General features: G+C 70.3%; 107 protein-coding genes and 1 riboswitch (2 of these 108 only partly in view). Of the genes, 26 read left to right on the top strand and 81 right to left on the bottom strand.

The window, feature by feature from the left end; translation table 11 throughout:
• Positions 1-642, bottom strand: the start of a protein-coding gene (locus tag OG496_RS13470) for an amidohydrolase (RefSeq protein WP_405971031.1). It extends 960 nt beyond the left edge of the window; the window shows 642 of its 1,602 coding nt (coding positions 1-642); it begins with the start codon at positions 640-642; its stop codon lies off the left edge, out of view.
• Between the two features lie 47 nt (positions 643-689).
• Entirely contained in the window at positions 690-1,130 is a 441-nt protein-coding gene (locus OG496_RS13475) for an Lrp/AsnC family transcriptional regulator (protein WP_026150833.1), read from the bottom strand.
• A 268-nt stretch (positions 1,131-1,398) separates the two neighbouring features.
• Between OG496_RS13475 and OG496_RS13480 the strand changes: the two genes are divergently transcribed.
• Positions 1,399-1,833 (top strand): hypothetical protein, encoded by a 435-nt coding sequence (locus OG496_RS13480; protein ID WP_327405497.1) that lies wholly within the window; start codon positions 1,399-1,401, stop codon positions 1,831-1,833.
• Positions 1,834-1,843: 10 nt separating this feature from the next.
• Here the strand turns inward: OG496_RS13480 and OG496_RS13485 are convergent, their stop codons facing one another.
• Positions 1,844-2,938: a phosphotransferase family protein gene (locus tag OG496_RS13485; protein ID WP_405971032.1), complete on the bottom strand. Its 1,095-nt coding sequence runs from the start codon at positions 2,936-2,938 to the stop codon at positions 1,844-1,846.
• 162 nt (positions 2,939-3,100) lie between these two features.
• Positions 3,101-4,201: a hypothetical protein gene (locus tag OG496_RS13490; RefSeq protein ID WP_405971033.1), complete on the bottom strand. Its 1,101-nt coding sequence runs from the start codon at positions 4,199-4,201 to the stop codon at positions 3,101-3,103.
• Positions 4,202-4,342: 141 nt separating this feature from the next.
• On the opposite strand from OG496_RS13490, the gene OG496_RS13495 reads away from it, so the two are divergent.
• Positions 4,343-4,585 carry a hypothetical protein gene (locus OG496_RS13495; protein ID WP_405971034.1) on the top strand — a complete coding sequence of 81 codons (243 nt, stop codon included), beginning with the start codon at positions 4,343-4,345 and terminating at the stop codon, positions 4,583-4,585.
• Positions 4,586-4,691: 106 nt separating this feature from the next.
• On the opposite strand, the gene OG496_RS13500 is transcribed toward OG496_RS13495, so the two are convergent.
• From OG496_RS13500 to OG496_RS13515, 4 genes are all read right to left on the bottom strand, one after another.
• Complete coding sequence (locus OG496_RS13500; RefSeq protein ID WP_405971035.1) at positions 4,692-5,873, bottom strand: acyl-CoA dehydrogenase family protein; 1,182 nt, start codon at positions 5,871-5,873, stop codon at positions 4,692-4,694.
• 230 nt (positions 5,874-6,103) lie between these two features.
• Positions 6,104-6,763, bottom strand: a complete 660-nt coding sequence (locus tag OG496_RS13505) for a TetR/AcrR family transcriptional regulator (RefSeq protein WP_366495434.1) — start codon at positions 6,761-6,763, stop codon at positions 6,104-6,106.
• A 65-nt stretch (positions 6,764-6,828) separates the two neighbouring features.
• Positions 6,829-6,975: an SCO1431 family membrane protein gene (locus OG496_RS13510; RefSeq protein WP_328684588.1), complete on the bottom strand. Its 147-nt coding sequence runs from the start codon at positions 6,973-6,975 to the stop codon at positions 6,829-6,831.
• A gap of 116 nt (positions 6,976-7,091) precedes the next feature.
• On the bottom strand, positions 7,092-8,489 hold the full coding sequence (locus OG496_RS13515) for a peptidase C39 family protein (RefSeq protein WP_405971036.1): 1,398 nt from the start codon (positions 8,487-8,489) through the stop codon (positions 7,092-7,094).
• A 236-nt stretch (positions 8,490-8,725) separates the two neighbouring features.
• Between OG496_RS13515 and OG496_RS13520 the strand changes: the two genes are divergently transcribed.
• Positions 8,726-9,346, top strand: a complete 621-nt coding sequence (locus tag OG496_RS13520; protein ID WP_405971037.1) for a uridine kinase — start codon at positions 8,726-8,728, stop codon at positions 9,344-9,346.
• Between the two features lie 434 nt (positions 9,347-9,780).
• Positions 9,781-11,646, top strand: a complete 1,866-nt coding sequence (locus OG496_RS13525; RefSeq protein ID WP_366495437.1) for an AAA family ATPase — start codon at positions 9,781-9,783, stop codon at positions 11,644-11,646.
• Between the two features lie 406 nt (positions 11,647-12,052).
• Here the strand turns inward: OG496_RS13525 and OG496_RS13530 are convergent, their stop codons facing one another.
• From OG496_RS13530 to OG496_RS13575, 10 genes are all read right to left on the bottom strand, one after another.
• Positions 12,053-13,129, bottom strand: a complete 1,077-nt coding sequence (locus tag OG496_RS13530) for a hemolysin family protein (RefSeq protein ID WP_399396194.1) — start codon at positions 13,127-13,129, stop codon at positions 12,053-12,055.
• Positions 13,126-14,460 carry a hemolysin family protein gene (locus OG496_RS13535; protein ID WP_405971038.1) on the bottom strand — a complete coding sequence of 445 codons (1,335 nt, stop codon included), beginning with the start codon at positions 14,458-14,460 and terminating at the stop codon, positions 13,126-13,128. The genes OG496_RS13530 and OG496_RS13535 overlap by 4 nt, the downstream gene beginning before the upstream one ends.
• Positions 14,461-14,636: 176 nt before the next feature.
• A complete protein-coding gene (locus OG496_RS13540) occupies positions 14,637-15,080 on the bottom strand; it encodes a PH domain-containing protein (RefSeq protein ID WP_366495440.1) in 444 nt (147 codons plus the stop codon).
• A gap of 26 nt (positions 15,081-15,106) precedes the next feature.
• Entirely contained in the window at positions 15,107-15,964 is an 858-nt protein-coding gene (gene hisG, locus OG496_RS13545) for an ATP phosphoribosyltransferase (RefSeq protein WP_327405484.1), read from the bottom strand.
• A 58-nt stretch (positions 15,965-16,022) separates the two neighbouring features.
• Complete coding sequence (locus OG496_RS13550; RefSeq protein ID WP_018534786.1) at positions 16,023-16,295, bottom strand: phosphoribosyl-ATP diphosphatase; 273 nt, start codon at positions 16,293-16,295, stop codon at positions 16,023-16,025.
• Between the two features lie 34 nt (positions 16,296-16,329).
• Entirely contained in the window at positions 16,330-16,815 is a 486-nt protein-coding gene (gene ribH / locus OG496_RS13555) for a 6,7-dimethyl-8-ribityllumazine synthase (RefSeq protein ID WP_019059681.1), read from the bottom strand.
• Between the two features lie 33 nt (positions 16,816-16,848).
• The gene (locus tag OG496_RS13560; protein WP_366495442.1) at positions 16,849-18,138 is read right to left on the bottom strand and encodes a bifunctional 3,4-dihydroxy-2-butanone-4-phosphate synthase/GTP cyclohydrolase II; all 1,290 of its coding nucleotides are present in this window, start codon (positions 18,136-18,138) and stop codon (positions 16,849-16,851) included.
• On the bottom strand, positions 18,135-18,779 hold the full coding sequence (locus OG496_RS13565) for a nicotinamide mononucleotide transporter family protein (protein WP_366495443.1): 645 nt from the start codon (positions 18,777-18,779) through the stop codon (positions 18,135-18,137). Before OG496_RS13565 ends, OG496_RS13560 begins: the two co-directional genes overlap by 4 nt.
• Positions 18,776-19,378 (bottom strand): riboflavin synthase, encoded by a 603-nt coding sequence (locus OG496_RS13570; protein WP_405971039.1) that lies wholly within the window; start codon positions 19,376-19,378, stop codon positions 18,776-18,778. The genes OG496_RS13565 and OG496_RS13570 overlap by 4 nt, the downstream gene beginning before the upstream one ends.
• A 149-nt stretch (positions 19,379-19,527) precedes the next feature.
• A riboswitch (FMN riboswitch) is annotated at positions 19,528-19,661 on the bottom strand.
• 237 nt (positions 19,662-19,898) lie between these two features.
• Positions 19,899-21,140: an ROK family transcriptional regulator gene (locus tag OG496_RS13575; RefSeq protein ID WP_405971040.1), complete on the bottom strand. Its 1,242-nt coding sequence runs from the start codon at positions 21,138-21,140 to the stop codon at positions 19,899-19,901.
• 159 nt (positions 21,141-21,299) lie between these two features.
• Here OG496_RS13575 and OG496_RS13580 point away from each other — a divergent pair, with 159 nt between their 5' ends.
• Positions 21,300-22,511 carry an MFS transporter gene (locus tag OG496_RS13580; RefSeq protein ID WP_405971041.1) on the top strand — a complete coding sequence of 404 codons (1,212 nt, stop codon included), beginning with the start codon at positions 21,300-21,302 and terminating at the stop codon, positions 22,509-22,511.
• On the opposite strand, the gene OG496_RS13585 is transcribed toward OG496_RS13580, so the two are convergent.
• The gene (locus tag OG496_RS13585; protein ID WP_405971042.1) at positions 22,471-22,929 is read right to left on the bottom strand and encodes an acyl-CoA thioesterase; all 459 of its coding nucleotides are present in this window, start codon (positions 22,927-22,929) and stop codon (positions 22,471-22,473) included. The two genes, OG496_RS13580 and OG496_RS13585, sit on opposite strands and share 41 nt — an antisense overlap.
• A 141-nt stretch (positions 22,930-23,070) precedes the next feature.
• On the bottom strand, positions 23,071-24,348 hold the full coding sequence (locus tag OG496_RS13590) for an alginate lyase family protein (protein ID WP_405971043.1): 1,278 nt from the start codon (positions 24,346-24,348) through the stop codon (positions 23,071-23,073).
• 122 nt (positions 24,349-24,470) lie between these two features.
• On the opposite strand from OG496_RS13590, the gene OG496_RS13595 reads away from it, so the two are divergent.
• Positions 24,471-25,886: a uracil-xanthine permease family protein gene (locus OG496_RS13595; protein WP_405971044.1), complete on the top strand. Its 1,416-nt coding sequence runs from the start codon at positions 24,471-24,473 to the stop codon at positions 25,884-25,886.
• On the opposite strand, the gene OG496_RS13600 is transcribed toward OG496_RS13595, so the two are convergent.
• On the bottom strand, positions 25,868-26,986 hold the full coding sequence (locus OG496_RS13600) for a glycoside hydrolase family 6 protein (protein WP_405976622.1): 1,119 nt from the start codon (positions 26,984-26,986) through the stop codon (positions 25,868-25,870). The two genes, OG496_RS13595 and OG496_RS13600, sit on opposite strands and share 19 nt — an antisense overlap.
• 146 nt (positions 26,987-27,132) lie before the next feature.
• Between OG496_RS13600 and OG496_RS13605 the strand changes: the two genes are divergently transcribed.
• Both OG496_RS13605 and OG496_RS13610 read left to right on the top strand, forming a co-directional pair.
• Complete coding sequence (locus OG496_RS13605) at positions 27,133-27,819, top strand: DUF5995 family protein (protein WP_405971045.1); 687 nt, start codon at positions 27,133-27,135, stop codon at positions 27,817-27,819.
• A 93-nt stretch (positions 27,820-27,912) separates the two neighbouring features.
• The gene (locus tag OG496_RS13610; RefSeq protein WP_405971046.1) at positions 27,913-28,842 is read left to right on the top strand and encodes an LLM class F420-dependent oxidoreductase; all 930 of its coding nucleotides are present in this window, start codon (positions 27,913-27,915) and stop codon (positions 28,840-28,842) included.
• A 7-nt stretch (positions 28,843-28,849) separates the two neighbouring features.
• Here OG496_RS13610 and OG496_RS13615 read toward each other — a convergent pair whose 3' ends face one another.
• Both OG496_RS13615 and OG496_RS13620 read right to left on the bottom strand, forming a co-directional pair.
• On the bottom strand, positions 28,850-30,562 hold the full coding sequence (locus OG496_RS13615; protein WP_405971047.1) for a flavin monoamine oxidase family protein: 1,713 nt from the start codon (positions 30,560-30,562) through the stop codon (positions 28,850-28,852).
• 59 nt (positions 30,563-30,621) lie between these two features.
• Positions 30,622-31,410, bottom strand: coding sequence for a carbon-nitrogen hydrolase family protein (locus OG496_RS13620; protein ID WP_405971048.1), 789 nt, complete (start codon positions 31,408-31,410; stop codon positions 30,622-30,624).
• A gap of 223 nt (positions 31,411-31,633) precedes the next feature.
• Here OG496_RS13620 and OG496_RS13625 point away from each other — a divergent pair, with 223 nt between their 5' ends.
• Positions 31,634-32,530 (top strand): DUF1963 domain-containing protein, encoded by an 897-nt coding sequence (locus OG496_RS13625; RefSeq protein ID WP_405971049.1) that lies wholly within the window; start codon positions 31,634-31,636, stop codon positions 32,528-32,530.
• Positions 32,531-32,545: 15 nt separating this feature from the next.
• Here OG496_RS13625 and OG496_RS13630 read toward each other — a convergent pair whose 3' ends face one another.
• The 5 genes from OG496_RS13630 to OG496_RS13650 are packed head-to-tail and all read right to left on the bottom strand — an operon-like array spanning position 32,546 to position 37,998.
• Positions 32,546-34,018, bottom strand: coding sequence for an HAD-IA family hydrolase (locus OG496_RS13630; protein ID WP_405971050.1), 1,473 nt, complete (start codon positions 34,016-34,018; stop codon positions 32,546-32,548).
• A gap of 40 nt (positions 34,019-34,058) precedes the next feature.
• The gene (locus OG496_RS13635; RefSeq protein WP_405971051.1) at positions 34,059-35,138 is read right to left on the bottom strand and encodes an ABC transporter ATP-binding protein; all 1,080 of its coding nucleotides are present in this window, start codon (positions 35,136-35,138) and stop codon (positions 34,059-34,061) included.
• 3 nt (positions 35,139-35,141) lie between these two features.
• Complete coding sequence (locus tag OG496_RS13640) at positions 35,142-35,960, bottom strand: ABC transporter permease (protein WP_405971052.1); 819 nt, start codon at positions 35,958-35,960, stop codon at positions 35,142-35,144.
• A complete protein-coding gene (locus OG496_RS13645) occupies positions 35,945-36,844 on the bottom strand; it encodes an ABC transporter permease (RefSeq protein ID WP_405971053.1) in 900 nt (299 codons plus the stop codon). The genes OG496_RS13640 and OG496_RS13645 overlap by 16 nt, the downstream gene beginning before the upstream one ends.
• Positions 36,841-37,998 carry an extracellular solute-binding protein gene (locus OG496_RS13650; RefSeq protein ID WP_366495459.1) on the bottom strand — a complete coding sequence of 386 codons (1,158 nt, stop codon included), beginning with the start codon at positions 37,996-37,998 and terminating at the stop codon, positions 36,841-36,843. The genes OG496_RS13645 and OG496_RS13650 overlap by 4 nt, the downstream gene beginning before the upstream one ends.
• 212 nt (positions 37,999-38,210) lie before the next feature.
• Between OG496_RS13650 and OG496_RS13655 the strand changes: the two genes are divergently transcribed.
• Positions 38,211-38,951, top strand: a complete 741-nt coding sequence (locus OG496_RS13655) for a GntR family transcriptional regulator (RefSeq protein ID WP_366495460.1) — start codon at positions 38,211-38,213, stop codon at positions 38,949-38,951.
• A 66-nt stretch (positions 38,952-39,017) separates the two neighbouring features.
• Positions 39,018-39,461 carry a hypothetical protein gene (locus OG496_RS13660; RefSeq protein WP_405971054.1) on the top strand — a complete coding sequence of 148 codons (444 nt, stop codon included), beginning with the start codon at positions 39,018-39,020 and terminating at the stop codon, positions 39,459-39,461.
• A 10-nt stretch (positions 39,462-39,471) separates the two neighbouring features.
• Here the strand turns inward: OG496_RS13660 and OG496_RS13665 are convergent, their stop codons facing one another.
• From OG496_RS13665 to OG496_RS13685, 5 genes are all read right to left on the bottom strand, one after another.
• A complete protein-coding gene (locus tag OG496_RS13665; protein WP_019059706.1) occupies positions 39,472-39,924 on the bottom strand; it encodes an Lrp/AsnC family transcriptional regulator in 453 nt (150 codons plus the stop codon).
• A gap of 10 nt (positions 39,925-39,934) precedes the next feature.
• Complete coding sequence (locus tag OG496_RS13670) at positions 39,935-41,410, bottom strand: amino acid permease (RefSeq protein ID WP_405971055.1); 1,476 nt, start codon at positions 41,408-41,410, stop codon at positions 39,935-39,937.
• Positions 41,411-41,827: 417 nt separating this feature from the next.
• Positions 41,828-42,223, bottom strand: coding sequence for a hypothetical protein (locus OG496_RS13675; RefSeq protein ID WP_405971056.1), 396 nt, complete (start codon positions 42,221-42,223; stop codon positions 41,828-41,830).
• Between the two features lie 15 nt (positions 42,224-42,238).
• Positions 42,239-42,763, bottom strand: coding sequence for a GNAT family N-acetyltransferase (locus tag OG496_RS13680; protein WP_405971057.1), 525 nt, complete (start codon positions 42,761-42,763; stop codon positions 42,239-42,241).
• Between the two features lie 550 nt (positions 42,764-43,313).
• Positions 43,314-44,756, bottom strand: a complete 1,443-nt coding sequence (locus OG496_RS13685) for a GuaB1 family IMP dehydrogenase-related protein (RefSeq protein ID WP_405976623.1) — start codon at positions 44,754-44,756, stop codon at positions 43,314-43,316.
• A gap of 205 nt (positions 44,757-44,961) precedes the next feature.
• On the opposite strand from OG496_RS13685, the gene OG496_RS13690 reads away from it, so the two are divergent.
• Positions 44,962-46,590, top strand: a complete 1,629-nt coding sequence (locus OG496_RS13690) for an LPXTG cell wall anchor domain-containing protein (protein ID WP_405971058.1) — start codon at positions 44,962-44,964, stop codon at positions 46,588-46,590.
• A gap of 37 nt (positions 46,591-46,627) precedes the next feature.
• Here OG496_RS13690 and OG496_RS13695 read toward each other — a convergent pair whose 3' ends face one another.
• From OG496_RS13695 to rpe, 5 genes are all read right to left on the bottom strand, one after another.
• The gene (locus tag OG496_RS13695; RefSeq protein ID WP_405971059.1) at positions 46,628-47,239 is read right to left on the bottom strand and encodes a hypothetical protein; all 612 of its coding nucleotides are present in this window, start codon (positions 47,237-47,239) and stop codon (positions 46,628-46,630) included.
• A gap of 35 nt (positions 47,240-47,274) precedes the next feature.
• Complete coding sequence (locus OG496_RS13700; RefSeq protein WP_405971060.1) at positions 47,275-47,592, bottom strand: barstar family protein; 318 nt, start codon at positions 47,590-47,592, stop codon at positions 47,275-47,277.
• The gene (locus OG496_RS13705; RefSeq protein ID WP_405971061.1) at positions 47,589-47,957 is read right to left on the bottom strand and encodes a ribonuclease domain-containing protein; all 369 of its coding nucleotides are present in this window, start codon (positions 47,955-47,957) and stop codon (positions 47,589-47,591) included. The genes OG496_RS13700 and OG496_RS13705 overlap by 4 nt, the downstream gene beginning before the upstream one ends.
• Before the next feature lie 71 nt (positions 47,958-48,028).
• Entirely contained in the window at positions 48,029-49,075 is a 1,047-nt protein-coding gene (locus OG496_RS13710; RefSeq protein WP_366495468.1) for a sugar-binding domain-containing protein, read from the bottom strand.
• A 78-nt stretch (positions 49,076-49,153) separates the two neighbouring features.
• On the bottom strand, positions 49,154-49,840 hold the full coding sequence (gene rpe / locus OG496_RS13715; protein ID WP_366495469.1) for a ribulose-phosphate 3-epimerase: 687 nt from the start codon (positions 49,838-49,840) through the stop codon (positions 49,154-49,156).
• 127 nt (positions 49,841-49,967) lie between these two features.
• Here rpe and OG496_RS13720 point away from each other — a divergent pair, with 127 nt between their 5' ends.
• From OG496_RS13720 to OG496_RS13730, 3 genes are all read left to right on the top strand, one after another.
• Positions 49,968-51,320, top strand: a complete 1,353-nt coding sequence (locus OG496_RS13720; RefSeq protein WP_405971062.1) for an aminotransferase class III-fold pyridoxal phosphate-dependent enzyme — start codon at positions 49,968-49,970, stop codon at positions 51,318-51,320.
• 74 nt (positions 51,321-51,394) lie between these two features.
• The gene (locus OG496_RS13725) at positions 51,395-52,567 is read left to right on the top strand and encodes an alpha-hydroxy-acid oxidizing protein (protein WP_405971063.1); all 1,173 of its coding nucleotides are present in this window, start codon (positions 51,395-51,397) and stop codon (positions 52,565-52,567) included.
• A gap of 143 nt (positions 52,568-52,710) precedes the next feature.
• Entirely contained in the window at positions 52,711-53,277 is a 567-nt protein-coding gene (locus tag OG496_RS13730) for a dihydrofolate reductase family protein (RefSeq protein WP_405971064.1), read from the top strand.
• A gap of 56 nt (positions 53,278-53,333) precedes the next feature.
• On the opposite strand, the gene OG496_RS13735 is transcribed toward OG496_RS13730, so the two are convergent.
• Together OG496_RS13735 and fmt are read right to left on the bottom strand one after the other, a co-directional pair.
• Positions 53,334-54,752 carry an RsmB/NOP family class I SAM-dependent RNA methyltransferase gene (locus tag OG496_RS13735; RefSeq protein ID WP_405971065.1) on the bottom strand — a complete coding sequence of 473 codons (1,419 nt, stop codon included), beginning with the start codon at positions 54,750-54,752 and terminating at the stop codon, positions 53,334-53,336.
• Positions 54,753-55,056: 304 nt separating this feature from the next.
• Positions 55,057-56,001, bottom strand: coding sequence for a methionyl-tRNA formyltransferase (fmt, locus tag OG496_RS13740; protein WP_405971066.1), 945 nt, complete (start codon positions 55,999-56,001; stop codon positions 55,057-55,059).
• A gap of 276 nt (positions 56,002-56,277) precedes the next feature.
• Here fmt and OG496_RS13745 point away from each other — a divergent pair, with 276 nt between their 5' ends.
• Positions 56,278-56,838 carry a hypothetical protein gene (locus OG496_RS13745; RefSeq protein WP_366495475.1) on the top strand — a complete coding sequence of 187 codons (561 nt, stop codon included), beginning with the start codon at positions 56,278-56,280 and terminating at the stop codon, positions 56,836-56,838.
• Between the two features lie 316 nt (positions 56,839-57,154).
• Here the strand turns inward: OG496_RS13745 and OG496_RS13750 are convergent, their stop codons facing one another.
• Together OG496_RS13750 and OG496_RS13755 are read right to left on the bottom strand one after the other, a co-directional pair.
• Positions 57,155-59,308 carry a primosomal protein N' gene (locus OG496_RS13750; RefSeq protein ID WP_405971067.1) on the bottom strand — a complete coding sequence of 718 codons (2,154 nt, stop codon included), beginning with the start codon at positions 59,306-59,308 and terminating at the stop codon, positions 57,155-57,157.
• A 61-nt stretch (positions 59,309-59,369) separates the two neighbouring features.
• Positions 59,370-59,900, bottom strand: coding sequence for a TetR/AcrR family transcriptional regulator (locus tag OG496_RS13755; protein ID WP_405971068.1), 531 nt, complete (start codon positions 59,898-59,900; stop codon positions 59,370-59,372).
• Between the two features lie 68 nt (positions 59,901-59,968).
• Between OG496_RS13755 and OG496_RS13760 the strand changes: the two genes are divergently transcribed.
• Both OG496_RS13760 and OG496_RS13765 read left to right on the top strand, forming a co-directional pair.
• Complete coding sequence (locus OG496_RS13760) at positions 59,969-60,883, top strand: ABC transporter ATP-binding protein (protein ID WP_405971069.1); 915 nt, start codon at positions 59,969-59,971, stop codon at positions 60,881-60,883.
• The gene (locus tag OG496_RS13765; RefSeq protein ID WP_405971070.1) at positions 60,873-61,628 is read left to right on the top strand and encodes an ABC transporter permease; all 756 of its coding nucleotides are present in this window, start codon (positions 60,873-60,875) and stop codon (positions 61,626-61,628) included. Before OG496_RS13760 ends, OG496_RS13765 begins: the two co-directional genes overlap by 11 nt.
• Positions 61,629-61,705: 77 nt before the next feature.
• On the opposite strand, the gene metK is transcribed toward OG496_RS13765, so the two are convergent.
• The 13 genes from metK to pyrR form a co-directional block, all read right to left on the bottom strand.
• Positions 61,706-62,914, bottom strand: coding sequence for a methionine adenosyltransferase (gene metK / locus OG496_RS13770; protein ID WP_405971071.1), 1,209 nt, complete (start codon positions 62,912-62,914; stop codon positions 61,706-61,708).
• Positions 62,915-63,163: 249 nt separating this feature from the next.
• A complete protein-coding gene (gene coaBC / locus OG496_RS13775) occupies positions 63,164-64,366 on the bottom strand; it encodes a bifunctional phosphopantothenoylcysteine decarboxylase/phosphopantothenate--cysteine ligase CoaBC (protein WP_405971072.1) in 1,203 nt (400 codons plus the stop codon).
• Between the two features lie 121 nt (positions 64,367-64,487).
• Positions 64,488-64,760, bottom strand: coding sequence for a DNA-directed RNA polymerase subunit omega (gene rpoZ / locus OG496_RS13780; protein ID WP_019059732.1), 273 nt, complete (start codon positions 64,758-64,760; stop codon positions 64,488-64,490).
• 40 nt (positions 64,761-64,800) lie between these two features.
• Positions 64,801-65,394 (bottom strand): guanylate kinase, encoded by a 594-nt coding sequence (gene gmk, locus OG496_RS13785; RefSeq protein ID WP_405971073.1) that lies wholly within the window; start codon positions 65,392-65,394, stop codon positions 64,801-64,803.
• Positions 65,395-65,453: 59 nt separating this feature from the next.
• The gene (locus tag OG496_RS13790) at positions 65,454-65,777 is read right to left on the bottom strand and encodes an integration host factor (protein WP_019059734.1); all 324 of its coding nucleotides are present in this window, start codon (positions 65,775-65,777) and stop codon (positions 65,454-65,456) included.
• A 289-nt stretch (positions 65,778-66,066) separates the two neighbouring features.
• Entirely contained in the window at positions 66,067-66,912 is an 846-nt protein-coding gene (gene pyrF, locus OG496_RS13795) for an orotidine-5'-phosphate decarboxylase (protein WP_399396240.1), read from the bottom strand.
• Positions 66,909-68,015 (bottom strand): quinone-dependent dihydroorotate dehydrogenase, encoded by a 1,107-nt coding sequence (locus OG496_RS13800; protein WP_405971074.1) that lies wholly within the window; start codon positions 68,013-68,015, stop codon positions 66,909-66,911. The genes pyrF and OG496_RS13800 overlap by 4 nt, the downstream gene beginning before the upstream one ends.
• 54 nt (positions 68,016-68,069) lie before the next feature.
• A complete protein-coding gene (carB, locus tag OG496_RS13805) occupies positions 68,070-71,378 on the bottom strand; it encodes a carbamoyl-phosphate synthase large subunit (protein ID WP_405971075.1) in 3,309 nt (1,102 codons plus the stop codon).
• Entirely contained in the window at positions 71,371-72,513 is a 1,143-nt protein-coding gene (gene carA, locus OG496_RS13810) for a glutamine-hydrolyzing carbamoyl-phosphate synthase small subunit (RefSeq protein WP_405971076.1), read from the bottom strand. The genes carB and carA overlap by 8 nt, the downstream gene beginning before the upstream one ends.
• Positions 72,510-73,094 carry a hypothetical protein gene (locus OG496_RS13815; RefSeq protein ID WP_366495486.1) on the bottom strand — a complete coding sequence of 195 codons (585 nt, stop codon included), beginning with the start codon at positions 73,092-73,094 and terminating at the stop codon, positions 72,510-72,512. Before OG496_RS13815 ends, carA begins: the two co-directional genes overlap by 4 nt.
• Entirely contained in the window at positions 73,091-74,377 is a 1,287-nt protein-coding gene (locus OG496_RS13820) for a dihydroorotase (protein ID WP_405971077.1), read from the bottom strand. Before OG496_RS13820 ends, OG496_RS13815 begins: the two co-directional genes overlap by 4 nt.
• Before the next feature lie 5 nt (positions 74,378-74,382).
• Entirely contained in the window at positions 74,383-75,360 is a 978-nt protein-coding gene (locus OG496_RS13825; protein WP_366495488.1) for an aspartate carbamoyltransferase catalytic subunit, read from the bottom strand.
• 87 nt (positions 75,361-75,447) lie between these two features.
• On the bottom strand, positions 75,448-76,011 hold the full coding sequence (pyrR, locus tag OG496_RS13830) for a bifunctional pyr operon transcriptional regulator/uracil phosphoribosyltransferase PyrR (RefSeq protein ID WP_019059742.1): 564 nt from the start codon (positions 76,009-76,011) through the stop codon (positions 75,448-75,450).
• Positions 76,012-76,263: 252 nt separating this feature from the next.
• Here pyrR and bldD point away from each other — a divergent pair, with 252 nt between their 5' ends.
• A complete protein-coding gene (gene bldD, locus OG496_RS13835) occupies positions 76,264-76,764 on the top strand; it encodes a transcriptional regulator BldD (RefSeq protein ID WP_019059743.1) in 501 nt (166 codons plus the stop codon).
• 214 nt (positions 76,765-76,978) lie between these two features.
• On the opposite strand, the gene nusB is transcribed toward bldD, so the two are convergent.
• From nusB to OG496_RS13900, 13 genes are all read right to left on the bottom strand, one after another.
• Positions 76,979-77,413: a transcription antitermination factor NusB gene (gene nusB, locus OG496_RS13840; protein WP_043683949.1), complete on the bottom strand. Its 435-nt coding sequence runs from the start codon at positions 77,411-77,413 to the stop codon at positions 76,979-76,981.
• 2 nt (positions 77,414-77,415) lie between these two features.
• Entirely contained in the window at positions 77,416-77,982 is a 567-nt protein-coding gene (gene efp, locus OG496_RS13845) for an elongation factor P (RefSeq protein WP_019059745.1), read from the bottom strand.
• 61 nt (positions 77,983-78,043) lie between these two features.
• Entirely contained in the window at positions 78,044-79,150 is a 1,107-nt protein-coding gene (locus OG496_RS13850) for an aminopeptidase P family protein (protein WP_405971078.1), read from the bottom strand.
• Between the two features lie 165 nt (positions 79,151-79,315).
• Positions 79,316-80,152, bottom strand: a complete 837-nt coding sequence (locus OG496_RS13855; RefSeq protein WP_366495490.1) for a Pro-rich N-terminal domain-containing protein — start codon at positions 80,150-80,152, stop codon at positions 79,316-79,318.
• A 164-nt stretch (positions 80,153-80,316) separates the two neighbouring features.
• Positions 80,317-81,408: a 3-dehydroquinate synthase gene (gene aroB / locus OG496_RS13860; RefSeq protein ID WP_366495491.1), complete on the bottom strand. Its 1,092-nt coding sequence runs from the start codon at positions 81,406-81,408 to the stop codon at positions 80,317-80,319.
• Complete coding sequence (locus OG496_RS13865; protein ID WP_405971079.1) at positions 81,405-81,923, bottom strand: shikimate kinase; 519 nt, start codon at positions 81,921-81,923, stop codon at positions 81,405-81,407. The genes aroB and OG496_RS13865 overlap by 4 nt, the downstream gene beginning before the upstream one ends.
• Complete coding sequence (aroC, locus tag OG496_RS13870) at positions 81,920-83,104, bottom strand: chorismate synthase (RefSeq protein WP_366495493.1); 1,185 nt, start codon at positions 83,102-83,104, stop codon at positions 81,920-81,922. The genes OG496_RS13865 and aroC overlap by 4 nt, the downstream gene beginning before the upstream one ends.
• Positions 83,105-83,984: 880 nt before the next feature.
• Entirely contained in the window at positions 83,985-84,824 is an 840-nt protein-coding gene (locus tag OG496_RS13875; RefSeq protein ID WP_405971080.1) for a shikimate dehydrogenase, read from the bottom strand.
• Complete coding sequence (gene mltG / locus OG496_RS13880) at positions 84,805-86,562, bottom strand: endolytic transglycosylase MltG (protein ID WP_405971081.1); 1,758 nt, start codon at positions 86,560-86,562, stop codon at positions 84,805-84,807. The genes OG496_RS13875 and mltG overlap by 20 nt, the downstream gene beginning before the upstream one ends.
• Before the next feature lie 122 nt (positions 86,563-86,684).
• Positions 86,685-87,149 (bottom strand): Holliday junction resolvase RuvX, encoded by a 465-nt coding sequence (gene ruvX / locus OG496_RS13885; protein ID WP_366495495.1) that lies wholly within the window; start codon positions 87,147-87,149, stop codon positions 86,685-86,687.
• Between the two features lie 15 nt (positions 87,150-87,164).
• Positions 87,165-89,837 (bottom strand): alanine--tRNA ligase, encoded by a 2,673-nt coding sequence (gene alaS, locus OG496_RS13890; RefSeq protein WP_405971082.1) that lies wholly within the window; start codon positions 89,835-89,837, stop codon positions 87,165-87,167.
• Positions 89,837-90,196 (bottom strand): hypothetical protein, encoded by a 360-nt coding sequence (locus tag OG496_RS13895; protein ID WP_317773006.1) that lies wholly within the window; start codon positions 90,194-90,196, stop codon positions 89,837-89,839. The genes alaS and OG496_RS13895 overlap by 1 nt, the downstream gene beginning before the upstream one ends.
• Positions 90,197-90,203: 7 nt before the next feature.
• Positions 90,204-90,650 carry a DUF948 domain-containing protein gene (locus tag OG496_RS13900; RefSeq protein WP_063739143.1) on the bottom strand — a complete coding sequence of 149 codons (447 nt, stop codon included), beginning with the start codon at positions 90,648-90,650 and terminating at the stop codon, positions 90,204-90,206.
• A gap of 161 nt (positions 90,651-90,811) precedes the next feature.
• Here OG496_RS13900 and OG496_RS13905 point away from each other — a divergent pair, with 161 nt between their 5' ends.
• The gene (locus OG496_RS13905; RefSeq protein WP_405971083.1) at positions 90,812-92,983 is read left to right on the top strand and encodes an ATP-binding protein; all 2,172 of its coding nucleotides are present in this window, start codon (positions 90,812-90,814) and stop codon (positions 92,981-92,983) included.
• Positions 92,984-93,012: 29 nt separating this feature from the next.
• Here the strand turns inward: OG496_RS13905 and rpsD are convergent, their stop codons facing one another.
• From rpsD to OG496_RS13920, 3 genes are all read right to left on the bottom strand, one after another.
• The gene (gene rpsD, locus OG496_RS13910; protein WP_043683972.1) at positions 93,013-93,627 is read right to left on the bottom strand and encodes a 30S ribosomal protein S4; all 615 of its coding nucleotides are present in this window, start codon (positions 93,625-93,627) and stop codon (positions 93,013-93,015) included.
• Positions 93,628-93,927: 300 nt separating this feature from the next.
• Positions 93,928-95,283, bottom strand: coding sequence for a replication-associated recombination protein A (locus OG496_RS13915; protein ID WP_327405422.1), 1,356 nt, complete (start codon positions 95,281-95,283; stop codon positions 93,928-93,930).
• Between the two features lie 47 nt (positions 95,284-95,330).
• Entirely contained in the window at positions 95,331-95,987 is a 657-nt protein-coding gene (locus tag OG496_RS13920; RefSeq protein WP_366495498.1) for a vitamin K epoxide reductase family protein, read from the bottom strand.
• Positions 95,988-96,129: 142 nt separating this feature from the next.
• On the opposite strand from OG496_RS13920, the gene OG496_RS13925 reads away from it, so the two are divergent.
• The 4 genes from OG496_RS13925 to OG496_RS13940 are packed head-to-tail and all read left to right on the top strand — an operon-like array spanning position 96,130 to position 99,702.
• Positions 96,130-96,996: an ABC transporter ATP-binding protein gene (locus OG496_RS13925; RefSeq protein ID WP_405971084.1), complete on the top strand. Its 867-nt coding sequence runs from the start codon at positions 96,130-96,132 to the stop codon at positions 96,994-96,996.
• Complete coding sequence (locus OG496_RS13930; protein WP_405971085.1) at positions 96,993-97,850, top strand: ABC transporter permease; 858 nt, start codon at positions 96,993-96,995, stop codon at positions 97,848-97,850. The genes OG496_RS13925 and OG496_RS13930 overlap by 4 nt, the downstream gene beginning before the upstream one ends.
• Positions 97,847-99,082, top strand: coding sequence for a sensor histidine kinase (locus tag OG496_RS13935; protein ID WP_405971086.1), 1,236 nt, complete (start codon positions 97,847-97,849; stop codon positions 99,080-99,082). The genes OG496_RS13930 and OG496_RS13935 overlap by 4 nt, the downstream gene beginning before the upstream one ends.
• Complete coding sequence (locus OG496_RS13940) at positions 99,079-99,702, top strand: response regulator transcription factor (protein ID WP_366495501.1); 624 nt, start codon at positions 99,079-99,081, stop codon at positions 99,700-99,702. The genes OG496_RS13935 and OG496_RS13940 overlap by 4 nt, the downstream gene beginning before the upstream one ends.
• 253 nt (positions 99,703-99,955) lie before the next feature.
• Here the strand turns inward: OG496_RS13940 and hisS are convergent, their stop codons facing one another.
• Together hisS and OG496_RS13950 are read right to left on the bottom strand one after the other, a co-directional pair.
• Positions 99,956-101,218, bottom strand: a complete 1,263-nt coding sequence (gene hisS / locus OG496_RS13945; RefSeq protein WP_366495502.1) for a histidine--tRNA ligase — start codon at positions 101,216-101,218, stop codon at positions 99,956-99,958.
• A gap of 10 nt (positions 101,219-101,228) precedes the next feature.
• On the bottom strand, positions 101,229-101,939 hold the full coding sequence (locus tag OG496_RS13950; protein ID WP_405971087.1) for an MBL fold metallo-hydrolase: 711 nt from the start codon (positions 101,937-101,939) through the stop codon (positions 101,229-101,231).
• Positions 101,940-102,118: 179 nt separating this feature from the next.
• On the opposite strand from OG496_RS13950, the gene OG496_RS13955 reads away from it, so the two are divergent.
• Together OG496_RS13955 and OG496_RS13960 are read left to right on the top strand one after the other, a co-directional pair.
• On the top strand, positions 102,119-102,943 hold the full coding sequence (locus tag OG496_RS13955; RefSeq protein WP_405971088.1) for a peptidylprolyl isomerase: 825 nt from the start codon (positions 102,119-102,121) through the stop codon (positions 102,941-102,943).
• Positions 102,944-103,078: 135 nt separating this feature from the next.
• Entirely contained in the window at positions 103,079-104,308 is a 1,230-nt protein-coding gene (locus OG496_RS13960; RefSeq protein WP_366495505.1) for a DUF349 domain-containing protein, read from the top strand.
• 64 nt (positions 104,309-104,372) lie between these two features.
• Here OG496_RS13960 and OG496_RS13965 read toward each other — a convergent pair whose 3' ends face one another.
• The 8 genes from OG496_RS13965 to ruvC form a co-directional block, all read right to left on the bottom strand.
• Positions 104,373-106,931: a RelA/SpoT family protein gene (locus tag OG496_RS13965; RefSeq protein ID WP_405971089.1), complete on the bottom strand. Its 2,559-nt coding sequence runs from the start codon at positions 106,929-106,931 to the stop codon at positions 104,373-104,375.
• Positions 106,932-107,507: 576 nt separating this feature from the next.
• Positions 107,508-108,047 (bottom strand): adenine phosphoribosyltransferase, encoded by a 540-nt coding sequence (locus OG496_RS13970; protein ID WP_405971090.1) that lies wholly within the window; start codon positions 108,045-108,047, stop codon positions 107,508-107,510.
• Complete coding sequence (secF, locus tag OG496_RS13975; RefSeq protein ID WP_405971091.1) at positions 108,044-109,162, bottom strand: protein translocase subunit SecF; 1,119 nt, start codon at positions 109,160-109,162, stop codon at positions 108,044-108,046. The genes OG496_RS13970 and secF overlap by 4 nt, the downstream gene beginning before the upstream one ends.
• Before the next feature lies 1 nt (position 109,163).
• Positions 109,164-110,930, bottom strand: coding sequence for a protein translocase subunit SecD (gene secD, locus OG496_RS13980; protein WP_405971092.1), 1,767 nt, complete (start codon positions 110,928-110,930; stop codon positions 109,164-109,166).
• Between the two features lie 141 nt (positions 110,931-111,071).
• On the bottom strand, positions 111,072-111,578 hold the full coding sequence (gene yajC, locus OG496_RS13985) for a preprotein translocase subunit YajC (RefSeq protein ID WP_365308093.1): 507 nt from the start codon (positions 111,576-111,578) through the stop codon (positions 111,072-111,074).
• 165 nt (positions 111,579-111,743) lie between these two features.
• On the bottom strand, positions 111,744-112,814 hold the full coding sequence (gene ruvB, locus OG496_RS13990) for a Holliday junction branch migration DNA helicase RuvB (RefSeq protein WP_019059776.1): 1,071 nt from the start codon (positions 112,812-112,814) through the stop codon (positions 111,744-111,746).
• Positions 112,815-112,825: 11 nt separating this feature from the next.
• On the bottom strand, positions 112,826-113,434 hold the full coding sequence (gene ruvA / locus OG496_RS13995) for a Holliday junction branch migration protein RuvA (protein ID WP_366495511.1): 609 nt from the start codon (positions 113,432-113,434) through the stop codon (positions 112,826-112,828).
• Positions 113,431-113,608, bottom strand: partial view of a crossover junction endodeoxyribonuclease RuvC gene (gene ruvC, locus OG496_RS14000; RefSeq protein ID WP_405971093.1) — the 3' portion only. 434 nt of this gene lie beyond the right edge of the window; 178 of the gene's 612 nt are visible here — the last part of the coding sequence; the start codon falls outside the window, past its right edge; the stop codon is at positions 113,431-113,433. The genes ruvA and ruvC overlap by 4 nt, the downstream gene beginning before the upstream one ends.

Genomic DNA, 113,608 nt, shown 5'->3' on the forward strand with positions numbered 1-113,608 from the left:
CTCGTGGACCGAACCGACGCCCAGGGAGGCGGCGTGGGCCAGGGCGGTGCGCTGGGCCTCGACGCGCTGCTCCGGCGTGATGGCGGCGAGCGCGGTGGCGCGTACGGCGTGGTGGGCGTCGGCGGTGAGAGGGCCGTCCGGCGCGTCGAAGCCGGGGACGAGGTCGAGCAGGGCCGTGGTGACGACCGCCGAGTGGACGTCGATGCGGGAGAGGTAGAGCGGGCGTCCGCCGGTCGCCGTGTCGAGTTCGGCGCGGGTCGGCGGGCGGCCCCCGGGCCAGCGGGCGGCGTCCCAGCCGTGACCGAGCAGGACGCGGTCGGCCGGGCGGGCGGCGGCGAAGTCCCGGAGGAGGGACAGGGCCGTCTCCAGGGAAGGCGCGTCGGACAGGTCGAGGCCGGTGAGCGCGAGGCCGGTGGCCGTGGTGTGGACGTGTGCGTCGGTGAACGCCGGGGTGACCAGCGCGCCGTCCAGGTCGACGACCTCGTCGACACTGTCCGCGAACGCGTCGGCGGCGCCCTCGGAGCCGACCCAGGCGACCTGGCCGCGCTCCACGACCATCGCGGTCGCGAACGGGTCGGCGGGACTGTGGACTTCGCCGCGGCGGAGCAGGACGGTCGACGGTTCGGGGGTGCGCTCACTCATGGGGAACAGTCTCGCGCCTCACCGGCGACGCCCCGCACGCAGGTCCGTCAGATGCGGGGCGGGCGGGCCTCGTACGGCGTCGAGAGCACCACCGTGGTCCGGGTCGAGACACCCGCCAGGCCGCGCAGCCGGGCCAGCAGCTCCTCCAGCTCGTGCGGGGTGGAGACCCGCACCTTGAGGATGTAGTTCTCGTCGCCCGCGACGCTGTGGCAGGCCTCGATCTCGGGGACGTCGGAGAGCCGGTCCGCGATGTCGTCGGGGGCGCTGGGGTCGAACGGTTTCACCGAGATGAAGGCGGTCATGGGCAGGCCCACCGCCTCCGGGTCGACGACCGCGGCGTACCCGCGGATGACGCCCCGCTGCTCCAGCCGGCGCACCCGTTGGTGCACGGCCGACGTGGACAGGCCCGTGGCCTTGCCCAGGTCTGTGTAGCTCATCCGCCCGTCCTTGACGAGCAGCTGCACGATTTGTCGGTCCAGCTCCTCCATGACGCAAGAACCTACAGTGCCGCTGATCTCCTCCGATACCTCAGCGGCGCAGGTCATACCCGGTTCGTGATGTGGCGGAGAGCGACCCGTGTGGCGGCCGGGGACAAAACCGCCGCCTCGGGCATCTGCGGGCGGCATGTGACGAACGCCACAGGCCCGGGACGGTCTCCGTGATGGTCTCGTGATTACCGCGGAGACGGGACGGGAAGTGCTTGCTGTGGTCGAGGCCGCAGCGCCTTCACGGCCCAGCCCAGTAGGGGGAGAACCCATGCAGAGTCTTAAGCGCCCTGGACGCACCGCGCCCAAGCGGCCGCAGCTCGTCGTCGACTCCGAGCCGGAGGGCGTCGAATCCGACGATTTCGACGCCGAAGAGCTCGACGCGTACGACACCTTCGAGATGTACCGGGTGATCTGCCCGGACTGCGTGCAGCCCATCGCGCTCCTCGCGGACGAGGAGGTCCTGCCGGAGCACGCGCTGTGCGCCTCGCCGTGGAACCCGTTCGGGCTGACGGTCTGCGCCGGTACGGGCCGTGAGGCGTCCGACGCCCGGTCCGCCGACGAGACGGCGGAGCCCCAGGAGCAGGACACCGCGCTGCTGTTGACGCTCCCTCAGGGCCTCGATTGGCGGACGCAGCCCTTCTCACACGTCGGCGGTCCGAGCTCGCGCCCGATGCGGGTGCCCGTCATGCGCCCCGCCGCCTGAGCGCTCCCGCTCAACCCCAGTAGCTGCCCTGCACCATGGCCCGCAGGCTGTCGTGGTGCAGGATCAGTGTGTCCGGGTCCGCCGGGACGGTCACCTCGCCGAAGTGCGCCTGCCGGTAGGCGATACGGAGCATCACGATCGCGTGTCGCAGGGCCGCGTACAGGGTGTAGAAGTCCATGTCGCGCGGGGTGTGCCCGGTGAGTTCGGCGTACCGCGCCTCCACCCGGTCCCGGCGGAAGAACTCCGGCAGTCCCGGCTGGCCGAAGGCGACCGTCAGGTCCTGGAAGAAGCGGTGCAGATAGACGGTCCAGCCGAGGTCCACCTCGCGCGGGGCCGGGGCCGCCATCTCCCAGTCGAGGACGGCGACGGGGTCGAAACCGTCGTAGACGACGTTCCCGATGCGCGCGTCGCCCCAGTTGAGGACCGGTTCGCCGGGGTCGGCCGGCCAGAGTTCCGTGAGCCGGTCGAAGGCGCTCTCGATGAGCGGTGAGCGGGCCAGCCCGTCAACCACCCATTCGTAGTAAGCGCGTTGGGATGCGACGTGGCGGTGGAGGGCGTCGCCGTCGCCCGGAAGCGTGAGGAACTCGGCCTCGGACAACGGGACTTGGTCATGCAGACGGGCGATGAGTGCGACGGAGGCGATCTCCAGGTGTTCTCGCTCCATGTCGGTCGCCGCGTGCAGCCAATTGCCCTTGTACGTATAGGGCATGACGTCCGGCGGTACGCGTCCCTCGGCGCGCTCCATGACGAAGAACGGCGCGCCGAGCGGGCCCGGGTCCTCCTCCAGCCAACGCACTTCAGGTACCGGCAGATCGGTCCGGTCGGCGACCAGGCGCATCGTGCGGAACTGGCGCGGCAGGTCGTAGACCGGGAAGACGGTGTACGCCGCCGGGTCGGCCGCGAGCCTCAACGCGCAGGCCCGGAACGGTGGTTCGGGGTGGTCGATGTCGAAGAGCAGGGTCTCGCTGGACATGCCGTTCGACGCGGGGACCCGGATGTCGACGGCCTTGGCGCCGGGCAGCCGGGTGTCGAGCCAGGCGGTGAGGCGGTGGGCGAGTTCCTCGGGGTCGCGGGTGGTGGTGCGGGGACGGGGTGCTGTCGCCATGTCTCAACTCCCTTGCGGTGCTACCAAGTCGAAGCCGGTAAGACCGACGGGCACGGCGCCGGAAGAGCCGGAATCGCACCACACCGTCCGACGACAGGCGAGTTCCTCCGGAGCACGGATGGTCGTGCGCGGGCGGGGTGCCGTGGCCATGTCTCAACTTCCCTACGGTGCTGCCGAGTCGAAGCCGGTGAAGCCGCTCGGGTCGTGGCGGCCGAAGGAGCCGTGCTCGAAGATGCCGTGGCCTACCTGGCCGTCGAGGCGGAAGCGGGCCGCGTGGTCGGTGACGCCGTAGGCGGCGAGCGGGGTGGGCCGGGTGAGGTCGTAGGTACGGCTGTCGGTCCAGGCTCGGCCGCGCCACGTGCCGTGTTGCCAGTCGTCGGCGGGTGGGTAGCCGGCGCCGATCGCCAGGGGCGAGGAGGTCAGGATCTCCACGTCGAGTTCCTGCGGTTTGCGTGCGTCGCCCAGGTGGATGAGGGCGCGCTCGGGGTGGCGGGTGCCGGAGCGGTAGGTGATCTCGGCCCGGGGCCAGCCGAGTTGGCGGTCGCGGTGGCCGGGGCGGACGACGGTCGCCTCGTTCAGGGTGCGGTAGCCGTCGGCGTCCTCCTGGACGATGACCATGAGGAAGCGGTCCTCGAAGCGGACCGGGCACCAGATCCAGTGGAAACCCTCGGTGGGGTGGTCCTCGGCCAGGCGTCCGCCCTCCTCGCCGGGGATCGGCCGCACGCCCCAACTCCGGTCACGGGTACCGGTCCAGCCGCCTGCGGAGACCCGGAACTCCTCGTCGCCGGCGCGGATCACGCCCTCCACGCCGCCCGCCTGGACGAAGCGGCGCCCTTCGAGGGTGAGCCGGTCGCCTCGGTACTGGACGTGATGGGGTTCCCAGAGGGCGGGGAACTCGGCTGTCCAAGTGAGGTCGCAGGAGAGGGAGTTGTCCTCGCAGCGGAGGCGGAGCCTGTGCAGTGGTTCCTCGACCTCTATCCGCAGCGGGCCTACGGCCAGGTGCATGCGGTCGTCGCCGAGGGCGTCCGAGGCGCGGACCGCGTGGAGTTGGTCTCCGGTGCGGAGGGTCGCGTAGGCGTCGATCACCCCGACGTTGGGGTAGACGCCGAGGCCGAGGATGAGCAGGGCGCGGCCCTCGTGGTCGAACACGTGGAAGATGCAGCGGTCGTAGGCGTTCCGGTCGCCGGTCGCTACGTGCTTCATCGACAGGGGGACCTGGTGCACGGGGTACTCGTCGAGGGGCACGGGACGGTCGTCTGCCACGGCTAACCTCCCCTGGGGACAGTGGAGGTGACGGTACGTCAGGTCGTGTGCGGTCGCCATAGCCGTGACCTGTACGCCGGTGAACTCACGCTCGATTACCAGAGCCGGTGACTTGTCGACATGCCCTTCCGTTGCCTCGGTATGACCCCCACATATGCGCCGACCGGGCGTCAGCGCCGGATCTTCGTCCCCGTACCCGCAGAATCGGTTCCCCCGGCGCCGCCGCAGCCTCAGGACCCGCCCATCTACCTTGATCTGATGCGGAGTTGGGCCGACCGGGGCCGCACCCTGCCGGGGCGGCACGACCCGGAGTGGGCGCGGCTGGCGGCGCCGCCGGTGCGGTCTGCCCGGTGGATCAGGTCGGAGGGGATCGACGGCGCCTGATCGGCGATGGGATCCTCCCGCACAAGGTTGTCCGGGCGGCTCGGGCCGTAGACGCGGGAGCTGGGTGCCGCGCCTGCGGCCCGAGGCTCCGGACAGACCTCCCGCGTCAGCCGGTTCGGTGGGCTTCTGGACCCGCCAAGTGGCGGGCGATGACCATTCGTTGGATCTGGTTCGTGCCCTCGACGATCTGCAGGACCTTGGCCTCGCGCATGAAGCGCTCGACCGGGAAGTCCGCGGTGTAGCCGTAGCCGCCGAGGACCTGGACGGCGTCGATGGTGGCCTTCATCGCGGTGTCGGTGCAGTGGAGTTTGGCCATGGCGGCCTGTTTGGCGAACGGGCGGCCCGTGTCGCGCAGCCGGGCCGCCGCGAGGTAGAGGGCGCGGCCCGCCTCGATCTGGGTGGCCATGTCGGCGAGCATGAAGCGCAGGCCCTGGAAGTCGGAGATCGGGCGCCCGAACTGCTGCCGGCCGCTCGTGTAGGCCACCGCTTCGTCAAGTGCCGCCTGGGCCAGGCCGATTGCGCAGGCCGCGATGCCGAGGCGGCCGGAGTCGAGTGCGGACAGGGCGATCGCGAAGCCCTGGCCCTCCTCTCCGAGGCGGCGCTCGTCGGGGACGCGGACGCCGTCGAAGTGGACCTGGGCGGTGGGCGAGCCCTTCATGCCCATCTTCTTCTCCGGGACCGCGCCGCTCAGGCCGACCGCGTCGCCGGGCACCAGGAAGGCACTGATTCCGCGCGGGCCGTCCTCGCCGGTCCGGGCCATGACCGTGTAGAAGTCGGCGATGCCGCCGTGCGTGATCCAGGCCTTGGTGCCGTCGATCACCCAGTCGTCGCCGTCCCTGACCGCTTTTGTGCGCAGGGAGGCCGCGTCGGAGCCGGAGGAGGGTTCGGAGAGGCAGTAGGCGCCCAGCAGGCCGCCGCCGAGCATCGCGGGCAGGTGCTCGACCTGCTGCTGCTTGGTGCCGTAGTTGGCCAGCGCATGGCAGGAGAGGGAGTGGACGCTGACGCCGAGGCCGACCGTGAGGCGGGCCGCCGCGAGTTCTTCGAGGACCTGGAGGTAGACCTCGTACGGCTGGTCGCCGCCGCCGTACTCCGCGTCGTACGGGAGGCCGAGCAGTCCCGAGCGGGAGAGCAGGGTGAAGATCTCGCGCGGGAAGTGTCCGGCGTCCTCTTCCTCGGCCGCTCTCGGGGCGATCTCTCGCTGCGCGATGTCGCGGGCCAGCGAGATCAGATCCCGGGCCTCGTCCGTGGGCAGTTGCCGGTCCACCGGCTGCGGGGCGCGGTCGGGCATGGCGACGCTCTCCTCCCTGTCGGGCACATCGGCGGGCGTACGCCTGGGGTCGAGGCGACGTGGCCGGGTACCGCACGGATGCGGCCGCTGCTCCTACTCCCGGGTCTCGGAAGCGGCTGACCAGCGGCTCTGCGCTGTGAGTATGCCCGATCGCAGGTCTCGCGTCACCAGTTAACGACCGCTTACTTCAAGAATAGCCCGGTCGTCCGGAACTGGCCGGAACCGCTGATTCAGCCGTCCCGACGGGCGGGCGACGGCGCCGGATGGGCGGGGTCCAGTTCCTCGATGGCGCGCAGGGTGCCGCCGAGGGTCTTCACGAGGATTTCGCGCATCGTCTCGCGGGAGAGGTCGGAGGTGCTGATCCACTCAAGGGTCGCGCCCTCGACGCTGCACACCCAGCCGAACAGGCCCATGCGCGCGATCCGGGAGATGTCCGTGCGGCCGTACGCCCCGTCGGCGATGGTCGCGACGATCGCCGCGCGCACCCCGTCGCGGATGGCGTGCACCTCGGTGTCGAAGCCGACGCCGCCGCTCACGATCGTGCGGTACGCGGCCTGGTTGTGCTCGGCCCAGCGCAGATAGCTGTCCATCGTCCGCTGTACGCGGTCGAGTTGGGGCAGTTCGAGACCGCTCGCCGCGAAGGTCACCAGGTCGGCGACCGAGTCGTTGATGATCGCCAGGTAGTAGCCGCGCTTGGACTGGAAGTAGTAGTAGATCAGCCCCTTGGCGACATGGGCCTGCCGCGCGATGTCGTCCATGGACAGCGCGTCGTAGGACGTGTCGGCGAACAACTTCCGGCCGATGGTGATGAGTTCGGCGCGGCGCGCCAAGGAACGCTCGGTACCGCGCGCCCTGGGACGTGGGACGTCACGCTGCTGACTGATTTCCAATTTCGACTCTGGCTCTCCAACTGGGCTGGGTCAACCGCAGTATGGCAGGTCGCGTATCCACCAGGTCACAGCAAGCCGATTTGGGTCACAAGCATCGCGATCACCACGACAAGGGTCCAGCCCACGATGTGCTCGACGATCTTCGGACCGTCGCCCTTGGGGCCGCCGGTGCGGGTACGGGTGCGGGCGGCGCTGGCTGAGTGTGCGGTCATGGTGGCTCGCAGAGGTCGGATGTGCGGTGGACTCCCCCGTTCTGTCCACCTTGCCATCCCTGTCGGGTTTTGCGCCGGAGACCTTGGTCACAGGGACCTTGGTCTCCGGCACGGGGTCAGCGCACGCCCACCGCCGCGAGGGCCTTGCGCTGGCGGGCGGTCGGGTGCGCGGGGAAGTAGAGGTAACAGACGCCGCCCGTACCGGAGGAGAGCTTTCCGGAAGCGTTGTACCGCTTGGTGCGCAGCCAGATGTTTTCCCATTCGCGCCTGTTGTAGACGCGGCGGACGGCCGGGTCGCTGGACGAGTTGGGGTCGTTGGCGATCACGTCGCCGTCGGCGGTGAAGCCGATCACGGTCATCAGATGGCCGGAGGTGCCGTAGCCCGCGCCGGTCAGTTCGCTGCTGAGGAAGGACTGGGACGTTATGGCCGGGATGCCCGCCGCGATCAGCGTCTCCAGGTCGCCGAGCGAACCGAGCCGGGTGACCACGCCCTGGAGGTCCTTGTACGTGGCCGCGTAGGCGGCGTTGAACGGCCAGTTGCCGCAGCCCTGGTACTGGTAGTCGTAGGTGAAGCGGGCCGCGTTGTCGACCTGCGGGTCCGCGTAGGTCGGGTCGACCCAGGCGAGCTGCTCCGGGGTGAGCCGGCCGCCCCAGTACTCGATGATCATCTGCGAGGAGGTGGGGCTGCACCAGGCCTCGCCGCCGTTGTCGTACTCCGGGTACTGGCCGACGTGGATCTCCTGCGAGTACCGCGGGACGATCAACTCCTGAGCCAGTCCCGGAGTTGAGGCCGGGACCGTGAAGCGGTCCGGGACGTCGGAGCCCATCGCGCCGAGCCGCCACACGGTGGGGGTGAGCTTGGTGCCGGGCTTGCGGTAGAGGGTCAGGCGGAGTTGGTACGACGCGAGGCGCAGCCCTGTCGTGGCGTCGCCGATCGCGAAGGTGTCCGTCCAGATGGTGGACTTGCCGTCCGTCTGGTCGTCGACGGAGGTCCGCTTGATGTCCTGGTCGCCGGCCGCCCAGCGGCCCATCACGTACCAGGGGGTGTCCGTGCCGTCGGAGTACGTGCCGTGCAGCTCGATCTGGATCCAGGTGCCGGCCGGGGTGTCCGCGTTCCAGGAGGCGATGGTCTCCGTCGCGGGGACGGAGAGCCTGTGGACGGGGGACGTCCAGGTCGCGTACTCCCAGGCCGCCGTCTTCTGGGTGTGCGGGTCCGTGTAGTCGACGCGGCCGAGGGCGGCACCGATCACGAGGCCCGGGCGGGGGCCCGCGACGGCGCGGGTGCCCTGGGCGGCGCCGCGGCGCCAGTCGGCATAGGTGGTCCAGGCGTGGTTGTCGACCGTCGGGGTTCCCTCGCGGGGCCGCGCGTCGAGGAGGGTCGGCGCCCGGTCGGCGTCGGCTGTGTCGGCGGCGGCCGCGGTGTCGGCGGCCGCGGGGCCCGTGCCGGCGACCACCGCGGCGGCGACCGCGGCGGCCAGGACGGTTCTGCGGGACGGCTGTTCGGCTCTGCTCATGGGCGGAAGACCCCCGGGTTTTCCGAGTCGGGACAGATCCAGTCGGGACAGATCCAATGGACGACTGTGCGCCCACTATGAACACACAGGGCACTCCGCTGCCAGCACTTCGAACCTCGCCACACCCACCAATATTGGTATCGACCAGTGGTATGAGCTGGGGCGGGAGCCACCGCTCCCTACACTGTCCCGGTGACCTGCGGCATCACCCGCCCCACGACCTCCCGGGACCAGCCATGCGCGACCTCGCCCGCCGTCTGAGCCGGCTGCCCCCGTCCTGCGGCCCGGTCCGGCTCGTCGGCGTCGACGGGCACGCGGGGTCCGGGAAGTCCACGTTCGCCGGGCAGTTGGCCGAGGCCCTGGGCGGCGCCCCCGTCCTGCACCTGGACGACCTCGCCACCCACGACGAACTGTTCGGCTGGACCGGCCGGCTGCTGAGCCAGGTGATCACCCCGCTCGGCCGCGGCGAGACCGCCCGCTACGCCCCCTACGACTGGCACGCCCGCCGCTTCGCCGCGCCCCGCGCGCTGGTGCCCGCGCCCGTGGTCCTCGTCGAGGGTGTCGGCGCCGGACGCCGGGCGGTGCGCCCGTTCCTCGCGGGGCTGCTGTGGATGGAACTGCCCCGCGAGGAGTCCTGGGCGCGGGGCCGGCTGCGGGACGGAACGGAGCAGCGGGGCTTCTGGGACGGATGGGTCGAGGCGGAACACGAACACTTCGCCAAAGACCCTTCGCGCCCCCACGCGGACTTCCTGGTACGGCAGTTGGGAAAGGGGTACGAGGTGCTCGCGGGGCCCTCAGGGACGGTTGGACCGGACCATGAGGTCACCCACGGTGACGGACCGCCCGCAGTGTGCTGAACTTGTGAAGACCCTTCCGCCCGAACTTGCTTGAGTGCCTCAACTCGGCTTGACCCAGGGGCCGTACAGGTCTTACGTTCTGAATGTGCGGCCGGTTCGAAGCCGCCCAGAGTCGCGAAGCCCCCGGTTGTTCCCCCGTGATCGGGGGCTTCGTTCTGCTCCCAGCACGTTTTCCGGCCGCTACGAGCCGTGATTTGCTCACCCTGGGTCACCGTCCTGAGTGCGCCCCATCTGCTCCCACCTCGTCAAACGGCCTGTGCGGCACCCTTCGATGGGCGACTGCCCCGCAGGTACGATGCCCAGGGTGCGACCGACGGACGGCTGCTTCGCGCACCACGGCAACTCCCGTCCACGGCACAGCGGTTCGACCCAGACTGCCGACGGGCGCCGGCCCGGCGGTGAATCAACGGGGGCACGGTTTGTGGGGGGACGTGATGGACTTCGGCACGCAGGGCCCCGAGGCCCCGGCCGACCTCGCGTGGCTGCGAGGCGTGGACGCCTACACGATGGGCGCTTATCCGCAGGCGGAGGAGGAGTTCCGCACCGCGGTACGGATGGATCCCGGGATGGCCGACGGCTGGCTCGGACTGCACGCGCTGCGCGTCGACACCACGACCGCGCTGCTGCGGATGTACCGGCACCGGGAACGCTTCGGGGAACAGCGCACCAGGCACCGCCGTACGCTCAACTCCTGGTACTGGCTGGGCTGGTGGGTGCAGCCCGTGCTGGAGAGTCCGCGTGATCTGCTGCTCGCGCACGCCTCGCACTGGCTGGACGGCCGTCATGTGCCGGAGCTGGACCGGGCATTGGCGGGACTGCCGCCCGTGGACACCGACCACCAGGTCCGCTTCCTGCACGCGTGCCGGGCCTATCTGGTCAAGGACTGGGAGCAGCTGGTCCGGCACACGGATCCGCTGATCAATGATCAACTCCTGGGCATCGAGGCCGGGTTGTTCGGCGGGATGGCCCGGGTGCGCCTTGAGATGTACGGCCAGGCCGAGCCGCTGCTGTCCTCGGCGCTGATGCGCTGCCGCAGCGAACAGCCGCAGCGCAAGGAGTTGCGGTACTGGCTGGCGCGGGCCCACGAGGGCACCGGGCGCAGCGCCGCCGCGCTCCCCCTGTACCGGGCGGTGCACCGCGTCGACCCCGCGTTCATGGACACCTCGGCGCGGCTCGCCGCGATCACCGACTCCGACGGGTACGACGGCTCCGAGGACGTGACCGACCTCGCGGCGATCACGCTCTCCGGCGGGCAGGACGCGCTGGAGGGGCCGGACGGGCTCGATCCGCTGTTCGGCGCGGAGGGGCGGGATCTGAAGCTGTCGGAGCCCGGTCTTCCGCCGACCGGGCCGTTGGCCGCCGCGGGCGACTCGGTGCGGGAGAAGACCTCGAATCCGGTGCTGCCGCTGCCGACGGGGCCCACCGATCCCGTCTTACTGGAGGAGGCGCTCAACGAGCTGGAGCGCATGGTGGGGCTGGAGCCGGTCAAGCGCCAAGTCAAGGCGCTGTCCGCCCAGTTGAACATGGCGCGGCTGCGGGCCGGGCAGGGGCTGCCGGTCCAGCCGCCGAAACGGCACTTCGTCTTCTCCGGGCCCTCGGGTACGGGCAAGACCACCGTGGCGCGCATCCTCGGGCGGGTCTTCTACGCCCTCGGGCTGCTCGGCGGGGACCATCTCGTCGAGGCTCAGCGGGCGGACCTGGTGGGTGAGTACCTGGGTCAAACGGCCGTGAAGGCCAACGAGTTGATCGACTCGGCGATCGGTGGCGTCCTCTTCGTCGATGAGGCGTACTCGCTCTCCAACTCCGGTTACGGCAAGGGCGATGCGTACGGCGACGAGGCCTTGCAGGTGCTGTTGAAGCGGGCCGAGGACAATCGCGACCACCTCGTGGTGATCCTGGCGGGCTATCCGGAGGGCATGGACCGGCTGCTCGCCGCGAACCCCGGGTTGTCGTCCCGCTTCACGACTCGCGTCGACTTCCCTTCGTACCGTCCGCTCGAACTCACCTCCATCGGTGAGGTGTTGGCGGCGGAGAACGGTGACGTGTGGGACGAGGAGGCGTTGGACGAGCTGCGGTCCATCGCCGGGCATGTCGTCGACCAGGGGTGGATCGACGAGCTCGGGAACGGGCGGTTCCTGCGGACCCTGTACGAGAAGAGCTGCGCGTATCGGGATCTGCGGCTGTCTGTGTATCCCGGGATGTTGTCGCGGGATGACCTGTCGACCTTGCGGTTGCCGGATCTGATGCAGGCATACGGAGAGGTGCTGTCCGGGCGGGGGCCGGGGCCTGCCGGGATGTGAGCGGGGCGCGAGGACGCGGTTGGATCCGTCTCTTCGCGGCTGCGGGCTCGTCGTGGCTTGTCGCGCCCACGCGGCGGAGCCGCAAATCGACACAGCCCCGCGCCCCTTGAGTGGGCACGGGGAACCGGCGTCGGTCGGGCGCCGCCGGCTCCAGACCTCAGCCAAGCGACGACGGCCTCGGGCCCCGGCTGATCGACGCCCGCTCCAGTCCTCGCTTCAGCCAAGCGACGACGGCCTCAGGCTCAGCCACTCACCACCGGCTTCAAGCCATGAGCCACTCACCGCTGGCTCCAGGCCCCATCCAGGCGCCGCCCACTTCAGGCCCCAGGCCAGACACCGCCAGCCTCAGGCCTCAGCCGAGCGGTGCCCGCTCCAGGCCCCAGCCGGACACCGCCCGCTTCGAGCCTCAGCCAGGTACCGCCTGTTTGAGTTCCGTCGGGCGTGGTTGTGCTGGTGCCGGGACCTCTCGGTGGGCCGGGTCCGTCACCTCGCCGACCAGTAGCTCCAGGACGTCCTCCAGGGCGACCAGGCCGAGTACCTTGCCGGAGGCGTCCGCCACCTGGGCCAGGTGGGTGGCCGCTCGGCGCATGACCGTCAGGGCGTCGTCCAGGGGGAGTTCGGCCCGGAGTGTCGTCATGGGGCGCCAGATCTGTTGGGGGACCGCTCGTTCGGATTCCTCCAGGTCCAGGACGTCCTTGACGTGGAGGTAGCCCATGAAGGCGCCGGTCTCCGCGGCGATCGGGAAGCGGGAGTAGCCGGTGCGGGCGGTCAACGCGACGATCTCGCCCGGGGTGACCGAGGGGCTGACCGTCACCAGGTTCTCGCGGCGCAGGAGGACGTCCGTGACCGGGCGGGAGCCCAACTCCAGGGCGTCTTCCAGGCGTTCCTGTTCTTCGGGGTCGAGGAGGCCGGCTTGCCCTGAGTCCTCCACCAGGCGGTTGAGCTGTTCGCTGGTGAAGACGGCCTCGACCTCGTCCTTGGGTTCGACGTGGAAGAGGCGCAGGATGCCCTGGGCGACGGCGCCGAGGGCGATGGTGATCGGCTTGCAGATCCGGGCGAAGGCGACCAGGCCTGGGCTGAGCCACATCGCGGCCTTCTCCGGCGCGGCCATCGCGAGGTTCTTCGGGACCATCTCGCCGATGACGAGGTGGAAGAAGACGACCGCGGCGAGCGCGAGGATGTAGCCGAGGGGGTGGATCATGCCCTCGGGCAGGTGCATCCACTCGAAGACCGGTTCCAGAACGTGTGCGACCGTCGGCTCGGCGACCGCGCCCAGCGTCAACGAGCAGACGGTGATGCCGAATTGGGCCGCCGCCATCATCTGCGGCAGCCGCTCAAGGCCGTAGAGGACCTGTCGGGCTCGGGCGGTGTTGAGGGGTTCGATCTGGCTGCGGCGGACGGAGACGAGGGCGAACTCGGCGCCGACGAAGAAGCCGTTGGCGAGCACCAGCAGGACGGCGAAGAGGAGTTGGAGGACGGTCATCGGGCCGCCTCCACGACGTTCACCGCGGGAGTCGTGCGGACCAGGCGGACGCGTTCGGCGCGGTAGTGGCCCACCTGGCGGACTGAGAGCCGCCAGCCTGGGAGTTCGGCCTTGTCGCCGGGGGCCGGGATGCGGCCGAGGAGGTCGGCGACCAGGCCGGCCACCGTCTCGTACGGGCCCTCGGGGACGTCCAGACCTATGCGTTGGAGGATGTCGACTCGGCAGCTGCCGTCCGCGTCCCAGGCCGGTTTGCCGTCCTCCGGTGGTGCCGCGGCGAGTTCGGGGACGTCCTGGCCGTCGTGCTCGTCGCGGACCTCGCCGACGAGTTCCTCGACGATGTCCTCCAGGGTGACCACCCCGGCCGTACCGCCGTATTCGTCGACGACGACGGCGATCGGCTGTTCGCTGCGCAGCCGGGCGAGGAGGGGCTGGACGGGCAGGGTCTCGGGGACCAGTACCGGGGACTTGGCGATGCTGGTGACGGACGTGCGGAGTCGAGCGTGCGAGGGTACGGCCAGCGCGTCCTTGAGGTGGACCATGCCGACGATCTCGTCGATCTTCTCGCGGTAGACGGGGAAGCGGGACAGACCGGTGGCGCGGGTCAGGTTGACCACGTCCTCGGCGGTCGCCGACGACTGCAGCGCGCTGACCTTCACGCGCGGGGTCATCACGTGCTGCGCGGTCAACTCGCCCAGCGACAGCGTCCGTACGAAGAGATCGGCGGTGTCCTGCTCCAGCGTGCCGGCCTGCGCCGAGTGCCGGGCCAGGGAAACGAGTTCGCCGGGGGTGCGGGCGGAGGCCAGCTCCGCGGTGGGCTCGACGCCCAGCGCACGGACGAGCTTGTTGGCGACCGTGTTCAGCGCGGCGATCACCGGGCGGAACAGCTTCGCGAAAGCGTGCTGTGGTGCGGCGACGAAGCGTGCGACCTGGAGCGGTCGCGACACCGCCCAGTTCTTGGGCACCAGCTCACCGATCACCATCTGCACAGCGGAGGCCAGCAGCATGCCGACGACCACGGCGACGCCGGAGACGGCGCCCTCGGGGATGCCGATCGCGCTGAACGGGCCGTGCAGCAGCTCCGCGAGGGCCGGTTCGGCGAGCATGCCGACGACCAGCGAGGTGATGGTGATGCCGAGCTGGGTGCCGGAGAGCTGGAAGGACAGCTCCTTGAGCGACTCGACGACCGTGGCGGCCCGTCGGTCGCCCTCGGCGGCGGCCTTCTCGGCCTCGGGACGCTCCACGGTGACGAGTCCGAACTCGGCCGCGACGAAGAATCCGTTGGCCAGAATCAGCAGCATCGCCGCTCCGAGGAGCAACAAGGGGATGGTCATGCCGCCGCCTCGATATGTCGGGAGGGGGCGGCGCAGGTACTACAGGACGATCCGTCCATCGCTGGAGGGAGTCACTCCTCGGGTCGCAGGGTGCCTCTGAAGACAGGGGGGAACATCGGTGGCGGAGGCGGGAACGAAAAACGCCACCGACAACAGATTAATCAAGACATGGCCCTCTACGGCAGATCCCTCAGCGACCGGTCCTCGGCGAGCGCCCTCAGAGCGCGCGCGTCGGCGATGGCCCGCTGCTTGGCGATACCGGGCTGGATGCCGAGCACGGGCAGGCTGGTGCCGTCGCTGAGGTTCAGGAACACCCAGGGATCACCGGGGCGCAGATTCACCTGGAGGATCTCGGCCCACGCCAGCCGGCGCCTGCTGACGATGTTCACGACGGTGACACCGGACTCGTCGGCGACGACCTTCACCCGGGCGAGCATGGCCAGCACGGCGAAGAGGAGGGCACCGGTGAGGACGAAGCTGAGCTTCTCCCCCGGGGTGAGCTGCTCCAGGAGCAGAGCGACGGTCGTGATGACGACGAAGATCGCGATGCCTGCGGTGAGCAGCACGGCACGGGTGCGGCCCGGCCGGAACGTGACCGGCAGGGCGGGGAGTTCGGACATGATCGGCGTGGTCCTCGGCGTGTTCCTCAGAGACGGCAGGCGTGGATGGCCGTCGTCAGGATGGCCCGGGCCCCGATGTCGTACAGGTCGTCCATGATCCGCTGCGCCTCCTTGGCGGGGACCATCGCGCGGACGGCGACCCAGCCCTCGTTGTGCAGCGGGGAGACGGTCGGGGACTCCAGGCCGGGGGTGAGCGCGACGGCCTTCTCCAGCTGCTCGACCCGGCAGTCGTAGTCCATCATCACGTACGTCCGGGCGACGAGGACGCCCTGGAGGCGGCGCAGGAACTGCTGGACCTTGGGCTCGGCGGTGTCGTCGGTCTCGGCGCCGGTGCGGCGGATGACGACGGCCTCGGACTTCATGATCGGGTCGCCGAAGACCTCAAGTCCCGCGTTGCGCAAGGACGTTCCGGTCTCGACGACGTCCGCGATGACCTCGGCGACGCCGAGTTCGATGGCGGTCTCGACGGCGCCGTCGAGGTGGACGACGGAGGCGTCGACGCCGTTGTCCGCGAGGTACTTGGCGACGATGCCCTCGTACGAGGTGGCGACCGTCTTGCCCTTGAGGTCCGCGAGGGTGTTCGCGGCGCCCGGCTTGGAGGCGAAGCGGAACGTGGAGCGGGCGAAGCCGAGCGGGAGGATCGGCTCGGCGCTCGCGCCGGAGTCGATCAGCAGGTCGCGGCCGGTGATGCCGATGTCGAGGCGGCCGGAGGAGACGTAGATCGCGATGTCGCGGGGGCGGAGGTAGAAGAACTCGACCTCGTTGACCGGGTCGACGATCCGCAGTTCCTTGGACTCCCGGCGCTGCTGGTAGCCGGCCTCATGCAGCATGTCCGCCGCAGGTCCTGACAGGGAACCCTTGTTGGGGACGGCGATGCGCAGCATGAGGTCGGCTTCCTTCGCGAGAAAAGGGGTGAACTGTCTCTAATGTTCTTCAGAGGTTCTACAGGTGGGCGTAGACGTCGTCCAGCGAGATTCCGCGGGCGACCATCATCACCTGGACGTGGTAGAGCAGCTGCGAGATCTCCTCGGCGGCCGCCTCCTTGCCCTCGTACTCTGCGGCCATCCACACTTCGGCGGCCTCTTCCACGACCTTCTTGCCGATGGCATGGACGCCCTTGCCGACCAGCTCTGCGGTGCGGGAAGTGGCGGGGTCGCCGGTGGCGGCCTTCTGCTGGAGCTCGGTGAACAGCTCCTCGAACGTCTTATTGGACATGATGCCGCCCACCCTATTGCAAACAATCGTGGGCTTAACGCCACGGTTCAGATACTGAGCGGAGCGTGGCCGCCGTCGCGACGGCCGCGGTCACCGCCTCGTGCCCCTTGTCCTCGTTCGAGCCCTCCAGGCCGGCCCGGTCCAGGGCCTGCTCCTCGGTGTCGCAGGTCAGGACGCCCATGCCGACGGGGACGCCGGTCTCGACCGAGACCTGGGTGAGGCCCTGGACCACGCCCTGGCACACGTACTCGAAGTGCGGGGTGCCACCCCGGATGACGACGCCGAGGGCGACGATCGCGTCGTAGCCCCGGCCCGCCAACACCTTTGCCACGACCGGGAGTTCCCAGCTGCCGGGGACCCTCAGGAGGGTCGGCTCGTCGATCCCCAGGTCGTGCAGGGCGCGCAGGGCGCCGTCCACCAGACCGTCCATCACCTTTTCGTGCCACTGCGCCGCGATGACGGCGACCCGCAGGTCTCCGACGTTGCGTACGGACAGTTCGGGTGCGCCCTTGCCGCTCACGTTCTCTTGTCTCCTAGCAGTGCGATGACGTGGTTACTGGTTGCCGCAGGTGGACACGGGGGCCGTGTCCAGCCAGGGCAGGTCGTGCCCCATCCGGTCCCGCTTGGTGCGCAGGTAGCGGAGGTTGTGCTCGCCCGCCTGTACGGGCATCGGCTCCCGGCCGGTGACCTTGAGGCCGTGCCGGACGAGCGCGTCGGTCTTGTCGGGGTTGTTGGTCATCAGGCGCAGGCTGTGGACGCCGAGGTCCTCCAGGATCTGCGCGCCGGCGCCGTAGTCCCGGGCGTCGGCGGGCAGGCCGAGCTCCAGGTTGGCGTCGAGGGTGTCCCGGCCCCGCTCCTGGAGTTCGTACGCCCGGAGCTTGGAGAGCAGGCCGATGCCGCGTCCCTCGTGGCCGCGCAGGTAGACGACCACTCCCCTGCCCTCCTCCTGGATGCGCTCCAGGGATGCCTCCAGCTGGGGGCCGCAGTCGCAGCGCAGGGAGTGGAAGACGTCACCGGTGAGGCACTCGGAGTGGACGCGGACGAGGACGTCCTCGCCGTCGCCGATCTCGCCGTGGACGAGGGCGACGTGCTCGACGCCGTCCACAGTGGAGCGGTAGCCGTAGGCCGTGAACTGGCCGTGGCGGGTGGGCAGTTGGACCTCGGCCTCGCGGCGGACGGTGGGTTCGGCAGCCTGGCGGTAGGTGATCAGGTCCTCGATGGAGATGATCGTCAGGCCGTGCTTGCGGGCGAAGGGGATCAGTTCGGGGAGGCGGAGCATACGGCCGTCCTCGCCCGCGATCTCGACGATCGCGCCGGCCGGGCGCAGGCCCGCGAGGCGGGCGAGGTCTACGGCGGCCTCGGTGTGGCCGTTGCGGACCAGCACGCCGCCGGAGCGGGCGCGCAGCGGGAAGATGTGGCCGGGGCGGACGAGGTCGTCGGCCTGGGCGTTGCCGCTCGCGAGGACCTGAAGCGTGGTCGCGCGGTCGGAGGCCGAGATACCGGTGGTCACACCGTGAACAGGCGAGGCGTCCACGGAGACTGTGAACGCGGTTTTCATGGACTCGGTGTTGTCCTCGACCATCTGCGGGAGCCGGAGCCGGTCCAGCTCGTCGCCCTCCATGGGGGCGCAGATCAGGCCGCGGCACTCGCTCATCATGAACGCGATGATCTCGGGGGTGGCCTTCTCGGCGGCGATGACGAGGTCGCCCTCGTTCTCGCGGTCCTCGTCGTCGACGACCACGACCGGGCGGCCGGCCGCGATGTCGGCGATGGCCTGCTCGACCGGGTCGAGGGAGAAGTCCTCGAAACCGTCTGTGCTGTACAGGATCGGTGCCGCTGTCATGCCGGCGCTCCTTCCAGGACGGGCTGCGGGGTCTTGCGGGAGCGCAGCCACCAGTCGCGCATGCCCCACAGGACGAGTGCGCCGTAGATGACGTAGACGAAGCCGGAGAACGCGAAGCCGTTGGCGAAGTTGAGGGGGACGCCGACGAGGTCGACGAGGAGCCAGGCGAACCAGAACTCGACCATGCCGCGGGCCTGGGCGTACATCGCGACGACGGTGCCGACGAAGATGTAGGCGTCGGGCCACGGGTCCCAGGAGAGCGAGGGGTACGCCTTGAAGAGGGCCGCCACCGCCACGGTCCCTACGGCGGCGGAGCCGGCCAGGATCGCGCGCTCGCGCCAGGTGGCGAAGCGGGGGGTGATGTGGCCGTCGGCGGAGCCGCCGCCGCCGCGGTTCCACTGCCACCAGCCGTAGACCGCGACGACCATGACGACGACCTGCTTGCCGGCGCTGCCGGAGAGGTGGGCGGTGGCGAACGCGGCGAAGAGGATCACGCCGGAGACGAACTGGGTGGGCCAGCTCCAGATGGACCGCCGCCAGCCGAAGGCGAGGCCGATCAGTCCGATGACGTTGCCGATCATGTCCGACCACTTGATGTGCTGGCCGAACAGGACGAAGGCCTCGGAGTTGAGCCAGTTCACGGGGTCACCCCGCGCGGGCCCATCAGCCGCTCCACGTACTTGGCGATGACGTCGACTTCGAGATTGACCGGGTCGCCGGGCTGCTTGAGGCCGAGCGTGGTCAGACCGAGGGTGGTGGGGATGAGGCTGACGGTGAAGTAGTCGGGGCCCGCGTCGACGACGGTGAGGCTGATGCCGTCGACGGTGATGGAGCCCTTCTCGACGACGTAGCGCGTGAGGTCGGCCGGGAGGGAGATCTTGACGAGCTCCCAGTTCTCGGACGGCTTGCGCTCCAACACCGCGCCGGTGCCGTCGACATGACCCTGCACGATGTGGCCGCCGAGGCGGGCGCCGAGGGCCATGGGGCGTTCGAGGTTGACGCGGGAGCCGACGGCGAGGGCGCCGAGGCTGGAGCGGTTCAGGGTCTCGGCCATGACGTCGGCGGTGAACTCGTCACCCTCGTGCTCGACGACGGTGAGACAGACGCCGTTCACGGCGATGGAGTCGCCGTGCTTCGCGCCCTCGGTGACGATGGGGCCGCGCAGACGAAAGCGGGACGCGTCGTCGAGACTCTCGACGGCGGTGACCTCACCCAGCTCTTCGACGATTCCGGTGAACACTTCCCGGGTCCTCCTGCCTCATAGGGCACGGACTCCGGGGCCTGTCGAAGACGACAGAATGAAACGGACGAGAACACCGGGAACGACGCCGGACAGAACCCGTCCACACAGGACGAGCCGATACGGCGGCGCGCACGAATGCCCGCCCGCCGCGCACTGCCTCCCATCCGGACTTTAACCGTCGGTCCAGGAATTCCACCTGGTCAACCGGCCGCTGAACAACACGGACGGGTCGCGGACTGTAACCGCCGGTTCGGACTTTCACCGACCCCGGAGTGCGCTGCTTCTGGTACACGGCCAGTGTGCCACGCCCGGCAAGGGTCCATCCAGGTGAAGGGTGTGGGCTGGCTCACAGACAGTGCCGCCGCCCTTCTCAAGGGGCCCCTACCTGCTGGATCATCTGGTCTAGTCCTTTTCGGATCTCCGGAGGGGACACCCCTGGACCGGTCCGGCGGTGGTGACGACGGCCCTTGCCCACCGCCGGGCCACTCAGGCCAGGTGCGACCACGCGCCCGGCCGGCTATCCGAACAACTCGCCCTGCGCGCCGTCCTGAGCCGTCAGCAGCGCGCCGCGCAGCACGGCCGCGCCGCCGAGGACGCTCGGCCGCACCTCTGCGGGCAACGGGGACATACGGACGATCCGCTCGGCGACCCGTACGGCGAGTTCGTCGCCGCCGGCCTGTCCGACCTCGCCGCCGAGAACCACGCACCCGGGGTCCAGCAGCGCGACGACTGAAGCGACCCCGAGGGCGAGGCGGTCGGCGAGGGCGTCCAGGAAGCGGGCGGCGGAAGGGTGGTCGGGGGCGGAGGCACTGTCGGGAGCGTCATCCGCGCCTCCCCCGGCACCCGGCTCGCCCCCGCCCACCCCCGCGACCGCCCGCCGCACGACCTCCGCCGCACCGCCCCCCTCGGCGCCTTCAGCCCCCAACACCCCACACTCCCGGGCCAGTTCAAGTACCGCCCCCGCGCCCGCCAGCGAGTGGAAACCCCCTTCGCAGTCCGTCGACGAAGGGAGCCCCCGCGTCCCCGGCACGGGAAGAAAACCGATCTCGCCCGCACCCCCCGACGCACCCCTGCGCAACATCCCGTCCAACACCACCGCCGCACCGATCCCCATGCCCAGCCAGAGCAGTACGAACGTGTCCCGGTCGTGGGCCGCGCCGTCGCGTTGTTCCGCCAGCGCCGCGAGGTTGGTCTCGTTCTCGGCGACGATGCGGGTGCCGGGGAGGCGTTCGTGGAGGGCGGCGACCAGGCGGCGGTGCCAGGCAGGGAGGCCGGTGGTGTCGCGGAGTTCGCCGGTGGCCGGGTCGATGAGGCCGGGGGCGCCGACGCACACCGTGTGAAGGTGTTCCGCGCCCGCCTCCTTCGCCGCGCGTTCCACCAGCGCCACGGCCTGTTCGACCGCCGGGCCCGTGCCCGAGTCGCCGTCGATCGGAACCGACGCCTCCGCGAGTACCCGGCCGACCAGGTCGGAGACGAGCACGGAGACGCCCTCCATGCGGACGTCCAGCGCCGCCAGGTACGCACGGTTGCCGACGATGCCGTACAACCGGGCGTTGGGACCGCGCCGTTGCTCCCCGGATTCGCCGACCATCTCGATCAGTCCGGAGGCCGTGAGGCGTTCGACGAGGTCGGCGACGGTCGGCCGGGAGAGTCCGGTGAGCTGCTTCAACTGCCCTGCCGTCAGCGGGCCTTCTTGCTGCAGGAGGCGCAGGGCGAGCCGGTCGTTGATGGCCCGGGCGGTGCTCGGGGATGCGGGCATGCCGGGAATCCTCCCAGATCGAGGGGGTGCGGCGGGCGGCCGGTAATTCTCTTTCTATCAGGCAGGGTTCCTGATAGTTTACCCGGCGCGAGCGGGACGAGAACACGCGAGCAGGGACTTTGACGGCGGCGGGGACGCGCACAGCAGGAGGGGCCGACAATGAGCGAAGTGGTCTACGACCGACACGAGGTGAAGCGTGCCCGGTACGCCGTGGCGGCCGTCTTCGCCGTGCACGGCGCGGTCACCGGCTCGTTCGCGACCCGGGTGCCGTGGATCCAGGAGCACGCGCACGTCGCCGCCGGCTGGCTCGGGTTCGCCCTCGCCTTCGGGGCGTTCGGCGCCTCCTGCTCGATGCCGCTGGCCGGCTGGATCACCCACCGCTTCGGCAGCCGTACGGCACTGCGCGGGCTGATCGCCATGTGGACGATGTCCCTGATCCTGCCGTCCCTCGCGCCCAACCTGGTCACCCTGTGCCTGGCGATGTTCACGTACGGCGCGAGCGCGGGCATGGCCGACGTCGCGATGAACGCGCTCGGTGTCGAGATCGAGCGCCTCCTCGACAAGTCGATCATGTCGAGCCTGCACGGCATGTGGAGCGCGGGCGCCCTGATCGGTTCGGCGGGCGGCACCCTCGCCGCGCACCTCGGCTCGGACGCGCGCGTGCACCACCTGATCGCCGCCGTGATCCTCACCGTGCTCGGTGTGACCGCCTGCCACTGGGTGCTGGACATCCCCCCGGGCGTCGAGGAGGAGGCACCGCCCCGGTTCACGCTGCCACCGAAGTCCGCGCTGCTCATCGGCGCGGTGGGCTTCTGCGCGGTGTTCGCGGAGGGGGCGAGCCTGGACTGGTCGGCGGTGTTCCTGAAGGACCAGTTGGGTACGTCGGCCGGGCTCGCGGCGGCCTCGACGACCGGCTTCATGCTGACGATGGCGGTGGCCCGGCTGGTCGGCGACGGGGTCGTCAACCGCTTCGGCTCTGTACGCACGGTCCGCGCGGGCGGGGTGCTGTCCGTGTTCGGCGGGCTGCTGATCGTCCTCGCGGAGAACCCGGCGCTGACAATGATCGGCTTCGCGCTGCTCGGTCTCGGCATCGCCGTGGTCGTCCCGCTCTGCTTCGCGGCGGCGGGCCGCAGCGGCCCCAACCCGAGCCAGGCCATCGCGGGCGTCGCGACGATCACCTACACCTCGGGTCTTGTCGCGCCGAGCCTGATCGGCGGGGTGGCGCAGGCGACGAGCCTGGTCGTGTCGTTCTGCCTGGTCACGGTGTTGGCGGGCGGGCTCGTGGTCTTCGCGGGCGTGCTCCGCGCCGGGGACCGCGACCGCCCGAAGGTCAGCCCGCCGAGCGCAGCAGTGTCCGGCCCACGGCCCTGAACCCCTCGCTCCAGGGCGCGGGGCGCAACGTCCCCGCGTCCAGCCGGACGAGGACCCGGGTACCGGTCGCGTACGTCGTCGCTCCGTCCGCCGAGCAGAACCGGAAGCCGTACGTCAGTCCCGTGGTCCCCAGCCGGTCCAGCCACAGATGTACGGCGTACGCCCCCGGCCTGGTGACCGGCGCTTCGTAGCTGATCAGCAGTTCCTTCACCACGTTGCAGGCGTCACCCGCGCTCGCCCAGTCACCGTCGAAGCGGACCCCGTGCCCCTGCCACAGCTCGGTCCACGCCCGCTCGACGAGGAGCGGATAGCGGGCGTTGTGCAGCATGCCGAGCGCGTCGAGGTCGTCGAAGTGCACGGTGACGGCGACGAGTTGGCCGTAGGACAGGGCGGTGGCGGGCGGGCTTTCGACGGTCACGGCGGGACTCCCGAGCGGCGCTGGTGGGGCGGTGGAGACTGTGGGGACGCCCCATTCTAAGCGACCGCTCAGGAGCCCCTGTCGGGAAGGCCCTGGTCAGACGGGCCCAAGGGTGGCTACGGGAGGCCTACGGAGGGCCGGTCAACCGGCGATCGAGTCCAGCTGCTCGGCCGCCGGACGCAGCGCCCACAGGTCACCGCCGGGCGGCGCCTCCAGCTTCGGCAGGGCGGCCTTCGCCTTCGCGTCCCCCGCGTCGGCCGCCGCGTGGACGACGTCGCTCGCCGCGTACCGGTAGAACTCCAGCTCCGGATGCGACCACGCGGCGGCCCCGGTCGCGGCGGGCAGCAGATAGTCCACCGCCTTCAACAGGCCCTGTCCGTCCGGCCCTTGATAGGTCCACAGGTTCACACCCACGTGCCGGCCGATGGCCGCGAGCCGGGTGTACGCGACCAGGTCGAAGGTCGAGTAGTGCCAACTCCGCGTCCGCGCAAGCTCCTGCGGCTGGCTGCCGTCGCCCGCGATCTGCGGGTCGATGCGTTTGGCACGCGCGTCCAGCACGGTTCGCCTGGCCAGCGCCTTGTCCCCGGTCGCGTAGGCGAGGGCGGCCAACTCCATGTCGTAGAAGGTGCCGTGGTTGTTGGCGGCGGCGCCCTCCTCCTTGCCGAAGGCGCTGTTCTTCAGCCAGCCGAGGAAGTCGGAGTTCCAACCGGCCATCGCCGTACGGTCGTTCCTCGTCCAGCCGGGGGCGCCGGTGCCGAGGATCGCGATGGCGTCGACGACGCTGGTGTACGACTGGGAGAAGTCGATGATGCCGATGGCGCGGCCGTCGTACTTGCAGGGGATGAACTGGGCGTGGTCCAGGTTGGGGTTCATCTTCGTGGCCGGGTCGAGGAACCAGGTGCGCAGGACCTGGTCGGCCTTGTGCGCGTAGCGCTTGTCGCCGGTGTAGTACCAGGCGAGCGCGAGGTCGTAGGTCGAGTCGAAGACCTTCTCCACGTCCTGGCGGTCGGTTCCCGTGTCGACCTCGGGGTTGCGCTGGCCGTCGCGCTGGACGTACGGGCAGCCCCACGGGTTGTCGGCGGTCGGGGTGGTCGTGGGCCACCAGTAGGGCGCCTGGCTCAGGTAGTCGTGAACATCCCCGCCGGGGGCGGGCTTCGGCTTGTCCACGACCGTCCAGGGGCCCTGGTGCAGCCAGTTGTCGGCTCGGGTCGTCAACTGCTTGAGTGCCCGCCGGAGTTGGGGATCGCCGCGGTCCAGGCGGAGCTTGGTCTGCTGGAGGCGGGTGCCGTCGAGGACGGCGGTCCTGGGGACGGCCGGCGCCGCGTGTGCGGCGGCCGAGGGGACGACGACAGCCGTGAGTGTGGCCACGGCGGCGAGAAGGACGCCCAGCCGGGATCTGGCACTCGACTTTGCACTCACCGATCAACTCCGATCAGATACGTGAACGCAGTTCATGAGTGGAACCGTGCGAGCGTAGAACCACCAGGTAGCCGTGACAATGGTCCGGACCGATTTCACGTACAGAGAAAGCGAACCCCACCATGGACCTCGGCGTGCGCTGGAAGCTGCACGGTGACGGGCGGACGCCCGCGCCCGGAGCGGTCGTCCGCCCCGACGAACGGCTCTCCTGGCCGCGCACGATCGGCCTCGGCGCCCAGCACGTGGTGGCGATGTTCGGGGCGTCCTTCGTGGCCCCGGTCCTCATGGGCCTGGACCCCAACCTCGCGATCATGATGTCCGGCGTCGCGACCGTGATCTTCCTGCTCGCGACCAGGGGCCGGGTGCCCAGCTACCTCGGCTGCTCGCTGTCGTTCGTGGGCGTGGCCGCGGTGATCCGCGCGCAGGGCGGGACGAGCGCGACGGTGACCGGCGCGGTGTTCGTCGTCGGGGTCGTGCTGTTCCTGGTCGGTGTCGCGGTGCAGCGGTTCGGGGCGCGGATCATCCACGCGGCGATGCCGCCGATCGTGACCGGCGCGGTGGTCATGCTGATCGGCTTCAACCTCGCCCCGGTGACCGCCGCCACGTACTGGCCGCAGGACCAGTGGACGGCCCTGCTGGTCATGGCGTTCACCGGTCTGGCCGTCGTCTGTCTGCGTGGTTTCTTCTCACGCGTCGCGATCTTCCTGGGCCTGGTCTTCGGCTACGGCATCTCCTGGGCGTTCGACCGGATCTTCGGCCGCATCCACTCGATGAGCGCGAGCGGTGAGGTCACCGACCACTGGCGCCTGAACCTCTCCGGCGTCGGCAGGGCCGACTGGGTCGGGCTGCCGTCCTTCCACGGACCGACCTTCCAGTGGTCGGCGATCCTGGTCGCACTGCCCGTGGTGATCGCGCTGGTCGCCGAGAACGCCGGGCACGTCAAGGCAGTTGGGGAGATGACCGGCGACTCGCTGGACGACAAGCTCGGCACGGCGATCTCGGCGGACGGCGTCGCGTCGATGCTGTCGACCGCCGTCGGCGGCCCGCCCAACACCACCTACTCCGAGAACATCGGCGTGATGGCCGCGACCCGCGTCTACTCCACCGCCGCCTACTGGGCCGCCGCCGGCTTCGCTCTCCTCTTCGGCCTCTGCCCCAAGTTCGGCGCGATCGTGGCCGCGATCCCGGGCGGGGTGCTCGGCGGGATCACCGTCATCCTCTACGGCATGATCGGCCTGCTCGGCGCGCAGATCTGGCTCAACTCCGGTGTGGACCTGCGCAATCCGCTGAATCTGGTACCGGCCGCGGCGGGCATCATCATCGGCGTCGGCGGTGTCACCCTCAAGTTCACCGACAACTTCACCCTCAGCGGTATCGCCCTGGGCACCCTCGTCGTCATCACCGGCTACCACGCCCTGCGCTTCCTCGCGCCCGCCCACCTCAAGGCGGACCAACCGCTGCTGGACGAGGGGACGTCGTCGTACGACTCACCGGGCGAGGCCGACACTGGTCAGCCGGGTCAGCGCGCCAAGTCGTAGGCATACGACGCCGTGAACGTACCGGCCGCGCCCCGGCAACCGTCCGACTCCCCCGGCAACTTGACCCACAAGTAGCCGTCGATCCGCGCCTCCCCGGTGTTGAGAGTCGGCGCCCGGCCGATCTTCCGGCCCGACGGGTCGCACCACTGGCCGTCGGCCGGGGCGCCGTTGCCGTTGCGGCTGGTGTCGATGACCGCGCCGAGACCCGCGGGACCGCCGAGGGCGTCCAGGACCTGACGGTCGTAGGCGATCTCGGCCGAAGTGGCGTGGAAGTTCGAGACGTTGCTGAAGATCCCGTCGGAGGAGGCGGCGGAGGCCGCGCCCGCCTGCTTCAGCAGGGCCGCCTGCTGTGCGGCCGGGTTCCAGTCGGAGTGGCCCGCGTCGTAGTACACCCGGGCCTTCGGGTCGGCGGCCTTCAGGACGCGGCCCGCGCGGGCCAACGCCTCGAAGCGGTCCGCGCGTTGGGCGTCGGAGAGGCAGTCGGCCTGGGCTATCGAGTCGGGTTCGAGGATGACTACGACCTCCCTGGAACCCAGCCCCGCCGCGAAGTCGTCGATCCACCCGTCGTACGCGCCGAAGTCCGACGCCCCGCCCTCGGAGGCCCCACCGCAGTCGCGGTCCGGGATCGCGTACGGCACGACGACCGGCACCCGGCCCTGCGCGGCGGCGCCCGAAGTGACCGCGCGGACCCGGGAGGTGATCGTCGACGGCGTGAAGTCCGCGAACCACACCGCAGCCGGCTGATCGGCGATCCGTGACTCTATGACCTCGGTACGGGGGTCGTCGGGGTGATCGTGGACCCAGTCGAGGACCTGGGACTCGGGGTGGCGGTAGAGGCTCGGGGAGACGACCGCCGACTGCTTCGTGCCGGTCCTCGCAGGAGACGGCGAGGCGGTCTTCTTCGGCTTGACGGAAGCGGTGGCCGAGGAACTGGCCTTTGTGGACACGGGTGTTGACGGCACGTCAGGCAGCGGCACCAGCAGTGTCACCCCGGTCCCATCGGGCCTCGCCTCGTTCGAACCGCGCTCGTCGTCCAGCGCGTTGATCATCCCGGTCACGGTGCCGACCGCGACCACGACCGACGCGGCCACGACCAGCACGCTCCGCCGGGCGACCCGCCCGCGCCGCCGGCCCCGTGAACCTGACACGCTGCCGCCCCTCCCGCGCACCGAACCCGTTCCCCCGTTCTGGGGAAGTGTCGGGCCCGGCGGCACCTCGGCCAGCCTAGGGCTGGGACGCTGCCCCCATGGGGCAATTGGCACACTTCACCACACCCGTGGACAAGGTCGTCTCCCGGCTGCGCGCGCTCGACGAGGAACTGCCCGCGCGGGACGGGATCGCGGTGTTCAACCGCGTCTACCTCGCCGTCACGGAGGCGGTCGACCGGCGTATCGACGCCGGGCGGTTCGCCGACGCGCGGGCCGCGATCACGCTGGACATACGGTTCGCGGAGCGGTACCTGGCGGCCGTGGACGCGGCGGCCGACGGGCGCCGGCCGCCCGCCTGCTGGCGCCCGCTGTTCCAGCTCCGCCGCCATCCCGGCGTACGACCGCTGCAGTTCGCCCTGTCCGGCATCAACGCGCACATCGGCCACGATCTCGCGCTCGCCGTCGTGGACGCCTGTCGTACGCTCGACTGCGAACCGGCCGAGCTGGAGGACGAGTTCGACCGCGTGGGCGATCTCCTCGTGTCGCTGGAGGAGCGCGTCCGCGAGGAGCTGATGCCGGGGCCCGACCTGTTCCAGATCGCCGATCCGCTCACCCATCTGCTCGGCTCATGGAGTCTGGAGCGCGCCCGGGAGGCCACCTGGACGGCGGCGCGGGCCCTGTGGGCGCTGCGCGGACTGCCCGATGTCGCCGAGGAGTTCACCGAACGGCTGGACGCGGCGGTGGGGCTGGCGGGCCGCATGATGCTCACGCCGCTGCCCGACTGAGGTGGCCTGATCCGGCCGCCGTGCGGGCCGCCTCGGAACCCCCCGGTGATCGCCCCGCGTTGACGGCACACCCGAATGCGAAGGAGCACCGGTATGACGACTCGGCTGGGCCTCAGTCTCCCCCAGATGCGGCAGTACTCCATCGGCACGGACGTTCCCGACGTGGCACGCACCGCCGAGGAGATCGGCTACGAAAGCCTGTGGGTCTTCGAGCGGGCCCTCTTCCCGGAGCCCGCCACCCAGGGCCTGTACAACATCGAGGGTCTCGCCTGGCCGGACGTGTACCGGGACGTGGCCGAGCCCCTGGTCACGCTCACCCTGGCCGCCGCCGCCACCGAGCGGGCACGGCTGGGCACGAGTGTGTTGGTGGCGCCGCTGCGTATCCCCTTCCAACTGGCCAAGTCCCTGGCCTCGTTGGACGCGGCGAGCGGCGGCCGGGTGATCGCGGGCCTGGGCACCGGCTGGTCGCTCGACGAGTACGCGGCGGCAGGAATCCGGCCATTCGAGGAGCGCGGCAGGGTGCTCGACGAACTGATCGAGGTGTGCCGGGCGGTGTGGGGCCCGGACCCGGTGAAGTACGACGGCCGACTGACGAAGATCGCCTCCGCGGTGGTCGGTCCCAAGCCCGCCCGGCCGATACCGATCCTGCTGGCCGCGAGCAGCAAGAAGGCCCGGCAGCGGCTGGTGGACCACGCCGACGGCTGGATTCCGGTGGGCATGGGCGCCGAGCAACTGGCCGCCGAGTGGCGGGAGTTGCAGGACCTGGCGGCCGAACGGGGCCGCACGGAACCGATCCAGAAGGTCGTGCGGGTCAACTGCGTGCACACGGCCAAGTCCTACGACGGACCCGACCGCCAGCCTTTCCAGGGCAGCGCCGACCAGATCGTCGAGGACCTGGTGGCCCACGCGGCGGTCGGCCTGGAGGAGATCCTGGTCGACCTCCAGACCACTCCGCGGGACGCCCAGGAGCTCAAGGACGTCGCCGCTGAGGTGTACGAGAAGGCACGCGCGGCCGGGGTCTGAACTCCCCTCAGTCCTCCGGCAGTTCGACCGGCGCGATGTCGTCGTAGACGTCCCCCGGCCCGGGGTTCGTCGGGTCGGTCGTGCCGCCCAGTTGGTGCATGACGCCCCAGACCGCGTTCAGCGCGGTCTGGACGGCGCCCTCGGCCCAGCCGGCCGTCCAGGAGATGTCGTCGCCGGCGAGGAAGACGCCCCGCTTGTCCGCGGGCAGCCGGTCCTGCATGAAGTGGGTGAACAGGCGCCGCTGGTAGCGGTAGTGGCCGGGCAGATTGGCCTTGAACGCGCCCATGAAATAGGGCTCGTTCTCCCAGGAGACGGTCACCGGGCTGCCGATGACGTGCTTCCTGATGTCGACCTTCGGGTAGATCTCGCCGAGCGACTTCAGCATGACCTCCATCCGCTCGTTCGCGGACAGCGGCAGCCACTTGAGGCTGTCGTCGCACCAGGTGTACGAGAGGCAGATGACGGCCGGCTTGTCCGGGCCGTCGTCGAGGAGGTAAGTCCCGCGCGTCATACGGTCGGTGAGCGTCATCGACATGACGTCCCGGCCCGTCGGATTTCCCCTGTCGTCGACGGCCTTGTCCAGCCAGAAGGGCCGGTCGACCGGGACGAACAGCTTCGAGCTCTCCATGTAGTGGGTGCGCTCCATCGCGGTCCAGTGGTCGATCGGGAAGAGCGAGTCGTCGCAGGCGATCTTCGAGAGCAGCATCCAGGACTGGGCGGTGAAGATCGCCGCCTGGTAGGTGCGGATGTCGCCGTTCGCGTCCGTCACCGTGATGCCGTTGCCGGCCGTGCGATGCAGCCGGGTCACGGCGGGGCGGGGTTCGCCGCCCACGTGCAGGGATGCCAGCGAGGTGCCGTAGGGCCAGTGGACGATCTTCTGCGGTTCGCGGTCCCAGAGGCGGAGCGGGAGTTGTTGGGAGCCGCCGACGATGCCGCGGTGGTGGTCGTCGGCCTCGGTGTAGACGACCCGCAGGATTTCGAGGATCGAGTTGGGGAAGTCGGTGTCCCAGCCGCCCGTGCCGAAGCCGACCTGGCCGAAGATCTCGCGGTGCCGGAAGGACTTGAAGGACTCGGAGTCGCAGAGGAAGCCGTAGAAGGTCTGGTTGTCGAGTTTCTCGACGAGCTTCGACCAGATCTCGCGGATGCGCGGGACGTCGCGTTCGCGCATGGCGCGGTTCATGTCGGAGAAGTCGGCGCCCTCTTCGAGGCAGGCGTTCCAGGCGTGCATCACGTCGCGGTAGACCTGCGGGAGGTCGTCGACGGTGGTCGCGTAGTGCGACTCGCCCTTGAGGTCGACGACGGTCGAAGGGGTCGCCTCCGCAAGGGGGTTGGGGAAGGGCCGGGTCTCAAGTCCGACCAGGTCGATGTAGTGCTGGAGGGCGGTCGAGGAGGGCGGGAAGCGCATCGCGCCCATCTCGGCGGTGAGGGACGGGTCGCACCCGTCGAAGCCAACGGTCCGCAACCGGCCCCCGATCTGGTCCGCCTCGTAGACGACGGGCTTGAGGCCCATCTTCATCAGCTCGTAGGCGGCCACGATGCCGGACAACCCGCCGCCGATGACGGCGACCTCGGTGCCGTGCCCGGTCGCGGGTATCTGGCCGAGGCCCGCCGGGTGGGCGAGGAAGTCGTCGTACGCGTACGGGAAGTCCGGCCCGAACATGGTGATCGGCGGCTGCCGCTCGTCGGCGTGCTGGACGGCGTTGGGCACCGTGGACGTCATGGGGTACGGACTCCTAGCGGAACAAGAACAAGTACAAGTGCGGGAACAGCAGGGGGGATTCAGGCGAGGGACCCGTAGAGGCCGGGGCGCCGGTCCGTCAGATACGGGTTCGCCGCACGGGAGTCGGCCAGGAACTCGGGGTCCAGGTCCGTGAGGAGGAGTTCCTCGCCGCGGCCCGCACGGGTGCGGGCGACTCCGTCGGGGCCTGCGAGGGTGGAGAGGCCGAAGAAGTCGAACTCCCCTTCCTGGCCGATGCGGTTGATGTACGCCACGTACATCTGGTTCTCCCAGGCGCGCACCGGGACCAGGGACTCGGCGACGAACTGGAACGGGTGCATGTTCGCCGTCGGGACGAGGAGCAGGTCGGTGCCGGCGAGGGCGTGGGCGCGGACGGGCTCCGGGAACTCGACGTCGTAGCAGATCATCAGGCCGACGGTAAGGCCGGCCAACTCGGCCTGGACGACCGGCTGTTCGCCCGGTGTGAAGTGGGCGGGCTCGAAGTCGCCGAAGAGGTGGGTCTTGCGGTAGTTGGCGAGGCGGGTGCCGTCGGCGGAGATCAGCTGGGCCGAGTTGTACACGGCGTCGCCGTCGCGCTCGGGGTAGCCGTAGGCGATGGCGAGTCCGTGCCGGGTGGCGATCTCGGCGACGGCGTCGGCGGAATCGCCGTCGGCGGGCTCGGCGAGGCGGCCGATGTCGTCGCCGATCGCGTATCCGGTGAGGAACATCTCCGGCGCGGCGAGCAGCCCGGCACCGCCGGCCGCGGCCCGGCCCGCGGCCTCGTCGAGGACCTTGAGGTTCTCGACGACGGAGCCGGGGCGGCCGGAGCTCTGGAGGAGGGCGGTGCGCATGTGTGTTCCTCACCGGTACGAAAAGGTTGAAGAGCCACCTATCGGGGCCCACCTAGACGGTACGGCTGAGGGGCCGGGCCGGACAAGAAGGAGCCGTTGCGCGCCGGTGAGCGGTTTGTTGCGTGCGGGTGGGGCGGGGCGGCGATTCGTTGCGTGCCTGGTGGGAGCCTGCCGTTCCGGTGCTGCGGGCAGGCTGTCAGACCCCGGGCGTAGGTTTCCGCCCATGAATCCTGACCTGATCAGCCGGCTCGCGCCGTTCCGGGCGGAAGCACTGGGGCGCGGGATACCGCCCGAGGACGTCGAGCGGTGGATCGGCGCCGCGCGTCCGTCCGCGACCCTCGTCACTCGCGGGGACGGGCCGGTCGCCGGCAGGTTCGGCGGACCGCTGCTGCTGCCCGCCGACGCCCCCGACCTCTGGTTCCCGTTACTCGCCACCCTCGACTGCGCGGCTCTCCCCGAGGAGACGACGGGCCTTCAACTGCCGCCCGACGGCCGCCTGTTGCTCTTCGGCTTCCCCGAGATGACGTACTACGGCGGTACGGCCGGAGAGGTCGTGTACATCCCCGAGGGGACACCCGTCGAGGAGCGGAACACGAAGTACCCCTGCGTCTACGGCGAGGAGGGCGACGCGTTCGACGACACCGACACGCTCGCGATCTACGAGCAGTTCCCGCAGGAGGAGCTGCGGCCGGCGCCCGATGTCTCCCTGCCGCACCACTTCCTTGCCCCTTCCCCGGGCCCCGGCGAGGAGATCGTCACGCTCCCCGGCCATCCCCGCGCCTGGGACCTGGCCGAGGTGTGGGAGGAGACGTACGGCGACATCGTCGTCGACGGACCGCTGCACATCGGCGGGTACGCCTCCCACGAGTGCACCGAGACGGACCCCGTCACGGACGCCGCGTCGGACGCGGAAGAGGCGCGCCGGCACCGGGCCGAGGCGGCGCCCGGGTCCGCCGACGCCACGGAACTGCCCGCCCCCGAGGAGTGGACCCTGCTCGCCCAGTGGGACATCGGTCTCACCGGGCGGGAGGGCTCGACCCTGCACTGGGTGATCCCGCGCCGGGACCTGGCCGAGCGTCGCTTCGACCGGGCGCACGTGTCGTTCTTCTGGAATCCCTGACGCGACTGTCGCCTGTCAGCTGGGCACCGCGAACACCGTGAGGACGGCCGCGTGGTCCGACGGCCAGCAGTTGCTGGACACGTCCGGCCAGGGGCTCGGCGTGCCGACCACGAACGTCCGGGAGTCGAGCACGGTCAGGCCCCGGTGCAGGACGTAGTCGATGCGGTCCTGCGGTTCGGGGCGCCCGCTGCCGTCCTCGTTGACGGGGTGGATCGGCGACCAGGTGTGGCCGGGGTCCGTGGCCGGGTCCGGGTGGGCCTCCCGGTAGGAGTCGCGCAGGCCCGCGTCCGCCGCCGCCTTCGTCACCGGCCATTCCACGTCCGGCCAGTCCAGGTGCGAGGGGCTGTTGAAGTCACCGACCAGGACGACGGGGACGGCGTCCTCGGCCGCCTCCGCGATCCGGCTCAGGGTGTCCCGCATCTGGGCGAGCCGTACGTCCTCGTGGGCGATGAGGTCGGCGGCCGGGAACCCGTCGTAGGCGGATTCGTAGGGGCCGTAGGGCGTGTAGTCGAGGTGGCAGGTCCACAGGTCGACCTCGCGGCCCTCCGCTACGGCGATCCGGACCCCGGCGGCGCCGTAGAAGCCGACGTCCGGGTCGCCGAAGCGGGCCGAGATCGGGTGGCGGCTGATCACGCCGAGGTTCTCGCCGGCCCGGTGGTGGTGCCAGCCGAGCGCCTCGGCGAGTTCCTCGGCAGCCGTACCACCCGTCTCCTGAAGGCCGACCACGTCCGCGCCGGTCTCCGCGATGGCCTTCAACTGCTTGGTCCGGTGGTCGTCGACCTTGCTGCCGCCGAGCCAGAGATTCCAGGTCAACACGCGTAGCTCGTACGGCGATTGGGGCGTCACCATCGCGCGCAGGGCCGCCGGGGTGACCCCGACGAGACTGTCCCGTACGGTCCGGCCGGGGGCCGCGTCGATCGGCGCCAGCGACGGCACCGCGAGGACCGCGCAGCCGGCCGCCTCGGCGGAGCTGACGCCGGTCTGGGTGTCCTCGACGGCCACGCAGGCCGCCGGGTCGACGCCGAGGGCGCGGCAGGCGGCGAGGTAGGGGTCGGGGGCGGGCTTGGTGCGCCCGGTGTCGTCGGCGGTGACGGAGACGGCGAAGCGGCTCGCGCCGAGGGCGTCGAGGACGGTGTCGGCGACCGCGCGGGGGGACGCGGTGACGAGCGCCGTGGGGACGCCGTCGCGGGCGAGGGCGTCGAGCAGGTCGAGCGCGCCGGGGCGGGGCACGATGCCGGTGCGGACGCGGGCGGCGAACTCCCGGTGCAGCGCGTCCGCGAGGTCCGCCGCCGACCCGCCCGTGGCCAGGGCGAGCCAGTCGGCGGTGTGCTCGACCGGGCGGCCGAGCACCTCCGGCTGGTCCGCGTCCGTCAGGGTCCTGCCCGCGACCTGCTCCACCGCCTCCCACCACAGCCGCTCGGTGTCGACGAGCGTGCCGTCCATGTCGAACAGGACGGCCTGGAGCGGGAGTTGGGTGTGGGGGGTCACGTTTCTCTCTTTCACTACGGACACTGCGGGCACTATGGCCCTACGGGTTGATGCGTTCTGCCACGAGAACCGGCCGTTCCGGCAGCGACACCTTCACGGCGACTCCGGCGCCCAGCGTGGTGGCCTCGTGCGTGGGCAGGTCGGCCTTGACCTCGGTGCCGTCGCCGAGCAGAACACTGACGCGGACGACCGCGCCGAGGAAGGCGGTGCCTACGACGCGCGCGTCACCGGTCTCGTCGGCGTGCACGTCGATCGCCTCGGGGCGTACGAGCACGTCGACTTCGGGTCCGGCCGGCGCCTCGCCGTCGACCGGCAGCCGCTGGCCGAGCACGTCGACGACCCCGTCGGTGAGGTGCCCCGGGAGCCGGCTCATCGTGCCGACGAACTCGGCGACGAACGCGGTCGTGGGCCTGCCGTACAACTCGGCCGGGGCGGCGCACTGTTCGAGCTTTCCGGCACGCATCACGGCGACCCGGTCGGCAATGGACAGCGCCTCTTCCTGATCGTGCGTCACGAAGAGGGTGGTGATGCCGAGTTCCTGCTGGAGGCGGCGGATCTCCTCGCGCAGGGACAGCCGTACCTTGGCGTCGAGCGCCGAGAGCGGTTCGTCCAGGAGCAGGACGCGCGGCTGGAGGGCGAGCGCGCGGGCCAGGGCGATGCGCTGCTGCTGGCCGCCGGAGAGCTGGTGCGGGAAGCTCTCGCCCTTGTCGCCGAGCCCGACAAGGTGGAGCAACTCGTTGGCACGGAACCGCCGTTCGGTCTTGTTCACCTTGCGCATGCGCAGGCCGAAGGCGACGTTGTCGAGCGCGTTGAGATGCGGGAAGAGGCTGTACGACTGGAAGACCATTCCGGCGTCGCGGCGGTGCGCGGGCACGTCGGTGACGTCCTGGCCGTCGACCAACACCTCGCCGGAGGTGGGGTGTTCGAATCCGGCGAGCATGCGCAGGGCGGTGGTCTTGCCGCAGCCGGAGGGGCCGAGCAGGGCCAGGAACTCGCCCGGCTGGACGGTCAGGTCGAGTCCGTCGAGGGCGACCGTGGGGCCGAACTCCCGGCGCAGGCCCCGGAATTCAACCGTGGCCGCATTGTCCGTGGCGGTCTTCTCAAGCGTGGTGGCGGTCATGGTTCATCCCCGGGACGAAGCGGTTTTGTCACGTCCGCCGACACCGGCGAGCGTGAGGAGGAGTGCCCAGGTGACGACCAGGCTGAGCACGGAGACGGCGACGGAGAGCTGGGCGTTGGACCCGCCGACGCTGTAGATCCACACGGCGAAGGGCTGGAAGCCGAGCAGCTGGGCCACGGTGAACTCGCCGAGCACCAGCGCCAGCGTGAGGAAGGACGCGTTGAGCAACGCCCCGCGCAGATTGGGCAGTACGGCCCGCACGAGCGCCTGCGGCCAGTTCGCGCCGCAGCTGCGGGCTGCCTCGACGAGGGTCTTCACGTCGATGGCGCGGAGCCCGGAGTCCAGCGCCCGGTACACGAACGGCAGCGCCATCACGACGTACGCGAGGACGAGGATGAACGGGAAGCTCGGGTTCTGGATGGCGACGAAGGTCTCGAACAGCGGGGTGCGCGAGAGGTAGTCGGGGCCCCACTTGAGGACGGTGGCGATACCGGCGACGAACGCGATCGGCGGCACCACCAGCGGCAGCGAGCAGATCACCTCGACGACCGGGCGCAGCCGGGGCGCGCCGAGTCGTAGCGCGACCATGGCCGGGACCATCAGGAGCAGGACGACGGCGATGGTGGCGGCGGCGAGTTCCAGCGAGAGCACGAGGCTGGAGGTGAAGCCGTCGGTGGAGACGATCTGGGTGTAGGCGTCGAAGGTGACGCCCTCGCCGGGCACGTCGACCGTGAAGACCATGGACGCGGCGAGCGGGACCAGGAAGTACAGGGCGGCCAGGCCGAGGACGACCCACCGCCAGAGGTTCAGGCGTCCAGCCATCGCGCGCTCCGTCGTTGCAGGGGCAGGTACACGGCCATGACCAGGCCCGCGACCAGGACCATGTCGAGGCTGAGGGCGAGGGCCACGTTCTCCTGGCCGACCAGCACGTTGCCGGAGATGGCGTCGGCGATCTGCAGGGTGACCAGCGGGATCGAACTGCCCACCATGGCCGCGGCGGTGGCGTACGCGGCGAACGCGCTGCCGAAGAGGAGGACGAATCCGCCGAGGAGCGAGGGCAGCAGCACGGGCAGGGCGACGTGCCGCCAGTACTGCACGCCGGTGGCGCCGTTGTTCTGCGCGGCCTCGCGCCACTGGGTGCGCAGGCCCTCCAGGGCCGGGGTGATGGTGAGGACCATCAGCGGGATGAGGAAGTACAGGTAGACGAGGACCAGGCCCGAGAAGCTGTAGAGGTCCCAGCCCTTGTCCTTGAGGCCCAAGTGGGTCGTCAGCACACCGGCGTTGCCGAGGGTGGCGACGAACGCGAAGGCCAGCGGGACGCCGCCGAAGTTCGCGAGGACGCCGGACGCGGTGAGGACGGCCTCGCGCAGCGCGCGGAAGCGGGAGGTGACGACGACCTGCGCGAGCGGCAGCCCGAGCAGGGTGCCGAGGGCGGCCGAGAGGGCGGACAGCTTGACGCTGCCGATCAGCGCGGTGAGGTAGGCGCCCTTGAGTGACTCGGTCAGGTTGACGGTGCTGTACGAAGTGGCGCCCGTCGTCTGGTTCTTGACGGTGAAGGCGCCGTTCAGCATCGCGATGGCGGGCACCCCGAAGGCGACCGCGACGAACACGAGCAGCGGGACCACGGCGATCCAGCCGGGGACGCGGCGCCGCCGCTTCGAGGAAGCGGCGGCAACCACGTCGGCCCGCGTGAGCGTGGTCGTCATCCGGAGACGGCCTTCGCCCAGCCGGACGCGATGACGGTCTTGGCCTTGCTCTGCTGGGCCTCGGTCGGGAAGGCCGGCGTGCCGGAGACCTGCGGGAGCTTGGCGGCGGCGGTCTTGTCGAGCGTGCCGGCAGACTCCATCGAGGTCATCAGCGCCGGGCGCGCGTAGCCCTTGAGCCACAGGTTCTGGCCCTCGGCGCTGTACAGGTACTCCTGCCACAGGCGGGCGGCCGCCGGGTGCGGGGCGTCCTTGTTGATGGCCTGCGAGTAGTACTGCGCGTACTGGCCGTCGCTCGGGATGGAGACCTTCCAGTCGACGCCCTTGGACTTGAACTCGTCGGCGTAACCGGCGTTCAGGTAGTCCCAGTCGATGGAGATGGGCGTCTCGCCCTTCTCGACGGTGGCCGGGGTCGACTCGACGGGGGTGTAATTGCCGTTCTTCTTCAGCTTGTTGAAGAAGTCGAGACCCGGCTGGATGTCGTCGAAGGAGCCCTTGTTGGCGAGCGCCGCCGCGTACACGCCACCGAAGGCCGAACCCGACTTGGTGGGGTTGCCGTTGAGGGCGACCTGGCCCTTGTACTGCGGCTTCAGCAGGTCCGCGAAGGTGGTCGGACAGGTCTTCACGCGCTTGGCGTCGCAGCCGATGGAGATGTAGCCGCCGTAGTCGTTGAACCACTGCCCCTTCGGGTCCTTCTGGCCCGCGGGGATCTGGTCGAAGGAGGCGACCTTGTACGGCGCGAGCAGGCCCTGCTGGGCGGCGCTCAGCGCGAAGGAGCTGCCGAGGTCGAGGACGTCGGGCGCACGGTCCTGGCCCTTGCGGGAGGTCACGGCGTTGATCTCGTCCTGGCTTGAGCCGTCCGGGTTCTCGTCCGTGATCTTGATGCCGTACTTCTTGGTGAAGCCGTCGATGAGGGCGCCGTAGTTGGCCCAGTCGCGGGGCAGCGCGATGGCGTGCAGCGTGCCCTCCTTCTTGGCCGCCTTCACCAGGGCGGCCATGCCGCCGAAGTCGGCGACGGAGGTGGCGGTGGCGGCGTTCTTGCCGTCGGCGGTGGTCGACGAGTTGGTGGGAGCGGCGCCGCAGGCGCTGAGGGCGAGCGCGGCGACGACGGCGAGGGATCCACCCAGGACGGCGTTTCTCGGCGGGGACACGGTCACGGTCTCTCCAGGGGTGCGCACGAGGGTTAGAGCAGAGCGGAGAACTTGTCTGAACAAGTTGGCCTCAGTACGCCCGGTGATGGTGTCTTGTTCGTAAACATTGGCGAAACCGTGACCCCTTCTTCTCTGCACACTCCTGACTGACACGGATCACCAAGGGAACTCGACTACGCTGCTCACGCTGTGCACAGTGGTCAATTCGGAGGGGAAGCATGACGGCGCGACACGAGGAGATCGCCGACGAGCTGCGCAGGGCCATCGACCGCGACGAGTACACAGTCGGCAGCCTGTTGCCCTCGGAGACGGACCTCGCGGCGCAGTACGGCGTCTCGCGCGGCACGGTCCGCCAGGCCGTCGCGGCCCTCACCGCCGAGGGGCTGATCGGCTCCCGCCAGGGCGCCCGCCGGGTGGTGCTGGCCAGCCGCCGCAGCCAGAGCTTCGCGGAACTCCGCAGCTTCGCCGAGTGGGCCCGCGCGATGGAACGCGAGGCGACCGGGCACGTGGTCACGCAGGAGTACCGCCCGGCCACGGCCGAGGACGCCGTACGCCTCCAACTCGCCGCGGGGACCCCCGTGTTGCACGTCCTGCGAGTGCGCGGCCTGGACGGCGAGCCGGTCCTCCTGGAGCGGACGGTGTACGCGGACTGGATCTCCCCGGCCGTCGAGGCGATCGAGCCGGAGTGCCCGTCGGTGACCCAACGCCTGTACGACGACACGGGGTTGGTCTTCGCCTACGGCGAGCACGTCATCGACGCTGTGGCGGCGGGCGCGCAGGACGCGGAGCTGCTGGGCATCCGCCGCACCAGCCCCCTGCTGCGGGTCCGCCGGGTCACAACGACCCGCGAGGGACGCCCAGTTGAGTGGTCGGACGACCGCTACCGCTCGGACGCGGTGAGCTTCAGCGTGCACAACTCGATAGGGAACAACGCGCTGGCGCGGAAGACGGCGGAGTGAGAGCCTCCGGCCGCGCTGTGGGACAGTCGTAGCGAGGGGGACGGGTCCTACGTCATGGAGGTCCTGATGGAGATTGCCGTGTTGCCCCGTGTCGGCGAACAGACCACGGTCGTCGCGGCGGAGCCCGACGCCGTGTGGCGCGGCCTGAGCCAGGTGATGGGCCACTCCTCCGCGCGGGCGACCCTGTACGCACACCTGGTCCGCGCCGCCGACCGCGAGACCTCCGGGCCCCGGCCCCTCGCCGAGGGTTCGACGTTCGCCGGTTTCCACGTGACCTCGGCGGTCCCGGGGCGCGAGCTGGTCGTCGAAGGCAGCCACCGCTTCTCGTCGTACGCCCTGATCTTCCACGTCGAGCGGACCGGCCCGGGGCGCTCGCTGCTGCGGGCCGAGACCCGGGCCGCCTTCCCCGGCCTGACCGGGGGCCTCTACCGGCGGCTCGTCATCTCCAGCGGCGGGCACGTGATCGCCGTACGCCGGCTGCTGTCGGCGGTCCGCCGCCGGTCCGAGTAGCCCTCGCGGCTCAGGTCGGCGAGCCCGACGAGAAACGCCGGAGCAGCGGCGACAGCACCAGCACGGACTTGGTGCGCTCCACGAACGGCTCCCCCGCGATGCGCTCCAGGACCCGCTCGAAGTGGCGCATGTCGGCGGCGAAGACCTGGACGACCGCGTCCGCGTCACCCGTGACCGTGGACGCGGCCACGACCTCCTGGTAGCGCTCCAGGCCGCGTCGGATGGTGTCCGGGGAGGTGTTGTGCCGGCAGTAGATCTCGACGAACCCCTCGGTCTCCCAGCCGAGCGCCGACGGGTCCACCCGTACGGTGAAGCCGGTGATGGCGCCGGTGGCCCGCAGCCGGTCCACGCGCCGTTTCACGGCGGGCGCGGACAGGCCGACGAGCTGCCCGATGTCCGCGAAGGAGCGGCGGGCGTCCTCGGCGAGGGCGTGCACGATGCGTTCGTCGAGTTCGTTCAGCACGGTGGATCGATCACTTCTCGGGTGGTGCGGTGGGAGCCAGGCGGGAGCGGCGGTGGCCGTATACGAAGTAGAACACGAGCCCGACGGCCATCCAGATTCCGAAGACCACCCAGGTGACGGCCGAGAGGCTGCCCATCATCCACACGCACAGCCCGAAGCCCACGGCGGGCAGCACGGGCGACAGCGGTACGCGGAAGGTGCGGGACATGTCCGGGCGGGTCCTGCGCAGCACCACGACGGCGATGTTGACCAGCGCGAAGGCGAACAGCGTGCCGATGCTGGTCGCGTCCGCGAGCTGGCCCAGCGGGATGGCGGCCGCGAGGACCCCGCAGAACAGCGACACGATGACCGTGTTGGCGCGGGGCGCCCCGGTCTTCGGGTGGACCTTGCCGAACACCTTGGGGACCAGCCCGTCCCGGGACATCGCGAAGAGGATGCGGGTCTGGCCGTAGAGGACGGTCAGGACGACGCTCGCGATGGCGATGACCGCGCAACCCGCGAGGAGGGTGCCCCAGAAGGACTGGCCGGTGACGTCGCGCATGATCTGGGCGAGGGCGGCCTCGGAGTCGTTGAAGCGCCGCCAGGGCTTCGCGCCGACGGCGACGGCCGCGACGAGGACGTACAGCGCGGTCACGATGACGAGGGAGAGCATGATCGCGCGGGGCAGGTCGCGCTGGGCGTTCTTCGCCTCCTCGCCGGCCGTGGAGGCGGCGTCGAAGCCGATGTACGAGAAGAAGAGCGTCGCTCCGGCCGCGCTGACGCCGGCCATGCCCAGCGGCATGAAGTGGTCGTAGTTGCCGGACCTGAAGCCCTGGATGCCGATCGCGCAGAACAGCACCAGCGCGGCGATCTTCACGCACACCATGACCGTGTTGGCGCGCGCGGACTCCTTGGCGCCGCCGAGCAGGAACGCCATCGCGAGGAGTACGACGATCAGCGCCGGGAGGTTGAAGATCCCGCCGTCGCCGGGCGGGGCGGACAGGGCGTCCGGGATGGTGACGCCGATGGTTCCGTCGAGCAGTTCGTTGAGGTACTCGCCCCAGCCGACGGCGACGGCGGCGACCGAGACGCCGTACTCCAGGACCAGGCACCAGCCGCAGATCCAGGCGATCAGCTCGCCCATGGTGGCGTAGGCGTACGAGTACGAGGAGCCGGCGACCGGGATGGTGCCCGCGAGTTCGGCATAGGAGAGGGCCGAGAAGAGGGCGGTGAGTCCGGCGATCACGAAGGCGAGGGTGACGGCGGGACCGGCCTTGGGGACGGCTTCGCCGAGGACGACGAAGATGCCGGTGCCGAGGGTGGCGCCGATGCTGATCATCGTCAGCTGCCAGAGCCCGAGCGAGCGCCGGAGCGACCCTCCCTCACCCTGACCGCCCTCGGCGACCAGCAGTTCCACGGGCTTGCGCCGCATCAGACGCGCACCGAGCCCCGGGGACGGCTCGGCGGTCTGACTGCGGTGGTGCGGGGGTGCGCCTTGGTCGAGCACGCGGGGGCTCCTTGTCGCTGCCGGGCATGGCGGCAGGGACCGGCGGCACGGGGATCCGCCGAGCGGGGGTCCTGCCGCGCTGGGTACAGCGCTTGACCCTACGAGGCCGGGCGTCGTGGTCGTAATGCGGCAACCTTGCGCGTGTTCGCAAGATCGTTGCGTTCGTGGGACGCGGGTGTTGATTCGTTGCGCGGGGGGTGCGGGGTGGGTTGCTGAACGGTGGCCTGGTGCATTGCTGAGCGGTGGCGGGGTGCATTGCTGAGCGGTGCGGGGGTGCGTTGCTGGGCGGTGCGGGTATGGGTTGCTGAGCAGTGCGGGGTGACTGTCGGCCGTTTCGCGAGGCCTGTCGCGGAGCCCCGTTGCGACGCTCTGGGCAGCCCTCGCCCATGCCTGGTTCGGCTCTCGGCGATGCCCTGTTCAGCTCTCGTCCGGCTCCCCCGCGAGGGCCCGCGCCGCGGCCAGGTCCTCCTCGTCGAACCCGATCCGCCCAGGTTGTCCGAACACCTCCGCCTGCGCGTCGATCCAGCGCGTGTGCGCCTCCCACGCGGCCTGCTTGCTCATGCCGAGCGCGGCGCCGATCTGCGTCCAGGAGGCGCCGGCCTCGCGGGCCGCGCGGACGGTGAGCTGACGGCCGTAGGCGGCCTTGCGGGCGACGACCTCGCTCAGGGCGAGCAGTTCCAGCGTCTCGGTCCGGTCGAGGGCTTCCGCGTCGCTGCCGAAACCGGCCAGGGACTCGCGGGTACGGAGGTTGTCGAGGCGGGCGACGGCGGTGAGGAGGGTGTGCTCGGGTTCGATGCTCTGGGGTGTGGTCATGGGTGCAGCGTTGCGTCAGGGCTGCTTGACGTCAAGGGGGCCTGACGACAGTTCCTTGGTGAGGAAGGTGCAGGGGTCGGCGCACTCGCGGATGCCCCCGTCGCCGTCCTCGTACGACCAGCGGTCCACGTAGTCCGTCAGGGGCCGGTAGCCTAGCCGCGCGTAGAGGTCGGCGGCCCTCGGGTTGTCGGCCGCGACACCCAGGCCGAGGACCGTACGGCCGTGCTCCCGGGCCAGTTCCTCGGCACGCCGGATCAGCGCGCCGCCGATGCCGCGCGAACGCAGCTCCGGGGGCCACACGGCGAGACCGTTGAGCTCCGGGCAGCCGGGCAGCGCGGCCCGCACCTCGGGCGCCGCGCAGCCGTCCCAGATGACCTCCCCGTGCCCGACGGGCCGGCCGTCCAGCCAGGCGACGAGATAGGTGCCCCCGCCCGTTCCCTGCCGCGCGAACCGCCGGGCATGGGTCGAGTCGGACCCCGGCGAGCCGATGTACTGGTCGAGCAGCGCCACGTCGGCGGCCCGGCACACGGCGATCTCCATGTGTCCGACGGTAGCTTCCGAGGCACGCCGACGGCCTCCGAATATCCCGGGGGCCTGGACAACAGGGGCCGTAGAGACGGGAGTTGGTCGCTCCAGCCCACGCGCAGCGACTCGCCCAGGACAGTAACCGCCGCAGCACGCCGACAGCCCCCGAAACACCCCGGCGCCCGGAACAACAGGAGCCGCACGAAAAGAAGTTGGTCAACTCCAGCCCACGCGCGAGGACTTGCCCCAGGTCGGCAACCGCCGCGGCACGCCATCGGCCCCCGAAGCACCCGGGACGCCGGGACGCCGGGACAGCAGAGGCCGCACGGAGGGGAATTGGCCATCCCCAGCCCGTGCGCAACAGCTCGCCCCAGGACGGCAACGGCCGCCCTAAGCCCATGCCCCGAACATCCCAGCGCCGGAACAACAGAGGCCACACAAAAGGAAGTTGGCCACCTCCCGCCCACGCGCAACGCCTCACCCCAGGACGACAACCACCGCCCTACGCCCACGCTCCGAAACATCCCGACGCCGGAACAACAAGGGCCGCAGAGCAGGGAGTTGGTCAGCTCCAGCTCGCGTGCAGGGGCTTGCCCTCCGCGTAGCCCGCCGCGCTCTGGATGCCGACGATCGCGCGCTCGGCGAACTCCTCCAGGGAGGCGGCACCGGCGTAGGTGCAGGAGGAGCGGACGCCCGCGATGATCGAGTCGATCAGGTCCTCGACGCCCGGGCGGGCCGGGTCGAGGAACATGCGGGAGGTGGAGATGCCCTCCTCGAACAGCGCCTTGCGGGCACGGTCGTAGGACGACTCGTCCGACGTGCGGTTGCGGACCGCGCGGGCGGACGCCATGCCGAACGACTCCTTGTAGAGGCGGCCGTTGGCGTCCTGCTGGAGGTCGCCCGGGGACTCGTACGTGCCCGCGAACCACGAACCGATCATCACGTTCGACGCACCGGCCGCGAGCGCCATGGCGACATCGCGCGGGTGGCGGACCCCGCCGTCGGCCCACACGTGCTTGCCGTACTTCTTCGCCTCGGCCGCGCACTCCATGACGGCCGAGAACTGCGGCCGGCCGACGCCGGTCATCATGCGGGTGGTGCACATCGCACCGGGCCCGACGCCGACCTTGATGATGTCGGCGCCCGCGTCGATGAGGTCCTTGACGCCCTCGGCGGCGACGATGTTGCCGGCCACGATGGGGACGTGCGGATCGAGGGCGCGGACCTGCTTGATCGCGCTGATCATCGACTCCTGGTGGCCGTGCGCCGTGTCGATGACGAGCGTGTCGACACCCGCGTCCAGCAGCTGCTTGGCCTTCTGCACGAAGTCGCCGTTGATGCCGACGGCGGCCGCGATGCGCAGCTTGCCGTCCGCGTCGACGGCCGGCGAGTACAGCGTGGCGCGCAGCGCGCCCTTGCGGGTGAGGATGCCGGCGAGCTTGCCGTCCTGGTCGACGGCGGGCGCGTAGCGGCGGTTGGCGGCGTCCAGCTTGTTGAACGCCTCGCGCGGGTCGATGTCCGCGTCGAGCAGCAGCAGGTCCCGGGACATGACCTCGGCGAGCTGCGTGAAGCGGTCCACACCGGTGAGGTCGGCGTCGGTGACGACACCGACCGGGCGCTGGGCCTCGTCCACGACGACACCGGCGTTGTGCGCGCGCTTGGGCAGCAGGGCCAGCGCGTCGGCCACGGTCTGGTGCGGGGCCAGCCGGATCGGGGTGTCCAGCACGAGGTGGCGGCTCTTCACCCAGGACACGACCTCGGTGACGACCTCGATCGGGATGTCCTGCGGGATGACGACGAGGCCACCGCGCCGGGCCAGCGTCTCGGCCATCCGGCGCCCGGCGATGGCGGTCATGTTGGCGACGACCAGCGGGATGGTGGTGCCCGTGCCGTCCGGGGAGCTGAGGTCCACACCCTGACGCGATCCGACCGCGCTGCGGCGCGGCACCATGAAGACGTCGTCGTACGTCAGGTCGTACGGGGGCTGGATGTCGTTGAGGAAACGCACGTGCTGCACATCCCAGTCGATCAGAGGTGGTCCCCGGACAGGTCAGCCAGGGGGAAGAGCACGTACTTCATTGTCCCATGTCGGGCGCGATGCCATGCCTCGGATCATCGTCCAGGCAGGCCGACGGCGCCCCTGGAGGAACACCCAAACGAACCTGTGATTCAGATGTGGGCAACCTTCGGGACACCTCGCGTATCGAACGGGCATGACTTTCCACCGCACGGTGCTCGGGGCGGCGCTCGCCGCCGTGGTGCTGGCCCTCGCACCAGGATCCGCGGCGCTGGCCGCCAGTCCTTCCCCCTTGCCGACGCAGGCCTACGCCGTGATCGACGCGGACAAGCAGCTCAACGTGGGGGCGGCGGCGCAGTCGGTCCACGTGGGCTGGACGTTCTACGACGGCGGGGCGAACGTTCCCCTGCAGACGAACGAGACGCTCGTCATCGATGCCCGGGACCTGGCCGGCATCGCGAGCGTCGCGGTCGACGACCCGAGGTGCACGACCGCCGGGCAGGTCCTCACCTGCGTCAACAAGGACGCCGCCCAGCAGCCGTACGTCGACTTCACCGTGCGGGCGGACGCGGGCGCCGCCGTCGGCGCCACCGGCACGCTCAAGTACACCGTCAGCGCGGACCACGGCACCGGCGCGACCGCGCAGGCGAAGGTGGTCGTCGGCGTCCCGGATCTGGTCGTCGGCAAGGTCCCGGACGTGACGCACGCCAAGCTCGGCTCCCGGATCGAGCTTCCGCTCCGGCTCCGCAACACCGGCGACCTGGCCACCGACCGGCGCATCGTGCTGCGCTGGGAGTCGACGGGCGGGCTGGTCTTCGACCGGAAGTTCTCCAACTGCGCCTACGGCGACGGCGACGACCCCGTCGAGCCCGGCAGCCAGGCGTCCGTCACCTGTGTCTTCACCGCCCCCGTGGCCGCGGGCGCCACCGTCGAGCTGAGCAGCCCGCTGACCGCGACGGTCGGCGAGCACGTCCTGACCGCCGTGACCGACTACTCGGCCGAGCTCCTGAAGCCCGGCGTGGACCCGGGTGGCGGCAGTTACCCGGGCACCGGGCCCGCGCTCACCCTGGTGCCCGCCTCCGGTGCGGGAGACGGTTTCGAGAGCGGTGCCACCGGCCGGGTCGACGTGTCGACCGACAGCTCCGTGGATCTCGCGGCCACCGCCGCGGTGACACCCCACGGCACGGCCGGCGAGTGGACCCTGACCCTCGACGCCGTGAACCACGGCCCGGCCTCCGCGTACGGTGTCGGCGACAAGGCCGTCGCCCTGGTCGACGTGGTCCTGCCCAAGGGCACGGTCGCGACCGGCAACGCCTTCGAGGAGGGCGAGGACGGCCCCTACGGCGAGTGCTTCCTCTGGGTCGGCGACACCAAGACGGCACCCTTCGCGGCGGGCCATCGGCACTACGTCTGCCCCGTGCCGCGAGGTGTCGCCGCCGGGAAGAGCCAGCTGTTCGTGCTGTGGGTGAAGCCGGCCAAGGACTACACCGGCGCCAAGGGCACGGCGACCGTACGTCCCGGCCCGGCGGGCATCCCGCTCCACGACCCGAACGCGGCCAACGACAGCGCCACGTTCGCCTTCACCACGTCAGCCGCGTCACCGACGTCGAGCGCGTCCGCGTCCTCGCCGACGTCCGGCACGTCCCCCACGCCGGGAGCGTCAGGCGGTGCGTCGGCGACACCGACCACGACGGCCACGCCCGGCGGCACGCTGCCCCACACCGGGACGGGCCCCATGGCCCTCATCGCCACCGCGGCGGGCGGGGCCGTGGTGCTGGGCGTGGCCGCGCTCCTCGTCGTCCGCCGCAGGCGCAACTCCCGCTGACGCGGGCCAAGTTCGGTACGGGAAACGCGAACCCGGATCAGTACAGGAAGCGATGCAGCGGAGCCGACTCGGTCAGCAGCATCGTGAGCCGATGGGCGAGGCGCTGCCACGCCTCGTCCTGCCCGTAGCTGAGCCTCACGTCCTCGCCGCCGCCCGCCTCGATCGCGGCGAAGAGGGCGGCCGTATCGGCGTCGGACGTGAGGTCCACCAGGGAAAGCACCCGCGCCAGCGCGCCGACCAGGCCGACGCCGGTCTTCTCGGGCGTCAGGACGGTGCCCCGGACGGCGGCCACGACGCCCGAGGGGTCGGGCAGGTCCGGCGGGGCCACGAGGAGTCCGGACAGCTCGCGCAGCAGCGCGTACAGCAAGTCCGTGTCCTCGGTGGGCAGTTCGACGATGCGCAGACCCTCGTGTTCCCAACGGCCGTTCGGCGACCACACCTTGGGTCCCCGCGCGACTGCCTCGGCGAGGGTCTCCCGCACCCGCCGGAAGGCGGCCAGCCCGTCCTCGAACAACGGGTGCCCGCTCGCCCCGCCCACGGACTCGGCCAGGGGCGTCAGCAAGTGCTCTTCCACCCGGTCGCACTGCGCTTCGAGGTCCGGGTCCACGACCACCAGCCGGACCGACGTGCGCTGCTCCTGTTGCTCCATACCGAACACTCTGCCAGCCGCCTCGGACAATCGGGCTAGGGCTTGGTTCCGCCCAGCGCGAGCACGACCGAAAGCTCCGGTGTGCGGTCGACCGCGTCGCCGAAGACGTCGACGGCGGTCTCCCACTCGCCGGGCCGCGCCTTGGCGTACGACTGCCAGTTCCGTACGACGACCAGCAGCCCCTGCTCCACCGCGCCCTCGGGCCACACGGTGTGGTCGCCGAGGCTGTCGGCGAGGGCGTCCCAGTTCCGGCCGAACCAGTCGGGCAGGGACAGCGCACGGGCACAGCGGTCCATCAGGCCGGCCTTGTCCGTGACCCCGTCGAGGTCCAGCGTGACCGCGAGCTGTGTCATCTCAGTACCGTCCTGAACGACTTGTAGTGATCATCGGTGTAGTAGATCTCGCCGTCCTGCCCGGTGACAATGCGCCGGGCCCCGCGATCGCGCGAGCCCGGCGTCCTGACGGTGTACTCGTGGTAGTAACCACGCTTTTGCTGGGGCAGCAGCTTCTCGTAGTTCCCGAAGACGACCCCGTCCTTGGTGTACGGGAAGGGGCCGCCCTTGTCGATGAGAGCGACGGTCTGCCGTGCCTCGGCGGGGAGTTGGGAGAGCTTGACCGTCGCAGTGCCGGTACCGCTGGTGGCCGTAGCAGAACAGCCGACCGGCAGCAGTACGGCCAGACAGACGAGAAGCACCCGGGAGACGAACCGCAGCAGCATGCGCCCGATGCTGCCACGGCCGTCCCCGTACGACCTGTTGTCAGGACCCGTTGGGGTCCGTCGGTGTCGGTTCAGATCCCGTCGGGGTCCGTCCGGCTGAGCGCCGACTTCGGCGACGAGCCGGCCGTCATCAGATAGTCCGCCGCGGCCGTGTCCGTCACCAGGCTGGTGACCAGACCGGACCGCAGCACCGCGTCGATCGCCGCCGCCTTCCGCTGCCCGCCCGCGATCGCGACAACCTCGGGGATACGGCGCAACTGGTCCGCCTTGACGGTGATGCACCGCTCGCCCAGGTCCCGGCCGACCCGGCGGCCCTCGGCGTCGAAGAGGTGCGCGGACGTCTCGGCGGCGACACCGAGGGACGAGTAGTGCGCCCGCTCCTCGTCGCTGAGCATGTCGTAGACCGTCGAGATGCCCGGCTCCCAGGAGCCGATGGAGACGCAGGCGACCGTAACCTTGTCGAAGTACTCGAAGGCCCGGGCGATGCCCGTCTGGTGGCGCAGCGCCTCCGCGGTGGCCGCGTCCGGCAGCAGCATCGGCGCGTAGATGGGGTGGGCGTCGCCGCCCGACACCTGCGCCGCCCGCCGTACGGCCTCGACCGAGCCGCGCTCGGCGGTCCCGGCGTCGTACACGCCTGTCAGCTGGACCACCGTGCAGGGCGGCAGCCGGTCGAGGGCGGCCGCCATGTGGATGGTGGACCGGCCCCAGGCCAGGCCGAGCACATCGCCCTCGTTGACCAGCTCGCCGAGCAGGTCGGCCGCGACCTCCCCGAGGTTCTCGGGATCGGGCGACTCCTCGCTGACCTCGGCCGGGGACTCGACCACGACGGCGTGCCTCAGGCCGTACCGGGCACGCAGCGCGTCCGAGCGCTCCGCGTCCAGTTCGGCCGGTACTCGGATCTCGATCCGTACGAGATCCCGTTCGAGAGCGGTCTCCAGGACCCGGGCCACCTTGAAGCGGCTGACGCCGAACTCCTCCGCGATCTGGATCTTGGACTTGCCCTCAAGGTAGAAGCGGCGGGCCATGGCCGCCGCCTGCACCAGCTCAGCGGGTCCCATCCGCATGGCTGACCGGCCCGCCGACATACCCGACACGGCGTTCTCCTCACTGCTGTTCACACTCTGGGTTCGCCGTTCATCCTCGCAGATCCGGCGTACTTGATCAGCCTTGATGGCCGCCGTTCACATACCTGCCGCTCAGTGGTCGCACGCCCAGGATGCCTTGCTTACGGCCCCTTCGGCCTGCGTGCGCAATGCACGTACCGCCGCGGCCGGGTCGGATGCCCCGTAGACCGCCGAACCGGCGACGAACACGTCCGCGCCCGCGTCCGCGCAGCGCTCGATCGTCGAGGCCGAAACTCCTCCGTCGACCTGCAGCCACAGCTCCAGTCCGTGCTTCTTGATCAGCTCCCGGGTGCGGCGGATCTTCGGCAGCATGATGTCGAGGAACGACTGGCCGCCGAAGCCCGGCTCCACGGTCATGATCAGCAGCATGTCGAGCTCGGGGAGCAGATCCTCGTACGGCTCGATGGGCGTCGCGGGCTTCAGCGCCATCGACGCGCGCGCTCCCTTGGCCCGAATCTCACGGGCGAGCCGCACCGGCGCACCGGCCGCCTCGACGTGGAAGGTGACGGAGGAGGCACCCGCCTCGACGTACTGCGGCGCCCAGCGATCGGCGTCCTCGATCATCAGGTGGCAGTCCAGCGGGGTGTCCGTCGCCCGGGCCAGCGACTCTACGACCGGCACGCCGAGCGTGAGGTTCGGGACGAAGTGGTTGTCCATGACGTCCACGTGGAGCCAGTCGGCTCCCTCTACCGCCTTCGCCTCTTCGGCCAGGCGGGCGAAGTCGGCGGACAGGATGCTGGGGTTGATCTGCACGGCCATGCCCCAAGCCTGCCATGCCCTCCGGGGGTTAGCCGCATCGGTCCGTTGTGGATGCGGTCCATTTCGGGTGCCGGTTGCGTGTGGCTGGGCGGGACGGCATCTCAGCAGCGGTCGTGGGCGGCTGACGTTGTCCAGCCGGCTGCTCCTGGACCCTGTCTCCAGGCTCGCCGCCGAGGCCCTCACCGGGGTCGCGCCGGCCGGTCTCGACCGGGTGCACTTCGCCGGCCCGGGGACGGAGTCCGTCGAGGCCGCCGTGAAGCTCGCCCGCGCGCACAGCAGACCGCGGCTGATCTCGATGCGGGACGGCTGGCACGGCAAGACCCTCGGCACGCTGTCCCTGACCGCAAAGGCGCTGTACCAGGACCCGTTCCGGCCCCTGCTGCCGGACGTCCAGCACGTGCCGTTCGGCGACACCGACGCGCTGGCTGCGGTGCTGGGCGACGGCGGCGCGGACGCCTGTGTGGTGGTGGAGCCTGTACGGAGCGAGGCCGGGGTCGTCGTGCCGCGGCCCGGTTATCCGGCGGGGGCGGCTCAGTTCCTGGTGGGGCTACGCCGCCGAGGGCGTACGGCCGGACGTGCTCGTGACGGGCAAGGCGCTGTCCAGCGATGTAATGCCGGTCTACTCGACGCGATGGAGGAGATCCCGGCAGGCCAAGTGGTCGATCTGCGGGCGGAGTTCGCGCATCCACTGCCCATGCGGATGATCTACGACCTGTTCGGCGTGCCGGCGCGGATGCGGGCCGCGGTCGCGCGTCTCATCGAGGGAATCATGGACACGACCGGCACCCCAAAACACGCCGCAGATGCACTCGAACAGATCGTGACGGTGCTGCCGGCGCTGATAGCGGAGAAGAGCGAGAACCTCGGCGACGACCTGACGACCGAGCTGATCACGGTCCGGGACCGGGGCGACCGGCTCTCCGAGGAGGAGCTGATCCACACCCTTCTCCTCGTCATCGGCGCCGGTTTCGAGACGACCGTCAACCTGATCGGCAACGCCGTTCACGCCCTGCTCCGCCACCCCGACCAGCTGAAGCAGGTGCTGGCCGGGCAGTCGACCTGGGACGAGGTGATCCAGGAGACGCTGCGCCGGGCCCCGTCGATCGCCAACGTGCCGTTGCGTTACGCGGTTTCCGACATCACGACGGCCGACGGTACGACGATCCGCGCCGGGGAGGCCATCCTGACGACCATCGCGGCGTCGGGCCACGACCCGGTGCGCTTCGGCCCCGACGCCCACCTCTTCGACGTGGCCAGGAACGCCGACGGTCATCTCGCCCTGGGCATCGGCGTGCACCGCTGCGTCGGCGCCCCGCCGGCCCGCATGGAGGCGCTCGCCGTGCTGCCCGCGCTCTTCGCGCGCTTCCCGGGCATCTCCCTGGCGGTGGCGGAGGACGAGTGGGAACAGGTCCCGTCGTTCATCGCCCAGGGCCGGCGGGAACTGCCGGTCCGGCTGGCCCCCGCCACTCCCTCCGCCTGACCCGGGGTGCGAGAATCCTGCACTTCACCGGCCTTCAGCAGCGGGCAGGGCACCTCAGCGCAGAGGGAGATGGCATGGGCACGGGACAGCCGTTCGGCTCCTACCAGAACGAGATCTACCTGAACGGGCTCGGCGGCATCGTGCCGTCCTACCCCATGGCCTTCGCGGAGCTGGAGGACCGGGCGAGCTCCGCGCTGCCGCCCTCCGTGTGGTCGTACGTCGCGGGCGGCGCCGGCGACGAACGCACCCAGCGCGCCAACGTCACCGCCTTCGACCGCTGGGGCCTGGTCCCCCGTATGTTCGTCGGCGCGGCCGAACGCGACCTGTCCGTCGACCTGTTCGGGATGCGACTGCCCTCCCCCGTCTTCATGGCACCGGTCGGCGTCATCGGCCTGTGCGCCCAGGACGGCCACGGCGACCTGGCGACCGCGAGGGCCGCCGCACGCACCGGAGTTCCGATGGTCGCCTCCACGCTGACGGTCGACCCGCTGGAGGAGGTGGCCGGCGAGTTCGGAGAAACTCCGGGCCTCTTCCAGCTCTACACCCCCACCGACAAGGACCTCGCCGCGAGCCTCGTCCACCGCGCGGAACAGGCCGGTTACAAGGGCATCGTCGTCACCCTGGACACCTGGGTCACCGGCTGGCGCCCCCGCGACCTGTCCACCGCCAACTTCCCCCAGCTGCGCGGCCATTGCCTCGCCAACTACACGAGCGACCCGGTCTTCCGCGCCCGCCTCGCCCGCACCCCGGAGGAGGACCCCCAGTCCGCGGTCCTCCTCTGGACCCAGCTCTTCGGCAACCCCCTCACCTGGGACGACCTCCCCTGGCTACGGTCCCTCACCGACCTCCCCCTGATCGTGAAGGGCATCTGCCACCCCGAGGACGTACGCCGCGCGAAGGACGGCGGCGTGGACGGCGTCTACTGCTCCAACCACGGCGGCCGCCAGGCCAACGGCGGCCTCCCCGCCCTGGACGCGCTGCCCGCCGTGGTCGAGGCGGCGGACGGCCTCCCGGTCCTGTTCGACTCCGGCATCCGCAGCGGCGCCGACATCGTCAAGGCCATCGCCCTGGGCGCCACCGCCGTGGGCATCGGCCGCCCGTACGCCTACGGCCTCGCCCTCGGCGGCACGGACGGCATCGTCCACGTCCTCCGCTCACTCCTCGCGGAGGCCGACCTGATCATGGCCGTAGACGGCTATCCGACACTCGCGGACCTCACGCGGGAGGCGCTTCAGCGCGTGGCGTGACAGCCCGCGCCCGAGGGGCCGGAAAGCACTGCCCCGGCCGAAGCCCGTCCGCGGGCTACCGGCGAGCCCGGATCGCGCACCGATGAGTTTCCCGCACCGCGCCGGTCTATACGCCGGAGTCCGACTCGCGGAAGGCTGGCGCCATGCGGAAACTGATCTACGGCATGAACCTGACCCTGGACGGCTACATCGCCGCGGCCGGCGACGACATCGGCTGGGGCGGACCGCCGGGCGAAGAGCTGTTCCAGTGGTGGCTCGACCACGAGCAGGCGAGTGGCCTGTCGCTGTACGGGCGCAAGCTGTGGAAGACGATGAGCTCCTACTGGCCGACCGGCGACGAGCAGCCGGGCGCCACCCCGGCGGAGATCGAGTTCGCGCGGAACTGGCGGGACACGCCGAAGGTGGTGTTCTCCTCGACGATCGACAAGGTCGACTGGAACACCCGCCTGTTCACCGGCGACGCGATCGCCGAGATCACCCGCCTCAAGGCCGAGGACGGCGGCCCGATGAACATCGGCGGCGCGACGCTCGCCGGGGCGGCCATGAGCGCCGGGCTGATCGACGAGTACGCGATCGCCACCCATCCGGTCCTGGTGGGCGGCGGCACGCCGTTCTTCACCGCGCTGGACAGCTGGGTGAACCTGAACCTGGTGGAGACACGGACGCTTCCTGGCGGCGTGATCCTGACCAGGTACGAGACGAGGCGCTGAGCGGCAGCACGTGAGACTTCGACATCAGCCGCGAGACCCCGCACGCGGCCGGCAGGTCACCCGGTCCGGCGGATCAGCGCCAGGTACATCGCGTCGGTCCCGTGCAGATGCGGCCACAGCTGTACGTCGGGCCCCGCGCCGAGTGCCGGGACGTCGGGCAGGAGCGGGCGGGCGTCGATCAGTTCGGTGTGCGGGTACTGCTTGAGGATGTCGTCGACGACGGCCCGGGTCTCGGCGAGGTGCGGTGAGCAGGTCGCGTAGCCGACGACACCGCCGACGCGCACGGATTCGAGCGCGGTGCCCAGCAGATCGCGTTGCAGGGGCGCGAAGCCTTCGAGGTCCTCCGGGCGGCGCCGCCAACGCGCCTCGGGCCGCCGGCGCAGGGCGCCGAGCCCGGTACACGGCACGTCCATCAGGACGCGGTCGAAACTGCCGGGACGCCACGGCGGCCGGGTCCCGTCGGCGGCGATGACGTGGTACGGCCCCGGGTTCCCGGCAAGCGACTTCGCCACGAGTCCGGCCCGGTGCGGCGCCTTCTCGGAGGCGAGGAGCATCGCCCCGCGCTCGGCGGCCACGGCGGCGAGCAGTGCGGCCTTGCCACCGGGTCCGGCGCACCCGTCGAGCCACTTCTCGTCCGGCCCGTCGAGGGGCGCGTTGGCGAGGGCCAGCGCGACCAGCTGACTGCCCTCGTCCTGCACCCCCGCACGCCCTTCCTTCACCGCTGCCACGGCCCCGGGCTCGCCGCCCTCACTGAGCCGCACGGCGTACGGCGACCAGCGGCCCGGCACGGCGGCCTCCTCGCGGAGCAGTTCCTCGGTGGTGGACCGGCCGGGCCGGGCGACCAGGGTCACCTCGGGCCGTTCGTTGTCGGCCTCCAACAGGTCCTCGATACCGGCGCGTCCGCCGCCGAGCGAGTCCCACAGCGCGGAGACGACCCAGCGCGGGTGCGAGTGCACGATGGCGAGGTTGTCCTCGGGGTCGTCGTCGTAGGGCGGCGCGACCCGCTCGATCCAGGTGTCGAGGTCGTCGTTGGCGACCTTCCGCAGCACGGCGTTGACGAACTTGGCCCGCCCGTCGCCGAGGACGACCCGGGCGAGCTCGACGGAGGCGGACACGGCGGCATGCGTCGGGATCCGCGTCCCGAGCAGCTGGTGCACCCCAAGGCTGAGCACGTCCAGCACCGGCGGGTCGACCTCGCGCAGCGGCCGGTCGACACAGGAGGCGATGATCGCGTCGTAGGTCCCCTGCTTGCGCAGCGTCCCGTACACCAGCTCGGTCGCGAGCGCGGCGTCCCGGGCGTCGAAGTCGCCCTTCTCGCGCGCCTTCCGCAGCAGCGGCGGCAGGACGAGGTTGGCGTACGCGTCCCGCTCGTCCACGGCCCGCAGCGCCTCGAAGGCGAGGAAACGGACGGGGTCCTTCTGCGGCCGGCGGTAGGGCTTGCCGGGCTTACGGGGTCGCGGGGACTGCTCACTCACGAAAAAGGTGCTCCGGATTTCTGGCTGAGATGTGCACCCAGCGTACGTCGCACCACGGCGACCGTGCGCGCAACGTCAAGCGCACGGGGATGCCGGGGGTCCCGGGGGCCTGGAGGTCCGGGGGGTGCTGCGGGTGCCGGGTGCCCCGGGTGCCCCGGGTGCTGGGGACCCGGAGTGCTGGGGTACTGAAGGCCCTGCGGTGCCCGGGGTGCCGGGGGGTGCCGAAGGTCCTGCAGTGCCCGGAGTCCTCGAGTGCCCGGAGTGCCGGAGTGCCGGAGTGCCGAGGTGCCGAGGTGCCCGGGGTCTAGGAAGCCCCGAGCGCCCCGACGGTCTCCCCCGCACCGATCCGCGCCCCGCGCGCCCAGTCCGCCGCCCGCATCGGCTTCTTGCCCTGCGCCTGCACCCACAGCAGCTCGACGGCGTACGAACCGGTGCCCACGTACACGTTGTTCTTGCCGACGGCCAGCGCACCGGGCGCGAGGTCGGTCCGCTCGGGCACGGGCACGGCCTGGATGAGCTTGAGCCGCTCACCCCGGAAGACGGTCCAGGCGCCGGGCGCGGGCGTGCACCCACGCACCACCCGGTCCACGCGCAGCGCAGGATCCGCCCATTTCACCTCCGCGTCCTCGACGTTGATCTTCGGGGCGAGGGTGATGCCCTCGTTCGGCTGCGGTACGGCCTTCAGGGTGCCGTCCTCGATGCCGTCCATGGTCGCGGCGAGCAGCCCCGAGCCGGCGAACGCGAGCCGGGTGAGCAGGTCACCGCTGGTGTCGGTGGGGCGGATCTCCTCGGTGACGGTGCCGTAGACGGGCCCGGAGTCGAGGCCTTCCTCGATCAGGAAGGTGGAGGCGCCGGTGATCTCGTCGCCGGACATGATGGAGTGCTGCACGGGGGCGGCGCCGCGCCAGGCGGGGAGCAGCGAGAAGTGCAGGTTGACCCAGCCGTGGGCGGGGATGTCGAGGGCGACGCGGGGCAGCAGGGCGCCGTAGGCGACGACGGGACAGCAGTCGGGCGCGATCTCCCGCAGCCGCTCCAGGAACTCCGGGTCGCGCGGCCTGCCGGGCTTCAGCACCTCGATGCCCGCCTCCTCGGCCCGCTCGGCGACGGGACTCGCCACCAGCCTGCGCCCACGCCCGGCCGGCGCGTCGGGCCGCGTGACGACGGCGGCCACCTCGTGCCGCCCGGAGGCGATCAGGGCGTCCAGGGCGGGAACGGCGACCTCGGGGGTACCGGCGAAGACGAGCTTCATGGGAGGGTTCGGGCCTCTCGGGCGGAGGTGGGCGGGCAGCGCACCAGTCTATGGCGCGCCCCGGCAGGAGCGCCCAGCGGCTCACACCCGTCAACTCGCCGACAACTCACCGGCGCCCGCAGCGCACACCGGTTCAGCGGGGGCGTACGCATATGCCCCTACGCCCCCTTCGCGTGACCAGCGGAGCGCACAGGCGTTGGTCAAGAAAGAGTTGACCTCCTTGGGCCGCATTCGCGCGGCCCGATCCTTTTCAACGCCGGTTCGAGAGGCTTGTTCATGGCCGACCACGCAACCCACGACGCCCAGGCTCGGGCCAGCCTGCACTTGCTGGTGCGGGACATCGAGCGGGTCCGCCGGCAGGTGGACGCACTGCGCACGCTCACCGCCCAGCTGGGCAACGTCTACCGCCCGCGCCGCTCCGGCCCGTCCACGGGCTTCGTCGTCTACGGACGCGCTCCCGCCCCGACGGTCCGTCTCGCGCAGGAGCTGCGGGACAGTGTCGAGACCCTGGTCACGGCCGCCGTGGACTTCGACCGCTCACTCGGCTTCTCGTGGGACGCGGTGGGCTCCGCCCTGGGTGTCACCAAGCAGGCGGTCCACCGCCGCTACGGCGCCCGCCGCGCCGCGACCCAGGCCGCGGCCGACGCCGAGCGCACGACGGAAGCGGCGACGACCCGCCCGGTGGGCGTGAACACGGGCCTCCCCACCATGCCCACGATGCCCGCCCTCCCCACGGTCCCCGCGGCCCGCTCCATGCCGACCCAGCCCACAGCAGGCAGCCCCACCCTCCGCGACGAGGCCAGGCCCACGGCCTTCCCGGGCCCCCGCAACGGCTGACCCCACCCCCGAACCTCGCCTGCCTCCCGGCCAAAACCCGGGAGGCAGCGGCATGCAACAACCAGCTCGCCCGCAGTCCGCACCAGGCACGGCCGGCCGCCGACGACGAGAACCCCGGCGGCAAGGGTCCACCCCTCAACGAGCGGTGAACGGGCGGCCCAACGACGAGAACCCCACGGCAAAGGCCCACCTCTCAACGACGGCGAACAGGCAGCCGCCGACGGCGAGAACCCCGACGGCAAAGGTCCACCTCTCAACGAGCGGTGAACGGGCGGTGCGCGGGTGGGAGACACCCCGAGGCCGAAGGCCGAGGGGCTCACCCGATATCCGGCGGATCAACACGCACCCGCACCACATCCCCCCCACCCCGAGCCATCCGAGCAGCCTGCGCAGCCTTCAACGCCGCAGCCAACGCCCCCCCACTCCCCGGCCGCACCCGAATCAACGCCCGCTCCCACTGCTCCCCGACAGGCGGATCCCCCACCCGCCGAGCACGCCCCGCCGAAGCAACCGGCACCACCATCGGAACCGGCCCCAACACCTCAGCATCCGGCGGCAGTTCAACAGCGGCGAGAAACTCCGCGACAGCCCCCGCACCCCCCGCCACCGCAGCCATCCGGGAAACCGGCGGAAACCCCAACTCCCCCCGCTCCGCAAGCTCCCGCACCGCATGCCCGACGGGGTCCCACCGCACCAACGCCTGCACAGGCCGCAAGGTGGGTTCCGCAACCACGACAACGGTCCCCCCACCCCCCTGCGGCCGCACCAGCGAACTCGCCGAGATCCACCGCCGCAACGCGTCCTCCCCGGCCCGCAGATCAGGCCGCCCGAGCATCGCCCACCCGTCGAGCAACAACGCCGCCGCATACCCACCGTCGGCAACCGGCTCGGCCCCCGGCGTACTCACGACCAACGCGGGCGTCCCCGGCACGGTGTCGAGCACCTGCTCCCGCCCGGACGTCCGCACCGGCACCGCGGGAAACGCCCGCCCCAACTCCTCCGCGGTCCGACGCGCCCCCACGATCTGGGCCCGCAACCGGAACCCCCCGCACTCGGGACAGTGCCAGGAGTTCTCCTCGACCCCGCACCACCCACAGCGCAGCACGCCCGCGTCCTGCCCCTCCAACGGCCCCGCACAGTGCCGACACCGCGCCGCGGCCCGGCACTGGGCACAGGCCATCCGCGGCACATACCCCCGCCGGGGCACCTGCACGAGCACGGGCCCGTGCTTCAACCCCTCCCGCACCGCCTGCCACGCCAACGTCGGCAACCGCGCGGCCCGAGCGGCCTCGTCGCGCGCCAAGTCCCCGTCCCCCACGGTCCGTACGAGCGGCGCGGCCCCCCGCACCTGCTCGCGCGACGCGACCAACGGCCGCGCCCACCCGCTCTCCACGAGCTGCGCCGCCTCCACGGTGCAACTCCAACTCCCCAACAAGAAACCGCACTTGTCCAGCGCGGCCCGCAGCAACAGCACGTCCCGCGCATGCGGCTGCGGCGCATGCGGCTCGCTGTGACTCCCGTCCCCGTCGTCCCAGATCGCGACAAGCCCCAGATCCTGCACGGGCGCGAACATCGCGGCCCGCGTCCCGACGACCGCACGCACGGCCCCCCGCCGCACGGCCAGCCACTGCCGGTATCGCTTCTCGGGCCCGGCATCGGCGGTGAGCAGCGCATGCCGCCCCTCCCGCAACAAGGCGGTCAACGCGGCGTCGACCCGCCCGGCGGCCCGTCCGTCCGGTACGACGACGAGCGCCCCGCGCCCCGAGGCGAGCGTCGCGGCGACGGCCCGCGCGATCTCCTCGCTCCACTCGGGCCCCGGCAACGCGTTCCACACAGCCCGCGGCGCACCCCCCGAGGCCAGCGCCTCCAGAAACCCGGCCCCCCGCTCGTACCGCACCCAGGACCCCGCCACGGGCACCTCAGGCGGCGGCAACGGCGCGGGCGACGGCTTCTGCTCGGCCCGAGCACTGCGCGGCGGCACGGCGAGCTGCAGCACATCGGCAAGACTCCCGGCGTACCGGTCGGCAACGGCCCGAGCAAGCCCCAGCAGTTCCGCACTCAGCACCGGCTCGGGCGACACGACCTGGGCCAGCGCGGCAAGCGGCCCGGAGTAATCGGAAACGGCCAGCCGCTCGACAAGGAACCCGTCGATCAGCCCCCCGCCCTCACGCCGCCCGTCCCGCACCCGATGCCGCCCGGCCCCGAACCGCACCCGAACCCGCACCCCGGGCTGCGCATCGGCGTCAAGCTCCTCAGGCACCGCATAGTCGAAGTACCGATCAAGATGCAGCACCCCCTTGTCGACGAGCACCCGCGCGACGGGCAGCTCCCCGGCCAACGCGGCCCCCCGCCACGTCCGCGGCTTGGCCTTCGGCCCCTTCGCCTGCCGCACACTCTCCCGAATCAGCGCAAGCTGCTCAGGCGGCGCACCCTCCGCCCCGCCGTCCCGTTCCCCGTCCTTGCTGCTCACGCTTGCATTCTTACCAAACGCCACTGACAACGGCCGACCGCCGCCGTACGCACTCGGCCTTCTAGCCCTCGGCCAAGACCCTGCCGATGAGGTCTTCCGCGAAGGCCATGTCCTCGTCCGGGTCACCGTCCCGGAACCGCCCCCCGGCCTCCGAGGCGGCGAACCCGAGCATGAACGTGGACAGCAGCCGCTCGGCCCGCGGAATCCGCTCCTCCTGGAGACCGGCGGCGCGCAGGGCGCCGTAGACCGCGTTGCGCGGCCCGACGGCCTCCGGTGTGACCGCCGGCCGTTGGAAGAGCAGCAGGAACAGATCGGGGTGGCGCCGGGCCGTGGCCCGCATGCTGCGGCCGAGCAGGCGCAGCTGCTCACGCCAGTCGAGCCCAGGACCGGGCACCTCGATCTCCAGCAACAACCGCTCCACGAGGCCGTCGAGGAGCCCCTGCTTGTCACCGACGTGCCGGTAGAGCGTCATCGGATTGACGTCGAGTTCCTGCGCGACGGCCCGCATCGTGACGGCCGACAGCCCCTTCCGGGTCGCCAACTCCCAGGTCACGTCCAGCACTTGATCACGACTGATCCGCCGTGGCGTCACTTGACATCCTCCCTCGCAGCTACGTATACACAGTATACGTATACGTTGTATATATCGAGGGAGCGACCATGCTGACCGTCAGCGGCCTGCGCAAACGATGGGGCCCCGTCCAGGCCCTGGACGGCTTCGACCTCCACATCGAGCCCGGCGAGATCTGCGGCCTGATCGGCCACAACGGCGCCGGCAAGACCACCTTCGCGCGCATAGTCGCCGGCCTGGAGCGCCCAGACACGGGCACAGTCCACGCAGCCGGACTGAACCTCACCACCGCCCCACGCTCCACCCGCCACCTGATCGGCCTGGCCCCCCAGGAACTGGCCCTCTACCCGACCGCCACCCTCCGCCAGAACCTGCGCCTCTACGGCGGCCTCGCCGGCCTGCCCCGCACCGAACTCCGCGCCGAACTGGCCGCCGTAGCCGAGGAGTTGCTCCTCACCGACGTACTCGACCACCCGATCGCGACACTCTCCGGCGGCCAGCAGCGCCGCGCCCAGGCAGCCACGGTCCTCCTCCCCCGCCCCCGCGTCCTGCTGCTCGACGAACCCACCGTCGGCGCCGACCCCACCACCCGCGAAGCGCTGCTACGACTCGTCAGGACCCGCGCCGACGAAGGCGCCGCGATCTGCTACACCACGCACTACCTACCGGAGTTGGAGCACCTGGACGCCACGCTCGCGGTCGCCGCGTCCGGCCGGGTGATCGCCCGCGGCAACCGCGCCGACCTCCTGGACGGCCTGCCCGGCGAGGTCACCGTGACGTTCACCGGCGCCGTACCGGAGCACCTGGCACAGACCTCAACTACCCCTGGGGAACTACGTTTCAGCACCCCAGTCCCGGCACAGGAACTGGCCCGAATCCTCCGGGACTTGGGCCCCGACACCACCCGAGTCCGCTCGGCCACGATCCGCGAACCCTCACTGGACGACCTCTACCGCAGCCTGGCCACCGGCCAACTCCCCACGGAGACCCACGATGCGGCCTGAACTCACGTCGACCACGGCCCGCCGCACCTGGGTCATGACCCGCCACACCCTCGTCCTGCTCGTCCGGGACCCCGGAACCCCGCTCGCCTACACCGTCATGTCCCTGGTGCTGCTGACCGTGCTCCACCCGGTGTACGACCGCCTGGCCGCCACCCCCGGCACACCGGGCATCGTGCAGGCCGCTCCGGGCATCGCGGTGATGTTCACCCTGCTCGCCCTGGACGTGGCAGGCCAACTCCTGCTCTCCGAACGCACCTGGCACACCTGGGACCGCCTGCGCTCCGGCCCGGCGTCCCCCACGACGATCCTGGCGGGCAAAGCCGCCCCCCTGATCACACTCTTCCTGATCCAGCAGGCCATCCTCTTCCTCTTCGCGACGGCAGCCTTCAACTTCCCCCTCGCCGCAGGCACCTGGCGCCTCCCCCTGCTGGCCCTCCTCTGGGCGGCCTGCGTCACCTCCTGCGGCCTGGCACTCGGCGTCCACGCCCGCACCCAGGGCCAGTTGGCCGCCGCCTCCGACATCGGCGCCCTCACGATCACCTGCCTCAGCAGCTGCCTGGTCCCCCTCACCGTCCTCCCCCACTGGGTCTCCACGGTGGCCCCCGCGACCCCGGGCTACTGGGCCCTCCACGGCTTCCAGGCAGCCGTGACCGGCAACACCCAGGCCTACGCACACTCGACGGCGGTCGTCGCAGCCATCACAGCGGCAGCACTCCTCGTCTCGACCCGCGGCATCCGCCGCTGACCCTGGTGTGAAACACCGAGGCCCGGCTCCCCCCAAGGGGAAACCGGGCCTCGCAGAGCCTGACGACGACGCGGAACCTACAGCCCCGCGGCCTTGCGCAGCGCGTCCACGCGGTCGGTGCGCTCCCACGTGAAGTCGGGGATCTCGCGGCCGAAGTGGCCGTAGGCCGCGGTCTGGGCGTAGATCGGGCGCAGCAGGTCCAGGTCGCGGATGATGGCGGCCGGACGCAGGTCGAAGACCTCGTCGATCGCCTTCTCGATCCGGTCCGTGTCGACCTTCTCCGTACCGAACGTCTCGACGAACAGACCCACCGGCTCGGCCTTGCCGATCGCGTACGCGACCTGTACCTCGCAGCGCGAGGCGAGGCCCGCGGCGACGACGTTCTTGGCGACCCAGCGCATCGCGTACGCCGCCGAACGGTCCACCTTGGACGGGTCCTTGCCCGAGAACGCGCCACCACCGTGGCGGGCCATGCCGCCGTACGTGTCGATGATGATCTTGCGGCCGGTCAGACCCGCGTCACCCATCGGGCCGCCGATCTCGAAGCGGCCGGTGGGGTTCACGAGGAGGCGGTAGCCGTCGGTGTCGAGCTTGATGCCCTCTTCCACGAGCGCCTTCAGCTCGGCCTCGACCACGAACTCGCGGATGTCGGGGGCGAGCAGCGACTCCAGGTCGATGTCGCTCGCGTGCTGCGAGGAGACGACCACGGTGTCGAGGCGGACGGCCTTGTCGCCGTCGTACTCGATGGTGACCTGGGTCTTGCCGTCGGGGCGCAGGTACGGGATCGTCCCGTTCTTGCGGACCTCCGAGAGGCGCTTCGCCAGGCGGTGCGCCAGGAAGATCGGGAGGGGCATCAGCGTCGGCGTCTCGTCCGTCGCGTAGCCGAACATCAGACCCTGGTCGCCCGCGCCCTGCTTGTCGAGCTCGTCCTCGTCGCCCTCGACACGGTTCTCGTACGCCGTGTCGACACCCTGCGCGATGTCCGGGGACTGCGCGCCGATGGACACCGACACGCCGCAGGAGGCGCCGTCGAAGCCCTTCTTGGAGGAGTCGTAGCCGATCTCCAGGATCTTGTCGCGGACGAGCTGCGCGATGGGCGCGTAGGTCTTGGTGGTGACCTCGCCGGCCACGTGCACCAGGCCGGTGGTGATCAGCGTCTCGACGGCGACCCGGGACGTCGGGTCCTCCCGCAGAAGCGCGTCGAGAATGGTGTCGCTGATCTGGTCAGCGATCTTGTCGGGGTGACCTTCGGTCACGGACTCCGAGGTGAAAAGGCGACGGGACACAACGCTCCCTGAGGTTGCAGCGGCTGCTGGCTGATCATTGGCGGACGGACGGGAGCTGCGCCCGACATCGTCCGAGAACAGTTTATCGGTCGCGGTCGACAGACGGTCCACCTGTCTCGCCTCTCGGGAAACGCTGTGACCTGCGGCACGCGCATTTTGCCGAATGCCGAGTGCCGTTGGCCAGAGCCGCCACGCACCAATGTCAGGTTTCGGCGAACTGACAGACGACTGACAGATGGCTGAAACAATTCAGGCGAGACGGTGTGCGACCAGGTCCCACACGGTCTCGGCCAGGGCTTCCTTCGGACCGTACGGAACGGCGGTCTCGCTTCCGTCGGCGCCCAGCACAACCGCCTCGTTCTCCTCGGAACCGAACGTCTTGCGCTCCCCCACCTCGTTCACCACCAGGAGATCGCACCCTTTACGGGCCAGTTTGGTACGGCCGTTGGCGAGGACGTCGTCCGTCTCAGCGGCGAACCCGACGACCACCTGGCCGGGTCGGGCCCGGTCGGCGGAGATCTCCGCGAGGATGTCCGGATTCCGTACCAGGACGATCGGGTCGGGTTCCTTGTCGTCCTTCTTCTTGATCTTCCCGGTCGCGTACTCCGCCGGTCGGAAGTCCGCGACGGCCGCGGCCATGACGACCGCGTCCGCGTCCGCGGCGGCCTTCAGCACCGCTTCCCGCAGCTGTACGGCGGTCCCGACCGGGGCGACGTCGACGCCCGCCGGGTCCGGCAGCCCCGTGTTCGCCGCGATCAGTGTGACCCGGGCGCCCCGGGCGGCGGCGGTGCGCGCGAGGGCGTAACCCTGCTTGCCGGAGGAGCGGTTGCCGAGGAAGCGGACCGGGTCGAGGGGCTCGCGGGTGCCGCCGGCGCTGACGACGACGTGGCGGCCCTTGAGGTCGGGCTCGGTGACGCCCCGCGCGAGCACCCGGCGGCAGACCTCGAAGATCTCGGTGGGGTCGGGCAGCCGGCCCTTGCCGGTGTCGACGCCGGTCAGCCGTCCGACGGCGGGCTCGATCACGACGGCGCCGCGGCGGCGCAGTGTCGCCACGTTCTCCTGGGTGGCCGGGTTTTCCCACATCTCCGTGTGCATGGCGGGCGCGAAGACGACCGGACAGCGGGCGGTGAGAAGGGTGTTGGTGAGGAGGTCGTCGGCCAGGCCGTGGGCCGCCTTCGCCAGCATGTCGGCCGTCGCCGGCGCCACGATCACCAGGTCGGCGCTCTGGCCGATGCGCACGTGCGGGACCTCGTGGACGTCGTCCCACACCTCGGTCGAGACGGGGTGCCCGGAGAGCGCGGACCAGGTGGCCGCGCCGACGAAGTGCAGGGCGGACGCGGTGGGGACGACCCGGACGTCATGACCCGACTCCGTCAGTCTGCGCAGCAGCTCACAGGCCTTGTACGCGGCGATGCCACCGCTGACCCCCAGAACGACCTTGGGCTTGTCCACCGTCTCTCCCCGAGCTCGGAAACCTGCGTGCGACTCGTACGACTCGTGCGATCTGTACGACTCCATGACACACCACAGGCCCGACAGTCGCTGCCGGGCCTGTGGATAAAGCTGCTGCGTCTCAGGTCGCGGGGCCCTCGACGGCCTCGGAGGTCAGCAGACCCGCGTTGATCTCGCGCAGGGCGATGGAGAGCGGCTTCTCGTGGACGTGGGTGTCGACGAGCGGACCGACGTACTCCAGGAGGCCCTCGCCGAGCTGCGAGTAGTACGCGTTGATCTGACGGGCACGCTTGGCGGCGTAGATCACGAGGCTGTACTTCGAATCGGTGGCCTCAAGAAGCTCGTCGATCGGAGGGTTGATGATGCCCTCGGGAGCGGTGATGGAAGAGGACACGCTCTGCCTTCCGAAAGATGGGATGAGATCGGAAAAACGATCACACAACTTCCATCAAGGCTAGCAGCTCGCGCGCTACGTCCTCGACGGAGGTGTTGACCAGGGTCGCGTCGAACTCGGACTCCGCCGCGAGCTCGATCTTGGCCGCGTCCAGGCGGCGCTCGATCACCTCGGGCGACTCGGTGCCCCGTCCGGTGAGCCTGCGCACCAGCTCCTCCCAGGAGGGAGGAGCCAGGAACACCAAGTGCGCCTCGGACATGGACTCGCGGACCTGCCGGGCGCCCTGGAGATCGATCTCCAAGAGGACCGGCACGCCGGACTCCAGGTGCTCCAGCACAGCCGTACGCGGCGTGCCGTAGCGGTTGCCCGCGAATTCGGCCCACTCCAGAAGCTCGCCGTTGGCGATCAGCTTGTCCATCTCCTCGTCGGAGACGAAGAAGTAGTGGACGCCGTGCTTCTCGCCGGGGCGGGGCCTGCGGGTCGTCGCCGACACCGAGAGCCACACCTCGGGGTGTTCCTTGCGCATATGGGCGACGACCGTGCTCTTGCCGACCCCAGAGGGGCCGGAGAGCACGGTCAGCCGCGGACGTACGTCCGGGGGCTCGGGGGTCGTCCCCCGGAATGTTGCAGCCATGCAGCGATTATTCCAGCAATCCCGGTGTGCCCGGGACTCCCGGTCCGGAGTGCCCGGACTCAGGAACCAGTGCTGCCGAACTCACGCTCCAGGGAGGCGATCTGGTTGGAACCAAGGCCACGGACACGGCGGCTCTCGGAGATACCGAGTCGCTCCATGATCTGCTTGGCGCGGACCTTGCCCACGCCGGGCAGGGACTCAAGCAGGGCGGAGACCTTCATCTTGCCGATGACGTCGTTCTCCTGGCCCTGCTTGATGACGTCATGCAGGGAGGCGCCGGAGTGCTTGAGTCGATTCTTGACCTCGGCCCGCTCCCGGCGAGCCGCGGCGGCCTTTTCGAGCGCGGCTGCGCGCTGTTCAGGGGTAAGGGGCGGAAGAGCCACGCCTACGTCACCTCGGATGTCGAACTGTCGGATACGGACCGGTGAGGAACCTAGTCGCCCCACACCTGGGGAGCTACGAGCAACACGCTTGCCCGTTGACTCTGCTCGGAGACTAGCGGCCAGGGACGCCAGAGTCAGCGAGAACAGAGGAAAAGTCCTGGTCAGCCTGCGCCAGGCCGGACATTTCCGACATAACGCCCCTGATTTGAGGATGTATTCAGACTCAAGTCGCTCCGGAGTCGCCCGTCGAGCCACTCATCGGAGGACTCGATCGACCCGTTCGAACACCTCAGACGGTCGCAAAGGCGACGCGGATCTCCTCCGAGAAGCGTTCCGAGGCTGCCTGAAGCGCTCCGACATCGGGACCGTGACGTAGAACACTCCGGCTCACGTTCGGGACGACGTTGCGCAGCAGCTTCCCGAACACCCCGGGAAGATCGGCCGGAGTGGCCCCCTGAGCGCCAACGCCGGGCGCGAGAAGCGGACCGTTGATGTCGAGGTCGTACGACGACAGGTCGCCCAGCGTGGCGCCGACGACCGCCCCGAAGGAGCCCAGGGGCTTCTCCCCCGCATTCTCGACGGTCAGGTGGGCCAGCATGGTCGCTCCGACGTTCCGGCCGTCCGCGCGGACCGCGTGCTGCACCTCGCCGCCCCCCGGGTTCGAGGTAAGCGCGAGCACGAAGAGCCCGGCGCCGCTCTCGCGGGCCAGCGCGATCGCCGGGGCGAGCGAGCCGTAGCCGAGATAGGGCGAGACGGTCAGCGCGTCGGAGAACAGCGGGGCGTCCTTCCGGAGGAAGGACTCGGCGTACGCGGCCATGGTCGAGTCGATGTCGCCGCGCTTGGCGTCCATCACGACCAGCGCGCCGGCCGCCCGCGCCTCCTCGACGGACTTCTCCAGGACGGCGATCCCGCGCGAACCGAAGCGCTCGAAGAAGGCGCTCTGCGGCTTGAGGACGGCGACCCGGTCGGCCAGCGCCTCGACGACCGTGCGGCTGAACCGCTCCAGTCCTGCGACGTCGTCGTTCAGGCCCCACTCGGTGAGCAGCGAGGCATGGGGGTCGATGCCGACGCAGAGCGGGCCGCGCTCGTCCATGGCCGTGCGAAGGCGTGCACCGAAGGGTTCGAGAGGGCTCATACCGGCTTCCTTACGTCGGCGCCGACCGCGTCGGCGAGGGTGGCGTACGGGCTCGAGCGCAGGCGTGCGGCGAGGCCCTTGTGGATGGCGCGGCCCCAGAAGGGCCCTTCGTAGATGAAGGCGCTGTAGCCCTGCACGAGCGTGGCGCCGGCGAGGATGCGCTGCCAGGCGTCCTCGGCGTCCTCGATGCCGCCGACGCCCACGAGGGTGATGCGGTCGCCCACGCGCGCGTAGAGGCGGCGCAGTACCTCCAGGGAACGTGACTTCAGGGGCGCTCCCGACAGTCCGCCGGTCTCCTTGACGAGTTCAGGTTCGGATTTCAAACCGAGGCCCTCGCGCGCGATGGTGGTGTTCGTGGCGATGATCCCGTCCAGGCCGAGTTCCACGGCGAGGTCGGCGACCGCGTCCACGTCCTCGTCTGCGAGGTCCGGGGCGATCTTCACCAGGAGCGGGACGCGGCGGTCGGTCACCGCGCGGTCGGCGGCTTCGCGGACGGCGGTCAGCAGCGGGCGCAGCGCCTCGGTCGCCTGGAGGTTGCGCAGCCCGGGCGTGTTGGGCGACGACACGTTGACGACGAGATAGTCGGCGTGCCGGGCGAGCCGCTCGGTCGACTTCACGTAGTCGCCGACGGCCTCCTCCTCGGGTACGACCTTGGTCTTGCCGATGTTGACGCCCACGACGGTCCTGAAGACCGCCTCACGAGCCGCCAGGCGGGCCGCCACGGCCGCGGAACCCTCGTTGTTGAAGCCCATGCGGTTGATCAGCGCGCGGTCCTGCACGAGGCGGAACAGCCGCTTCTTGGGGTTGCCTGGCTGCGGCTCCCCCGTGACCGTGCCGATCTCGACGTGGTCGAAGCCGAGCATCGACATGCCGTCGATCGCGACCGCGTTCTTGTCGAAGCCGGCGGCGAGCCCGAACGGGCCGTGCATGCGCAGCCCGAAGGCCTCCGTCCGCAGCTCCTCGAACCGGGGCGCGAGGGCGGCCGCGACGAACGTCCGCAGCACGGGGATGCGGACGGCGAGCCGGATCCAGCGGAAGGCGAGGTGGTGGGCCTGCTCCGGGTCCATCCGTTTGAAGACCAGACGGAAGAAAAGCTTGTACATCTCAGTGTCCTCACGAGAAGGGGGACACCGTTTCCGGTGTCCCCCTCAGGGCTGCTAGTCGCGGGCCGCGGTCAGGTGTTCTGCGTGTTCCTGGAGTGAACGCACGCCCACGTCACCGTGGTTGAGGGCGTCGATGCCCTGGACGGCGGCGGCGAGCGCCTGGACCGTCGTCAGGCACGGCACGGACCGCGCCACGGCCGCCGTACGGATCTCGTAGCCGTCGAGGCGGCCGCCGGTGCCGTAGGGCGTGTTGACGATGAGGTCGACCTCGCCGTCGTGGATGAGCTGGACGATGGTCTTCTCGCCGTTCGGGCCGACGCCCTCGGACTGCTTGCGGACGACCGTCGCGTTGAGGCCGTTGCGCTTGAGGACCTCGGCGGTGCCGGAGGTGGCGAGCAACTCGAAGCCGTGGGCGACCAGTTCCCGTGCCGGGAAGATCATCGACCGCTTGTCGCGGTTGGCGACCGAGATGAACGCGCGGCCCTTGGTGGGCAGCGGGCCGTAGGCGCCCGCCTGGGACTTGGCGTACGCCGTGCCGAAAACGGAGTCGATGCCCATGACCTCGCCGGTGGAGCGCATCTCCGGGCCCAGCACCGTGTCGACGCCCCGCCCGTGGATGTCGCGGAAGCGCGACCACGGCATGACGGCCTCCTTGACGGAGATCGGTGCGTCCAGCGGGAGTTCGCCGCCGTCGCCGTGGGCCGGGAGCAGCCCCTCGGCGCGCAGTTCGGCGACGGTCGCGCCCAGCGAGATGCGGGCGGCGGCCTTCGCGAGCGGTACCGCGGTCGCCTTCGAGGTGAAGGGGACCGTACGGGACGCGCGCGGGTTGGCCTCAAGGACGTAGAGGATGTCGCCGGCCATCGCGAACTGGATGTTGATCAGTCCGCGTACCCCAACACCCTTGGCGATGGCTTCGGTTGAAGCCCGCAGGCGCTTGATGTCGAAGCCGCCCAGGGTGATCGGCGGCAGGGCGCAGGCCGAGTCGCCGGAGTGGATGCCGGCCTCCTCGATGTGCTCCATGACGCCGCCGAGGTACAACTCGTGGCCGTCGTAGAGCGCGTCGACGTCGATCTCGATGGCGTCGTCGAGGAAGCGGTCGACCAGGACCGGCCGCGAGGGGCTGATCTCGGTGGACTCGGCGATGTACGACTCCAGGCGGGTCTCGTCGTAGACGATCTCCATGCCGCGTCCGCCGAGGACGTAGGAGGGTCGGACGAGGACCGGGTAGCCGATCTCGTCGGCGATGGCCTTGGCGCCCACGAAGGTCGTCGCGGTGCCGTGCTTGGGGGCGGGGAGGCCCGCCTCCGCGAGCACCTGGCCGAAGGCACCGCGGTCCTCGGCGGCGTGGATCGCCTCGGGCGGGGTGCCGACGATCGGGACGCCGTTGTCCTTGAGGGCCTGGGCGAGACCGAGCGGGGTCTGGCCGCCGAGCTGCACGATGACGCCCGCGACCGGACCGGCCAGGGACTCCGCGTGGACGATCTCCAGCACGTCTTCGAGCGTGAGCGGCTCGAAGTACAGGCGGTCGGAGGTGTCGTAGTCCGTGGAGACGGTCTCGGGGTTGCAGTTGACCATCACGGTCTCGTAGCCGGCGTCGCTGAGCGCGAAGGAGGCGTGGACGCAGGAGTAGTCGAACTCGATGCCCTGGCCGATGCGGTTGGGGCCCGACCCCAGGATGATGACCGCGGGCTTCTCGCGCGGGGCGACCTCGTTCTCCTCGTCGTAGGACGAGTAGAAGTACGGCGTCTTCGCGGCGAACTCGGCGGCGCAGGTGTCGACCGTCTTGTAGACCGGGCGGATGCCGAGCGCGTGCCGGACCTCGCGGACGACGTCCTCGCGCAGGCCGCGGATCTCGCCGATCTGCTGGTCGGAGAAGCCGTGCCGCTTGGCCTCGGCGAGCAGCTCCGGGTCCAGCTTGTCGGCGGCGGCCAGCTCGTCGGCGATCTCCTTGATGAGGAAGAGCTGGTCGACGAACCAGGGGTCGATCTTCGTGTACTCGAAGACCTCCTCCTGGGTGGCGCCCGCGCGGATGGCCTGCATGACGGTGTTGATCCGGCCGTCGGTGGGCCGTACGGCCTCCTCCAGCAACTGGAGCTTGTCGCCGGGCTCGCCGACGAACGTGAACTGGCTGCCCTTCTTCTCCAGGGAGCGCAGTGCCTTCTGGAAGGCCTCGGTGAAGTTGCGGCCGATGGCCATGGCCTCGCCGACCGACTTCATGGTGGTCGTCAGGGTCGAGTCGGCCGACGGGAACTTCTCGAAGGCGAAACGCGGGGCCTTCACGACCACGTAGTCGAGGGTCGGCTCGAAGGAGGCCGGGGTTTCGCGCGTGATGTCGTTCGGGATCTCGTCGAGCGTGTAGCCGACGGCCAGCTTGGCGGCGATCTTGGCGATCGGGAAGCCGGTCGCCTTGGAGGCGAGGGCCGAGGAGCGGGACACGCGCGGGTTCATCTCGATGACGATGACGCGGCCATCGACCGGGTCGATCGCGAACTGGATGTTGCAGCCGCCGGTGTCGACGCCGACCTCGCGGATGATCGCGATGCCCACGTCGCGCAGCACCTGGTACTCGCGGTCGGTCAGCGTCATCGCCGGGGCGACGGTGATCGAGTCGCCGGTGTGCACGCCCATGGGGTCGAAGTTCTCGATGGAGCAGACGACAACCACGTTGTCGTTCTTGTCGCGCATCAGCTCCAGCTCGTACTCCTTCCAGCCGAGGATGGACTCCTCCAGGAGGACCTCGGTGGTGGGAGACAGGGTCAGGCCCTGGCCCGCGATGCGGCGCAGCTCCTCCTCGTCGTGCGCGAAGCCGGAGCCCGCGCCGCCCATGGTGAAGGAGGGGCGGACGACGACCGGGTAGCCGCCGAGCGTCTCGACGCCCCCGATCACGTCGTCCATGGTGTGGCAGATCACCGAGCGGGCGGACTCGCCGTGGCCGATCTTCTGGCGGACGGCCTCGACGACGCCCTTGAAGAGGTCGCGGTCCTCGCCCTTGTTGATGGCCTCGACGTTGGCGCCGATGAGCTCGACGCCGTACTTCTCCAGGGTGCCCGCCTCATGCAGCGAGATGGCGGTGTTGAGCGCCGTCTGGCCGCCCAGGGTGGGCAGGAGGGCGTCGGGGCGCTCCTTGGCGATGATCTTCTCGACGAAGTCCGGGGTGATCGGCTCGACGTAGGTGGCGTCGGCGATCTCCGGGTCGGTCATGATCGTCGCCGGGTTGGAGTTGACCAGGATGACGCGGAGGCCCTCGGCGCGCAGGATGCGGCAGGCCTGGGTGCCGGAGTAGTCGAACTCGGCGGCCTGGCCGATGACGATCGGGCCGGAGCCGATGACCAGGACGGACTGGATATCGGTGCGCTTAGGCACGCTGGCCCTCCATCAAAGACGTGAAGCGGTCGAACAGGTAGGCGGCGTCGTGCGGGCCGGCCGCCGCCTCGGGGTGGTACTGAACGCTGAACGCCGGCCGGTCGAACAGCCGCAGCCCCTCGACGACCTGGTCGTTCAGGCAGACGTGCGAGACCTCGGCGCGCCCGTACGGCGTGTCGGAGACCTTGTCCAGGGGCGCGTCGACGGCGAAGCCGTGGTTGTGCGCGGTGACCTCGACCTTGCCGGTCGTACGGTCCTGCACGGGCTGGTTGATGCCCCGGTGGCCGTACTTCAGCTTGTACGTGCCGAAGCCGAGCGCGCGGCCGAGGATCTGGTTGCCGAAGCAGATGCCGAAGAGCGGGGTACCGCGCTCCAGGACGGCCTGCATGACGGCGACCGGGTGGTCGGCGGTGGCCGGGTCACCGGGGCCGTTGGAGAAGAACACCCCGTCGGGCTCTACGGCGTAGACGTCCTCGACGGTCGCGGTGGCCGGGAGCACGTGCACCTCGATGCCACGCTCGGCCATGCGGTGCGGGGTCATGCCCTTGATGCCGAGGTCGACGGCGGCGACGGTGAACTTCTTCTCACCGATCGCGGGGACGACGTACGTCTCCTTGGTGGCGACCTCGGCGGAGAGGTCGGCGCCCTTCATCTCGGGAGCCTGGCGCACCTCGGCGAGCATGGTGCCGTCGTCGGGCAGCGCGTTGCCGGAGAAGATGCCGACGCGCATGGCGCCGCGCTCGCGCAGATGGCGGGTCAACGCGCGCGTGTCGATGCCGGAGATCCCGACGACGCCCTGGTTGCGCAGTTCCTCGTCCAGGGAGCGGCGGGAGCGCCAGTTGGACGGCACGCGCGCGGGGTCGCGCACCACGTAACCGGCGACCCAGATGCGCTGCGACTCGGGGTCCTCGTCGTTCACCCCGGTATTGCCGATGTGCGGGGCGGTCATCACGACGACCTGGCGGTGGTACGACGGGTCGGTCAGGGTCTCCTGGTAGCCGGTCATGCCGGTGGAGAACACGGCCTCGCCGAAGGTCACCCCCACGGACCCGTAGGCGCGGCCGCGGAAGATCCGGCCGTCCTCCAGGACGAGTACGGCGGGAACCTTGGCGGCTCCCCTGGTGGAGGTGGTCATCGTGCGCCTTCCGTGTCGGTCGTTTCGAGGCTCTTGTTGATCATGCTGTTCAGGGTGTCGACCCACTCCGTGTGCTCGGCCGCGTGGTCGGAGCGGAACCCGGAGTCGATCAGCCGGTCGCCGTGCGCCCACGTCACGACCAGCAGCCCGCCCTCGCTGAGGACCTTCCCCGCGATGCCCTTGCCGAGCAGGGCCTCGCGCAGCGCCCCGGCCGGGATGAAGAAGTCGGTGGCTCCCGGTCGTACGACATCCAGGCCTGCCTCCGTCAGCGTCAGCTCGACCCGGCTGCGGGTGCCCAGGCCGTGCGCCACGATGCGGTCGAGCCACTGCCCTGCGGTGGTGGAGCCGTGGTAGCGGCCGCTCATCGTCAGTCTCACCTCGCCGGGCTCTTCCGGCGACGTGGGCAGCTCGGGGACGTCGCCCTGGAGTGTGCCGCGCCACTTCCAGCCCTCGCGCATCAGCCAGTAGACGAGCGCGATGAAGAGGGCGAGGCCGACGAGCCAGCCGATACGGGCGGCCCAGTCGGTCACCGGGGCGGACTTCTCCCCGGCCGCGAGGTGGGTCAGTTCCAGAGGTGTCACGTGAGCTTCCCGTCGACGAGCGTGGCCTTGCCCCGGAGCCAGGTGTGCGTCACACGGCCCGGCAGCTCACGCCCCTCGTACGGGGTGTTGCGACTGCGCGAAGCGAAGCCCGCGGGGTCCACCGACCCACGGTATTCCGTGTCGACGAGCGTGAGGTTGGCGGGCTCACCAGCCGAGACGGGACGCCCATGGCCTACCGCCCGCCCGATCTCTGCGGGCTTGGCGGACATGCGCTCGGCGACCCCGGTCCAGGTGAGGAGCCCGGTGTCCACCATGGTCTCCTGCACCACTGACAACGCGGTCTCCAGGCCGACCATCCCCATGGCGGCGGCGGCCCACTCGCAGTCCTTGTCCTCGTGCGGGTGCGGGGCGTGGTCGGTGGCGACGATGTCGATCGTGCCGTCGGCGAGGGCCTCGCGCAGGGCCAGCACATCGCGCTCGGTGCGCAGCGGCGGGTTGACCTTGAAGACGGGGTTGTAGGAGCGCGCCAGCTCATCCGTGAGGAGGAGGTGGTGCGGGGTGACCTCGGCGGTCACGTCGATGCCCCGGGACTTGGCCCAGCGGACGATCTCGACGGACCCGGCGGTCGACAGGTGGCAGATGTGGACGCGGGAACCGACGTGCTCGGCGAGCAGGACATCCCGCGCGATGATCGATTCTTCGGCCACCGCCGGCCAGCCCCCGAGCCCGAGTTCGGCGGAGACGACGCCCTCGTTCATCTGGGCGCCCTCGGTCAGCCGGGGCTCCTGGGCGTGCTGGGCGACGACTCCGCCGAAGGCCTTCACGTACTCCAGCGCGCGGCGCATGATCACCGCGTCGTCGACGCACTTGCCGTCGTCGGAGAAGACGGTGACCCCTGCGGCCGACTCGTGCATGGCGCCCAGTTCGGCGAGCTTCTTGCCCTCCAGGCCGACGGTGACGGCGCCGATGGGCTGCACGTCGCAGTACCCGTGCTCCTGGCCGAGCCGGTAGACCTGCTCGACGACACCGGCGGTGTCGGCGACCGGGAAGGTGTTGGCCATGGCGAACACGGCCGTGTAGCCACCGCTCGCGGCTGCGCGGGTACCGGTCAGGACGGTCTCGGAGTCCTCGCGGCCGGGCTCGCGCAGGTGGGTGTGCAGGTCGACGAGACCGGGGAGGAGGACCTTCCCGTCGGCCTCGACGACCTCGGCGCCCTCGGCGCTCAGGCCGACGCCCACCTCACTGATCGACTCCCCGTCGATCAGCACGTCCTGCGGCTCGCCGCCGAGCACCTTCGCACCACGGATCAGGATCTTGCTCATGTGACTTACTTCTCCTCGATACGGGCGTGGCTGACGGCGGGTTCGTTGCCGCCCAGAAGCAGGTAGAGCACGGCCATCCGGATGGACACTCCGTTTGCGACCTGCTCGACGACGGTGCAGCGGTCCGAGTCGGCGACCTCGGCGGTGATCTCCATGCCCCGGACCATCGGCCCCGGGTGCATCACGATCGCGTGCTCGGGCATCTTCGCCATCCGCTCGCCGTCGAGGCCGTAGCGCCGCGAGTACTCGCGCTCGGTCGGGAAGAAGGCCGCGTTCATGCGCTCGCGCTGCACGCGCAGCAGCATCACCGCGTCGGACTTGGAGAGCGTGCTGTCGAGGTCGTACGAGACCTCGCAGGGCCAGGCCTCGACGCCGACCGGCACCAGGGTGGGCGGGGCGACGAGGGTGACCTCGGCGCCGAGGGTGTGCAGCAGGTCGACGTTGGAGCGGGCGACCCGGCTGTGCAGGATGTCGCCGACGAGCGTGATCCGCTTGCCCTCCAGGTCCTGCCCGATCCCGGCGTCCCGGCCGACGAGCCGGCGCCGCATGGTGAACGCGTCCAGCAGGGCCTGCGTCGGGTGCTGGTGGGTGCCGTCACCGGCGTTGATGACGGCCGCGTCGATCCACCCGGAGGTGGCGAGCCGGTACGGCGCTCCGGAGGCACCGTGCCGGATGACGACCGCGTCGACGCCCATGGCCTCCAGGGTCTGCGCGGTGTCCTTGAGGGACTCGCCCTTGGAGACGCTCGACCCCTTGGCGGTGAAGTTGATGACGTCGGCGGAGAGGCGCTTCTCTGCGGCTTCGAAGGAGATACGCGTGCGCGTGGAGTCCTCGAAGAAGAGGTTGACGACGGTACGGCCGCGCAGGGTCGGCAGTTTCTTGATCGGCCGGTCGGCGACCCTGGCCATCTCCTCGGCGGTGTCGAGGATCAGGACGGCGTCGTCGCGGGAGAGGTCGGCGGCCGAGATGAGATGACGCTGCATCTGTCAGGCTCCGTAAGGCAGTTCAGGTATGAGGAGAATCCGGGCGTGCGGTGGCGCGGCGTGCCACAAGGGCACGGCGTCCGACCGCTACGGGGTCTGCTTGACGCCGAGCAGCACGGTGTCGCGACCGTCCTCCTCGGCGAGCTGGACCTTGACCGTCTCCCGCAGCGACGTGGGGAGGTTCTTGCCGACGTAGTCGGCGCGGATGGGCAGTTCGCGGTGGCCTCTGTCGACCAGGACCGCGAGCTGCACCGCGCGGGGGCGCCCGATGTCGTTCAGGGCGTCGAGGGCGGCGCGGATGGTGCGGCCGGAGAAGAGCACGTCGTCGACGAGGACGACCAGGCGGCCGTCGATGCCGTCACCGGGGATGTCGGTGCGGGCCAGCGCGCGGGGCGGGTGCATGCGCAGGTCGTCGCGGTACATGGTGATGTCGAGGGAGCCGACCGGGATCTTGCGGTCGGTGATCTCTTCGAGCTTGACGGCGAGCCGCTGGGCGAGGAAGACGCCCCGGGTCGGGATGCCGAGGAGCACCACGTCGTCGGCGCCCTTGGCGCGCTCGACGATCTCGTGGGCGATGCGGGTCAGGACCCGCGCGATGTCGGGGGCTTCGAGAACCGGCCGGGCATCGGACTCGTACTGCTGGGTGTCCATAAGAAACGGACCTCCTTCTCCGCCTCACGGGACGGACGTTAAAGGACGTCGGATTTGCGCCATCCACGGTAGCAGGCCGGGGCGACACCCCTGATCACCCCTATGGAGTAATCGGACACCGGTACCACGGAAGACCCGGTGCGGACCATTCGGCTTGACGCAGCAGCGTAACGCTGCGTAACCTCACAGTGAGTTACCAGCCGCGCGGCGCGGAAACACTGCAGCCGCGTCGACACAGTGTCCGGGAGCTATATGTCCAGCGAATACGCCAAACAGCTCGGGGCCAAGCTCCGGGCCATCCGCACCCAGCAGGGCCTTTCCCTCCACGGTGTCGAGGAGAAGTCACAGGGCCGCTGGAAGGCGGTCGTGGTCGGGTCGTACGAGCGCGGCGACCGTGCCGTCACCGTGCAGCGCCTCGCCGAGTTGGCTGACTTCTACGGGGTTCCGGTGCAGGAGCTGCTGCCGGGCACCACGCCGGGCGGGGCCGCCGAGCCGCCGCCGAAGCTGGTCCTCGACCTGGAGCGGCTGGCCCACGTGCCCGCCGAGAAGGCCGGCCCGCTGCAGCGCTACGCGGCGACGATCCAGTCCCAGCGCGGTGACTACAACGGCAAGGTGCTCTCGATCCGCCAGGACGACCTGCGCACACTCGCCGTCATCTACGACCAGTCGCCCTCGGTCCTCACCGAGCAGCTCATCAGCTGGGGCGTCCTGGACGCGGACGCGCGTCGCGCGGTCTCCCACGAGGAGAACTGAGCCGCTCCCGCCGAGCCGCTTCCCGTCTCAGCAGAAACGTGCCGCCGGGGTGGCCGGAACTTCACCGTTCCGGTCACCCCGGCGGCTTTCTGCGGGCCTCAGGAGCCCCATGCGTACGGGAACGCCCTCATGCCCACGGGAACGCCGGAGGGCCCGCAGCGGTCGTGCTGCGGGCCCTCCGGCGTTTCGCTCGCGTATCGCTCTCGCGTACTGCTTACGCCTCGTCGCGGCGCAGCGAGGGCTTCAGGTCCTTGAAACGGCCCAGCAGGCCGTTCACGAACGAGGGCGACTCGTCCGTGGAGAACTCCTTCGCCAGCTGCACCATCTCGTCGAGGACGACGGCGTCCGGGGTCTCGTCGGCCCAGATCAGCTCGTAGGCGCCGAGGCGCAGGATGTTGCGGTCCACCACGGGCATGCGGTCGAGCGTCCAGCCGACCGAGTACTGCGCGATCAGCTCGTCGATGCGGCGCGCGTGCTGCGCGTACCCCTCGACCAGCTCCATCGTGTACTCGCTGACCGGGGGCTGCCGGGTGTCGTCCCGGGAGAGCCGGATCCAGTCCGCGAGGACCGTGGTGACGCCGACTCCGCGCTGGTCGCCCTCGAAGAGGATCTGGAAGGCGCGCTTGCGGGCCGTATTGCGGGCAGCCACGGTTAGCTGTTCACCCGGCCGAGGTAGTCGCTGGAGCGGGTGTCGACCTTGATCTTCTCACCGGTGGTGATGAAGAGCGGGACCTGGATCTGGTAGCCGGTCTCCAGGGTGGCGGGCTTGGTGCCACCGGTGGAGCGGTCGCCCTGGACGCCGGGCTCGGTCTCCTGGATGACGAGCTCGACGGCGGCCGGCAGCTCGACGAAGAGCACCTCGCCCTCGTGCTGCGCGACCGTGGCGGTGAAGCCCTCGATCAGGAAGTTGGCGGCGTCGCCGACGGCCTTGCGGTCGACCATGAGCTGGTCGTAGGTCTCCATGTCCATGAAGACGAAGTACTCGCCGTCCATGTACGAGAACTGCATGTCGCGCTTGTCGACAGTGGCCGTCTCGACCTTGACGCCGGCGTTGAACGTCTTGTCGACGACCTTGCCGGAGAGCACGTTCTTGAGCTTGGTGCGCACGAAGGCAGGGCCCTTGCCGGGCTTGACGTGCTGGAACTCGACGACGGACCAGAGCTGGCCCCCGTCGAGCTTGAGCACCAGGCCGTTCTTGAGGTCGTTCGTGGAAGCCACGGTTGCGGAATCTCCTGGACTGACGTGGACGACCACGGGACACGCGCACAGCTCGGAAAAGCTAGAGCGCGAGCAGCTCCTTGGTCGTGATGGTGAGTAGCTCGGGTCCGCCGTCCGCCTCAGGGCGTACGACGAGCGTGTCATCGATCCGGACACCGCCCCGGCCCGGGAGGTGAACCCCCGGTTCGACGGTGACCGGCACGCAAGCGTCCAGTTTACCCATGGCCGCGGGGGCCAGCTGCGGCTCCTCGTCGATTTCGAGCCCGACCCCGTGACCGGTGAGGGGTGCGAGGCCCTCTGAACAACCCGCGGAGTCCAGCACCTGGCGGGCCGCGCGGTCCACATCCCGGTAGGCGGCGCCGGGGGTCAGGGACTCCCGCGCGGCCCTCTGGGCGGCGAAGACGAGGTCGTACAGCTCGATCTGCCAGTCGGCGGGAGAGGTACCGATGACGAACGTACGGCCGATCTCACAGCGGTATCCGCGATACGTGGCGCCGAGGCAGACAGAAAGGAAATCTCCCTCCTCGACCCGGCGGTCGGTCGGCCGGTGGCCGCGTCTGCCCGAGTGCGGACCGGTGGCGACGGAGGTCGCGAAGGCCGGGCCGTCCGCTCCGTGGTCGACGAGCCGTCGCTCCAGTTCGAGGGCGAGATGGCGTTCTGTGCGGCCGACGAGGATCGACTCCAGCAGCTCTCCGAGGGCCTGGTCGGCGATCTCGGCGGCGATTCTCAGACAGGAGATCTCCTCCTCGTCCTTGACGACCCGGAGTTGCTCGACCGCGCCGCCGATGTCGGTGAGGCGGAGCGTGGGGGCGACCGAGCGGAGGGCTCGGTGGCGGGCCACGGTGAGGTGATGTTCCTCTACGGCCATGGATTCGGCGCCGTGCGCCGCCGCGAGGTCCGCGGCGGATACGGCGGGGTCGCCATCGGTGCCGGGGAGTGTGTGGATGCGCAGGGTCTCGTCGGGGCGGCCCTCCGCGGGGCGTTCGTCCAGCGGACCCGTGCAGACCAGCGTGTCGTCGCGCTTGCCGAGCAGCAGGACGGTGCCCTGCGGGGCCGGGCCGGCCAGGTAGCGCACGTTGGCTGGGCGGGTGACCAGGGTGGACTGGCTGCCGACGGCTTGGGCTCGTTCCCTCAGCCTGGCTCGGCGGGCTGCGTAGACCTCTGACATGAGATGAGCGTAGGAGCGGTGGCTGGATTGTGCTGGTTGGGAGAGTGCCGTTCGGGGGACGGGGCATGCGTTTCGGCTGCGGGCCTGTGGGGGCTGGTCGCGCCCACGCGGCGGAGCCGCGCATTGATACAGCCCCGCGCCTCTAAGAGCCCCCAGTCCCGTTGGCTACCAGCTGGGCGGGCTGGCTATCGATCGCGCCAGGACGTCGTTCAGGACCTGGGCCGTCTGCTGTACGTCCATCTGGGAGTTGTCGATGATCGGGAGGCCCGAGCCGTACCAGCCGGCCATGCGGCCGTGGATGCGGGCGACCTCCTCGTCGGTGAGGCGGCGGTTGCCTGAGCGTTCGGCGTTGCGTTCCAGGACGATTTCCAGGCCCGGCAGCAGGACCACCGGGAGGAGGCCGGGGCCCACATGGCGTTTCCAGCCGCCGAGGCCTACGACCGGGCGGTCGGGGAAGACCGCGTCGTCGAGGATGCAGGAGATGCCGTTGGCGAGGAAGTTGCGGGCGGAGAAGCCGCAGGTGCGGCGGGCGAGGCGGTACTGGGCCTCGGAGTGGTCGTTCCAGCCGGACTGGGGGTCGGCGAAGCCGGAGCGGACCCATTCGCGTACGTCGTCGAGGCTGATGTGGGCGGTGGGGACCCGGCGGTGGTCCGCCCAGTACTTGGCGACGCTCGTCTTGCCCGCGCCGGCGGGGCCGATGAGCAGCACCGCGAGGGTCGTGGAGGTCGGGTCGGCCGCGGCCTGCGCCGGTGGCGTGCTGGGCATGGGGACGGGGCCGCCCGGCGGGAGCTGGACGTGTCCTGTGGTGTCCGGTGCGCGGCGTGGGACCGCGTGCGGCAGCGGCGGGGTGGGCGCGAAGCCCGGGGCCGGTGGCGGGGGTGGCACGGGCGCCGGGCCCGGATGGTGCGGACCCGAGTGTTGTCCGGCCGGGGACCAACCGGTGGTCGGTCCCTGCCCCGGCTGGTGGGGCGGCGGCAGCGGAGACCCCACTGCGTGCTGCATCCGGTGCCACTCCATCTCGTACGGCGATTGGCGCTGGCAGCGGGCCCGAACCCCCGCTCCCTACCGAACGGTACCTTCCCCGGCCGCCATTTGGTGAACGGCCGGGGAGGGGCCGAAGTGCCCATCCGCGCAAGGCAATTCGGGCGGAAGGGCCTTGGCGGTACTTACTCGCCCACTTCGCCGTACGCGGCGAGCAGGACGGCCGGGTCGGGGCCCTCCAGGACCGTCGGCTTGGCGAGGCCGTCGAGGACGATGAAGCGCAGCATGTCGCCGCGGGACTTCTTGTCGACCTTCATGGTCTCCAGCAGCTTGGGCCACTGGTCGTAGCGGTAGCTGAGCGGCAGGCCGACCGATTCGAGGACCGTGCGGTGCCGGTCCGCCGTCGCGTCGTCCAACCGGCCCGCGAGACGGCCGAGTTCGGCCGCGAAGTGCATGCCTACGGCCACTGCCGCGCCGTGGCGCCACTTGTAGCGCTCGTTCTTCTCGATGGCGTGGGCGAGGGTGTGGCCGTAGTTGAGGATCTCGCGCAGGCCGGACTCCTTGAGGTCGGCGGAGACGACCTCGGCCTTGACCTTGATGGAGCGTTCGATCAGCTCGGCGGTGTGCGGGCCTGCAGGGGTGCGGGCGGACTCCGGGTCGGACTCGATGAGTTCGAGGATCACCGGGTCGGCGATGAAGCCGGCCTTGATGATCTCGGCGAGCCCGGAGACGTAGTCGTTGACCGGGAGGGAGTCCAGTGCGGCGAGGTCGCAGAGCACGCCGGCCGGCGGGTGGAAGGAGCCGACCAGGTTCTTGCCCTCGGCGGTGTTGATGCCGGTCTTGCCGCCGACGGCCGCGTCGACCATGGCGAGCACGGTCGTCGGTACGGCGATCCAGCGGACCCCGCGCAGCCAGGTCGCGGCGACGAAGCCGGCCAGGTCGGTGGTGGAGCCGCCGCCGACGCCGACGATGACGTCGGAACGGGTGAAGCCGGACTGGCCCAGCGCCTTCCAGCAGTAGGCGGCGACCTCGGCGGTCTTGGCCTCCTCCGCGTTGGGCACCTGGATGGCGACGGCCTCGAAGCCCTGCCCGGCCAGGTCGGCGCGGAGCGCCTCGCCCGTCTCGTCGAGGGCTTCCGGGTGGATGATCGCGACCCGCTTGGCCCTGTCGCCGACCAACCCGCCCAGTTCACCCAGGAGTTGACGGCCCACCAGGACCTCGTACGGGTCGCTGCCCGCCGTGCCGCCGACCTGGATCCGCGTCACTGACTCGCTCATGCTTCCTTCAACTCCAGTGCGTCCAGGACGGCTTGGGTGACGTCCTCGGGGGTGCGGCCGTCGGTGGCCACGACGGCCTGCGCGACCTCGGCGTACAAGTGGCGCCTGGCTTCCATCAGTTCGCGCCACTGCTTGCGCGGGTTGATGGCGAGCAGCGGGCGGGCCGCGTTGAGGCCGGTGCGCTTGACCGCCTCGTCCACGTCCATCGAGAGGTAGACAACCCGGCGTCCGGCGAGCAGCGCCCGCGTGTCCTCGTCGAGGATCGAGCCGCCGCCCAACGCGAGGACGCCGTCGTGTCCGGCGAGTGCCTGGTGCACGGCGCGCTTCTCGATCGCACGGAAGACGGGCTCGCCCTCGTCGACGAAGATCTCGGCGATGGAACGGCCCTCGGCGGCCACGATGTCGTCGTCGGTGTCCCGGTAGCCGACGCCGAGCCGCGCGGCGAGCTGCTGTCCGACGGTGGACTTGCCGACGCCCATGGGACCGACCAGGACGACGAGCGGGGTCGCGGTCACCGGATGACCAGGTTTTCGAGGTACGACTGCACGTTGCGACGGGTCTCGGGCACCGAGTCGCCGCCGAACTTCTCGGCAACGGCGTCCGCGAGGACGAGGGCGACCATGGCCTCGGCGACGATGCCGGCGGCCGGGACCGCGGACACGTCGGAACGCTGATGGTGGGCCTGCGTGGCCTCACCGGTGACCACGTCGACGGTCTGCAGGGCACGCGGCACGGTCGCGATCGGCTTCATCGCGGCCCGCACGCGCAGCAGTTCACCCGTGGACAGCCCGCCCTCGGTACCACCGGAGCGCCCGGAAACGCGCCGAATGCCTTCATCGGTGTTCACGATCTCGTCGTGCGCCTGCGACCCGGGCACCCGAGCCAGCTCGAACCCGTCCCCGATCTCGACACCCTTGATCGCCTGGATACCCATGAGGGCACCGGCGAGGCGGGCGTCCAGCTTGCGGTCCCAGTGCACGTGCGAGCCGAGGCCCACGGGAACGCCGTAGGCGAGGATCTCGACGACACCGCCGAGGGTGTCGCCGTCCTTGTGGGCCTGGTCGATCTCCGCGACCATCGCCTTCGACGCGTCGGCGTCCAGGCAGCGCACCGGGTCGGCGTCCAGCTTCTCGACATCGGCGGGCGTGGGCAGGACACCCTGCGGGGCCTTCGCGGAGGCCAGCTCGACGACGTGCGAGACGATCTCGATCCCGGCCGTCTCCTTGATGTACGACCGGGCGACGGCGCCCAGTGCGACCCGGGCCGCGGTCTCCCGCGCGGAGGCACGCTCCAGGATCGGCCGGGCCTCGTCGAAGCCGTACTTCTGCATACCGGCGAGGTCGGCGTGGCCGGGACGGGGCCGGGTAAGCGGCGCGTTACGGGCGAGCCCCGCCAGGATCTCCGGATCGACCGGATCGGCCGCCATGACCTGTTCCCACTTGGGCCACTCGGTGTTGCCCACCATGATGGCCACCGGCGAACCGAGGGTCAGACCGTGCCGGACACCGCCGAGGAAGGTGACCTCGTCGCGCTCGAACTTCATGCGCGCGCCGCGTCCATAACCGAGCCGGCGCCGGGCCAGGTGGTCCGCCACCATGTCCGTGGTGATCGGCACACCGGCGGGAAGACCCTCCAGCGTCGCCACGAGTGCGGGACCGTGGGACTCCCCCGCGGTCAGCCAGCGCAACCTGCTCAACGGTGCTCCTCATGCTCGCGCCCTGGTACTGCTGCGTACGCGCGTCCTCGCATACGCCAACGGCGCGACCGGGTGCGCGGCCCTGGCCCGCCGCCCCCGATCCTCCCACGTCCGGGGCACGGACCTGGCCGACGGTCCAGGGGGCGGACGGGGGTGGTGGTGGGGGCGGCGGTCGGGGTGCGCCGTCACCCCGTTGTTCCAGGCCAAGGTCAGCGTTCGGCTGACGCGGCGCTTGGCTGTCTTGCGGGGGCCGTGTCAGCGGTCGGGCGACGGCTTCTTGAGGAGCCTTGCCAGGGCGGGGCCAGGAGTCGGCCGCCAGCCGCTTGCGCGCCCGACCCGGATCCGGGTCGACGCTCCGCCTGAGCCTGCTCGGCAGCCCTACCGGGTCGAGGTCCAGAGACGGCTGACGTTCACTTGCCTGCCCTACCGGGTCCGGATCGGCGGTCTGTCGACGTTTTCTCTACAGCCTTGCCGGGCGAGGCCATGAGTCGTCCGACGTACCACCCGACCAGCTGACTCCGGGGCCACGGCCAACCAGCGCGTTCTCAGCGGCCCCACCAGGCCAAGGCCAAGAGCTGGCCGGCTGGACACCTCACCGCCCTACCAGGACGGGCCCATCAGGCGAGCGGCGGCTTCTCACCCGCGCCGCCGGCTCAGGGCCGCCGGCCGGCCCCCCTGTCGCCCACCCACCAGGTCCGCGGCAACAGCCCGTCAACGCCTACTCCCCCGCCCTGCCAGGTCAAGGCCAGCAGTCGCCCAACGCCCTCTCGCCGCCCACCCCACGAATCCGCGTAAGCACCCAGCCCGCCCTGTCCCCGTCGCCCCCGGGGTCAGCAAGCAGCCGGCCGCACCACTCACCCCGCCCCCACCCAGAGCCACCTCACCGCCCCGCCAACGCCTTCTCCCCCGCCCTCCGCATCGCATCCACCGGCGCGGGCCGACACCCCGTCATCTGTTCCACCTGAAGTACCGCCTGGTGCACCAGCAGATCGAGCCCGCTCACCACCGCGCCCCCATAGCCGGACCAGCGGGCCGCGAGGTCCGTGGGCCAGGGGTCGTACAGGACGTCGAAAAGGGTGGCGGGGCGTTCCGGTACCGCGGAGGAAAGGGCGTCTGTCGTGCCGGCCGGTGTGGTGGCGAAGACCAGGGGCGCGCGCAGCCCCTCCGCCGCGTCCGCCCAGTCCGCCGTGCGTACCTCTACGTCCAGCCGCTCGCCCCACTGCCGCATCTCCGCCGCGCGCGCCTCGCTGCGGACGTACGCGACGACCTCGCCCGTACAGATGCGGGCGAGGGCGGCGAGGGCGGAGGAGGCGGTGGCGCCGGCGCCCAGGATCGCGGCGGAGTCGACCTGTTCGATGCCGTGTTCACGCAAGGCGGCGACCATGCCTGGGATGTCGGTGTTGTCGCCGAGGCGTCGGCCGTCCTCGGTGACGACGACCGTGTTCACCGCGTCCACCGACGCCGCTGTCTCGCTGATCTCGTCGAGCAGCGGTATCACGGCGCGTTTCAGCGGCATGGTCAGCGACAGGCCGGCCCACTCCGGGCCGAGGTCCTTGAAGAACCCCGGCAGGGCCGCCTCGTCCACGTCGAAGCGGTCGTAGGACCAGCCGTTCAGCCCCAACTCCCCGTACGCCGCGCGATGCAGTACCGGGGAGAGGGAGTGGGCGATGGGGGAACCGAGCACGGCGGCGCGGCGGGCGTCAGTTGCCCGAACTGGCATTGAACTTTTCCTTGAGTGCCTGGAATTCGGCGTACGTCTTGGCGAATTCGGTCTTGTTCTCGCCGTCGGTCGCCACGAAGTAGATCCAGCCGTCACGGGTCGGATTCAGTGCCGCTGCGAGCGCCTCGTCACCGGGGTTGTCGATGGGACCGGGCGGCAGGCCCTTTTGGGTGTAGGTGTTGTACGGGTCCTTGTTGCTGTTGATCTCCGACTCGCTGATGTGGATGTTGCTCTGACCCTTCAGGTAATTGAAGGTCGAGTCGAATTGCAGATAACGGTTCGTCTCGGTGTTCGTGGTCTTGAGACGGTTGTAGACGACTTCGGCCATCTTGCGGAAGTCCTCGTGCGTCTTGCCCTCGGCCTGGACGAGGCTCGCGACCGTGATGACCTGCAGCGGGTCGTCCAGATTGAGCGCTTTCGCCTTCGCTTCGAGGTCGATCGCGCCGTATTTGTCGCTGGCCTGGGCGACCATCTGCTTGAGGACCGCTTCGGGTTTCATACCCTTTGCGGCGCCATACGTGCCGGGGTAGAGGAAGCCCTCCAGCGGGTCCTTGATGTCCTTGTTGTTGTTCGCCCAGCTGGGAAGTCCGAGCGACTTGTAATCCTTCTTGGCGACGGCCTTGGTGGTGCCATCGGAAAGCCCGAGTTTCTTGTCGATCGCCGCGTAGACCCTCACGTTTCGCACGCCCGGGGCGACGATCAGGTTGTCCTGGCTCTTGGGATCGAGCATCAGCTTGACGGCGCTCGCGGCGGACATTTCCTTCTTCAGCAGAAAGACGCCGGCCTGGATCTTCTTCCCGTCGGGATTCTGCGACTGGGCGGCGACGAACGCGTCGACGCTCTTCACGACGCCCTGTTTCTTCAGCTCCTGGCCGATGGTGTAGCCGCCCGCCCCCTTGGGGATGGTGACGCTCACCGATCCGGTGCCGTCGCCCGCGTAGTCGGGCGCCGTGCCGAAACGATCCTGGTAGAACTGCCAGCCGAAGTAGCCGACCGTGGCCAGGCCGCCGCCGAACACCATGACGACGACCAGGCAGGCGCAGCCGTTGCGGCGCTTTCTCTCCTTGCCGCCTTTGTCCTTGCCTTTGCCTTTGCCGCCCTTGCCCCGCCGGTCACCGCGTCCGCGCCCGTCCGGCTCGTCGTCGGCTTCGTCCTCATCGTCGCCGCCGCCCGCGAAGAACGCGTGTTCGCCCTGATCGGGTCCCGGGTCCCAGTCCGCCTGCTCCGGTTCAGGCTCGGTGCGTCGCTTGCCCGGCGGCTCGGGCGGCGGGTAGGCGTCGGGCGTGCCGTAGAAATCGGGCTGTTGTTCGCCATAGGCGGCGGCCTGCTGTGCGTACGGGTCGCCGGGGTCCGCGGCGTACGGGACCTGCGCGGGCGCGCCGGTGTCGTCCCAGCCGCCCTGCTGATATTGCTGCTGCTGAGCGGCGTACTGCTGATGGCTCTGATCGGCGTACTGCTGATGGTCGGCCCACTGCTGCTGGTCGGGGTAGTGCGGGTTGCCCTGTTCGTCGTAGACCGGGTACTGCTGCTGCGCCTGACCGTAGTCGGCCTGCTGGCCATGGCCCCAGTCGCCGTACTGCTGCGGCTGCTGCGGCTGTTCCGGATAGTGCTGCGGCTGGCCGCCGTAGGAGGACTGCTGCCCCGACTGGGCCTGCTGTCCTTCCCATCCGACGTCCCCGAACAACGGGTCCTCCGGATGCCACGGTTCGGAGCCTGGGCCCCGGCCATACTCAGTCATCGATCCCCTAGAGCCGCGAGGCGGCGGTCGCGGCGCTTGCGGCTCCGGCTCCCGTCCCGCCTCTTGCTGTGCCATGGCTGTTCGAACACCATCGCATCGCGCGGAACGTTACCGTATCGCGATCAGATGACCACTTCGACGCCCTCGCCGGGTGGTTTACCTGACACCCGTTCGGATTCCAGCGCCTGCTGGAGGATGATGACCGCGGCCGCCTGGTCGATGACCGATCGGCCCTTCTTGGACTTCACCCCTGAGGCGCGCAGTCCCTGACTGGCCGTCACCGTGGTCATCCGTTCGTCCAACAGTCTGACCGGTACCGGCGCGATCCCCTTCGCGAGTTCCTGGGCGAATGCCCGGACCTTCACGGCGGCCGGTCCCTCGCCCCCCTTGAGGGAGCGCGGGAGGCCGACGACGACTTCGATCGGTTCGTACTCCTCGGCGAGTTGCCTCAGCCGGCGGTGCGCCGCCGGGATGTCGCGGCCGGGGACCGTCTCGACGGGAGTGGCGAGGATCCCGTCGGGGTCGCACGAGGCGACCCCGATCCGGGCGTCCCCGACGTCGATCGCGAGTCGACGTCCTCTTCGCATGTTCGCGGCCGTTTCTTACTTGGCCGTGTCGGCGACGAGGCGCTCGACGGCGTCCACGGCTTCACCGACGGCGGCCGGGTTCTGGCCACCGCCCTGGGCCACGTCCGGCTTGCCGCCACCGCCGCCACCGAGGGTCTTGGCGGCCGCGCGGACCAGGTCACCGGCCTTGAGACCGCGCTCGCGAGCGGCTTCGTTGGTCGCGATGACCGTGAGCGGCTTGCCGTTGTTGACCGTGAAGAGGGCCACTACGGCGGCGCGTCCGCCCTGGATGCGGCCGCGCACATCGAGAACCAGCTTGCGCAGGTCGTCGGCGCTCGTGCCGTCCGGCACCTGGCCGGTGACCAGCGCGACACCGTGCATGTCCTTGGCGGACTCGACGAGACCGGCCGCGGCCTGCAGCACCTTCTCGGCGCGGAACTTCTCGATCTCCTTCTCGGCGTCCTTCAGCTTGCCGAGCATCGCGGAGACCTTCTCCGGCAGCTCCTCCGGACGCCCCTTGATCAGCTCCTGGAGCTGGGCGACGACCGTGTGCTCCCGGGCGAGGAAGTTGTAGGCGTCGACACCGACGAGCGCTTCGATACGGCGGACTCCGGAGCCGATCGACGACTCGCCGAGCAGCTTCACCAGGCCGAGCTGCGAGGTGTTGTGGACGTGCGTGCCGCCGCACAGCTCCTTGGAGAAGTCGCCGATGGTGACGACGCGGACCCGCTCGCCGTACTTCTCGCCGAACTCGGCGATGGCGCCCTGCTTCTTGGCCTCGTCGAGGCTGAGGATCTCGGCGTGCACGTCCAGGTCGCGGGCGAGCACCTCGTTGATCTTCTGCTCGACGTCGGTCATCACGGCCGTGGGCACGGCGGACGGGGAGCCGAAGTCGAAGCGGAAGCGGCCGGGCTGGTTCTCGGAACCGGCCTGCGCGGCCGTCGGACCGAGGGCGTCGCGCAGCGCCTGGTGGGTGAGGTGGGTGGCCGAGTGGGCGCGGGCGATGGCGGTACGGCGGCGGATGTCGATGGCGGCCTCGGCCTTGGCGCCGACGGTGACCTCGCCGTACTGGACGACGCCCTTGTGGACGTAGACCCCGGGCACCGGCTTCTGGCAGTCGCGGATCTCGATGACGGCACCGGACTCGACCTTGATCCGGCCGGTGTCGCCGATCTGGCCGCCGCCCTCGGCGTAGAAGGGGGTGCGGTCGAGGACGATCTCGACCTCGTCGCCCTCGGTCGCGGCCGGGGAGGAGACGCCGTCGACGAGGATGCCGACGATGGTGGACTCGCCCTGGGTGTCCGAGTAGCCGATGAAGTCGGTCTCGCCGGCCTTGTCGGCGATCTCGCGGTAGGCACCGACGCCCGCGTGGCCGGTCTTCTTGGCCTGCGCGTCGGCCTTGGCCTGGTCGCGCTGCTGCTTCATCAGGCGCCGGAAGCCGTCCTCGTCCACGGAAAGGCCCTGTTCGGCGGCCATTTCGAGGGTGAGGTCGATCGGGAAGCCCCAGGTGTCGTGCAGCAGGAACGCCTTGTCGCCGGCGAGGACCTTGCCGCCGGACTGCTTGGTGTCGGCGATGGCGGTGTCGAGGATGTTGGTGCCGGCCTTCAGCGTCTTGACGAAGGCGGCCTCCTCGGCGAGGGCCACGGTCTCGATGCGCTGGCGGTCGGTGACGAGCTCGGGGTACTGCTGGCCCATCATCGCGATGACGGTGTCGATGAGGTCCTTGACGACCAGACCCGTGGCACCGAGCAGCCGCATGTTGCGGATGGCGCGGCGCATGATGCGGCGCAGGACGTAACCGCGGCCCTCGTTGCCGGGGGTCACGCCGTCACCGATGAGCATCACGGACGTACGCATGTGGTCGGTGACCACGCGCAGGGAGACGTCGGAGTCGTGCGATGCGCCGTACTCGACGCCGGTCAGCTCGGTGGCCTTCTTGATGACGGCCATGGAGGTGTCGATCTCGTACATGTTCTGCACGCCCTGCAGGATCATCGCGAGGCGCTCCAGGCCGAGGCCCGTGTCGATGTTCTTGCTGGGCAGCTCGCCGAGGATCTCGAAGTCCTCCTTGCCGATGCCCTCGCCCCGCTCGTACTGCATGAAGACGAGGTTCCAGATCTCCACGTACCGCTCGTCGTTGACGGCCGGGCCGCCTTCGACGCCGAACTCGGGGCCGCGGTCGTAGTTGATCTCGGAGCACGGGCCGCAGGGTCCGGGGACGCCCATCGACCAGTAGTTGTCCTTCTTGCCGAGGCGCTGGATACGCTCGGCCGGGACGCCGATCTTCTCCCGCCAGATGGTCTCGGCCTCGTCGTCGTCGAGGTAGACCGTGATCCACAGGCGCTCGGGGTCGAGGCCGTAACCACCCTTGTCCTGGGGCGAGGTGAGCAGCTCCCAGGCGTAGGTGATCGCGCCTTCCTTGAAGTAGTCGCCGAAGGAGAAGTTGCCGCACATCTGGAAGAACGTGCCGTGGCGCGTGGTCTTGCCGACCTCTTCGATGTCGGGCGTGCGCACGCACTTCTGCACGCTGGTGGCGCGCGGCCACGGCGGCTTGACCTCGCCGAGGAAGTACGGCTTGAAGGGGACCATGCCGGCGGGGACCAGGAGCAGAGTCGGGTCGTCCGCGATGAGCGACGCCGAGGGGACGACGGTGTGGCCGCGCTCCTCGTAGAAGCTCAGCCAGCGGCGGCGGATTTCAGCCGACTCCATCAGTGGTCCTCATTCCGGTTGTACGAGTACGTCGTCCTGTCGTTTCTTTCGACGGACAGGGGGGTGTTGCGGTTCTCGATGGCGATGTGCTGCCGGGGCGCCGGGAGTTCGGGGTCGACCGGGGCGTTGATCCCGAGCGCGTCGCCGAGTTCGGCCTCGCGCTGGGCCATGCCCGCGCGGACGTCGAGCGCGAAGTGCACCGCGCTGTCCTTGAGCTTGTGGCCCGCTTCGAGCGCCTTGTTGGCCGCGGCGACGGCGAGGTGCTCGGGGGTCAGCTGCTTCAGCTTGCGATTGACCTTGGTGGTCGCCCAGACACCGGCGGCCACGCCCGTGCCGAACCAGAACGTACGGCGGAACATCGCTCGGTCAGTCCTTCTTCCGGGTGCGCTTGCCCCGCCGTCCGGCCGGGACGGTACGGCCCACGATCACCGTACGACGGGACGCCCCGGACGGCGCGGGCACGTCCTCGCGGCGGCCGCCCAGGGCCCGGCGGACGCCGTAGCCGAAGGCCGCGACCTTGACGAGGGGCCCGCCGAAGGTGGAGGCGACGGTGGTGGACAGTGCGGAGGCGTTCGAGGTGACTTCCTGGACGTCGGAGGCGATCGCGTCGACCCGGTCGATCTGGGTCTGCGCGGAGCGCACCGCCGCGGAGGCGTCGGCCAGCAGCGGCACGGCCTGGTCGGTCACGTCCGCGACCAGCTTGGTGGTCGCCTTGAGCGTCTGGGCCAGCCTCACCAGTGCGACGGCGAGGAACGAGACCAGGATCGCCCAGAAGACGGCCACCAGGATCCCGGCCACCTCTCCACCGGACACCTGACACCCGCTCTCGTAAACACCTGTTGATGACTATTGATGACTCGTCCGAGCCTATCGCGCCGGGGGTGGCGCTCTGTACCGCATTACCGCCCCGCGCACACTGGAGTTGCGCGAAGCGATTGTACGGACTGAATACGGTTCAGTACGCTCCGTGTTCCATGCGAGCTTCCCATGGCGGCGACGCCACCGCGGACGGCAATCTGCCCCTCGAACCCGACCGGTTCGTGGGCCGCTCGGCCGAACTCACCGAGCTGGCCCGGGCGCTCGACGCCTCGCGTCTGGTCACGGTGACCGGTCCCGGCGGGGTCGGCAAGTCCCGGCTCGCGGCCCACGCGGCGGCCCGCTCCGCTCCGCCGGACGGTGTGTGGCGGGTGGAACTGGCGCCGGTGCGCGACCCGGAACTCGTCGACTTCGCGGTCGTAGAGGCGCTGGGGTTGACGGATCACACCGCGCGGTTGCCGCGCGAGGCGCTGCTCGCACATTTGACGGAGCGTCAACTCCTGTTGGTGCTGGACGGGTTCGAGCATCTGGTGGAGGTGTGTGCCGAGCTGGTGGCCGAGTTGCTCGGGCGGGTGCCGGGGCTGCGGGTGCTCGCGGTGGGGCGGCGGCCGTTGGAACTGTCGGGTGAACGTGTGGTGGCGGTGGCTCCGTTGGGCGAGGACGAGGCGGTGGAGCTGTTCGCCGACCGGGCCGCGCAGCAGGGCGTCGCCCTCCACGAAGACGATCCGGACGTACGGGAGTTGTGCCGGCGGCTCGACGGGATTCCGCTCGCCGTCGAGCTGGCGGCGGGGCGGCTGCGGGCGCTGGCGCCCGGGGAGTTGCTGGCGCGGTTCGACGACCGGTTCCGGCTGCTGGCAGGCGGGCGCAGGGACGCGTTACCCCGGCACCAGACGCTGCGGACGGCGATCGGCTGGAGCCATGAACTGTGCACGCCCGAGGAGCGGTTGCTGTGGGCGCGGCTCTCGGTGTTCGCCGGGCGCTTCGACCTGGAGGCCGCCGAGTACGTGTGCGGCGGCGACGGACTGACCTCGGACGGCGTCCTCGACGTGCTCTCCGAACTCCTCGCGCAGTCCGTGGTCGTCGGCGAACAGACGCCGACGGGCGTGCGCTACCGGATGCTCGACACGATCCGGGCCTACGGCGCCGACTGGCTGGAGGCGACCGGGGACGCGGCCCGGCTGCGGCGCCGGCACCGCGACTGGTATCTGGGCCTGGCCACGTGGTGCGAGCTGGACTGGTTCTCGCCGCGCCAGGGCGAGGTCGCCGCGCGGGTCGAGGCTGAACTGCCGAATCTGCGCGGCGCCTTGGAGTACTGCCTGACCGAGCCGGACGAGACGCACCTGGGCCAGTACCTCGCGGGCTCCCTGTGGTTCTACTGGGCGGGCTGCGGGCGCCTCGCGGAGGGCCGGCACTGGCTGGAGCAGGCCGTGCAGCTGGACGCCGAGGACACGGCGAACGACCAGTCACGGCTGAAGGCCCTGTGGGTGCTCGGCTATGTGGCGATCCTCCAGGGCGACACCGTGCCCGCGCTGGCCGCGCTCCAGGAGTGCCGCGAGGAGGCGGACGAGGCCGCGAACCCCACGGCGGTCGCGTACGCCGAACACCGCACCGGCTGCCTGGCGTTGGTCACGGACGACATGCCGCGCGCGGAGACCCTGCTGCGCTCGGCGCTCGACCGCTACCAGCAGATCGGCGAGCTCAACAGCAACGTGCTGATGGGCCAGGTCGAACTGGCGATGACCCGGGCGTTCCAGGGCGATCTGGCGGACGCGGTCAAGCTGTGCGAGGACGTCCGCCAGGTCTGCGAGGACCACGGCGAGCGCTGGACCCGCGCGTACGCGCTGTACGTCCTGGCCTACGTCGCCTGGAGCGACGGCGAACTCCCGCTCGCGCGCGACCTGTTGGCGGACTGTCTGGGCAGCGCGCACGGCTTCCGCGATCTGCTCGGCTCGGTGCTCGCGGTCGAGCTGCTCGCCCTCGTCACGGTGGCGGAGGGCGACGCCGCCGAGGCCGCGCTGTTGCAGGGTGCGGCGGGCGGGATGTGGCCGTCGGTGGGGCTGCCGCTGTTCGGCTCGGCGTACTACAACGCGCCGCACGAGCTGTGCGAGGCGATGGCCCGCGAGCGCCTCGGCGACGAGCGGTACGAGGAGTGCGTACGGGAGGGGGCGCGGCTGGGCCGGGAGGCGGCCGTGGCCCGGGCGCTGGGGCAGGAGCGGTCGCTCGACGCCGTGCCGGTGCCGCGCGGGCCGGTGCGGCCCGCGACGGTGAGCGTGGACATGCGAAAGCCCGCCGCCTCGCCCACCTGGAAGGGCGGGGAGACGGCGGGCTGACACGCGGTGGTGCTACGTCCGTTGAGTGATCAGCGGGCGTAGTACTCGACGACGAGCTGCTCGTCGCAGATCACCGGGATCTCCTTGCGGTTCGGCTCGCGGTCCAGGCGGAACGCCAGGGCGCCGAGGTTCACCTGGAGGTAGCGCGGGGTCTCGCCGTCGGGGGCGAAGCCACCGGCGCGGGAAACCTCGAACAGGGTCTTGCTGCGGCTGCGCTCGCGAACCATCACGACGTCGTCGGGCTTGACGCGGAAGGACGGCTTGTCGACCTTGCCACCGTTGACCTCGATGTGGCCGTGAACGACCATCTGGCGGGCCTGGTAGATCGTGCGGGCGATGCCCGAACGAAGGACCAGCGCGTCGAGACGACGCTCCAGCTCGATGATCAGGGCCTCACCGGTCTTGCCCTGGACCTTGGAGGCACGCTCGTAGGCGCGGACGAGCTGACGCTCGGACACGTCGTACTGCGCGCGCAGACGCTGCTTCTCCAGCAGACGGACCTTGTAGTCCGAGTTCTGCTTGCGGCCACGACCGTGCTCACCCGGCGGGTAGGGACGGGCCTCGAAGTACTTGACGGCCTTCGGGGTCAGCGCGATGCCGAGGGCACGCGACTTCTTGACCTTGGGGCGGGACTGATTCGCCACTTCTTATCCTTTTTCTCTTCGGCTGCCTCAGGGTTACGGGAGGTCGCATCCGCAGCCGGGGAAATCCCGACAGGCCCCGAAGGACTTGTCAGGCAGCCGTTCCCCTGATCTGGGCACATACGTGCAGCACACGAACGGCCCACCGACCGGTCCCGGAACCCCGGGTGGTGGTGGGCTGCCCGCGACACCTACGAAGGTGCGCGACGCTCCTGGATCCGAAGATCCGGCTGGATGTCCCGCCTGAGGCGCCGACCGGAGCCGGACACGGGACGCAGCACTGCGCAGGATTCTACAGGGTGCTCAGGACCGCTTTCGACCGAGGCGTTTCCTGGTCCACTCGACCGCGTCCGCGTACCGGGCCTCGGCGCCGTGCCGGGTCGGTTCGTAGTACGTACGGTCCTTCAGCTCCTCCGGGGCGTACTGCTGCTCGGCGATGCCCTCGGGCAGGTCGTGCGGGTAGACGTACCCCTGCGCGTGCCCGAGCTTGGCCGCGCCCTTGTAGTGCCCGTCCCGCAGATGCATCGGCACCGGGCCCGCGTGCCCCTTGCGTACGTCCTCCATGGCGGCGCCGATCGCCGTGGTCGCCGCGTTCGACTTGGGCGCGAGGGCGAGCGCGATGGTGGCGTGGCTGAGGGTGAGCGCGGCCTCCGGGAAGCCGATCATCGCTACGGCCTGGGCGGCGGCGACCGCGATCGGCAGGGCGTTCGGATCGGCGAGGCCGATGTCCTCGCTCGCGGAGATCATCAGGCGGCGGGCGATGAAGCGGGGGTCCTCGCCGGCCTCGATCATGCGGGCCAGGTAGTGCAGGGCCGCGTCGACGTCGGAGCCGCGGATGGACTTGATGAGGGCACTGGCCACGTCGTAGTGCTGGTCGCCGTCGCGGTCGTACTTCACCGCCGCGCGGTCGACCGTCTCCTCCAGGGTCTGGAGGGTGATGTCCGGCTCGCCCTTGTCGAGGGCGGCCCCGGCGGCGGCCTCCAGGGCGGTGAGCGCGCGGCGGGCATCGCCGCCGGCGATGCGCAGCAGGTGGTTCTCGCTGTCCTCGGGGAGCGCGACCGCGTCCTTCAGTCCTCGCTCGTCGGACAGCGCGCGGCGGATCAGGGCGCGCAGGTCGTCGTCCGTGAGGGGTTCGAGGGTGAGGAGGAGGGAGCGGGAGAGCAGCGGGGAGATCACCGAGAAGTACGGGTTCTCCGTGGTCGCCGCGATCAGGGTGATCCAGCGGTTCTCGACGGCCGGGAGGAGGGAGTCCTGCTGGGCCTTGCTGAAGCGGTGGATCTCGTCGAGGAAGAGGACGGTCTCCTTGCCGAAGCCGCCGGTGGCGCGGCGGGCGCCGTCGATGACCGCGCGGACCTCCTTGACGCCGGCGGTGATCGCGGACAGCTCCACGAAGCGCTTGTCGGTGGCCTTGGAGACGACGTAGGCGAGAGTCGTCTTGCCGGTGCCGGGTGGGCCCCAGAGGATCACCGAGGAGGGTCCGGCCGGGCCGCCCGCCCCCTCGCCGACCAGTCTGCGCAGGGGTGAGCCCGGCTTCAGCAGGTGCTGCTGGCCCACGACCTCGTCGAGGGTGCGCGGGCGCATCCGTACCGCCAGGGGACTGCTGGACGGGTCCTTCTCCTGGCGTTCTTCGGCTGCGGCGGTGAACAGGTCGGGCTCCACGTCCAAAACCCTATGTCACGCCACTGACAATGCGGTCGGGGCCGGTCTCAGGCCCAGAGCTGGGTGCCCCAGCGGGTCAGGATCAGCATGGCGATGATGCCGACGTGGGTGACCGGGAGGACCCAGGTGAACTCGCCCAGGAAGTTCTTGACCGGGCGCGGGGCCTTCAGGAAGTCGTTGCGGATGTTGAACGACGTGACGTACCAGAACATGGTGATCGTGGCGACCCAGGCCAGCGAGCACCACAGGCACAGCGCGTTGATCCGGTACAGCGACTGGAACTGCAGCCAAGTGCAGAAGGCCACCCCGAAGAGCGTGCCGAAGTTGAAGGTCAGCCAGTACCAGCGCGGGAACTGGACCCGGGTCAGCAGGCTGATGCCGACGCAGATGACGATGCCGTAGGCGACCAGGCCGAGCATCGGGTTGGGGAAGCCGAAGGCCGCGGCCTGCTTGCTCTCCATGACGCTGCCGCAGGACACGATCGGGTTGATGCTGCAGCTCGGGGTGAACGTCTTCCCGGCGAGCTTGCCCTCAAGGATCTTGAACTTGTCGATCGTGATGACCCAGGCGGCGAGCAGTCCGGCCGCTCCGGTGATCACCAGCAGCACGGCGAAGGCCCGGCTGCTGCCCACCGTCCGCGGCTCTGCGGCCGTGTGCTCCGGCTCGGAGTCGGTGGAGACGTCCTTCACTGTCGTCTTGCTCATCACGCCGATCCGTCACTTGAGAGTTGGACCTTCTTCGGGCAGGGCCATTGTGCCGCACGCGCACCTCTGTCCACCGTTCGATGGACATAAGGAAGTACGCACGGTCGTCCCTGAGCGCTCGATTCCGGACGATGCTCGTCGCATGACAACACAGGCGAACGAACTCGCAGTGGATGTGCGGGGGCTGCGCAAGCAGTACGGGGACGTGACCGCCGTGGACGGAATCGACCTCCAGATCCGCACGGGAGAGGTGTTCGGCCTGCTCGGACCCAACGGGGCGGGCAAGAGCACCACGGTCGAGATCCTCCAGGGCAACCGCGGCCGGGACGCGGGCGAGGTGTCGGTGCTCGGCTCGGACCCGGCGACGGGCACGCGCGCGTGGCGTTCACGGGTCGGAATCGTCTGGCAGGACGAATCGGCACCCGCGGAGTTGACGGTCGGCGAGACGGTACGGCACTTCGCGCGCTACTACCCCCGCCCGCGCGACCCCGAGGAGGTCATCGGCCTGGTGGGTCTGGAGGCCAAGGTGGACAGCCGCATCAAGGCCCTGTCGGGCGGACAGCGCAGGCGTCTCGACGTGGCCCTAGGGGTGATAGGCGGCCCCGATCTCCTCCTCCTGGACGAGCCGACGACCGGTTTCGACCCGGCGGCCCGGCGCCAGTTCTGGGACCTGATCCGCAAGCTCGCCGACGAGGGCACCACGATCCTCCTCACCACCCACTACCTGGAGGAGGCCGAGAACCTGGCCGACCGCCTCGCCATCGTCGCCAAGGGCCGTGTGGTCGCCGAGGGCGAACCGGCCGCCCTGCGCGAACGCCACGGCACCGGAGCCACGGTCGAGTGGACGGACCTGGACGGCACCCCGCGCGCGGAGCACACGGAGACTCCTACCAAGGTCGTAGCCGAACTCATGCACCGCTTCGACGGGGAGATCCCCGGGCTGCTGGTGAGCCGCCCCACCCTGGAGGACGTCTACCTCCGGCTGACCGGACAGGAGGACGCGCGATGACCACGAACACGAACACGACCGCCGTACGGCCGCGGACGAGGACCTCCGGAGACCGGCTGCCCAGTGCCTGGGGACTCGGACTGCGCCGCGGGTCGCTGGAACTCAAACAGTTCTTCCGGCAGCGCGACCAGGTGGTGTTCACCTTCGCCTTCCCGGTCGTCTTCCTCTTCCTGTTCGCGTCGATCTTCAAGGACGACGTCCGGGGCGCGGGCATCAACGCCTCGCAGCTGTACGTCCCGGCCATGATGGCCGCCGGCATCATGTCGACGAGTTTCCAGTCCCTCGGCATCTCGATCGCGATCGAACGCGACGAGAAGGTGCTGCGCCGGCTGCGCGGCACGCCGATGCCACCGGCCGCGTACTTCCTCGGCAAGATCTGGCTGGTTCTGGTCACGGGCCTGATGGAGACGGCGATCCTGCTCTTCGTCGGCACCACGCTCTACGACGTGGACCTGCCCTCGTCCGCGGTGAAGTGGCTGGACTTCGGGTGGATCTTCGTGCTCGGTCTGACGGCGTGCGCGCTGCTCGGCATCGCGGTCAGCTCGGTCCCGAAGTCCGGCAAGAGCGCGACCTCCGTGGTCGTACTCCCCTTCCTGGTCCTGCAGTTCATCTCCGGGGTGTACATCTCCATCGACACCATCCCGGACTGGATGCTCAACATCGGCGCCCTGTTCCCGCTGAAGTGGATGTGCCAGGGGCTGCGCGGGGTGTTCCTGCCCTCGTCGGCGCAGGTGCTGGAGCAGGCCGGGAGTTGGGAGTTCGGGAAGGTCGCGCTGGTGCTCGGGGCGTGGTGCGTCGGAGGATTGCTGCTGTGCCTGCTGACCTTCCGGTGGAAGAACCGGCGCGACGGATGACGGCTCCGCACGGGGTGTCGGGTTCGTACACCTGGGACCGCTCGTTCCGGCTCTGGGACACCTACTTCGCCCTGATCTGGCTGGCCACCCTGGTGTTCGTGCTCGGCACGAGCCAGCCGGGGTGGCCGGTACGCGTCACGGCGGCCGCCCTGCTCGTCCCGCTGATCCCGCTCTACGTCTGGATGGGCCGCCCGGTCCTCCAAGGTGACCCACCGGACGAACGCCGGGCGGTCGGCTACCTCATCGCGGAGATGGCGCTGTTCCTGCCCTCCGCGGTCCTGGTCGGCGAGACCCGGCTGCTGGCCTTCGCCCTCGTCCCGCCCTGCTTCATGGTGCTGCGCCTGCGCTGGGCCCTGATCGCGGTGACCGTGATCAACATCGCGCCCGTGATCGGCTGGGCGCTGCTGTGGTGGCCGGGCGCGCAGGACGTGTTCTTCAATTCCGTCTTCGCGGTGGTCACCCTGGTCTTCTCGATGGCCCTCGGCACCTGGATCATCCGCGTCATCGAACAGAGCCAGGAGCGCGCGGAGTTGATAGCCGAGCTGGACGCCAGCCGCCATGAGGTCTCCCGACTGTCGTCGGCCCACGGCGCGTTGGCCGAACGGGAGCGGATGGCCCGCGAGATCCACGACACCCTCGCCCAGGGCTTCACCAGTCTGCTGATGCTGACCCAGGCGGTGGAGGCGGAGCTGGACGACGATCTGCCGCAGGCCAGGCGGCACTTGGCCCTGATGGACGAGACGGCCCGGCAGAACCTCGCCGAGGCCCGCGCCCTGGTCGCCGGCGGCACACCGGCCGACCTGGAGGGCGCGTCCCTCTCGGACGCCCTGCGCCGACTCGCCGCCCGCCATGACGCGACACTCCAAGTCACCGGGCCGGTGCGTGCGTTGCCCGCCGGGCCGGAGGTGGTGGCTCTGCGGTCCTGTCAGGAGGCGCTCGCCAACGCCCGTAAGCATGCGGGGAGTTCGGCGAAGGTGAACCTTGCGCTGGTGTACGCCGACGAGCAACTCACCGTGTCGGTACGGGACGACGGGTGCGGGTTCGATCCGGCTGCGGTGTCCGGTGGTTACGGTCTGGCGGGGTTGCGGACGCGGGCGGCGGAGGTGGGTGGGACGGCGGTGGTACGGAGTGCGGTGGGCGAGGGGACGACGGTGACGGTACGGCTGCCGGTATCGCCCGCCTCACCTGAATCCCCTGTGCCGCCCGTATCGCCTCTGAGGAGTTCTCGATGATCCGGATCATCCTCGCCGACGACCATCCCGTCGTACGCGAAGGCCTGCGCGCCATGCTCAGCGCCGAACCGGACCTCGATGTCGTCGCCGACGCGTCGAGCGGGCCCCAAGCGGAGGCGCTGGCCGCTGAGTTGAGGCCGGACATCGTGCTGATGGACCTGCGGATGCCGGGTGGCGGAGGGGTCGACTCCATCGTGCGGATGAGCGCGGCCGGGTTGCCGTGCCGGGTGATCGTCCTCACGACGTACGAGACCGACCGGGACATCCTGCGGGCCGTGGAGGCGGGGGCTGCGGGTTACCTGCTGAAGGATCTGCCGCGGGGTGAACTGGCCGACGCGGTACGGGCCGCCGCGCGGGGCGAGACCGTGTTGGCACCGTCTGTGGCGGCGCGGTTGGTGGACCAGCTGCGGACGAAGCCGGAGCGGCCTCGGTTGTCCGAGCGGGAGATCGCGGTGTTGCGGTTGGTGGCGGAGGGGTGCACGAACGCGGAGATCGGGCGGCGGTTGTACATCGGGGAGTCGACGGTGAAGACCCATCTGCTGCGGGTCTTCGGGAAGTTGGGCGTCGATGACCGGACGGCCGCTGTGACTAGTGCGATGCGGTACGGGTTGCTGGACTGAGGATTCTCGCCCCCGCCGCCCCTACCCGTCCCATCCCTGGGGGCTGCCGCCCCCAGACCCCCGCCTCGGCCTGAACGGCCTCGTCCTCAAACGCCGGACGGGCTGAAAAAATCAAGCGCTGGCCGGCGAAAACTCAGCCCCTCCGGCGTTTGAGGAGCGGGGGTCCAGGGGGCAGAGCCCCCTGGCGGGGTCGAAGGGGCGGAGCCCCTGGGGATGGGACGGGTAGGGGCGGCGGGGGCGAAGAAGCCAGGCCTCAGCCCAGCTTCGACTCCAGTTCCGCCACGATCTCGTTCACCCCGACCGCCCGCTGCTCCCCGGACTCCATGTCCTTGAGCTGCACGACACCCTCGGCAAGGTCACGCTCGCCGGCGACGATCGTGTAGCGGGCGCCACTGCGGTTGGCGCTCTTCATGGCACCCTTGAGGCCCTTGGAGCCGTAGGAGAAGTCGGCCGCGATGCCGAGCTTGCGGAGTTCAGTGACCTTGGTGAAGAGGACCCGGCGGGCCTCGTCACCGAGCGGGACGGCGAACACGCTGGTGGACGCGGGGAGTTCGAGTTCGACGCCCTCCGCCTCCAGGGCGAGGACCGTACGGTCGACGCCCAACGCCCAGCCCACGGAAGGCAGTGCGGGACCGCCGATCATCTCGGACAGGCCGTCGTAGCGACCGCCGCCGCCCACCGCGGACTGGGCACCCAGACCGTCGTGGACGAACTCGAAGGTCGTACGGGTGTAGTAGTCCAGGCCGCGGACCAGCTTCGGGTCGTCCTCGAAGACGACGCCCGCAGCAGTGATGAGCTCGCGGACCTCCTCGTGGTACGCCTTGCACGCGTCGCACAGGTAGTCGCGGAGCAGCGGGGCGTCCGTCAACTGCTTCTGGATGTCCGGGCGTTTGTCGTCGAGGACGCGAAGCGGGTTGATGTCCGCGCGGCGGAGCGTCTCCTCGTCGAGGTCCAGGCCCCGAAGGAAATTCTGCAGCGCCTCCCGGTAGACCGGACGGCACTCCTTGTCGCCCAGGCTGTTGAGGATGATGCGGAAGCCCCGCAGGCCCAGGGAGCGGTACGCCTGGTCCGCGAGGATGATCAACTCGGCGTCCAGCGCCGGGTCCTCGGCACCGATCGCCTCGGCGCCGACCTGCGAGAAGTGGCGGTAACGGCCCTTCTGGGGGCGCTCGTAGCGGTAGTAGGAGCCCGAGTACCAGAGCTTCACCGGCAGGTTGCCGAGCTTGTGCAGGTTGGCCTCAAGTGCCGCGCGCAGTACGGAAGCCGTGCCCTCGGGACGCAGGGCGAGCTGGTCGCCGCCCTTGGTCTCGAAGGCGTACATCTCCTTGGTCACGATGTCGGTCGACTCACCGACCCCGCGCGCGAACAGCTCGACGTTCTCGAAGCCGGGCGTCTCGATGTAGCCGTAGCCGGAGTTGCGCAGCGGAGCGGCGATCGCCTCGCGCACGGCGAGGTACTTGGCCGACTCCGGCGGAATCAGGTCGTACGTGCCCTTGGGGGCCTGAAAGGTGCTCACGAAAATCTCGTCACATTCCTCGTCGGGGAGCGTCCTGGGCTCCCTGGCCGCCGGAGGCCACCTCCCGCAGATACGGGTTGGTGGCGCGCTCCTGGCCGATGGTCGTCTGGGGGCCGTGGCCGGACAGCACCACGGTCGAGTCGTCGAGCGGCAGGCACACGCGGGCCAGCGAGTCGAGGATCTCGGCGTGGGAGCCGCCGGGCAGGTCGGTGCGTCCGATGGAGCCGGCGAAGAGCAGATCCCCGGAGAAGAACACGGAGGGGATCTCCGTGGTCTCGGGCATCTGGAAGGTCACCGACCCCTTCGTATGGCCCGGCGCGTGCGCGACCGAGAACTCCAGTCCCGCGAGCGCGAGCCGCGCTCCGTCGGTCAGCTCCTTGACGTCGTCGGGCTCCCCCAGGGTCAGCTCGCCCATCAGCGGCATCCCGATCGAGCGGCCGAGCGCCTTCTCGGGGTCGCTCATCATGTAGCGGTCCTCGGGGTGGATCCAGGCCGGCACGTCGTGCGCGCCGCACACCGGGACGACCGAGGCCACATGGTCGATGTGGCCATGGGTGAGGACGACCGCGACGGGCTTGAGCCGATGCTTCCTGAGCGCTTCCTCGACTCCCTGGGCGGCCTGATGGCCCGGGTCGATGATCACGCACTCCTCACCGGCGGCGGGGGCGACGAGATAACAGTTCGTCCCCCAGGCCCCGGCGGGGAACCCGGCAATGAGCACGATCGTCCTTCGTTGTGTCGATACGGGAGGGGATAAGGATCCCTGCGTCAGTGGTCAGAGCCTACCGGCGCTGCCGAATCCTCAGCGAACCCATATACGGTACGGGGCACACGCAGGCGGTCGGCTCACAAGACGCACGCGTCCCAGTCGACGTACGAGACGCATGAGGAGAGAATCCGGTGGTCACCCAGGAACAGCGGAAGCGGCAGCTCGCGCGGGAGAAGTTCTTGCGGCAGCAGCAGCGGCGTACGTCCGCTCGACGCAAGGCGCGCATGCGCAACTCGGTGATCGCGTCGGTGCTCGGCGTGATCGTGATCGGCAGTGTGGCGCTGTACACGACCGGGGTCCTGAAGAACGACGACAAGTCCAACGCGAGCGCGGACGTGACGCCCACGCCCAGCGCCTCGGCGACGAAGAAGGCGCCGGACCCGTGCGCGAAGCCGGCGGCCGGCAAGATCAAGACGGAGACCTGGAAGAAGGAGCCGGCGGTCACGATCGACAAGTCGGCGAAGTACACGATGAAGCTCGCGACGACCTGCGGTGACATCGACATCGCGCTGAAGACGTCGGCCGCGCCGCACACCGTGAACTCGTTCGACTTCCTTGCGGGCAAGGGCTTCTTCGACCACACGAAGTGCCACCGGCTCACCACCAGCGGCATCTACGTGCTGCAGTGCGGCGACCCGACGGGCGCGGGCAGCGGCGGTCCCGGGTACACGATCCCGGACGAGAACCTGAAGGACACCAGCCTCAAGGGCGGGACCTACCCGGCGGGCACGGTGGCGATGGCGAACACCGGTCAGAAGCACACCGGCGGCAGCCAGTTCTTCCTCGTGTACAAGGCCAGCACGCTGCCGGCGAGTTACACCCCGTTCGGTACCATCTCGGCCTCCGGGATGAAGGTCCTGAACAAGATCGCGGCCGCTGGTGAGAGCACGGGCGCGGGCGACGGAGCACCGAACGCGACGGTCGTGATCAACAAGGCGACCGTCACGAAATCCTGACCGTCAACAGCGAAATTTCGGTCGCGCGGGATGCGGACAGGCAACCCGCCGGTCGCCTATGTTGGCCGTGACGAAACTGTGGACGATGCCCGGGGGCACAGAGGCCCTGTGCAGGCATCATGTGGAGGAGGCGCTGTGAGCAGCGACCCGTGGGGACGCGTCGACGAGACGGGGACCGTGTACGTGCGTACGGCCGACGGCGAGCAGGTCGTCGGTTCCTGGCAGGCCGGCTCCCCCGAGGAGGCGCTGGCCTACTTCGAGCGCAAGTACGAAGGCCTGGTTGTCGAGATCGGCCTCCTCGAAAAGCGCGTGAAGACCACCGACCTGTCGGCGAAGGACGCGCAGGCCGCCGTCGACCATCTCCGTGAGCAGGTCGACGCCCACCACGCGGTGGGCGACCTGGCGGCGCTCGGCGTCCGGCTGGACAAGCTGGTGGAGACCGTCGACGCGCGCCGCGAGGAGCGCAAGCAGCAGCGCGCCAAGCAGTCCGACGAGGCCCGGCACTCCAAGGAGGCGCTGGTCGTCGAGGCGGAGGAGCTGGCGCAGTCCGACCAGTGGCGGGCGGCCGGCGAGCGGCTGCGCGCGCTGGTGGACACCTGGAAGGGTCTGCCGCGCCTGGACCGCAAGTCGGACGACGAGCTGTGGCACCGCTTCTCGCACGCCCGGTCGGCCTTCTCCAAGCGCCGCAAGGCGCACTTCGCGTCGCTGGACGCGCAGCGCGAGGACGCCCGCAAGACCAAGGAGAAGCTGGTCGCCGAGGCCGAGGGTCTGTCGGCCTCGACGGACTGGGGTCCCACGGCCGCTCGGTACCGCGAGCTGATGGCCGACTGGAAGGCGGCGGGCCGCGCCCAGCGCGAGCACGAGGACGATCTGTGGAACCGTTTCCGCGGCGCCCAGGACGTCTTCTTCGCCGCCCGCAGCTCGGTCTTCGCCGAGCGGGACGCCGAGCAGACGGAGAACCTGAAGCTCAAGGAGGAGCTGGCCGAGGAGGCCGAGAAGCTCCTGCCGGTCACCGACCTGAAGGCGGCCCGCGCGGCCTTCCGCTCGATCAACGAGCGCTGGGAGGCCATCGGCCATGTGCCGCGTGACTCCCGCCCGAAGGTCGAGGGCCGGATGCACACGATCGAGCGGGCCCTCCAGGAGTCCGAGGAGACCGAGTGGCGCCGGACGAACCCGGAGGCACGCGCGCGTGCCGAGGGTCTGACCGGTCAGCTCCAGGCCGCCGTGGACAAGCTCACGGGCCAGATCGAGCAGGCCCGCGCGCAGGGCAACACCTCCCGCGCCGACAAGCTCCAGCGCGAGCTGGAGGGCCGCCAGGCCCTGCTGGAGCAGGCTCTGAAGGGCCTCCAGGAGTTCGGCGGCTGACCGTCCGCACGCATCAAGAAGGGGCTCCCGTACGCACCGTACGGGAGCCCCTTCTTCGTATGCCCTACGTCTTGTTGCGCGCCGACGTCACGCGGTAGACGTCGTAGACCCCCTCCACGCCCCTGACGGCCTTCAGGACGTGGCCCAGGTGCTTGGGGTCGCCCATCTCGAAGGTGAAGCGGGAGGTGGCCACACGGTCGCGCGAGGTCTGGACGGCCGCGGAGAGGATGTTGACGTGCTGGTCGGACAGGACGCGGGTGACGTCCGAGAGGAGCCGGGAGCGGTCCAGGGCCTCCACCTGGATGGCGACCAGGAAGACCGAGGACTGGGTGGGCGCCCACTCGACTTCCAGGATGCGCTCGGGCTCGCGGGACAGTGACTCGACGTTGACGCAGTCGCTGCGGTGAACCGATACACCGCTGCCCCGCGTGACGAAACCGATGATGGGGTCGCCGGGGACGGGCGTACAACAGCGGGCCAGCTTGACCCACACGTCGTCGACGCCCTTGACGACGACACCGGGGTCGGCGTTCGACCGGCGCTTGCGCCCTCGGCCGTGCGCCGGCGGCACGCTCTCGTCGATCTCCTCGGTGGCCGCCTCCTCGCCGCCGAGCGCCTGCACCAGCTTCTGTACGACGTTCTGCGCGGCCACATGGCCCTCGCCGATCGCCGCGTACAGCGAGGAGATGTCGGGGTAGCGCATCTCGTGCGCGAGCGTGACGAGGGAGTCGCCAGTGAGGATGCGCTGGATCGGCAGGTTCTGTTTGCGCATCGCGCGGGCGATGGCGTCCTTGCCCTGCTCGATCGCCTCGTCACGGCGCTCCTTGGAGAACCAGGCTCTGATCTTGTTGCGGGCGCGCGGCGACTTGACGAAGCCGAGCCAGTCGCGGGAGGGGCCCGCGCCGGGTGCCTTGGAAGTGAAGACCTCCACCAAGTCGCCGTTGTCCAGGGTGGATTCGAGCGGTACGAGCCGCCCGTTGACCCGTGCTCCTATGGTCCGGTGGCCGACCTCGGTGTGCACCGCGTACGAGAAGTCCACCGGGGTGGCGCCCGCCGGCAGCGCTATCACGTCGCCCTTCGGCGTGAAGACGAAGACCTCGTTGCGGGACAGGTCGAAGCGCAGGGAATCCAGGAACTCGCCCGGGTCCTCGGTCTCCTTCTGCCAGTCGAGCAGCTGGCGCAGCCACGCCATGTCGTTGAGGTGGTCGTCCTTGCCGGTGGTCCGGGGCGTCTCCGCGCGCACCTTGGAGGTGCCGGCGACGGCCTCCTGCTTGTACTTCCAGTGCGCGGCGATGCCGTACTCGGCGCGGCGGTGCATGTCGAACGTGCGGATCTGGAGCTCGACGGGCTTGCCGTTGGGGCCGATCACCGTGGTGTGCAGCGACTGGTACATGTTGAACTTGGGCATCGCGATGTAGTCCTTGAACCGGCCGGGGACCGGGTTCCATCGCGCGTGCACGGTGCCGAGGGCCGCGTAGCAGTCGCGGACGGTGTCCACGAGGACGCGGATGCCCACCAGGTCGTAGATCTCCGCGAAGTCGCGGCCGCGGACGATCATCTTCTGGTAGACGCTGTAGTAGTGCTTCGGGCGGCCGGTGACGGTCGCCTTGATGCGGGCGGCGCGCAGGTCGGTCTGGACCTCGTCGGTCACTATGGCCAGGTACTCGTCACGCTTCGGTGCCCGCTCGGCCACCAGCCGGACGATCTCGTCGTACATCTTGGGGTAGAGGATCGCGAAGGCGAGGTCCTCCAGCTCCCACTTGATGGTGTTCATGCCCAGGCGATGGGCGAGCGGCGCGTAGATCTCCAGCGTCTCGCGCGCCTTCTTCTCCTGCTTCTCGCGCTTGAGGTAGCGCATGGTGCGCATGTTGTGCAGGCGGTCGGCGAGCTTGATGACCAGGACGCGCGGGTCCTTGGCCATCGCTACGACCATCTTGCGGACGGTCTCGGCCTGCGCGGCCTCGCCGAACTTGACCTTGTCCAGCTTGGTGACGCCGTCGACGAGGAGGGCCACGGAGTCGCCGAAGTCGCGGCGGAGCTGGTCGAGGCCGTACTCGGTGTCCTCGACGGTGTCGTGCAGCAGGCCGGCCATCAACGTGGCCGGGTCCATGCCGAGTTCGGCGAGGATCGTGGTGACGGCGAGCGGGTGCGTGATGTACGGGTCGCCGCTCTTGCGCTTCTGGCCGCGGTGCCAGCGCTCGGCGACCTGGTAGGCGCTCTCGACCTGGCGGAGGGTGGCCGTCTCGATCTTCGGGTCGTTGCTGCGCACTATCCGCAGCAGGGGCTCCAGGACCGGGTTGTACGGGTTGGAGCGCTGGACACCGAGGCGGGCGAGACGGGCGCGGACGCGGTTGGAGGAGCCGCCGCCGGTACGTGCGGGCTGGCCGGCCGTGGGACGGGGCGCGGGAGGAGTGGCCGCCGGGCGCTCGGCCGGAGCCGGCTTGGGGCGCGCGGGCTCGGCCGCCTTGTCGGCGGGCGCCGACCGGTCGTGCTCCGCCGCCGGGCGCGGTTCGGCCGATGCGGTGCTCGCAGGTGCGGTGCTCGCGCTCGTGGCGGGCTCCGCCGCGGGGCCCGGGGTGGGCTCGGGCTTGGCGGCGGTCAGGGGCTGGGCCTCGTCTGCCAAGAGGACTCCTCGTGCGCGATCCGGGTCCCCCGGTCAGGCTCCGGAGTGCCCATGGTAGCGATCCCGGGCTCCGGGCTCGCCTTCAGGCCGATGTGAGGGCCTGCTACCGGTGAAACACGAGAGGCTGCCGCCGGCATTCCGGAGGTGACGTCAGGGCGCCCTGACGGTGTCCGGCGGGGGTGTTTCCGGGCGGGCGGCGGGGGGGCCGGAGTTGCCTAGCCGATTGTGGCACCGTCGTGGCTCGTCCGGGCGGGCGATGGTGGCCCGGAGGTACGTGGCCGATCCGGCGACGGGGGCCGGAGGGACCTGGCCAAGCGCGGCGCCATCGCCGCGCGTCCGGGCGCAGGACGGCGGACCGGAGGTACCTGGCCGATCGCGGCACCATGGTGGCTCGTCCGGGGAGGGGACCGGGGAGGGGCCGGAGGTACCTGGCCGACCGCCGCGCCATCGTGGCTCGTCGCGCCCACGCGGTGGAGCCGCACATGGACAGCCCCGTGCCCAGAGGGGCACGGAAACGGCCGCCCCGGTGATACCGGGGCGGCCGTTCTCGAATCGTCGCAGGACGTGCTGTCGGCGTCAGACCACCAGCAGCGCTTCCAGCGGGGCGCCTTCCAGGGCCGGTTCCAGGCGGGCGCGGCCCGCGAGGAAGCCCAGTTCCATCAGGACCGCGACGCCGGCGACCTGCGCGCCCGCCCTGCGGATCAGCTGGAGGGATGCCTCGGCGGTGCCGCCCGTGGCCAGGACGTCGTCGACGACCAGGACGCGGTCTCCCGCGCTCAGGTCCTCGGCGTGCACCTCGATCTCGGCGGAGCCGTACTCCAGGTCGTACGACTGGCTGAGGGTCGCTCCGGGGAGCTTGCCCGCCTTGCGTACGGGGATGAAGCCGACGCCCGCGCGGACGGCCACCGGGGCGCCGAGGATGAACCCGCGGGCCTCCAGGCCCACGACCTTCGTCGCACCGGTGCTCACGACGAACTCGGCGAGCGCGTCGGTGAGCGCCGTGAACGCGGCCGGGTCCGCCAGGAGCGGCGTGATGTCCTTGAACATCACGCCCGGCTCCGGGTAGTCGGCCACATCGCGGATACGGCTGAGCAGCAGCTCCTGGATGTCCGTCATCGACGCTTCCCCGAGGGACGGCCACGACCGCGGTTGCGGGACGCCGGCTGGGTGCGCGGGCCCACGACCGCCGCCGTGTCCTCGTCGTCGTAGTCGTCGTCCGAGCGGTCGGTGACCTCGGGCTCGACGGGCTCGCCCTGCGTGGCAGCCTGGGCGCGCTTCGCGAGGACGCGCTTCCTGAGCGCCTTGATCTGCGGCTCGGCCTCCTTGAGGTCGGCGACGAGCGGCGTGGCGATGAAGATCGACGAGTACGCACCGGCCGCGAGGCCGACGAACAGCGACAGCGAGATGTCGTTGAGGACACCCGCGCCCAGGAAGCCGCCACCGATGAACAGCAGGGCCCCGACCGGCAGCAGCGCGACGACCGTGGTGTTGATGGAACGCACCAGGGTGCCGTTGATCGACCGGTTGGCGATGTCGCTGTAGGTCCAGCGGGTCTGCTTGGTGATGTCCTTGGTCTGCTCCTTGAGGCTGTCGAAGACGACGACCGTGTCGTAGAGCGAGTAACCGAGGATGGTCAGCAGACCGATCACCGTGCCGGGCGTGACCTCGAAGCCGACGAGGGCGTAGATGCCGATGGTGATGGTGATGTCGTGGATCAGGGCGACGAGCGCGGCCAGGGCCATGCGCCACTCGAAGGCGATCGCCAGATAGATCACGACCAGCACCATGAAGATCGCCAGGCCCTCCCAGGCCTTGTTGGCGACCTGGTCACCCCAGCTGGGACCGACCAGGTCCGCTGCGATGTTCTCGGAGCTGACGTCGAGGTCCTTCGCCAGCTTCGTCTTGATGCTGTCGGACTTGTCGGTGTCGATGCCCGCGATCTGGATGCGCAGGCTGCCGTCGCCGAGCTTCTGGACGACCGCGTCGTGGCCGGAGGCGTCCTCGGCGTACTTCTCCGCCTGGCTCACCGAGGCGCTCATGTGCTTCGGCGTGGTGAAGGCGGCGCCGCCCTGGAACTCGATGCCCATGTTCAGGCCGCGCACCGTCAGGCCGAGGATGGCCGTGATGGTGATCAGGATCGAGATGCCGTACCAGATCTTGCGATTGCCGACGAAGTCGTACCCGACCTCGCCACGGTGCAGTCGGGCGCCGAGGTTGCCGAGCTTCGACATCTCACGCCTCCTTCGGGTCGACGGGGGCGGAGGGACGGCGGGTGCGGCGCAGCGGCGGCTTGGCGCCCAGCGCCTTCGGGTCGATGCCGGACCACTTGTGGCCGTCCGCGAAGAACTTCCGGCGGGCGAGGATCGTCATCAGCGGCTTGGTGAAGAGGAAGACGACGACCACGTCGAGCACGGTGGTCAGACCGAGGGTGAACGCGAAGCCCTGGACCTTGCCGACGGTGACGATGAACAGCACCGCGGCGGCGAGGAACGACACGAAGTCGGAGACCAGGATGGTGCGCCGGGCACGGGGCCAGGCCCGCTCGACGGAGGGGCGCAGCGAGCGGCCCTCGCGGATCTCGTCCCGGATGCGTTCGAAGAACACGATGAACGAGTCCGCGGTGATACCGATCGCGACGATCGCACCGCAGACCGCCGGCAGGTTCAGCGCGAAGCCGATACCCGGGCCGAGCAGCGCCATGATCACGTACGTGAGGATCGCGGAGACCAGCAGCGAGGGGATCGCGATGACCGACAGGCCGCGGTAGAAGATCAGCAGGTAGATGACGACCAGCGCGAGGCCGATCGCGCCCGCGATCAGACCGGCGTGCAGCTGCTCACCGCCGAGGGCCGCGGTCACCGTGGTGACGCTGTCCTCCTTGAAGGTCAGCGGCAGGGCGCCGTACGACAGCATGTTGGCGAGGCTCTGGGCCTCTTCCTGGGTGAAGCTGCCGGAGATCTCCGCGCTGCCGCCGGTGATCGACGAGCTGACGGACGGGCTGGAGACGACCTGGCCGTCGAGGACGATGCCGAACTCGTTCTGCGGGGCGGTGTTCTTCGCCAGTTCACCGGTGACCTTGGCGAACTTGTCGCCGCCCTTGCCGGTGAAGTCCATGGTGACCTGCCAGCCGGCGGCAGTCGTCGTGTTCAGGACGGCCGCGGCCTTCTTGACGTCGGTGCCGTCGACGGCGGCGGGGCCGAGCACGTACTTGTACCAGACGCCCGAGACCTGGCCGCAGGCCACGGTCGCGTCGCCGGCCTTGGCGGTCTTGCCGGCGGTGTTCTGGACCGACTTCTTGGAGCAGTCGAGCGCGGTGTACTGAGCCTCAAGCTTGGCGGCCGCCGCGCTGGCGGCGGCGCTGCTGCTCGCCGACGGGGTGGCGCTGGCCGAGGCCGAGGCACTGGGGCTCGCGGACGAGGTGGAGTCGGCCTTCAGCGCGTCGCTGGCGGCACGGCCCTGAGAGGTGGCAGTGGCCGTCGGCGTCGCGGAGCCGGTCGAGGAGGCGGTCGCCTTGGAGCTGGCCGTGCTCGACGGGCTGCTGGAGGCGCTGCTGGACGCGCTCGGCGACGGGGTCGTCGTCGCGGCGCCCGTGGAGGCCTCCGTGGCCAGGACCGGGCGGAAGTACAGCTTGGCGGTCGTACCGACCTGCTGCCGCGCCTCCTCCGAGTTCGTGCCCTTCGGGATATTGACGATGATGTTCCTGGAGCCCTGGGTCTGGACCTCGGCCTCCGAGACACCAAGACCATTGACACGGCGGTTCATGATGTCGACCGCGGTGTCCATGTTGGTCTTGTTGATCGACGATTCCTCGCCGGGCTGGGCCACCGCCCGCAGGGTGATGCTCGTGCCGCCGGCCAGGTCGATGCCGAGACGCGGAGTGTTGTGCCCGGATGCGAACATGCCACCGGTGAGCGCCACGATGGCGATCAGGATGAGGGCCAGCGAGCGCCACGGCTTGCTCTGGGCGCTCGCGCTGCGGCCCCTCTTAGGTGCTGCCACCTTCTCGTACTCCCTCTCGGGCCGCTCCACGCCGGGTCAGCGCGGCTACGGCCATGACATGGTGTCGGGATCCCGTGCGAGCGACGCACGTACCCGGGTGCGCGGGGCGCGAGCGGGTCGCGCCGCGCTCCCGGGACGTTACTACTTCGCGTCGGTGTCGCCGTCGGACTTCTTCGGCTCTTCTTCCGTCTTCGCCTCGGCGGGCTTCGCCGGCTCCTCGGTGGCGTCGGCCGGCTCGTCGGCCGCGTCCTTCTTGCCGAGGTCGATGGGCTTGTCGTCGGAAGAGTCGGCGGCGGGCTCGTCGGTGTCGGTGAGGGAGGAGGCGTCGTCCGGGACGATGTCGGCGTCGTCCTTCAGGTCGTGCTCGATGCCGTGGACGATGCGGTTGTACTCGTCGTCGGTGAGGACGGCGCCGATCGCGTTCTTCGCGAAGAGAAGTTCGATGCCCGGGCCGGCGTCGAGGAGAACCGTCTCCTCGTTGACTTCCTTGACCGTCGCGTACACGCCCCCGATCGTGCGGACGCCGGTGCCGGGCTGCATGTCACTACGCATCGACGCGGCCGCCTGCTGCTTGCGCTTGGCGGAGCGGGTCATCAGGAACATGGCCCCGATGAGCACGATGAACGGGAGGAGGGTCACGATATTCACGGGGCGGAATTTCCTTCGCACGACCGCGGCGGTGAGCGGCCTGGTGGATGGGGGTGGTCGGCGCCGCCCACAAAGGCGGCATCGGCGGAGTCTAAGCGAGTCCACGCTGATGGAACAACGCTCAGCATGGCACCGGGGTTCCTGACCCGGCCAGTGCCCCCGCCGTCACGCCCCGAACAGGTCCCCTTGTCCGTTTCCCCCGGTTGACGAGCGGGGCGGGGTGAGGCCGAGATGCGCCCATGCGGCAGGGGTGGCGACGCGTCCGCGCGGGGTGCGGGCCAGCAGTCCCTCGCGTACGAGGAAGGGTTCGGCGACCTCTTCGACGGTCTCGCGCTCCTCCCCCACGGCGACGGCGAGCGTGGACAGGCCGACCGGTCCGCCGCCGAACAGCTTGAGCAGGGCTTCGAGGACACCGCGGTCGAGCCGGTCGAGGCCGCGCCCGTCGACCTCGTAGACCTTGAGGGCGGCTCCGGCGATGTCCTGGGTGATGAATCCGTCGGCCTTGACCTGCGCGTAGTCCCGCACGCGGCGCAGCAGCCGGTTGGCGATACGGGGGGTGCCGCGGGAGCGGCCGGCGATCTCGGCGGCGCCGGCGGGGTCGATCTCCACGTCGAGGAGGTTCGCCGAGCGGTGGATGACGCGCTCCAGCTCGGTGGGCTCGTAGAACTCCATGTGCGCGGTGAAGCCGAAGCGGTCGCGCAGCGGGGGCGGCAGCAGTCCCGCGCGCGTGGTGGCGCCGACCAGGGTGAACGGCGGCAGTTCGAGCGGGATCGCGGTGGCGCCGGGGCCCTTGCCGACGATGACGTCGACGCGGAAGTCCTCCATCGCCATGTAGAGCATCTCTTCGGCGGGCCGTGACATGCGGTGGATCTCGTCGAGGAAGAGGACCTCGCCCTCCTGGAGGGAGGAGAGGATCGCGGCGAGGTCGCCGGCGTGCTGGATGGCGGGGCCGCTGGTGATGCGGATCGGGGCCTCCATCTCGGCCGCGATGATCATCGACAGGGTGGTCTTGCCGAGGCCGGGGGCGCCGGAGAGCAGCACGTGGTCGGCGGTGGCGCCACGCGCGCGTGCGGCGCGCAACACCAGGTCGAGCTGTTCGCGGACCTTCTCCTGGCCGATGAACTCGCCCAGGTCCTTGGGGCGCAGGGCGGCCTCGACGGCCTGGTCCTCGCGGTCGGCGACCGAGCCCACCAGCCGCTCGGCGGCGGTCTCGTCGGTCGTGTCGTCCCAGTTCACTGACGGTTCTCCTAGCGGGCGCGGTTCAGGGTCTGCAGGGCCGCCTTCAGCAACTGGCCGACCGGCGGCGTGCCCTCGGCGGCCTCGGCCTGCGGTGCTACGGCAGCCACGGCCTCGTCGGCCTCGCGGGTGGCGTACCCGAGGCCGATGAGGGCGGCGTACAGCTGATCGCGCCAGCCGCTGGTGACCGGGGCGCCGATCGCCGGGGCGGACCCCACCGGTGCGCCGAGCCGGTCCTTGAACTCCAGCAGCAGCTTCTGGGCGCCCTTCTTGCCGATGCCCGGGACCGCCATGAGCGCCTTCTCGTCCCCGGCGGCCACCGCCCGGCGCAGCGCGTCCGGGGTGTGCACCGCGAGCATCGCCTGCGCGAGCCGGGGGCCGACGCCGGTCGCGGTCTGGAGCAGCTCGAAGATCTGGCGTTCGTCGTCGTCCACGAAGCCGTACAGGGTGAGCGAGTCCTCGCGGACGACGAGGGAGGTGGCGAGCTTGGCGGGCTTGCCGAGGCGGAGCGTGGACAGCGTGTTCGGCGTGCACTGGATGGCCATGCCGACACCGCCGACCTCGACCACGGCGGCGTCGGGGGCGAGTGCGGCGACCGTGCCACTGACGAAGGCGATCATGCGGTACGGCCTTTCGATGCGTGCGGGGTCTTCGGTGCTTGCGGGGCTTGCGGGGCTTTGCGCGCGCCGGCCGCGTGTTGGGCGACCGCCTGTTGCAACCGGTTCTGGGCGACGGCCTGTTGGAGGCGGTTGGTCGCGGGGCCGCGCCAGATGTGGCAGATGGCGAGGGCGAGG

This window comes from Streptomyces sp. NBC_00988 (assembly GCF_045162645.1).
GTDB lineage: Bacteria > Actinomycetota > Actinomycetes > Streptomycetales > Streptomycetaceae > Streptomyces.

Bases quoted from the DNA above. Each gene is read 5' to 3' on its own strand.
- aroB (WP_366495491.1), bottom strand. From the start codon at position 81,408: ATGAGCGAGTCAGTGACGCGGATCCAGGTCGGCGGCACGGCGGGCAGC.
- OG496_RS13535 (WP_405971038.1), bottom strand. From the start codon at position 14,460: ATGACCATCCCCTTGTTGCTCCTCGGAGCGGCGATGCTGCTGATTCTG.
- pyrF (WP_399396240.1), bottom strand. From the start codon at position 66,912: ATGAGCCCTCTCGAACCCTTCGGTGCACGCCTTCGCACGGCCATGGAC.
- OG496_RS13620 (WP_405971048.1), bottom strand. From the start codon at position 31,410: ATGCGCACCGCCCTCCTCCAGAGCTCCGGCCGCCCCGGCTCCGTCGTC.
- OG496_RS13695 (WP_405971059.1), bottom strand. From the start codon at position 47,239: ATGGAGCAACAGGAGCAGCGCACGTCGGTCCGGCTGGTGGTCGTGGAC.
- OG496_RS13560 (WP_366495442.1), bottom strand. From the start codon at position 18,138: ATGACAGCGGCACCGATCCTGTACAGCACAGACGGTTTCGAGGACTTC.
- fmt (WP_405971066.1), bottom strand. From the start codon at position 56,001: ATGAAGCTCGTCTTCGCCGGTACCCCCGAGGTCGCCGTTCCCGCCCTG.
- OG496_RS13640 (WP_405971052.1), bottom strand. From the start codon at position 35,960: ATGGCTGGACGCCTGAACCTCTGGCGGTGGGTCGTCCTCGGCCTGGCC.
- OG496_RS13520 (WP_405971037.1), top strand. From the start codon at position 8,726: ATGCGCGACCTCGCCCGCCGTCTGAGCCGGCTGCCCCCGTCCTGCGGC.
- pyrR (WP_019059742.1), bottom strand. From the start codon at position 76,011: ATGGACACCCAGCAGTACGAGTCCGATGCCCGGCCGGTTCTCGAAGCC.
- OG496_RS13655 (WP_366495460.1), top strand. From the start codon at position 38,211: ATGACGGCGCGACACGAGGAGATCGCCGACGAGCTGCGCAGGGCCATC.
- OG496_RS13875 (WP_405971080.1), bottom strand. From the start codon at position 84,824: ATGCCAGTTCGGGCAACTGACGCCCGCCGCGCCGCCGTGCTCGGTTCC.
- secF (WP_405971091.1), bottom strand. From the start codon at position 109,162: ATGTCGAAGCTCGGCAACCTCGGCGCCCGACTGCACCGTGGCGAGGTC.
- ruvA (WP_366495511.1), bottom strand. From the start codon at position 113,434: ATGATCGCCTTCGTCAGTGGCACGGTCGCCGCACTCGCCCCCGACGCC.
- bldD (WP_019059743.1), top strand. From the start codon at position 76,264: ATGTCCAGCGAATACGCCAAACAGCTCGGGGCCAAGCTCCGGGCCATC.
- carA (WP_405971076.1), bottom strand. From the start codon at position 72,513: ATGACCACCTCCACCAGGGGAGCCGCCAAGGTTCCCGCCGTACTCGTC.
- rpe (WP_366495469.1), bottom strand. From the start codon at position 49,840: ATGGCCGTGCAGATCAACCCCAGCATCCTGTCCGCCGACTTCGCCCGC.
- OG496_RS13675 (WP_405971056.1), bottom strand. From the start codon at position 42,223: ATGACCACACCCCAGAGCATCGAACCCGAGCACACCCTCCTCACCGCC.
- OG496_RS13595 (WP_405971044.1), top strand. From the start codon at position 24,471: ATGGACCTCGGCGTGCGCTGGAAGCTGCACGGTGACGGGCGGACGCCC.
- OG496_RS13800 (WP_405971074.1), bottom strand. From the start codon at position 68,015: ATGTACAAGCTTTTCTTCCGTCTGGTCTTCAAACGGATGGACCCGGAG.
- OG496_RS13475 (WP_026150833.1), bottom strand. From the start codon at position 1,130: ATGGAGGAGCTGGACCGACAAATCGTGCAGCTGCTCGTCAAGGACGGG.
- OG496_RS13905 (WP_405971083.1), top strand. From the start codon at position 90,812: ATGCGAGCTTCCCATGGCGGCGACGCCACCGCGGACGGCAATCTGCCC.
- ruvX (WP_366495495.1), bottom strand. From the start codon at position 87,149: ATGCGAAGAGGACGTCGACTCGCGATCGACGTCGGGGACGCCCGGATC.
- OG496_RS13625 (WP_405971049.1), top strand. From the start codon at position 31,634: ATGAATCCTGACCTGATCAGCCGGCTCGCGCCGTTCCGGGCGGAAGCA.
- OG496_RS13935 (WP_405971086.1), top strand. From the start codon at position 97,847: ATGACGGCTCCGCACGGGGTGTCGGGTTCGTACACCTGGGACCGCTCG.
- OG496_RS13500 (WP_405971035.1), bottom strand. From the start codon at position 5,873: ATGCCCGACCGCGCCCCGCAGCCGGTGGACCGGCAACTGCCCACGGAC.
- OG496_RS13540 (WP_366495440.1), bottom strand. From the start codon at position 15,080: ATGTCCGAACTCCCCGCCCTGCCGGTCACGTTCCGGCCGGGCCGCACC.
- gmk (WP_405971073.1), bottom strand. From the start codon at position 65,394: ATGGCTGCAACATTCCGGGGGACGACCCCCGAGCCCCCGGACGTACGT.
- alaS (WP_405971082.1), bottom strand. From the start codon at position 89,837: ATGGAGTCGGCTGAAATCCGCCGCCGCTGGCTGAGCTTCTACGAGGAG.
- mltG (WP_405971081.1), bottom strand. From the start codon at position 86,562: ATGACTGAGTATGGCCGGGGCCCAGGCTCCGAACCGTGGCATCCGGAG.
- OG496_RS13925 (WP_405971084.1), top strand. From the start codon at position 96,130: ATGACAACACAGGCGAACGAACTCGCAGTGGATGTGCGGGGGCTGCGC.
- OG496_RS13680 (WP_405971057.1), bottom strand. From the start codon at position 42,763: ATGGAGATCGCCGTGTGCCGGGCCGCCGACGTGGCGCTGCTCGACCAG.
- OG496_RS13820 (WP_405971077.1), bottom strand. From the start codon at position 74,377: ATGAGCAAGATCCTGATCCGTGGTGCGAAGGTGCTCGGCGGCGAGCCG.
- OG496_RS13930 (WP_405971085.1), top strand. From the start codon at position 96,993: ATGACCACGAACACGAACACGACCGCCGTACGGCCGCGGACGAGGACC.
- OG496_RS13615 (WP_405971047.1), bottom strand. From the start codon at position 30,562: ATGACGTCCACGGTGCCCAACGCCGTCCAGCACGCCGACGAGCGGCAG.
- OG496_RS13970 (WP_405971090.1), bottom strand. From the start codon at position 108,047: ATGACGGACATCCAGGAGCTGCTGCTCAGCCGTATCCGCGATGTGGCC.
- OG496_RS13660 (WP_405971054.1), top strand. From the start codon at position 39,018: ATGGAGATTGCCGTGTTGCCCCGTGTCGGCGAACAGACCACGGTCGTC.
- OG496_RS13575 (WP_405971040.1), bottom strand. From the start codon at position 21,140: ATGCCCGCATCCCCGAGCACCGCCCGGGCCATCAACGACCGGCTCGCC.
- OG496_RS13920 (WP_366495498.1), bottom strand. From the start codon at position 95,987: ATGAGCAAGACGACAGTGAAGGACGTCTCCACCGACTCCGAGCCGGAG.
- OG496_RS13550 (WP_018534786.1), bottom strand. From the start codon at position 16,295: ATGTCCAATAAGACGTTCGAGGAGCTGTTCACCGAGCTCCAGCAGAAG.
- OG496_RS13515 (WP_405971036.1), bottom strand. From the start codon at position 8,489: ATGAGCAGAGCCGAACAGCCGTCCCGCAGAACCGTCCTGGCCGCCGCG.
- OG496_RS13525 (WP_366495437.1), top strand. From the start codon at position 9,781: ATGGACTTCGGCACGCAGGGCCCCGAGGCCCCGGCCGACCTCGCGTGG.
- OG496_RS13485 (WP_405971032.1), bottom strand. From the start codon at position 2,938: ATGGCGACAGCACCCCGTCCCCGCACCACCACCCGCGACCCCGAGGAA.
- OG496_RS13580 (WP_405971041.1), top strand. From the start codon at position 21,300: ATGAGCGAAGTGGTCTACGACCGACACGAGGTGAAGCGTGCCCGGTAC.
- OG496_RS13825 (WP_366495488.1), bottom strand. From the start codon at position 75,360: ATGCAGCGTCATCTCATCTCGGCCGCCGACCTCTCCCGCGACGACGCC.
- OG496_RS13690 (WP_405971058.1), top strand. From the start codon at position 44,962: ATGACTTTCCACCGCACGGTGCTCGGGGCGGCGCTCGCCGCCGTGGTG.
- OG496_RS13940 (WP_366495501.1), top strand. From the start codon at position 99,079: ATGATCCGGATCATCCTCGCCGACGACCATCCCGTCGTACGCGAAGGC.
- OG496_RS13855 (WP_366495490.1), bottom strand. From the start codon at position 80,152: ATGCAGCACGCAGTGGGGTCTCCGCTGCCGCCGCCCCACCAGCCGGGG.
- OG496_RS13765 (WP_405971070.1), top strand. From the start codon at position 60,873: ATGCGGCCTGAACTCACGTCGACCACGGCCCGCCGCACCTGGGTCATG.
- OG496_RS13850 (WP_405971078.1), bottom strand. From the start codon at position 79,150: ATGTCAGAGGTCTACGCAGCCCGCCGAGCCAGGCTGAGGGAACGAGCC.
- OG496_RS13645 (WP_405971053.1), bottom strand. From the start codon at position 36,844: ATGACGACCACGCTCACGCGGGCCGACGTGGTTGCCGCCGCTTCCTCG.
- hisG (WP_327405484.1), bottom strand. From the start codon at position 15,964: ATGCTGCGCATCGCCGTCCCCAACAAGGGTTCCCTGTCAGGACCTGCG.
- OG496_RS13700 (WP_405971060.1), bottom strand. From the start codon at position 47,592: ATGACACAGCTCGCGGTCACGCTGGACCTCGACGGGGTCACGGACAAG.
- OG496_RS13760 (WP_405971069.1), top strand. From the start codon at position 59,969: ATGCTGACCGTCAGCGGCCTGCGCAAACGATGGGGCCCCGTCCAGGCC.
- OG496_RS13530 (WP_399396194.1), bottom strand. From the start codon at position 13,129: ATGACCGTCCTCCAACTCCTCTTCGCCGTCCTGCTGGTGCTCGCCAAC.
- OG496_RS13635 (WP_405971051.1), bottom strand. From the start codon at position 35,138: ATGACCGCCACCACGCTTGAGAAGACCGCCACGGACAATGCGGCCACG.
- OG496_RS13745 (WP_366495475.1), top strand. From the start codon at position 56,278: ATGGCCGACCACGCAACCCACGACGCCCAGGCTCGGGCCAGCCTGCAC.
- OG496_RS13895 (WP_317773006.1), bottom strand. From the start codon at position 90,196: ATGTTCCGCCGTACGTTCTGGTTCGGCACGGGCGTGGCCGCCGGTGTC.
- OG496_RS13495 (WP_405971034.1), top strand. From the start codon at position 4,343: ATGACCCCCACATATGCGCCGACCGGGCGTCAGCGCCGGATCTTCGTC.
- OG496_RS13730 (WP_405971064.1), top strand. From the start codon at position 52,711: ATGCGGAAACTGATCTACGGCATGAACCTGACCCTGGACGGCTACATC.
- OG496_RS13480 (WP_327405497.1), top strand. From the start codon at position 1,399: ATGCAGAGTCTTAAGCGCCCTGGACGCACCGCGCCCAAGCGGCCGCAG.
- OG496_RS13610 (WP_405971046.1), top strand. From the start codon at position 27,913: ATGACGACTCGGCTGGGCCTCAGTCTCCCCCAGATGCGGCAGTACTCC.
- OG496_RS13705 (WP_405971061.1), bottom strand. From the start codon at position 47,957: ATGCTGCTGCGGTTCGTCTCCCGGGTGCTTCTCGTCTGTCTGGCCGTA.
- OG496_RS13510 (WP_328684588.1), bottom strand. From the start codon at position 6,975: ATGACCGCACACTCAGCCAGCGCCGCCCGCACCCGTACCCGCACCGGC.
- OG496_RS13725 (WP_405971063.1), top strand. From the start codon at position 51,395: ATGGGCACGGGACAGCCGTTCGGCTCCTACCAGAACGAGATCTACCTG.
- OG496_RS13605 (WP_405971045.1), top strand. From the start codon at position 27,133: ATGGGGCAATTGGCACACTTCACCACACCCGTGGACAAGGTCGTCTCC.